Consider the following 115,343-nt stretch of genomic DNA (forward strand, 5'->3'; position numbering starts at 1 on the left):
CGTGGTCTTGATATCCCGAATATCCGTTATATCGTGCATTTCCACCTGCCACATACCGAAGACAGCTGGACACACCGTAACGGCCGTACTGCCAGGATGGAAGCCAGCGGCACAGCGATCCTTATCCTGTCGCCCGATGAAAAACGGATGCCTTATCTCGCGGATGAAGTGGTGGAAAATATCGAACTGCCCGCTACCTCCACTATTCCGGACAAACCCAAATGGACGACTATTTTTATCGCCGCCGGTAAAAAAGATAAAGTAAATAAAGTGGATATCGTGGGCTTCCTGTCAAAACAGGCGCACCTTAAAAAAGAAGATATCGGTTTAATTGAAGTGAAAGATTTCTTCTCCTTTGTAGCAGTGGTGAAATCGAAAGTGCAAAATGCGCTGGAGATGATTAAGAATGAGAAGATCAAGAATAAGAAAGTGAAGATTGATATAGCGAGATAGGGATATGAAATAATTCAAAGAGGGCGTCTCAAACTTATGGGGCCGCCCTCTTTGTTTTTTACAGAGGTTAGAAGCAGGTATTCCAATATACATCACTGACGTTTTCCCCTTTCTGCGTGGTGGGCTGCAGTATTACTTCAAAACGGTCTCCTTTTTCTCCGGGAACAAACATCTGCCGCACGGTGCAGTGATACCTTCCTGGCGCCAGCGTAATATACAGATCTGCATTTAGCTTATCAGGAATTACACAATCTTCAAATTGCGCCGCCATTGTAAGGTCTGTATAATTCGTAAGATACAATCTGCCATCCGTTACCACAATGGTACTTTCAAATTGCCGGAATGCATCTTTCCCGGATGCAGACTCCAGGAATTCAACCGTCCAATCTCCACCACCCGGCGAAGTTTCCCAAACGATCAGCGTTTCATTGTTGATCGCCTGGGTAAAATGACGGAATAACTGGTCCAGCTTCCAGTCGTTATCAACGAAGGAATGATAAGCAGCGGCATTGGCAATCCCAATAAAGCCATCTTCATCGCCTATACGAAATTCGCGTGCTGTTGTTTCGGACATTAGTAAAGATTTAAAGGTTAACAGTGGATCAAATATACAAAAACAATGGTTGGGGTAAACTAGATGAATTTACCCGGAGAGGGATTGACTTACTACCTGTAATGATTGAAATAAATTTATGGGCGGAAAAATATTTTCCTATACCGGAAGATAGAAGAGCGCTGTTGAAAGAAGTGAAAAAGGATAAAGCCGGATTTATCAAAGCAACGATTAAAGAGTTGGAGCGTTGAGGGAGATGATGTCTTTCTCAAAAAGTAACTGCGGTTTCACAAAGGGAGCGAGGTAAACCGCCGCCAGCATTGTTTGTTGTTTCCCTGAATGATTAAATATGATCGGCCTGTACGTGGCAGGCTCTGTAGATTTTCGAAATCGAAATGCAAAATCTACTATAGATGACTAAGAATGAGATGATATTGGCTGATCATTCAGTTTCGAATAGTACTGAGAAAAAGAAAATAAAGTATATCGGATAATAATAAAAACAATTATTACATTTAATCAGGATGTCAGATATTCTCTGAATCTTAAATGAAATGTAAAACCTATACACAATTTAATTAAGTACCTATGAGGTTACAGCTTTTCTGGCTGCTGATATGTTGTTTGTTATCCGGCATGTTTAAAGTTACGTCAGCACAATCTATTATCGGACGTCCACAATTTGACTATTCACCAAAAACGCCTGCAGTAGCTGTCATGCAGCAAATGGTTGATATACCTGTCAGTAATTATACTGGGGCAGCCAATATTTCCATTCCCTTACATGTTGCGGGATCGAAAAGTATTCAATTACCGGTTGAATTGAGTTATGGTACTGGTGGTATTAAAGCAGATCAGGAACCAACAGCTGTTGGACTTGGGTGGGCGTTGAACGCAGGTGGGATGATTTCCCGTACAGTGAGGGGAAACCCGGATGAGGGAGTATATGTTAAGACGATAAGAGATTCTATCTGGATAGGATCACCGTATAATATCTATTTCAGGTACTGGCCGAATAAAATGGATTCTTTTGCAAACCTGCGACAGATTTACGGAGGATATTATATTGATGGAGGGAATAATATGGATCTTGCTGGCATTGAGTCCTCAGTTTTGGCACACAACCATAGCGTGCTGATAAAAGAGATTCCACCACCAAATTCATCAGATTGGATGTATCTTGGATTGAATGATAATGCACCAGACTTGTTTTATTTTAATTTTGCCGGGTATTCTGGCAAATTTTTCTTTGGAAGGGGTAAAGTGCCTATTTTGATTCCCTACAATAAAGATATCAAGATAGAACCGGTTTTTTTTCGAGGGATAGAACCAACTGGCTATACCAAAAATTATTTTGATTCCTGGGCAATTAGCACGCCGGATGGTCTTACCTATTATTTTGGCGAAACTGCTACTGCTAAGGGCTATCGCACTTTTACAGGTGGACTGCATCCCAACAGCTGGGCACTTACAAAAATTGTTAATAATCTTACGAAAGACAGCGTAATGCTGGACTATGATTATTCAAATACCAGGTACTATCCCAATACAAATGATCAGTACTTCGTAACCGAAGATGATTTCGTTCATTGCGGCGGAAGAACTGGTGGCCTCAAACGGTCGATTGATCTCAAAGAGCCGCAGCTTAGTGCCATTCGCACCAGAACAGAGAAATTGGATTTTTACTATTCGGCGGCAGCAAGTAGCGGCGAGGCGATTTTTAATCGATTAGACTCCTTGGTAGTAAGAGATATAAATTCGTCGCGGGCCTATAAAAAAATACAGCTCACCTATGATAAGTTTTTGTCGGGAAGATTGAAACTGCAAGAAGTATTGATCACTAATTATCAGCATACCCAGGTATTGCCATACACATTCAATTATTATGATACCGCTTTTCAGAAGATCATAAATCCTAATCCATTTATCAATGATTCTGTGCCCTTCTTTAGCTCTTATTCGCAGGATTTCTGGGGTTATTATAATGATGCGCTTGGGAATGCAAAGGCAGAATCCCTGTTTTTAACCAGTGACAGCTGTAACCGTGTTAATCGCCAGCCAGCATGGCCGCAGATGCAACGGGATATCTTGACAGAAGTGATATATCCTACAGGAGGAAAGCTAAGATTAGTGTACGAACCACATAAGGCTTCTTTCGGGAGATCAGTGAACGGGAATGTAGGGGATTTTGAAACTTATTTCTGTGAAATAAATCATCACTTTACGCTTTCCAGCATAATAGGCGGGCTTCGGGTTAAAAGAACAGAACTGATTGATCCTGTAAGAAATGATACTATTATCCGGAGTTATAACTACAATGCTTTCGGTAGCACAAATTCATCTGGTTTTTTGCATGTTTCGCCTTCATTGATTGCTGATACACGCAACTTTGACTGCAACGGCAATCAAACCAATGCGCCTAAATACCTTTTGGCCAGTCACAATATGCACAATGGCTCTGGTGACGGATCTCATGTTACCTACAAGCAAGTAACGGTATTGCAGGAACGGAATGGAGCCTCAAACGGTTATTCCCGTTATGAATACTTCGATGATACCAATACAGATTCCTCTTTCTACTTTGATATATGCGACGATGTGCACAGTTTCTGCCTGGGAGAAAATCATGATGTTTTACCCTTTTGGCAGATTAAAACATCTTTGGAGAATCTCCTCGCCGGTGCTGCGAAAACAAGCAGCACATATAATGCAGCTGGTCAGTTACTAAGTGAAGAGAAGAATAACTATTTCTCACTTAAATATGCAGGCATAAACCGGGTACTGGAGATGAATATGTTATTTAGCCCGGACATATGCGACCGGGTTCCTGCTATTCCTGCATACAATGGCCCTGCACATGTGGCAAATGGTATGTTCATGCAACCTGAATATTCCTTCATTTTTTTTCATGCCATTAGTATAGGAAAGATGTTGGTATTGCCGAAAGAGAAGATTACCATCACATATGACAATACGGGGAACAAATTATCAGATACCAGCCGCTTTTATTATGAAAGCCCTAACCATATTAGTCAAACAGCTGTAACCAGCAGCGCGAGCAATAGGGACAGTATTGTTTCCCGTACTATTTATGGATTTGATTTGAAAGATGTGAATGGCGTAGACTCTCTTGGTCTGCAAATGAAGAATGCATATCTCAATATACCAGTAGCTTCTTTTGTCAGTAGAAATAATCAGGTTATTAATGGTGGATATATTCTACCTCGCAGAACATCTGCATCGGATGCAAAAAGTATACTCACACGGGAAGAATTTAAGCTACTCACTGTGAATGGCATAGTACCTACTGCATTGGGCCTGACAAGTACCTACCCCAAAATATTGACTTTCCCGGCATCATCCTTTCAACGGGTAGCCACCTACTCATACGATACAGATAATAACGTAATACAGGTACTGGAAAAGGACCAGAATTTAAATGGGTTTGTATGGGGATATAATGGTACTGCACTCGTAGCCAAAACAGCGAATGCGGGAGTAGGGCAAATTGCTTATACAGGATTTGAATTATCCGGCAACGGCAATTGGACGGTCCCCTCTGCTGTTAGAAATACAACGGCGTTCACTGGCATAAAATCTTATGCCCTAACAAATGGGAACATTAGTTTTACAATTAATCCCGCCGGCAAGGAAATGGTGGTATCTTATTGGTCCGCCGGAGGAGCTGCGCAGGTAAACGGAATTACGCCCATTGCCGGTGTTTCCAGGAATGGCTGGCGGTACTATGAGCATCTACTTCCCGCTACCTCCACAACAGTTACTGTCAGCGGTACTGTTACGATTGATGAGCTACGTCTTTATCCATCGGGTGCTCAGATGACAACTTATAACTATGATCCAATGTTGGGCGTTACGGCTGTTATTTCTGCTGAAAATAGTGTCTCCTACTATGAATATGATACGCTGAAGCAACTCACAGTTATTAGAGATGCTGACAAGAATATTATTAAACTGGCGGATTACCAGCAAACCGGATATACTAACACATTACCGCAATGGCGCTCAATAGGCCAATCCAGATGTAAACCCTGTCCTTTAAACACGTCTTTTACTTCTGATACAGTGCAACTACTATGTGCAGATATGAACAGGAAGAGCAGTACATGGAATACCCTCCGTTGGATGGATTCCGGGAAACCTCCTATGTGTACCAATATTGCTGGTTGGACCAATACGGCTACGCCTATCCGTTGTCAATTAGACGCCACCGGTCATAATACAGGCTACCAGGAACAGGAACAAATTGATTTAAATCCATGTAGTCCCACTTATAATACGAAACGATGGCTAACAACAGGTGTTTATAATGCGGTTTGTCCGGTATGTTCAGGTGACAACAGAAAAATAGTAAATGGTATCTGTGAAACGGGTAATAGGGTTAATACTGCTTCCCAGGCCATAATGATGCCTAATGGAACAACACAATACAAATGCACTTATCACTATGAATGGAGCGATTGCAGCAAAAGCGCAGACTATACGGACACCAATATATCCCCTTGTACCTTAAATCTCAGTTGCAGCGATTGGTAGTTGTTGCGTTTACTGATCCATTTTTTACACCCTGTTGAAAACGAATACAATGTATAGATTTTGGCTGCCTATAATATTATTGAGCATCGGATTTGAGCTATCAGCGCAGAATAAGCCCGATGTTACTACCCGACCTACGGCAATACCTGCTGCTATACCAGCAGCCTATATAAAAACACCTGAAAATATTGTTCGTGTCTGGGAACCGGATATGCCATCCTCTGACACTGCGGTGATAAAGGCGGCAAGCCGTACTGTTGCAGAAGTAAAACAGACGGCACAATATTACGATGGAATAGGAAGATTATTGCAAACAGTGACCAAAGGAATCTCAGCAGGAGGAAAGGACCTCGTTGCTCCTGTAATATATGATGGCTTTGGCCGGGAACAATTTAAATACCTTCCCTATATTCCACTAACAGGTAATGTTAATGACGGCAAGTTTAAGACAGACCCATTTAACGGGCAGAAAGCATTTTACCAGAACGGCACACTAAATCCCGGTGCAAGCGGAGAAACTATTTATTATAGTCAAACGGAGTTTGAAGCTTCCCCACTTAACCGCACGACGAAAATCTATGGTGCGGGGAATAGCTGGGCCAAAGAGGGTGGAAACCATCCGATACAAAATCAGTATCTGATCAATGCTGTTGCGGATTCAGTGCGGATATGGGATATCACCGCGGTTATTCCCACTAGTTCACGCACTTATGCTGCCGGCGAATTGAATAAAAGTGTAACTATAGATGAAGCCGGCAATCAGGTAGTAACTTTTACAGACCGGGATGATAAAGTGGTGCTAAAAAAGATACAGTCGGCCGCCAGTCCCGGTACTGCGCATATGGGATGGCTGAGTACTTACTATGTATACGATTACACTGGCAACCTGCGTTTTGTGATCTCGCCAAAAGCAGTAGATGCTATCAAGGGCACCTGGATAATTAACAGTACGATTGCAGGAGAATTGTGTTTTATATACCAGTATGATAATCACGGTAGGATGACCGTTAAAAAGATCCCGGGAGCAGACTCCACAGAATTGGTATACGATGTACGCGACCGATTGGTATTTCAGCGGGATGGTAACATGAAAGGGATACAATGGCTTGTTAATTTTTATGATGGATTGAACCGTGTTACTATGACTGCTTTATATAAGTCAACCAGTACACGGTTGGCATTGCAGACCAGTATGAATAATGTTTCAGGTACTGCGTCGATTCCATATGTTTTTCCGGGAGCAAAAGACCTGGTATTGGGAGTGTATGATGGTAAATTACTGTATCAGGCATCCAATAGTGTCATACTACAAGACGGTTTTGACTCAGGCACGGGCGCAGAATTTGTTGCAGAGATCAATACAAATGTGACTATGGGGACAGATACTATTGTTGTCAATAATCCCCTTCCCAATATTCTTGCGGCAGACCTCACGCCGTTGAGTTATACTTTTTATGATAATTATAACTATGCCAATAAGTTGAATTTTGAGCCAGGAGATATTATTCGCCCTAACGCCAGCGGCAACCCTTATGCTGAAGCTTTATCTGCAGTACCTAGTAACATGGTACGTGGAATGGTTACTGGTACGAAGGTCAGGGTGTTGGAGACCGGCCAGTGGTTAACAACAAGTATTTACTACAATGATAAAGGAAGGGTTATACAGACCGTTTCTGAGAATAATAACGGAGGAATGGACGTGCTGACAAGTCTTTATGACTTTAAAGGTAAACAGCTCAGCAGCTACTTGCGACATAAGGATCCGCAAAGTGGAACTACCCCTCAGACAACCATGCTAACTATGATGCAGTATGATCATGGTGGGCGGCTTGTAATTGAGAAAAAGAGGTTAAATGATACGATTATCCTGGAAAGAACGATTGCAGAGAACAATTATGATGAACTTGGATTGCTGAAACGGAAGCGAATTGGAGTTACAGGTGCTTCAACTCAGTTGGATACATTAAGTTATGAATATAATATCCGGGGATGGTTGAAAGGGATTAACAGATCTTTTGTAAATAGTGCCAGCACTGGTAACTGGTTCGGACAAGAGTTAAGCTATGATTTTGGCTTCACCATTAATCAGTATAATGGGAATATATCCGGTTCGAAATGGAAAAGTAAATCGGACGGTATTGCCCGCGCTTACGGATATTCTTATGACAAAGTAAGCCGGCTGACAGCCGCAGATTTTACACAGCAGAATACCAATGGTGCCGCATGGACCAAAGACAAAATGGACTTTACGGTAAGCAATTTATCATTTGACCCTAACGGTAATATCAATACAATGGATCAGAAAGGTATGATAAGTACTACTGTAGCAAACATTGATCGTCTTACTTATATTTACCAGCCATCCAGCAATAAACTTGCTGCAGTAACTGACACCAGTAATACTGCCGCTGCCAAACTTGGCGACTTTATTAACGGGACTAATACTGGCGATGACTACAGCTATGATTTGAACGGTAATCTGAAAAAGGATCTTAATAAAAATATGATTTCTATTAGATATAATTACCTGAATTTGCCGGATACCATTATGATAGCTGGGAAGGGTATTATTACCTATCAGTATGATGCGTCGGGTAATAAGTTGAAAAAAACAGTTGTAGATAGCACTATGGCTGGAAAAGTGACCGAAACAGATTACCTGACGGGCTTCGTATACCAAAATGACACCCTGCAATTTACCGGTCATGAAGAAGGACGTATACGAGCTATATTCCAGGCAGGGAAGCCTGTGGCTTATAAGTATGATTATTTCGAGAAAGATCACCTGGGCAATGTACGTGTGGTGCTGACAGAGCAAACGGATTTTTCCATGTATGCGGCAACTATGGAAACTGCTGCTGCCGCTACTGAAGCAGCCTTGTTTAGTAATATTGACAATACACGCGCTGTCAAACCCGTTGGATATCCTGGGGCAGAAAATGATGAGAAGAATAAATCGGTGGCTAAATTGTCGGCATCAAACCAAGGAAGGAAAATCGGACCTTCGCTCGTGATACGCGTAATGACAGGAGATACGATACAAATTGGTGCAAAAGCATTTTATAAATCAGCCGGGCCGCAAAATAAAAAAGCACCTTTAGTCCCTGCTGAAAGCATGCTGAAGGACCTGATAGCAGCATTTAATGGAGGTCAGCCTGCGGAGGGGGCTCATGACATATCCTTAACGGACCAGACGGCACCATTTAATAATAACTTTTATAATAGTGATTACCAGCGTCTGAAAGAAAAGGACCCCGACCAGCTAAATCCTGATAGACCTAAAGCTTATCTTAATTTTGTTTTGTTCGATGATCAGTTTAAATTAGTGGATGAGAATAGTGGAGTTAAACAGGTAAAAGCAGAACCGGATCAGTTACAGACATTGGCCCAGGATAAAATGGTGATAGAGAAAAGTGGTTTTTTATATGTGTATACGAGTAACGAAAGTCCTCAGGATGTGTTCTTTGATGATGTAGTGGTAACGCAGGCATCCGGGCCATTGTTGGAAGAAACACATTATTATCCGTTTGGGTTGACGATGGCGGGGATTAGTTCGAATGCGTTGAAGGGGGCGAATTATCCGGAGAACAGGAAGAAGTATAATGGAAATGAGCTACAATCAAAAGAGTTCAGTGATGGATCAGGATTAGAACTTTATGATTTTAATGCAAGAATCTATGATCAGCAGATAGGAAGGTTTATGCAAATTGACCCACTTATAGAAAGTGGGGAGCAGGAAACACTGAGTCCTTATCATTTTGCTAAGAATAATCCTGTAAAGTATAATGACCCTGATGGAAAGTGTCCTAATTGCTTGGTAGGGGCTTTAGTTGGAGCTGTTGTGGATTATGGAACCCAAGTTGCAGGTAACTTGATTCAAGGCAAATCATACGGTGATGCTTTTACGCAAGTTGATTATAAGTCGATTCTGATCTCAGCAGGAGCAGGAGCACTTTCCGGTGGATTATCGACTTTAGTACCTAAAGGGATTGCAGGTAAAGTATTGGTAGAAGTAGCGAGTACCGCAATTGATGCAGCTGAATCTGCAGCTAAACAGTATAATGATAATGGTAGTGTTTCTTTGGCCCAAACAGCAACAGATGTTATTGCAGGTAAAGTAGCAGATGGCTTGACTGGGAATATTAAAATGTTCTCAACAAATTCCATTAAGGCTACAGAACGACAACTGAGCAGGGCTGAAAGAGTAGCTGCCGGGGATGCTACAAGTAGTGGAAGAGCTGCTGCTGTTAAAGATTTAAAGGCCGAGCTAGCAAAAAAGCAAACCGTTAATTCCGTTGTAGGAGAAACAGCTTCAGGCGTTACTGGTAATGTTCTTCAGGTAACAGCAGTTGCTGCTGAAGGTCCCAAAGTGGTTAATTCCCCATTAATACAATCTGGAGCAGATACACAGATAAAAAAACCTGATTTTATTAAACCAATTAATTGATATGAAACTTTTTTTTTGGAGTGGTCTTTTACTTTTTATTGTATCATTTTTTTTTATGTTAGCTAATTTTGAGGATCTCAAAGTAGCTCGAAATGGAGCATTGGTAAATATGAGAATAGAGAAATTACCAAGTTCTTGTTTGGGAACGAGAATAAAACATTTTATGACAGTTAGTTATAATAGTAAACTCTATATAAAAAGGATAGGAGGAAAATATTGTGAAGAGCATCATATTGGAGAAGTGGTTGAAATGAAATTTTTGGAAGGATCGGAACTTGTATTATTCCCAAATGAATCCGGGATATCAAATTTAATAGCTCTTATAATATTAGGGTTGTTAGGTTTGTCCTTAATAATTTATTGGCAAATAAAACGATAGATTACTAAAAAGACAAAATCCGCAGGCAATTGTCTGCGGATTTTGTCTTTTATGCCTTTAGGTTTTTAGCAGTAGTCGTGAGCTGTGCTTCTTTAAGGAGAGCATCCACCACCCGTAGAATAGTATTGCAGTCTTCTTCAGAAATCTTATCCAGCAGTTCTAGGCGATAGTTATAAGTTTCGTTGCACCAATTTTTAGGATAAAGGTCAAGGAAGTTGTAGCTGTCACTATCCCTCCTTATAATACCGCTGCGTCACTTCAATCGCTCCCACAATATGATCATTAAACGCCTCCAGCTCCTCTGCCGGTACCCATAATTCATTGTGGATTTCGCCGCCTACATTTTCAATATTATACCTTTTCAGGAAATCGCTGTTCACGGAAAATTTAGTGACGAAGCCCGATCCATACGCCGGCACATTCCATTCCACGGATATCTGGATGGCATACGCTTCATTCATCACCGGGTAAAAAATAGGTTGATCCGGTCTTCTGGGCGGAAACCGTTTCCAGCCGGATTGTTCAATCAGCACCAGTTCATCTGGTCCTACCGGGCGATACAGGGTGGTTAACTCCATTGGTAATATTTATCTATTTTTAAAGAACGAATATAGGCAAATGGCAAGGAAAACCAAGCTCAGCAAACCGGAAATCCCGCAGTATGTATTGAACGATTTCCGTCACCTTCACCGGGAGGAGGCAGATACTTCCAGCTTTGGTTACAATAACCTGGAACCGGAGAAAAAGATTACGGGCATGGAAATCTATTCCAGTGAAGGATTGCGGCCGGCAGTGGGGCCTTTGAAATCTGATTTTTACCGGATCAGTATTACGCTCAGGGGTAGCGTGGATGTGAAGCTGGGACTGGAACAGTTTAAACACCGGCCCGGTACATTGAGCTTTACTTTTCCGGGACAGGTGTTCAGTAAAAGCAATATCAGTGCAGATACCTTCGGTTATTATATTTTGTTTAATGCAGATTTTCTGCAGGAAATTATCCCGGTAGATAAGATCCCGCAAGAGTTTCCCTTCTTCGATTATGCAGGCGTGCCCTTTATACAATTGCAGGAAGCGGAAATAACAGCGGTGGCGGATTTTTGTGGGAAGATCAATGAAGAACTACAGCATCACCGGCCGGGATGTGAGAAAGCAATCAGGATGTATCTCTATTTATTACTGCTGGAAGTAAAAAGAAGTTATGTGGCACAACAACTTCATTTAACGGCTACGGATACACGAAGCACTTACCTGGTGCCCCGGTTTAAGAAGCTGGTCAGCCAGCATTTTCTCTCTAAAAAAAGGGTAGCAGATTATGCCGCTTTGCTGGGTGTAACGCCTAATCATCTTAACCGTGTGGTGAAAGAGGTAACGGGCCGCACGGCATCGGATGCCATTGCGGAGATGCTGGTGCAGGAAGCGAAGGCGGTGTTGCGGTATACGGATACTTCCGTGGCGGAAATCTCTTACCAGCTCAATTTCAGCGACCCGGCAGGGTTTAACCGCTTCTTCCGGGAGCAGACCGGGCAAACACCGCTGGCATTCCGTAAAAATGCATGATCGGGTTAATACGATGCATCATTCCGGTAACAGTGAACGGCATATTATACCCCAACTTTGCGGGTATAAAACAGCAATAACATGTCGGACTCATTTGAAAGTAAAAAAGTAATCATTGCCGGTGGCTCTTCCGGAATAGGTTTGGCTATCGCCACCATATTGGCAAAAGAAAAAGCGGATGTAACCGTTACTGGTCGCTCTGCTGCAAAGCTCGCAGTTGCAGCAAAAGAAAACCCCGGTATTCAAACAGTGGCGCTGGACAGTAACAACCGGAAAGAACTGGATGATTTTTTCCATGCGCAGGGAAATTTTGACCACCTGGTGATTGCGCTGAGTGGCGCCAAAGGCGCCGGTAACTTTGCAGACCTGTTGTTACAGGACCTGCGCGATGGCTTTGAAGGCAAGTTCTGGCCGCAGCTGAATACCCTGCAGGCGGCGTTGCCTTATGTGAATAAAGGCGGCAGCATTACATTGATTACCGCTATTTCTGCTATCAGCAAGGCGCCGGGCGTATCCGGGCTGGCAGCTATCAATGGGGCCCTGGAACTGATGATTCCTTCCATTGCCAAAGAAATACAACCGTTACGCATAAACGCTGTTTCGCCGGGTGTGGTAAATACGGCATGGTGGGATTTCCTTCCGGCAGATGCTAAAGCAGCTACCTTTCAGCAGTATACATCTCAATTGCCCATTGGCAGGGTAGGGGAACCCGAAGAAGTAGCCGATACTATTCTTTTCCTGATGCGTAATGGTAATATAACGGGAACGGTAATACGTTGCGATGGCGGATTGAGTTTGTAATTTTCTTACACCCGCAGTGCCCTCATAGTGCGCTGAAAGGTTAGCAGCAACAGTTCATCACTCAGTAAAAAAGGAACGCCGGACATCGCAGAGTTATCGAGATGGAATTTAACAAGGGTATAGAACGGGCCATAGGCAAGGCCCCAGAATACTTCTGACGGCAGACTTACTATTTCGCCTTTCTCTGTAGCATTTGCTACAAACCGCCGCATTACCTTTTTGAAAACAATTTCCGGTGAATCATCCTGCCTTTTGATCAGCGGGGAGTTACGGAACTGTTCTAAGAAATGGTAATGCAGCGGGTAGGCAAGTATATAGTGATACCGGTTATTCCATTGCAGCCACAAACCTGATTCAAAGTCCATGTCGGGGTCAAACCCTTTCAGGCTATGCTGCACAAAAGTTTCTACCACTGCTGTATATAACTGGTTCAGCAGATCTTCACGGTTCCGGAAATAGATATAGATGGTAGACACAGAAATGTTGGCCGCCTTAGCAAGTTTATGCATGCTCAGGCCATCAAAGCCTTCATGAACAATCATTTCTATGGCCTTTTCCCGGATGGTCCATTCTTTATTGTCGTCTTTTGCGCGCATGGCGCAAAGATAAAAGAATGATTGTTCTTTTAACGGGGCGTCCTGATTTTTATTTCAGATGGATCAGTGAGCTGCCTGCGGGCAGTTCATAAGGGTCTTTGCCAGCTTCAAAGATCCTGGCACTCAGCGTGCCTTTAAGGGTTAACGTATCGCCCTGTGCATAGATCCAGCTGCCTTCCCTCAATCCCAGTACCGGCGTGGTATTTTGGGTATGGTATTCCCTGATACGCGTTTCACGGGTTTCGCCCATATGCTGTGAGCCGGGCTGCGGGTCCAGGTAGTGCGGGTTAAGATTGAAAGGGATCAGTCCCATCGTTTCAAAACTGGGTGGGTACACAATAGGCATGTCGTTGGTGTTTTGCATGGTTACTCCCCCGATGTTGCTGCCGGCGCTGCATCCCATATAGGGAGCGCCGTTATTCACTGCGCCGCGGAGTACCCCCATCAGCCCCTGTTCATGTAATTGCTTTACCAGCAGGAAGGTGTTACCGCCTCCTGTAAAAAATCCCTTTGCATTTTTAATAGCTGCTGCCGGATCATCAAAGGTATGGAGCCCGCGCACGCGGATGCCGATCTCTCCAAAAGCGGCTGCAGCCCTGCTGGTATAATCGTCGTGGGAAATACCACCCGGACGGGCAAACGGAACAAACACAATTTCTTCCACTCCTGCATACAATGCTTTCATGGCGGGTTGCAGATACGCCAGGTAGGCTTCTCCAAACAACGTGGAGGTACTCGCCAGTATAAAATGCCTCATAGTAAAAAAATTAAGTAAAGGTAATTCTTCCGGCTAAATTTACTTCCCGTCCAGTTCCTACTCATGTTCCACGAACAAATACCGGCAGTTTTCTGCGGAGCAGCTGTAAGAATAGCTATGGTGACGGTTATACAGACGAAACCGGCATTAATGATATACTGGTAGGCATCTTCCGCACTATCTTAATGATTTTCCTCTTTCCTGAAAAAATATTTCCCCGGGGAAATAAGCCATAGAATGGCCTTTCGTCACCTTTAAATGTTTTTTTTACTGTTTTAATTGTAAATGTGACAATTATTTTGTTCTTTTGAATTGTCGCAGCAAAACAGTGCTGTTGTACTGGATTTTTTAAAACCTCGTTATGAAAAAACAATATCGTTATATCCGTACGGGTATCCTGGGCCTGTTGCTTTCCACGCAAACAACACAAGCGCAAAATACGGTTACCTTTCGTCCGGATGCGCCAACTCAAGTTATCAACCGCAATATCTATGGTCATTTTGCGGAGCACCTGGGAAATTGCATCTATGGTGGTTTTTATGTGGGCGATACTTCCCATATCCCCAACACCAACGGGGTACGCAAAGACGTAATCGCGGCATTGCGTAAAATGAAAATACCCAATCTCCGCTGGCCGGGTGGCTGCTTCGCAGATACCTATCACTGGAAAGACGGGATAGGGGCGAAAAATAAAAGACCCACTATAGTAAATACCTGGTGGGGGAATGTAACGGAAGATAATAGTTTTGGTACGCACGACTTCCTCAACATGTGCGAGGAGCTGGGAGCGGAGCCTTACCTGTCTGGCAACGTGGGTAGCGGTACTGCGCAGGAGCTGGCCGACTGGGTGCAGTATACCAACTTCTCCGGTAGAAGTCCCATGTCTGACCTGCGTCAGCAAAACGGCCGTAAAGAGCCCTGGAAGGTACGCTACTGGGGAGTAGGCAATGAAGCCTGGGGTTGTGGTGGTAATATGCGGCCTGAATACTACGCCGACCTTTACCGCAAGTTTGCCACCTTCATGCAAAGCGACTGGAAAAATGCTCCTCTCTTTCGTATTGCTTCCGGCGCCAGTGATGGGGATTACAACTGGACGGAAGTACTCATGAAAAATATCCCTGCGAATTTACTCGATGGTGTTGCCCTCCACCATTACTCTTCGGTGGATTGGAACAATAAAGGAGATGCAGTTGATTTCACGGAAAAACAATATTTCGCTACTATGAAATCTGCCCTGCTGATGGATACATTAATCCGCAGGCATACGGCGATTATGGATAAATATGATCCGAAGAAAAAGATAGCGCTCCTGGTAGACGAATGGGGCGGATGGTATAACGTGGAGGGGGGAACGAATCCGGGCTTCCTGTTCCAGCAGAACACCATGCGCGATGCCATGATTGCCGGCGCCACGCTGAACATCTTTAATAATCACTCCGACCGCGTGCGCATGGCCAACCTCGCGCAGGCGGTTAATGTACTGCAATCCGTTATCCTTACCAAAGGAGATCAGATGGTACTCACACCTACCTACTATGTAATGGAGATGTATAACGTACACCAGGATGCTACACTCATCCCGGTAGATATTCACTCCAACGACTATACGTTTGAAAACGAAAAGCTGCCGGCTGTTTCTGCTTCTGCTTCCAAAGATAAAAATGGCATCACGCATATTTCCCTCGTAAATATTGATGCGCATAAAACACAGGAAGTAACGCTGGACACCCGCAGCCAGGCATATAAAGCCATCAGCGGTAAACTGCTGGCCTCTTCCAGGTTGCAGAACTATAACAGTTTTACAAAGCCGGATAATATTAAACCGGTGGATTTTAAAGGCGCTACGCTAAAAAATAATACGATCAGCGTAAAACTGCCTCCTTATTCAGTGGTAGTGCTGGAGTTAAAGTAACGAATAACGGCGTGGTGGGTTGACTGAACTGGAATCCAGTCAATATTTTAGCCACCCGCCGTGATTCGTAATTTTTTACCTTTTTTAATAAGTGTCAATATAACATTAAATATGAATTCATCCTGGGTAATAGGGGTAGACTACGGTACCGACTCGGTACGTTCTATCATCGTAGATGTGCATAACGGGAATGAAATCGCCTCGGCAGTATTTTATTACCCGCGCTGGAAAGACGGCCTGTACTGCAACGCAGCCCAGAGCCGGTTCCGCCAGCACCCGCTGGATTACGTAGAGGGGCTGGAAACCACCATCCGCCAATGCCTGCAACAGGCAGGCGCCGGAGCTGCCGCCAATATTAAAGCGATTTCGGTAGATACCACTGGTTCCACACCGGTAGCTGTTGATGAAACCGGTACGCCGCTGGCGCTCACACCCGCCTTCCACGATAACCCGAACGCCATGTTTGTGTTATGGAAAGACCATACCGCGCTGAAGGAAGCTGCTGCCATCAATGCCACCGCCGCTACGTTTGAAGAAAATTACCTCCGCTTTGTGGGAGGCATTTACTCATCGGAATGGTTCTGGGCAAAACTGCTGCATATTCTTCGTGCAGACGAAGCCGTTAGAAACGCTACTTATTCCTGGGTGGAGCATTGCGACTGGATACCATTCCTGCTTTCGGGAGGAAAACATATCAGTCAGCTGAAACGCGGCGTTTGCAGCGCAGGACATAAAGCGCTGTTTGCAGAAGAATTTGGCGGCCTCCCGCCGGATGCTTTCTTCTCCGCCATCGACCCCTTACTGCAGGGATTCACACAAAAGCTCTTTACAAAAACATATACATCCGGCGAAGCCGCAGGTCATCTTTGCCCCGAATGGGCAGAGCGGCTCGGTCTCCCTACCAGCGTAGTGATTGGCATCGGTGCGTTTGATGCACATATGGGTGCGGTAGGCGGGCAAATAGAACCCTACCACCTCAGCAAGGTAATGGGCACTTCTACCTGCGATATGCTGGTAGCGCCAATGGAGGAAATGAAACATAAACTGGTGAAAGGCATCTGCGGACAGGTACCGGGCTCCGTAATCCCCGGCATGATGGGCATGGAAGCGGGGCAGTCGGCCTTTGGCGACGCATACGCCTGGTTCAGCAACGTACTGGCGTGGCCGTTACAACACCTCCTGCCATCGTCTTCCCTGATTGATGCGGAAACCGCCGCCAGGCTGGCGCAGGAAACTTCCGGCAGGATGATCACCGAACTGGCTAAACAGGCGGCGCAGATCCCGCCGGAAGAACACAGCGAACTGGGTATCGACTGGCTCAATGGCCGCCGTACACCAGACGCGGACCAGTCGCTCAAAGGTACCCTCACCGGCCTGAACCTAGCAACAGACGCACCCCGCATTTTCCGCACCGTGGCGGAATCTACCTGCTTTGGCGCCAAAGCTATTGTAGAAAGATTTGAAAGGGAAGGCGTTCCTGTAAAAGGACTGATAGGTATCGGCGGCGTAGCCAAGAAATCTGCGTTCATCATGCAAATGATGGCCGATGTAATGAATATGCCGATCCGTATTCACCGCTCAGAACAAACCTGCGCACTCGGCGCGGCCATGTTTGCCGCCACCGCAGCCGGATTGTTCAACAGGGTGGAAGATGCGATGGAAGCAATGGGCCAGGGATTTGAAGTTACCTACCAGCCGGATACCCAACGCGCTGGCATATACGAAAACAGGTACCAGAAGTATAAAGCATTAGGCGCATTTACTGCCGCCATCACTATTGACTAATTTTTGTATGCAACAGTATCAACATATCCGGCAGGCCGCATACGAAGCCAATATGCAACTGCCCGCACTGGGACTGGTCATCTTCACTTTCGGAAACGTAAGTGCGGCAGACCGGGAGCTGGGCGTGTTTGCCATCAAACCCAGCGGCGTCCCCTATGCGGAACTATCTCCCGAAAAAATGGTGATCGTGGACTTTGATGGTAAAACAGTAGACGGGCAACTGCGTCCTTCTTCTGATACCCTCACCCATGCCGTATTGTATAAGCACTGGGAACATATTGGCGGCATCGTGCATACTCACTCCACTTATGCTACCGCATGGGCGCAGAGTCAGCGCGATATTCCCATCTATGGCACTACCCATGCCGATCATAACACGGTGGATATTCCCTGCGCCCCGCCCATGTCTGACGAGATGATTGCCGGCGACTACGAATACCAGACCGGCTTCCAGATCATGAATGCACTGACGGAACGGGGACTCACCTACGAAGATATTGAAATGATCCTGGTAGGAAACCATGCGCCCTTCACCTGGGCCGAAACTCCCGCTAAAGCAGTATACAACAGTGCCGTACTGGAATCAGTGGCACAAATGGCGTATCTCACTGAGTCGATCAACGGGAATGCACCGCGACTGAAAGATGCATTGATCCGGAAACATTTTGAACGTAAACACGGCCCCAATTCCTATTACGGGCAATAAACCAAGCAACATGATTAATCTGAAAAATTTCGAGATCTGGTTCGTTACCGGCAGTCAGCACCTGTACGGAGAAGAAACATTGAAACAGGTAGCTGCACACAGCCAGGAAATAGCCGCCTCCCTGCATAAGGATGCACGTATACCCGTTACCGTGGTTTACAAACCCACCGTAAAAACACCTGACGAAATTTACGCCGTATGCATGGAAGCCAATGCTGCTCCCAACTGTATCGGTGTGATCACCTGGATGCATACTTTCTCCCCGGCTAAAATGTGGATCCGTGGCCTGAAAGCATTATCCAAACCCATCTGTCACCTGCATACCCAATTCAACCGCGATATCCCCTGGAGCGAAATAGATATGGACTTCATGAACCTGAACCAGAGCGCGCACGGCGACCGGGAGTTCGGATTTATGATGAGCCGCATGCGCATGAGCCGGAAGGTGATCACCGGCCACTGGCAGGACCCGGAAGTACTGGGAGAACTGGGCGCCTGGGCAAGGGTCGCCGCCGGCTGGCACGACTGGCAGGGCGCACGCTTTGTTCGCTTTGGTGATAACATGCGCTTCGTTGCGGTAACCGACGGTGATAAGGTAGAAGCAGAATCCAAACTGGGCTTCTCCTGCAACACCCACGGCATAGGCGATCTCGTAAGTGTGATCAATGGTATCTCCGATGCAGCCGTGGCCTCCCTCGTAAAAGAATACGGTGACGCATACACGATGTCTTCCCCACTGCTGCAGGACCCCGCATTGAAAGATGCGGCACGCATAGAACTCGGCCTGAAAGCATTCCTGGAAGACGGGAACTTTAAAGGCTTCTCCGATACCTTTGAAGACCTGCACGGTATGATACAACTGCCGGGCATTGCGGTGCAACGCCTGATGAAAGCTGGATATGGCTTCGCTGGTGAAGGCGACTGGAAAACAGCGGCACTGGTGCGGGCCATGAAAGTAATGGGCAGCGGTTTACCCGGCGGCAACTCCTTCATGGAAGATTATACCTATCACTTTGATCCGTCTGATCCAATGGTGCTGGGTTCCCATATGCTGGAGATCTGTGAGTCCATTGCCAGCGGAAAACCATCGTGCGAGAAGCATCCGCTGGGTATTGGTGGAAAGGCTGATCCGGTAAGACTGGTGTTCAACTCCGCTGCGGGACCGGCGATCAACGCCTCTTTAGTAGACATGGGTAACCGTTTCCGCCTGCTGGTAAATGAAGTAGAGGCTGTGGAACCACCACAGGATCTGCCGAAGCTGCCGGTAGCCCGCGTATTATGGAAGCCTTATCCTGATATGAAGAAAGGCTGTACCGCCTGGATACTGGCCGGTGGCGCCCATCACACCTGTTACAGCCAAAACCTTACCTCCACACATATGCAGGACTTTGCAGAAATGGCAGGTATTGAACTGGCACTGATAGGAAAGCATACTGACCTGCGCGAGTTTAAAAATGAACTACGCTGGAACGATGTATCCTATAAATAATTCCACCCACCGGCGGCAGGTGCTTCCGCACCGCCGCCGGCTGCTTTATAACATGCCAACTTCTTAAAGCAAAAGCAAATAAACTGCCCGTTATGCAAAACATCCTTTCCACCGGCGATATACTCGTCTTCATTACTTATTTCATTATTGTTTCCGTATATGGTTACTGGATATACAAACGAAAAAAGAAAACAGAAACGAATACAAAAGACTTCTTCCTCGCTGAGGGAACCCTTACCTGGTGGGCAATCGGTGCGTCACTGATTGCGTCAAATATTTCTGCGGAGCAGTTTATCGGCATGAGCGGAGATGGCTATTTCGTTGGGATTGCCGTAGCGGCCTATGAGTGGGTCGCCGCGATCGCCCTTATCATTATTGCAGTTTGGTTTATTCCCATCTACCTGAAGAATAAAATTTATACCATGCCGCAGTTCCTGAAAACGCGGTATAATGAAACGGTAGCATTGATCATGGCTATCTTCTGGTTATTTCTCTATGTGTTCGTTAACCTCACCTCTATTCTATACCTCGGCGCATTGGCCATCAACGGCCTGTTGGGCGGGGAATACCTGCATGTGGTAATGATTGCGCTCTCCGTATTTGCCATCATCATTACGCTCGGTGGTATGAAGGTAATCGGTTATACTGATGTGATCCAGGTAGGGGTATTGATCATCGGCGGACTGGCAACTACCTACATGGCCTTAACGCTGGTGAGTGAAAAGTTTGGCCTGGGACATGACGCCCTGGCTGGTTTCAACGCCCTTATGAAAGATGCACCGGATCATTTTCATATGATCCTCGCAAAACCCGATGCAAACTCTTCGCAGGAATATATCAATAAATACCTGGTGCTTCCGGGCATCCTGATGTATGCCGCCGGCCAGTGGATCGTGAATCTCAACTACTGGGGTTGTAACCAGTACATCACGCAACGTGCGCTGGGAGCCAATCTGCAAACTGCCCGTAACGGTATCCTCTTTGCGGGTTTACTAAAGATCATGATGCCCATCATTGTGATGCTGCCTGGTATTGCGGCGTATGTGCTGCAAAAAAATGGCCACCTGCCTGGCCTGTCCAGTAAAGATGGCGCCTATACAGCCATCCTCGGCTTCCTGCCATCCGGGCTGAAAGGCTTGTCTATAGCGGCGTTAACCGCTGCCATTGTAGCGTCTCTGGCAGGTAAGGCCAATAGTATCTCCACTATTTTTACACTGGATATTTACCGTAAATATATTAAGAAGGATGCCTCTGAAGCAAAGCTGGTATGGACCGGTCGCATCACCGTAGTTGCTGCCATGTTGCTGGGTATCCTCTTTACCTGGAACGATTTACTGGGTATTGGCGGCGAAGGTGGATTTACCTTTATCCAGAAATATACCGGCTTTATCAGTCCCGGTGTATTTGCCATGTTCCTGCTGGGTATGTTCTGGAAACGCACTACCGGCGCTGCTGCAGTAGCAGGAGTTATTACCGGCTTCACGCTGTGTGTGTTCTTTAACCAGTTTGCACCTGCCGTACTGGGTCATGAAACTATTTTCTATACAGCTTATCCAAATGGCAAAGGCGGGTACGAAATACCTTTCCTCATCTGTATGGGACTGGCCTTTATGTTTACCATGATCGTAATGATCGTTATCAGCTTTGCCGGACCAAAAGTGAATCCTAAAGCCTTTGTACTTGATAAGACCATGTTTAAGATCACCCCGGCTACCACCGTGCTGATTGTAATAACATTGCTGTTGTTATCTGCTTTGTACATCAAGTTCTGGTAATCCTGGGAAAGACAAAATCCGCGTTATTAATTTGTACCTTCACCGCCTAATTTATCGTTATGAAAAGATATTCGCAGCAGACCCGGTTATTATTCGCCGTTGATTGTATCATTTTTGGGTTCGATGGCCAGGAAATGAAACTGCTGCTGATACAAAGAGGGTTTGAACCCTGCAAAGGGCAGTGGAGCCTCGTGGGTGGCTTTATACAGGAACATGAAAGCGCTGAAGATGCCGCCAGCAGGGTACTGAAAAATCTCAGCGGACTGGATGGCATTTATATGGAGCAGCTCCATACTTTTAGTTCTCCTTCCCGTGACACCGTGGAACGTACCGTATCAGTTGCCTATACTGCACTGATCGATATTCAGAAATACAAACAGCAGCTGAATGAAGACTTCCACGCCGTATGGTTTCCTATTAACCATCACCCGGACCTTATCTTCGATCATAAAGTGATGGTAGACCTGGCAAAGGAGAAGCTGCGATATAAAGCTGCATTGCATCCGCTGCTGCTGGAACTGTTGCCGGGCAAGTTCACCATTCCTCAATTGCAGCACCTGTACGAATCTGTTTATAACATCTCTTTTGATAAGGGTAACTTCAGCCGCAAGATCCTGTCTACCAAACTGCTGGTAAAGCTCACGGACAAAGACAAACTAAGCTCCAAGAAGGGCGCCTTTTATTACAGGATCGACCGGAAAAAGTACCACGCTAATTTCCATGCCTTCCTGAACTTTGTGCCTGATCCACATATGCTGCAGCATAACAACGGAGGGTGAGGGAGGAATTGAAATGCACTCCATGCAGTTGCAGGAAACCATTGGATAATAATGGTACCGCTATCCGGGCAAGAAAAAACTGGAATAATTACATATGAAAGCACAACGTATTATTGCGGCATTCACCATGCTGATGGGCGTATATACTATCCCGTTAGCCGCACAGCAACCATTGAATTTTACGGTGAAGGCCGGTGAAACAAAAACGCCGGTATCGCCCAACATGTGGGGTATCTTCTTTGAAGACATCAACCTCAGCGCTGACGGCGGTATTTATGCGGAGCTGGTAAAGAACCGTTCCTTTGAATTCAGTACGCCACTCATGGGCTGGAGCATTCCAAAGGATGCGGTATCCAACGGGCAGATACTGGTCGTTAACCGTAAGGAAGACCATCCCTCCAACCCACACTTTGCCAGGATAACGATGCCGGCTACACGTAGTTTTGAAATAGTGAATGAAGGTTTCCGTGGCATGGGTATTAAAGCCGGGGAGCAGTACAATTTCTCTTTGTATGCCCGTGAACAGGAAGGCGCCGCAATAAAGCTCACCGTTGCGTTACTGGATGATGCCGGTAAAGAAATTGGCAGCGCCACCGTAGCGCCCGGCGGCAGCGGATGGCAACAGTATAAAACCAGTTTCACCGCTACCGCCGCTGCGGCAAAAGGTAAGCTGAAGGTAACTTTCAGCGGCTACGGAGTAATAGATGTTGACATGATTTCCCTGTTCCCGCAACATACCTGGAAGGAACGGAGCAACGGGCTACGCGCCGACCTGGTACAATTGCTGGCCGACCTTCATCCCGGCTTCCTCCGGTTTCCCGGTGGTTGCATCGTAGAAGGGCGCGAGCTGGTAAACCGTTACCAGTGGAAAAAAACAGTTGGGGATGTGAACGACCGCGAAGTGATCATCAACCGCTGGAACAACGAGTTTGCGCATCGCGCTACACCGGATTACTTCCAATCGTTCGGACTTGGTTTCTTTGAATACTTCCAGCTGTCGGAAGATATAGGGGCCTCGCCGTTACCGATCCTCAACTGTGGCATGGCCTGTCAGTTTAACAGCGCAGAAGTGGTAGCTGTGAATGAACTGGACCCTTATATCGAGGATGCACTGGACCTGATTGAATTTGCCAATGGCGATGTAAATACAAAGTGGGGTGCGCTGCGCGCAAAGATGGGCCACCCGGCGCCATTTAACCTGAAGATGATGGGCGTAGGTAACGAGCAGTGGGGGCCGCAATACGTAGAACGCTACACCATTTTTGCAAAAGCCATCAAAAGCAAATACCCGGATATTAAGCTGGTGAATAGCCTTGGCCCCGGCCCGGATGGTGATAAATTTACTTTCCTCAACGACACGCTGCGTAAACTGAATGCGGATATCCTCGACGAGCACTACTACAGCTCCCCGGAATGGTTCCTCAGCAATGCAGCACGCTATGATTCTTACGACCGTAAAGGTCCGAAGATTTTTGCCGGTGAATATGCAGCGCATAGCAAAGGAGTAAATAATGGCGAAAATAAAAACAACTGGCAGTCTGCATTGGCAGAAGCCGCCTTCATGACTGGCCTGGAGCGTAATGCCGATTTGGTGACAATGGCTTCCTACGCCCCCTTGCTGGCGCATGTGGACGGATGGCAGTGGTCGCCCGATCTCATCTGGTTTGATAACCTGCGTTCTTATGGCACGCCTAATTACTATGTACAGAAATTGTATGCCAATAACAAAGGCACCGATGTGGTATCAATGCTGAAAGGCAACCAGGTGATCAGCGGACAGGATGGCGTATATGCGTCCACGGTAGTAGATAAGGCCACCGGTGAACTGGTGATAAAACTGATAAATACTGCAGCTACCGTTAAGCCCGTAGCAGTGGCGGTGCAGGGTGTAAAAAACATTGCTGCCAACGGCAGGTTAATTACCCTGGGAAGCAATAACCTTCAGGGCCTTAACTCGCTGGATCAGCCCACCAGCATCTCTCCGGAAGAAAAAAATATAGACATCAAAGGAAAAACAATCCGCACAGATGTAGCGCCGTGGTCTTTTTATGTGATCAGGGTGAAGATAAATAAATAGTCATCTGATGTATAAATATAAAAACGGGCGGCAGGAAAACTTTCCTGCCGCCCGTTTTTTTAAAATGATCATGTTTATTCTTTTACCATTCTGCAACCATACAACGGACCTGCGCTGTTATTGGCTTTTGGCAAAAAACGGATATTCACGCTTTGCTTTCCTTTTGTGAGGTGTTCTGGGATGGCGTAAGAGACAGGATAAAACCTGCTTTCCTTGAATTTGTTGATATCTTCTGTAGCAATGGTAGTACCGTCTACAATGATATCAAAGGTGCGGCCGCGGTTATCCATGCCCCAGTAAGTGCATTGCAGCGAATGACGGGAATTGGGATCTACCTTCATGTTAAAGGAGAAATATCCCCCGGGCCAGGCGATGCGCCATTTACGTCCATGTTCTTCTTCAGTGCTGGTTTTTTCGCCGGTGAATTCATGATCACGTTCCGGCTGCATTTCACCCGGACGAAGAATATCTGTAGTGCGTGCATCCAGCTCCTGTTGCGCTTTTTTGGCGGCTGCATATTTCACCTGCTGCTCCTGCCAGCTTTGAGGCGTAAATACATCCCAGTATACCGTGTAGTATTCATTGCGGGTCTGGTAAAAAGGGGTGAGTGCAACATCTTTTGGTTGCGCCGTGCCGGCAGTGCGGAAGAATAATGTGTTATGATCATCGGTACGGTTGATCCAGGTGCCCGGTTGCTGGTTGGGCGTTACGAGTACGGGTACGCCGCTTACCGGATCGGGTTCTTTCTCCCCGAGAATACCGGACAATAACACCGGGCCATAAAATAATGCCTGCCTGTTGGGATTATCAGGAAGCGCTTCTGTATAAACATCGGCTGGCAGGGTGAGCGTTACCTGGTCGTTGTTTTTCCAGCTCCGCGTAATAATGAAGTAACCGCTTTCATCTGTTTGTAATGATTGTTCCGTACCATTTACTTTCAGCGTAATGCCCGGGCGTGCCCACACCGGTTTACGGATGCGCAGGGTAAACGACGTTGTTTTCTTTGTGCTAACGGTAAGGGTTACACGATTATCTGCCGGCAGGTTGTTTTCCTGTTTTACTGTGATGCCTTTATCTTTCCATTCAAGTGTGGAGGGGATAAACAGGTTGACAAACAGGCTGCCATCGGCGCCGCGGTAGTAGATGCTTTCGCCGTATTTTACATGATTCTCCATTCCTGAACCCACGCAGCAGGTAAAGGTTTCAAACTCATTGCTGTATTCTTTATGGCCACCCATGCGGAGCGGAACAAAGTAACACATCATGCCGGTTTCGTGATGTTGTGAGGCAAGGATATGATTGTACAGCGCTTTTTCATAATAGTCCATTAAACTTGCCTGTGGCTCCAGTGCAAACAGGTGCCTGGTGAGCTTGAGCATGTTATAGGTATTACAGGTTTCGGTGGTATTGTCTGTCAGCGCTTCATTAAGTTGTCTTGCCGGCCCGAAGTATTCATAGTTGCTGTTACCGCCGTTGGCATATGAGTGATCCCTGGTTACTACTTCCCAGAAATACCGGGCAATAGCGGCGTCTTTGGGATCTTTATTCAGCTCATACCGGCGGATGCTGGCAATGGCTTTGGGGATCTGGGTATTGGAGTGTTTACCGGGTAAGATATCTTTCCCGATAGCCAGGGAGTCGAGGATACGTTTATCATAGAAACGGTAGGAGAGGTCGAGGTATTTTTTATCACCGCTGAGGGCATAGGTATTTACCAGTGTTTCCGCCATCCCGCCGTATTCACAGATCAGCATTTTCTGCATCTGTTCTTCTGACAGGTTTTTGATGACGTTGCCGGTCCAGTCGGCGATGCCTTTGTTTACTTCTAGTGCTTCGGCGTTATTGCAATAAAGCCAGGCATCCAGTAATCCGGCCATAATTTTGTGTACGGTATACCAGGGCGACCATCCGCCGTTGAGGTCGAAGCCCCTGGAGCGGATATCTCCTGCGGCAATTTCGGACCAGAGTTTATTATCGTTGGGGAAAGCCCCGATATAGCCGTTGTGGCGGTTTTGCTGGCACAGGGCCAGCTCGCTTACCAGGTACTTCACGCGGTTAAGATAGGCGGTGTCTTTGGTGGCTGCATAGTGCATGGCGCAGGCCGATAAATAATGTCCCATTGTGTGGCCTGCGAGCCCGCCGGTTTCCCAGCCGCCATATTGTTTCCCTTTTGCGGGCAGTCCTGCATTGGTGCGGAAAGCCGATAGCAAACGATCGGGATCTATCTTTAAAAGGTATCGCGCATCCGCCTGCATGGCTGTTTTAAAAGGACCATCCAGGAGGGTTACTTCCGTTAACGGGAACGGATATGCTTTTATGGTGGCTGTTGGCAACACTTTCATCTTGCTTTCTTTCCACTCCGGCACATAGGATTGGGCACAGGCGCTATGGTACAGCGGGAGGCTGCCGGCCAGCAACAATCCCGTAATGATCAGTCTTTTCATTTCATCAGTATTTAACAGGTTAAAGCTAATTCGCCCGGGGTATACTTACTTTCCCATTATTGACAGAAAGTACACGTATTTTAATCAATAGCATTTTTAATTGTTCTTGTGACAATAAATTTTAAATAAAAATATTTGACTTTAGCCGGATTATCCCGATATTTAATGACTCTTTTTCACTTAACATCAAAATACGTTATGGACATGAACTTTAAGGCGCTAACCGCCCTCGTTATCTCCGGTGGCACCATGCTGGCTTCCTGCAACAACAATGCTGCGAGGACGGAAGAAAGTAAGGATTCCACAGCAACGGCTGTAACAGCTGGTCCGAAAAGCTTTGGCCAGGTTGATGGCCAGGAAGTTTTGCAGTATACCCTGAAGAATGCAAACGGAATGGAAGTAAAGATCCTGAACTACGGTGGTACCATCACGGATGTCATTACCGCCGATAAACAAGGACAGAAAGGCAATGTGGTATTGTCTTACGACTCACTTTCCGGCTACCAGCAGAAAGGACAACCTTACTTTGGTGCACTGATAGGCCGCTATGCCAACCGTATTGCCAACGCGAAGTTTACACTGGATGGCAAGGAATATAAACTCGCCCCTAACAATAACGGAAACACGCTTCACGGCGGACTGAAAGGATTTGATAAAGTAGTATGGGCTGCCACTCCTGCGGGCGACAGCAGCCTGCAACTGGTATATAACAGCAAAGACGGCGAAGAAGGATATCCTGGTAACCTGCAGGCTACCGTTGTATATACGCTTACACCAGACAACGCCCTGCAGATCACCTACAAGGCTACCACCGATAAACCTACCCCGGTAAACCTGACGAACCATGCTTATTTTAATCTTTCTGCCGGAAAAGACAGCACCATCCTCGGACATGAATTGTCCCTGAAGGCAAGCCGATATACCCCGGTAAATGATAAGCTGATTCCAACCGGCAAACTGGACCCGGTAAAAGGTACCCCAATGGATTTTACCACTGCCAAAAAGATCGGTGCTGATATCGGTAAAGTAAAAGGTGGTTATGATCATAACTGGGTACTGGACAAACAGGAAGGCGTACTGGAAATCATTGCCACCCTGTATGATCCAACCAGCGGCCGTTATATGGAAGTGGCTACTACCCAGCCCGGTATCCAGTTCTATACAGGTAACTTCCTGGATGGCACGCTCACGAATACACGCAACGGACAAAAATATGTGCAGAACGCGGCACTTTGCCTGGAAACACAACACTTCCCTGATTCACCTAATCAGCCGTCTTTCCCGAACGTAATCCTGAAACCAGGTGACACGTTTTCACAGACGACGGTGTATAAGTTCTCTGTAAAATAAAAAGTAAAATAAAAGAAAAGGGCGCCTCAAAATTAATTGAGATGCCCTTTTTGTATTTAATCCCCCCTTGTTAATAAGCATTTTTAACCGTTAAAGCGTAGGTGTTGGGCGCTCCGGGAATTCCACCGCCTGTTATCACCGTTTTAACCAGTGTTACCGGGGTGGTGATGTTAATATGGTATTTTCCATTGCCATCTACCGTTACATCAGCGGTGCCTCCGGAAGTGGCAGTCGCTGAATAATCAACGGCGCCTATGGTCACCGCAGTACCGACCGCACAGCTAAGCGTCATATAACGTACGGTTGGATTGGCCGACATAACACTGCTGGTCGTCAGCGCATATTTTCCCGCTCCTAATGACCCCATAAAAACAGCCGTTAATGCGCTGCCGGAATAAGCGCCATGATTACCGCCATCTCCCGAGGTGGTAACTGTCATTCCTACCAAGGCACCGGTGGCAGTCTGCGCAGAGGCGCCTCTCGTATAAGTATAGTTACCCAGTTTCCAGCTGGATTCACTTGCCGGTGGTTCAGGCGTTGGATCATCATCTTTTCCGCCACAGGAAAACAACATCATGGAGAAGGATAGCAAAGCAATAAATGTGAGTGATTTTTTCATTCTCTTTATTTTTATTCGTTGGCGTAAAAATACTCAAAGAATGTACCCGGACGGGCTTTTCGATTGAAAATACTGGTTTGTGGGGTTATTGGCCTACCTGAGAACAGGTAGTATGCGGAGGGTTTTTATCCGCGCTACTTTTTTGAAAAACCAAAGAGGGCGGCTCAGAATAATTGAGCCCCCCTCTTTGGTTATAAAGGATGATGAAGATTAATAATTCGGATTCTGCACCAACGTTCCTTTACTTCTGTCGATTTCCTGTTGCGGCATCGGGAAGAAGTAGTTCTTAGGCTTTGTAAAATTGCGCGCGGCCCCGCCTCTTGTAATCACGGCGCCATTGTATGCCAGTTTTGGTTTTTTATACAGCGCTACAATATCTACCAGGTTGGCTTTATCCCAACGCAGCAGGTCCTGATGCCGCTTGTTTTCCCCGCATAGCTCTACCCTGCGTTCGTGCATCAGTGCAGTCATACCGGCATTGGTCACCGCAGGTAAAGTGGCGGAAGCGCGTTTGCGGACAGCATTAAGTTCTGCATCGCCGGCGCCCGGGCCGTTTAAACGGATCTTTGCTTCTGCTACCAGCAGGTAAATATCTGCCGCGCGCATTAGCGGTGTTTTGAGGGAGTAGTCCAGTCCGCCGGATGGTTTCCAGCTACAGAATTTTTTATAGTGATAGCCACTCCAGGAAGCCGCCGCCTCGTAGGTGGCAATACCGGTACCGATATTCACCTGGTCGCCGGGCTGCATGATGCAGATATTTTTGCGGGGATCGCCTGCTTCAAATTCATCTACCAGTCCTTTAGTAGGGTAGAAGAAGCTCCATCCGTTCCAGTTACGCGGGGCATGGTAGGTGATAAAATCGGAGTAGCCGTTTCCATCTACTGTTTGAACGGCGAGCAACATTTCTGAGTTGTTGCCGGTGGCTACGCTGAAATTATCCGCGTAGTTGGGCGCCAGTTTATAGTTAGCATTACTAACTACTTTGCTGCCATATTCAATAGCTTTGTCGAGTTTCGACCAGTTCATATACAGCTTACACAACAAGCCCCAGGCGGTACCTTTGCTTACGCGGCCTTTGTTGGCATCGTCGTAGGTTTCCGGCAGCTGGTCGGCGGCAGCCAGCAGGTCACTTTCTATCTGGGCGCGCAGTTCATCTGCTGTTACTTTGGGCTTGTTATAGAAAGATTTGAGCACGTCGTCTTCTGTGACGATAGGAACTTCGCCATAAATCAGCAGCAGGCGCCAGTAGGCGAATGCACGGAAGAAATGTGCTTCTCCGAGACAACGGTTCTTAATGGCCGGATCGATGTCTGTAATTTTAGGAACATAGATCAGCACGTTGTTGGCGCGGTTAATGGTTTCATATTTCCATCTCCATCCTACTCTTATGCTGTAGGTAGAAGCATCATAGGTGAAGTCTTCTATCACGGCGTCATAATCATGGTCGCCGCCGCGTACCTGGTCGTCCGAGCAGTTATCGAATACAAACTCATTAAAGCCGGTATAATCTTCTTCCAGTAAAATATTATAGATACCGGTTACCCCGTCGAGCGCATCGCTTTGGTTGCGCCAATAGTTACCGGTGCTGTACATTCCTTTGGGAGATACATCCAGCACGCTTTTACAGGCGGTAAAGAGTAACGTTGCGACTACTAATATATATTTGATCCGTTGCATAGTAATTAATTTAGAGTTCCCGTGAATTAAAAGTTGAGGGTAGCGCCAAAGGTAAAGGTCCTGGCCTGCGGATAAGCTGCTACGTCCACGCCTCTTTGTCTGTTTCCGTCGGAGGTGCCTTTGCTGCCATCTGAAGAGCCGCTATAACCCAGCTGCGGTGTTAATCCGGAGTAGTTAGTGAGCATAAAAAGGTTTTGTGCGGCCACATATACGTGTATATCTGAAATGCCGCTACGGCCCCATACTTTTGATGGAATGGTATAACCCAGCGATGCGTTTCTCAGCGAGAAGTAATCGCCGCTTTCAACGAAACGGTCGGAGGTGCGGTTATTCTGATTGGCATTGCCCAGGGTCATTCTTGGTACGGAGTTGCTGGTACCGGCGCCATGCCAGCGGTTCAGCGCATCTGCATAGAGGTTATACGGATAGTTGGGGTCCATACCCTGCATTTTATCGGCGTTGTAAAGCTTTACGCCGCTCACTCCGGCAAAGGAAAGACTCAGGTCAAAACCTTTGTAACCGGCGCTGGCCTGAATGCCATATACCATTTTAGGATTGGGGCTGCCCAGGTTTACACGGTCTTTATCATTTACAATATTATCGCCGTTGGTATCGAGGAAACGTACATCACCGGGTTGGATATTGGCTTTGTTGGGATCTTTGCTGATGTTGGGATCATTGTTGATCTCATCTGCTGTCTGATAGATGCCGTCTGTTTTCCAGCCATAGTAGGAGGCCAGCGGCTGACCAACATAGGTGCGGGAAATTTCCTGTCCCTGTCTGCCATAAGGAGTAGAGCCGATATAGGAAGAAGGGTCGTATAGTTTGGTCACTTCATTTTTAATAAAAGAAGCGTTGGCGCTTACATTATAATGGAATTTATCGTTGCCGCCCTGGTAGCCTACTTCTATTTCCCAGCCTTTGTTGTTCAGCTGGCCGAGGTTCCGGTCGGGGATGGCGGAAGTGCCGTGGAGGTCCATTTCAGGAGCGGGTACCAGCATGTCGTTGGTATTTTTATTAAACCAGGTGATGGTGGTGCTCAGTTTATCCTGGAAGAAGCCTGCTTCCAGGCTGATGTTGGTCATTTCGGCTTTTTCCCAGGTGATGTCCGGGTTGGCGAGTCTTGAATTCCATATGCCGGTGTAGGAGGTTTCCCCGAAGTTATAGCGACGGTCTTTGTTGATCTGCGCGAGGTACTGGAATTCAGTAACGTTTTGATTACCGAGTTGCCCCCAGCCGCCTGTAATTTTCAGGTTGCTCACAGCTTTTACGTTGTCTTTGAAAAAGCTTTCGTCCGAAATGCGCCATCCGGCGGAGAACGCGGGGAAATAGCCCCAGCGCTGATCCGGTGCGAACCTGGAAGATCCGTCTGCGCGGAAGGTAACGGTGAGCAGGTATTTATCTTTGAAGCCGTAGAAACCCCTGATGAATCCGGATGCGATGGCGTTGGCATTAAAGTAATTGCCTTTCGCGTCGTGGATGTCGTTACCATTGCTCAATACCAGCTGGTCTTTCGATTCATCATTAAAGCCCCATCTTTCCGCCTGGTTCCAGGAGCCATTGTAGGTTTGCTGGGAGTAGCCACCGGTAACAGTAAGATGATGTACGTTTGCCAGCACTTTATTATAGGTGAGGAAAATTTCGCTCAGCTGGTTGTTATAGCTTTCGCTGCGGTTAAAAAGTTCCGCATGATCGCGGGCCCTGGTTTGGTCCAGTACCTTTGGCGCGAAGTTGAACTGGTTTACCATGCTGCCATCAAAGCCGTAGTTGGCGCGCAGGGTAAGGCCATCCATGATTTCCAGTTCAGCATATACGCTGGCCAGCATGCGATAGTTTTTTGTCCAGGTGTCGGTGGTTTCCGCCGTGTATACCGGGTTGTTGATATCGCCGAGTTCATTGCTGGCTTTGGAGGTGCCCCAGCTGCCATCGGGATTGTGAACGGGAATGGCGGGGTTAAAGCGGAGGGCGCTAAAAATAAGACCTGTCTGAGAAGAGTAGGTATCCGGGCCGCTGTTTTGTTTGTACGTGAGCTGCAGATTTTCACCTACTTTCAAACGCTTACCCAGCTTGTGTTCCGAGTTAATGCGTACCGAGTATCTTTTGAAATAGGAATTGGTGATGATACCATTTTCATTGTAGTAACCGGCGCTGAGCATATAGTTGGAGCTGCTGTTGCCGCCACGCAGACTTACATCTGCATTGGTAATATTGCCGGAACCGAATAATGCTTTTTGCCAGTCGGTGCGTTGCATGGCATAATAAGGGTCCTGCCAGATGGGTTCAATGGGTACGCCATCGTTGGTATAGCGTTCCTGTTTCAGTTTCACCAGGTCTGGTGCGGTGAGCAGCGGGATATAGCGGACGGTATTGGTAACGCCGCGATAGAAATTGACCGATGCTTTCAGTTTTTCCCCGTAGTTGCCTCTTTTGGTGGTAATGATCACCACGCCATTGGCGGCGCGGGTACCATAGATCGCAGAAGAGGAGGCATCTTTAAGTATTTCCATAGAGGCGATGTCGTTGGGGCTTACATCTGCGAGTCCGCCTGCGGGCACGCCGTCTATAATAATCAGCGGATCTGAATTATTGATGGTACCCGTACCACGGATGCGGATGGAAGGCGTGCTGCCGGGCGCTGCATCCGACCGTACGATATCCACACCTGTTACACGCCCCTGGATGGCCTGTGCCGCGTCTGATACAGGCAGGTTTTTGATATCCGATCCTTTTACGGAGGCGATGGTGCCGGTTACATCGCGGCGGCTTTGCACGCCATAACCTACTACCACTACTTCGCCTAATCCTTTGGTGGCAGCGGCGAGTGATACGTTGATAACGGTTTGTTCACCGATCGTAACTGTTTGTGGTTCGTAGCCGATAAACGAGAACAAAACCGATTTAGCACCCGGTGGTAAAGAAAGGGTATAGTTGCCTTTTGTATCGGTACTGGCGCCGCTGGCGGTGCCGGGCACGGTTACGTTTACACCAGGCAGACCAGCACCGTCTGCCGCTCCGGTAACTTTTCCGGTAAGGGTCTTTTGAGCAAATACTGCGCTGGTGGCAGCGCATAGAAAGACCATCAGAAAGCATAATTTTCCAGTGAATGAATACCTCATAATTAATGAATAAGACGTGAACTTGAATAGAAACGTGAATGGAACAGATATACGGCCTGTCTCTCGTGTTGTTGCTTTAGTGTTTTTGGTTGTGATTGAAATAATTTGCTAAATCGTTATTGCATATTTGCCCGCTAAAGGCAATTTTTTACATAACTCACCGGATCACCAAAAAGAGATGAAATAAAGTTGGTCTTTCACATGATCAATATGGCACGTCGTAATGCTTAGTCAGAAAAGGAATTATATGTCTACATAACACCGCATCAGTTTCTGTCAGAAAGGTAACGATTTTTGTAAATGTACATGTATAGTTTTTTGCCCGGTTATGATGCTGGATTAATTATATATTAATACTTTGAAAAGGCGTAGGGGATACGCTTATAGGGGAGCATAAAAAAGGGGAACTGTTTTAATAGTCCCCCTGGTTGACAGCATTATTCAGTAAGAAGATTCAGCAGTTGTTATTTTTTCTTTCCGGGGGATAGATGAATCGCCGTTACGTTTATTCCTGTTGGCGAAATAGTACACGGGTATACCGGACAACGTGATAAATAATCCCGGCCAGGTGAATCGTGGTTTATATACAAACAGCAGTCCGCAGAAAGCTAAACCCATTAAAATATACAACACCGGTAACACCGGGTATCCAAACGCTCTGTAAGGCCGGTCGGCATCCGGACGCTTCTTCCGCAGGATAAAAATACCCGCAATGGTAAGCATATAAAAAGCCACCACCACAAAAGAGATCATATCCAGCAAATCGCCATAACGGCCGCTGAGACACCATAAGCATGCTACGAGACATTGAATCCACAATGCAAAGGATGGTACGGCAGAATGGTTTAAACTACCGGCCTTTTTAAAAAACAAACCATCTTTTGCCATCGTATGATACACCCGCGCACCGGCAAGTATAAGGCCATTGTTACAACCAAAAGTGGATATCATGATCATCACGGCAATAATGACGGTACCTATGTTGCCCAGCACAGCCTGTGATACGGACACGGCTACACGATCTTTTGGCGCATGAGCAATTTCAGATAAAGGCAATACGGCGAGGTAAGTAATATTAGTAAGCAGGTAGATGACGGTTACAATAGCTGTTCCTAAAAAAAGACTCAGCCCGATATTCCTCCGGGGATTCTTTATTTCCCCCCCTACAAAAGCCACATTATGCCACGAATCACTGCTGAACACCGATCCCACCATTGCAGAAGCAATAGCGCCGAAAGCGGCAATGGTACTGTAAGATCGTATACTGCCATCTGTTGTAAGCGGATGGAGCTTCCACGCATCCTGCCAGTTGGCCTGCCATATTTCCGGTTTAACCGCCAGCAGTCCGCATATGATCAGTGCCGCCAGGCTCACCAGTTTGGTCATTGTAAACGTAGTCTGGATCATTTTACCTCCTTCAATGCCCCGTGTATTCATATAAGTGAGCAGCACAATTACCCCGATGGAAAGCAGCTGTGCAGCAGAGATATGAAGCGTGCCTGCTGATAGCAACACATTTTCTTCACTGAACACCGGCAGGAGGTAAGCGGTAAATTTGGCAAAGGCTACCCCCACCGCCGCAATGGTAGCGGTTTGTATCACGGTAAAAAAACTCCAGCCATACAGGAAGGCCGTCATAGGGTTGTAAGCCTCTTTCAGGTAGATGTATTGTCCGCCTGCACGTGGAAACATACCACTCAGTTCCCCGTAACTCAATGCGGCGGTAAGGGTCATAAAACCAGTGATCAGCCATACCAGCAGCAACCATCCGGCGCTTCCGGTATGACGGGTAATATCTGCGCTGACAATAAAAATTCCGGATCCTATCATGCTGCCGGCCACAATCATGGTGGCATCCAGCAGCTTAATGGACGGTTTAAAGGTAGGAGCGTCTGACATAGTAGCGAATCGTAGTTTGGTTGATATTACAGGTTTATCTCCCCTAAAACTACAGTTACTTTGCTGGCAATTCTATTCGCTTTTTGATCAATACTATGCAGATTTTGTTGCAGTGCCCGGCGCCCCGTTTTCCAGCTGCTCATATTCCCGGAGGTAACTGCGGGGTGATTTACGGGTAATACTCTTAAATACCCGGTTGAAATTCGCAATGCTGTTGAAGCCACAGTTATAGGCCACGGTAGCAATACTATCGTAAGATCCGCCGGCCAGCTTTTTGCAGGCCTCGTTGATCCGCACCTCGTTCAGGAACGAAACAAACGTTAGCCGCGTATGTTTTTTAAAGTACCGGCAAAAAGCCTGCGGCGTCATATGCGCCTCCCGTGCAATATCTTCCAGCTTTATTTCCGCATCATAATGCTGCATGATATAATTATAGATATACCCGATACGGATGCCTTCCTGTTCATTTACAGCAGATAATCTTGAACCTGTGATCAGCGGCTCCAGGTTTTTTATAGTAAGAAAGAAATTGATCAGCTCCACAAATGCGAGGAACTGTGCAATGCCCTGCGACTGGTGGATTTTCAGCAACCGGCTGGAGATTTCCACCACATGCGCTTCCGGTACCTTAAACCCGTTCTGTGACTGATCTATAAAAGACTTTATCTTTTTAAATTCCGGTAACCCGAAAAGGGGCGCCAGCTTGCCTTCCGGGTTGAAGAAGAGGGTAAGGGCCTGCACATTCTTTTTATTCTTACTGCCAAAAGGCAGTTCCTCACTTTTTAATACATGCGGCTGGTTACTGCCTATCCAGTATATTTCATTAGACCAGAAAGCATGCATATTATTTTCTACGATCAAAGTACCATGACCATGCTGGATCCAGGTAAGCTGGATTTCCTCATGACGGTGAAGATGCGGATAAAAAGCCGGCAGCCAGTCCTTTTGTGTGATAATGGTTTTATCGTGCGCTACCGGTATCGTAAACTGTAATACTTTCATGTAATCACATTATTCTTTTTTTAACACCTTTGAAGGGATTGTAACCAAATTTAGGTGAAGATATGAGAACAAGTTATTAAAAAACGTTTAAAATCTAATCAATGCCTGATGTACTTTTAAAAAATAATCGGACAGACAGTATACATTAACTGTCCAATGTACATTTAATTACAGGGGATCAATACAACTTATGAAATACCAACGATTTCTTTACCTGCTGATTTTATGGAGCCTGCCAACCAGGCTGTTGCTTGCACAGCAAAGTAAGCCAATGCCTTACCTGCCCTCACATGCAGAGATATTGCAGCGATATAAAAAAGTACAGCTGCTGGACAGTATTACGCGGAAAACCATTTCCCGGCATAACGTGGATGCCAACTGGATGCCGGACGGAAAGTCGTTCTGGTATGTTATTGCGGGGAAAGACAGCAGCAAGACAGCTTATCTAGTGACGGCTGCCACCGGTAAAAAAGAGGTGATCACCGACACCGCAAAAATTGCGCAACTGGCTAAAAATCACACCGGCGCACGTCCTGTAAGGCAGCATGAGCCCAGCCGCTGGGAAGGATTTGCAACAGACAGCGTTTCCCCGGATAAACAATGGGTAGCCACCACCAAAGGTGGCAACGTGTATGTACGCTCGGTGGCCACCGGCACGCTTACGCCGTTTACCACCGACGGGAAAGCCTCCGGCGACTACTACGGCGCCCTGGCCTGGTCGCCCGACAGCAAATACCTGGTTGGCTACCGCATTCACCCCGTGGAAGATTCCTCCGTGTACTATGTACTTACCGACGTGGCAGGAACCACCCGCGGACAGCTGCGCTCCCAACCCTATAAACAACCAGGCGATCCTTTTACCACCTTCGATATGTACCTGTTTACCCTGGCCGGCAAAACCACCGCCAAAGTAAAAACAGCGCAAATCGATTTCTTTGATGCCCCGGCGCTGCACTGGCGGCATAAAGATCCGCGCTACTTCCTCTATGAAAAAGTAGACCGTGGCCATCAACGCTTCCGCGTAATAGAAGTAGATGCTACCAATGGTAACACCCGCACCATACTGGATGAAAAAACGCCTTCCTTTATCTACGAATCGCGCCTCTATACCCATTACCTCCCGGAAACCAATGAACTTCTCTGGACGTCCGAAAAAGACGGCTGGCGGCATATTTACCTGGTGAATACCCTCACCGGTGAAATTAAAAACCAGGTAACAAAAGGGGATTGGGTAGTGAGAGAAATAGACAGCGTGGATGCAAAGAAAAGAGAGATCTGGTTCAGGGGAGGAGGCAGGAACGCCGGGGAAGATCCCTACTTCCTACACTACTACCGTACGGACTTCAGCGGACAGCACCTGCGGGACCTCACTCCGGCCACCGGTAACCACCAGGCATTCTTTTCTCCCGATAAAAAATATTTTATAGATAAATACTCGCAGGTAAACGTGCCACCGGTAAATGAACTGCGCCGCACTGCCGACGGTAAACTGATCACCGTACTGGAAAAAACAGATGTGAGCGGCTGGAAAGCCACCGGCGTGCCTTTCCCCATACCTTTCACGGCGAAAGGCCGCGATGGCAAAACAGATATCTGGGGCGTGATGTGCCGGCCAACTGATTACGACTCCACGAAAATGTACCCGGTAGTAGAAAATATCTACGCAGGTCCGCAGGATGCTTTTGTGCCCAAAAGCTTTATGAGCTATTATATCGATATGCAAAGCCTGGCTGATCTTGGATTTATTGTAGTACAGATCGATGGTATGGGCACCGCCAACCGCTCGAAGGCATTCCATGATGTATGCTGGAAAAACCTGGCGGATGCAGGATTCCCGGACCGCATTCTCTGGATCAAAGCGCTGGCTCAAAAATATTCTTTTGTGGATACCTCACGGGTAGGGCTATACGGAACTTCCGCCGGCGGACAAAACGCACTGGGCGGACTGCTCTTCCATTCCGAGTTTTATAAAGCAGCAGTGGCTTCCTGCGGCTGCCATGATAACCGCGTGGATAAGCAATGGTGGAATGAACAATGGATGGGATACCCCGTAGGTAAAGAGTATGAAGAACAATCCAATGTAACCAACGCCGGTAAATTGCAGGGCCGCCTGCTCCTGATAGTGGGTGAGGCCGACACCAATGTGCCGCCGGAATCTACTTACCGGGTGATCAACGCACTGATCAAAAAGGGTAAGACCTTCGAGTTCCTGCCGGTGCCCGGCATGGGACACAGCGACGGAGGCCCCTACGGTCGAATTAAACGCCGCGATTTCTTCGTGAAAAGCCTGTTGAATATCAATCCGCCAGACAGAAATATAAACGAGTAAAATATGCCTCTTTTAAAGAAATTATACATGCTCCTTGCCTGTGCGCTGTTGCAGCAGGCAACAACTTCCGCCCAATCTGCGGATAATGACCTGTACCTCCAGACCAGCGAAGTGAATAACATCATGGTGCAATACGAAGCAGATGCCGGTAACCTGCGCCGGTTTTACTTTGTAGACAGCTCACCGGAAGGAATCACCCGCATGACCGCCCTGGTAAAGAGCTATCAGCAACGGCTGGAGCAACTGAAGTATGCCGCGCTGAATGTAGGCGCACAGGTAGATTACACCCTTTTTAAACGCCGGCTTTCACAGACGTTGGAGGAGCTGCTGCTCGCACAACAGGAAAGTGCACAGGTGAAAAAATGGTTTCCCTTTGCAGATAAGATCTACCAGGCAGAACAACATCGCCGCCGCGGGGAGAAACCGGATGCAGCTGCACTCGCCGCTCAGCTGAGCGATATGGCAAAGGAAATAATCAAAAAAAGACAGCAACTGGAAAACGACAGCTCACTCACCCTGCCCCAGATTCGCCGCAGCATCTCTACGGTGAGAGGTTTACGGGAAGCGCTGGGTAATGTATTTACTTTTTATAACGGATACGATCCGCTGTTTTCATGGTGGGTGCCCGCTCCGTATAAACAGGTGGACAGTCTCCTGAAAACTTACAGCACTGCTTTTAACAACAAGGAGAAAAGTACCGCCCGCATGCCGGAAGACGGCAGCGGCATTGCTGGTCACCCTATTGGAAGAGCCGCGCTGATAAAAGGATTGCAGGAGGAAATGATCCCCTACACACCAGAAGAACTACTGGCTATTGCCAACAAGGAATTTGCCTGGTGCGATGCGGAAATGGAAAAAGCCACCCGCGAAATGGGACTGGGTACAGACTGGAAAGCAGCGATGGAGAAAGTAAAGAACAGTTATGTGCCCCCTGCAGATCAACCTGCTGCAATGATGAAGCTCTACAACGAATCTGTGGATTTTATAAAACAACACGACCTGATTACCCTGCCGCCTCTCGCAGAGGAAACCTGGCGTATGATCATGATGACACCCGAGCGGCAGCTGGTGAACCCGTTCTTTACCGGTGGGGAAGAATTCAGTGTATCCTATCCCGTTAACAGCATGAGCCAGGAAGATAAAATGATGAGTATGCGCGGTAACAACCCGCACTTTTCCCGCGCCACCGTTCACCATGAGCTGCTGGCAGGACATGCCCTGCAGGAGTTTATGCAGAACCGTTATAAAACATACCGTCACTTTGAAACGCCTTTCTGGATTGAAGGATGGGCGCTTTACTGGGAACGGTTGCTATGGGACCAGGGATTTGCAAAGTCGCCGGAAGACCGTGTTGGCATGTTGTTCTGGCGTAAACACCGTTGCGCGCGTATCATCTTCTCTATTAATTACCATACCGGTAAATGGACGCCTCAGCAATGTATCGACTTCCTCGTAGACCGTGTAGGACACGAGCGGGCAAATGCAGAAGGAGAAGTGCGCCGCTCTTTTGTGGGTGGCTACAGCCCGTTGTACCAGATTGCTTACATGATCGGCGGATTGCAGTTTGAAGCCCTGAAAAAAGAACTGGTGGACAGTGGTGAAATGTCTTTCAAACAATATCATGACGCCGTGCTCCGGGAGAATATGATGCCCATTGAAATGCTCCGGGCTATCCTGTTGAATAAGCCGGTGCCAAAGGATTTCACCTCTGGCTGGCGCTTTTATAAATTATAATCTTACCGGTAACGTCTCCGAATGAGAGACGTTACCCTTTTCCTTCCCCTACCTGTTAAAATCAGCAACCTATCAGTTAATTTCCGGGAAGTAATATCCGGTCCTTTTAGATAGATTTGTAATAACAATTGTCAACAATACAATTAAAATAAATCAACCGGAATAAAGTTTAATATTTTGTCGACGCACCGTGTGCGTACCTGTAACATCGTATATCAACCAGAATTTTTCAACATCGCTTAAACCTAATCCCATGCAAAAAATTGTCATGGCCTTTATCGCCTTATTGGCGGTCTTACCATCTGTTGCCCAGAACGTAAAAGTCAGCGGCAAAATTACAGATGAAAGAAGCGGGCCACTGCCGGGCGCCTCGGTCAAAATTAAAGGGAACTCCCAGGGGGTAGTCACGGACGATAAGGGAGAGTTTTCCCTGGCAGCGCCACCTGATGCTACTTTGGAGTTCAGTTTTATTGGCTACCTCAAACAGGAGCAGAAATTAAAAGGCCGCACACACCTCAACGTAGTGCTCACCGCGCAGAGCGGGGCATTGGGGGATGTAGTGGTGATCGGCTACCAGACAGTGAACCGGCGCAAAGCCACTGCCGCCGTTTCCAGCATCAAAGGAAAAGACATTGAGAACATTCCCGCCGGTAGTTTTGAACAACTCCTGCAGGGACGTATGGCTGGCGTAAATGTGCAGAATTTCACCGGGGAACCCGGCGCGGCGCCCACCATTTCCGTGAGAGGTAATACTGCTATCGGAACTTCTTATCAAAGCAATCAGTATAAAATACTAAACAAACCACTGTATGTGATTGATGATGTACCACAGTTCAATGATGATATGGTGGGGCCGGATATCGGTACCGGCACCAATAACATCGCCGGTTTGAATCCCAATGAAATTGAATCAGTGGATGTGCTGAAAGATGCTGCCGCTGCCGCCGTATATGGCTCCCGCGGCGCCAACGGGGTGATCATCATCAAAACAAAACGCGCCCGTACCGGTGCGCCACGCTTCAGCGTGTCGGCCTATGGCGGTTTAACGCAGATCCCTAAACTCCGCCAGGTATTAGTGGGGGCAGCAGAACGCCGCGAAAAAATCCGCCTGTATGATGATGCGTTTGAAGGCAACTACGACAGGCTGACGCATAAAAACCTCATCATGACGGACAGTCTGAACCCGGACCTGAATAAATCCACCGACTGGCAACGCCTGTTTTACCGCAATGGACTGGTGCGGAACGTGGACTTTAACGTATACGGGGGTACGGAGTATAACACCTATCGCCTGTCGGCCGGTATGTATATGGAAGATGGAATTGTAAAAGCCTCCGGATTTAAACGTTATACGCTCAACTACTCCTCCTCGATACGTACCAAAAATGGTGCGCTGGAAGTAGTACCTAATATCAGGCTGGCCCGCATGGAAAGAGGACGCGGCTCGGGCAGCGCCGACCTCTTTGGGGCTGTGGGACAAAGCATGCCTTCTTCCCTGTTTGCGCCGGACGAGAATAGCTTGCAGCGTGTGTTAGGGCGATATTCCGGTAATATGGACATCAACACCGATAACCAGGTGAATGGCGATATCTCTGTGCAGCTGCGGTTATCCAGCCAGTTGTCGTTCCGCTCCCGTAACTCCGTATCTATGGTGATGAGCCGCCGCGATGTATCAGTACCCGGTGAACTGAACGCCGACCTCGGCAACTCTGCGTCATCTACCAGCGGGCTGCAGCAAAGCTATACCACCTCCAACGACCTGAACTGGAACGCTGTATTCGGAAAGGGGAAAGAACATACTATTAACGCCATCGTAGGACAGGAAGTGCAGTACAGCACTTATCAGAATACCTATGCACGGGGCGACCGGGGCGCCAGTGACCAGATCCAGGTAGTGAATGGTTTCCCGCAGGGGCCTTATCTGTACGGCAGCTCTTCATACGCCGCCTTTGGTATCCTCTCCTTGTTTTCAAGAGTGAACTATGATTATAAGAGTACCTATCTCTTTTCTGCATCCCTGCGTGGTGATGCTGCATCCAGTTTCGGACCGGATAATAAGTGGGGATATTTTCCTGCTATCTCCGCAGGCTGGATGATCAGCAATGAACCTTTTATGCGTCGCTATTCCAGCTGGTTGTCCATGCTGAAACTGCGCGGCAGTTATGGTGTGCTGGGTAACCTGCCCGGCGATTACTATTTGCAGTACAGTCTTTATAACGTTGGCGCCGCCGGGTATAACGGCAGCGGACTAAACCCCAATACTTACAACGGCGCAGTAACCATTACCCCGCAATTTGGCTCTGGTGGCGTAGCACAGAAAGATATCAGCTGGGAGAAAACCGCCAGCTGGAACGGTGGGATAGAAGCAGAGCTGATGAACGGTAAATATTATTTCAGCGCCGATGTATATGTGAAGAATAGTAAAGCAGGACTCATTGATATGAACCTGCAGAGCACTACCGGTATCGCCACCGCTAAAACAAACGGCGCACAATTACGTAATTCCGGTATTGATATTAATTTCCAGTTCAGGAATGTAATGCCGGAAAAAAGTGCGCTGCGCTGGGAAATAATGTGGAATGTAAGTATGAACCAGAACCTTGTGGTAAGCATGCCTAACGATAACCGGGATCTTACCTTTGGTAACCTGTTTAATACCACGCATATCCTTACCCGCGGAAAAGCAGTGAATACTTTTTACCTGTTGAAAACATTGGGTGTGTATGCTACCGATGATGATGTGCCTACAGATAAGTACACCGGTAAGAAATTCCAGGTAGGAGCCGTAAATGATCCTGGTGCTAATAATCCTTTCAGGGCCGGCGAGTTTATTTTTGCTGACCTGGATGGCGATGGCATTATTGATGCCTTTAATGGCGGCATCACCGGTGATAAAATTCCTTATGGCAACCCTAATCCTTTCCTCACCGGCGGTATCACGCAAAACTTTTACTGGAAAAACTTCACCTTCGGATTCCTTTGCACCTTCACGTTCAAAAGGGATGTGCTGAACCTGTATGAATCCGACACCTATGGCCGCTACGGCTGGGATGGTTCCGGTAATGAATTCTCCAAATATGCGGTATCAGATCTTTCGTCCATGAATATCTGGCGCAAGCCCGGCGATAAGGCCCAGTATGCAAGAATGGATATTGGCACTTACCGCTATTACTACCGCGCAGATCAAACCTTCTTCCTGGAGAAAGGTGATTATTTCAGGATCAAGAACGTATCATTTGGCTATACCCTCAAAGAAAAGGCCCTGAAGCCGCTGCATCTGAACCGCCTGCGGTTTTACGGCCTGATGGACAATGTATACATGTTCCAGGCATCCAAAAGATTGCCGGATGCGGAAAATGTGAACCCTTATGGTGAGTATAACGGTGTCGGCTATCCGAGCCCGCATAAGTATACACTGGGCATCGATGTAGGATTTTAAAAACAGCTAAACACTTTTTATGAAACGGACTTTAATTATCATCATTATAGTGGCAGCATTTTTATCGGGGTGTAAGAAAATGCTGAACCAGGAGCCAAAGGATACCACTTACGAAGAGAAATTCTGGAAGTCGGAGAATGATATGAAGAAGGCTTTGGCTGGTGCATACGCTTCACTGCGCTCCAACATGCTCGACCAGGATTACTTCCATAACCTGGGCGACATGACGCTGGGTGATCAGTTTATCATTATCAGGCAGGGACCTTATTTTTCCAATTCCGACTGGAACATACAGGTGGGTAAGTTTGAAATGAACTACCTGGATGTTTTCCGCAACTGGTCGAGGTTTTACAGCACCATTCTGCAAACAAACCTGATACTGGAAAAGCTGCCGCTGGTACCGGACGATACCTTTGCCGATGATCCGGAAAAAGGACGGAAAAACATCGCAGGGCAAACTCTTTTTATCCGTTCCTATGTGTACTTCCAGCTACTCCGCACTTTTGGCGATGTGCCGCTGGTATTAACACCGGACCCTGATCCCATTGCCAATAAGCCGCTGGCACGTACAGATAAAAATATAGTAGTGCAGCAGATTCTGAATGATCTGGATTCCGCGGCCATCTGCCTGGATATGACTTATGAAGTAGAAGCCAACAGGGGTACTGTACCCAATAAAGCCGCGGTGATGGCACTGCAATCACAGGTATACCTGTGGCGGGCCTGCGTGATTAAAAAACCCGTCTTTGAAGCCACCCCTGATATGGCAGATGTAGCAAAAGCTTCCGCGCTGGTGGAAAGCATTATCAGCAGCGGGTTGTATGGTTTGCCGGCTCCCACCGGGAAGGTAGACAGTATCCAGTATGCAAAGGTATTTACCGGTAACACCCGTGAAAGTATCTTTGAGTTATATACGCGCTATGCCTATAACGAGGGCTCAAACAACCTGATGCCGATGAAGTTTCTGAGAATCCCGGTACTGGCCAAAACAGACTGGAGCCAACTGCTGTTGGGCAACAGCTTTGTGAATAACCTGTACCCACGCATTATTCAAACGGGTCCAAATCCGGAAGATACGCTACCTAATACGGATATACGAAGAAGTTTGTTTCTCTACGATGCAGACGGCTCCCAACCCATCTTAACAAAATACAGTAACATCATCTACAACAATCCAAATCAACAGGCGGAACCTTACCTGGATAATAATGTTTCCCTGATCCGGTATGCAGATGTATTGCTGAACCGCATGGAAATCGCCGTATACAAGGGAGAATTGGGAGAAGCCTACTCGCAGCTGCGGAGCTTCCGTCGATCGCGCAACCAACCGCAGATGGACTCTACGCTGTATGTAAGCGAATCGCCGCTTACTTACAACAGCCTGCTGGATGAAATCATGACAGAGCGCTCGCGCGAACTGTTTATGGAAGGCCAGCTTTATTTTGATGATGTAAGAATGAAACGATCCGTAGTGCCCTGGCTTACGCCCGCCAGGTATAACCAGGAAGGCTTCCTTTTGCCGCTGGACCCTGCGTTGTTCAACAACAACAGGTTGCTGGTGCAGAATAAATACTGGGCAGGTAAAATTTAATTTTTATCCAAATTGTTTATCATGAAGATTATTCATCTGCTACTCGGATCACTGCTGATCCTGGCAGCATGTAAAAAAGATAACTACCTCGTTGATGAAGGCAATACCAACCTGGAGAGGATCAGGAAGATGTCGACCTACGATTTCCTGAAAGAAAGTAAAGTGCTGGATACCGTGGTAATGCTGATAGATCGCGCAGGTATGAAAGACGAGATCAACGGCGATATTACTTTCTTTTCGCCCACTAATTTAGGTGTGGCCAGTTTCCTGGCAGAGCAAACACGCGCTATACAGCGGAAGTATAATAATGAGAACATCAAATTTACATTGGATAGTTTGACGACAGATAGTATTAAGTTCTTCCTGCGGCGGCATATATTCAAAGGTGTAATTGATAAAAAAGCCATGAGCTATACTAAGAAGAGCTTCACCAGCATTAACAGTGAAGGTAATTATTTCCTGCTGCTGGAGAAGTATTATATCGATGTAAGCGGTATCCGGTCAACGACCAACAGGATACAGATACGGCGGGTATTCGGATTGGCAGATGAAGACGTACCCGAAGGTACGGAGAACAGAGAACCTGATTTTTATGCGTATGTGCAAACTTCTGAAGTACGCACCGCAACAGGTATGGTGCATGTATTGGAAGCCAACGCCAACATGGGATTTTACATTTACAGGGAAAACTAAAAATAAGATGACTATGAAATATATCTTATTCGCCATCATTGCATTTGTATTGATGAATGCCGCGTGTACCAAAGTGGAAGAAGGTTTTCTGAGCGATGGTATCCGTTACAAAAGCCCGGAGATATTTATTCCGAAAGGAATTACTGCCCGTTATCCCGGCATTTTATTCGATGGTTCCACACCACCGGTAACATTTGAAATGCTGGATATACGGCCGGTAGGAGGGGGCAAGTTACCAGCCGCATTTACTACTAGATACCCGGTATGGGTATTTAAAGATAAGATGTCTTTTGATCCGGACACCGATACTACGATTGCGGAGTTACGCGCAAAACAGGACAGTTTACAGGAGTTGCCTTTTGAGTTTAACCCGGTGAATGGCGGGTTCCTGTTTAAGTCGCCTTCTGCTAACATTCCTAACGGTGTGTATGAATTTGATGTAAAGGCAACCAATGTAAACGGGAGCAAGGTGTATAAGAATATTGCGCGCCTGCATATTGAAGATCCGGAGTATATCCGTATGACAGAAGTACCGGTGATCCCGGGATTCGACTCTGTTACCAATACCTTTCCCGGTGAGATGAAAGGTACGATGGAGTTAAAACGTATATCCGCTACCGGTACCAAAGTGATGTTGAAGATCATGGATAAGAACGGTAAACTGTTTAACCCTAAGAACGGAGAAGTGATTACCCGCGGCGACCGCCCCTCTTTCGCCTCCTACGCAAGGTTTAACCCGGTGATTGTAACGGATACTGCACTGATCACAGATTATGCCATTGCGCCTTATCCCGCCAAGCTGATCCCGGGGTATGTAAATTACCTGATCTATTACCGCATTCCTGCATGGTTTATTAAGATGGACGGCGCCGCTACCAAAGCCTGGGCTGCCAATCCACGGTTTGGTTTCCAGATATTATTTGAAGGCAGCTACGAGGTGATTATAAGAATGCCTAATGTGACGAAGTTGTAAGTGGCCATAATATCCGCGAGTATCACATCCCGTCTGCAGATAAAACCAATTGTTATTTAGACAATTATAGAATATTATATTGTAAGACTATAAAGATAAAAGGTATGAGATCATTTTGGGGAAAGGCGGCGCTGGCCGGCGCCGGTATGCTGATGACCAACACGACAGTACAGGCGCAGTTGCAGAAAGATTATCCGATTAAACCGGTGGCTTTTACACAGGTACGTGTGAATGATAATTTCTGGGCGCCGAAGATAAGAACCAACGCCAGTGTAACAATTCCGTATACGCTGGAGCAGTGCAGAAAGACAGGTCGCATCGATAACTTTTTACGTGCGGCGGGTAAGATACCAGGCGATAAGCTCACTGAATATACCTTTGATGATACTGATCTGTATAAGGTAATCGAAGGGGCTTCCTACGGATTGCAGATGCAGCCCAATCCTGGTCTGGAAAAATACCTGGATACACTGATCAGCATTATCGGCGCCGCCCAGGAGAAAGATGGATATCTCTATACCTTTCGTACCGTGAAAGCAGCAAAGCCACATGCATGGATTGGCAGTAAAAGATGGGAGAAAGAAGAAGACCTGAGCCATGAATTGTATAATTCCGGTCACCTGTTTGAAGCGGCAGTAGCGCATTACCAGGCTACCGGTAAAAAAACGTTGTTGAATATTGCCATCCGCAACGCGGATCTTTTGGTGCACGACTTCGGCTGGGGCAAAGAAGAAAAATTCCCCGGTCACCAGATCGTGGAAACAGGCCTCACCCGCCTGTACCGGGTAACGGGCAACAAGTCGTATCTCGACCTGGCTAAATTTTTCCTGGATGTTCGTGGTCCGGATACCCACTACAGCCAGGAGTACAGCCAGTCGCACAAGAAGGTAACAGATCAGCACGAGGCCGTAGGGCATGCCGTACGTGCTACCTATATGTACACCGGTATGGCTGATGTAGCCGCCTTAACGGGCGACCGTAAATACCTGGCAGCCATTGATGATATCTGGGACGATGTGGTGGACCGGAAACTATATATCACCGGCGGCATTGGCGCCATCGGTGCAGGAGAGGCATTCGGGGCTGCGTATGAATTGCCGAATATGTCGGCCTATGCGGAAACCTGCGCAGCCATTGCCAACGTATACTGGAACAGCCGCATGTTCCTCCTGCACGGCGATGCAAAATATATTGATGTGCTGGAACGTACACTGTACAATGGTTTGCTCTCCGGGGTATCCATCAGCGGCGACCGTTTCTTTTATCCCAACCCGCTGGCCTCTATGGGACAACACCAGCGAAGCGCCTGGTTTGGATGTGCATGCTGCATTTCCAATATGACCCGCTTCCTGCCCTCCATGCCGGGGTATGTATATGCGCAGAAAGACAATGACCTGTACGTGAATCTTTTCGTAGGCGACTCCGCCACCATTCAGTTGAAAGCCGGTAAAGTAAATATCATTCAGCAAACAGATTATCCCTGGAATGGAAAAGATGAAATCACGATCAATACTACCAAACCTACTACATTTACACTCCGGGTACGTATTCCGGGCTGGGCGGAAAACAGGCCGGTACCGGGCAACCTGTATTTTGAAGAAGACAGTTCAGCCGTAAAGATCCCCATCCTGCTCAATGGTAACCCCGTTGCCTATACGACAGAAAAAGGCTATGCAGTGATCAGCCGTCCGTGGAAGAAAGGGGATAAGGTGACACTGGATTTCCCGATGGAAGTAAGAAAGATCCTGGCTGCTGCAGCGGTAAAGGACGACCACTCCCGCTTTGCGCTGGAACGCGGGCCTATCATGTATTGCCTGGAGGGACCGGATAATAAAGACGCCACTGTACAAAATATCGTGGTGGATAAACAGGCGTTGGTTTCTCCTGTGTATCGTCCGGATCTGTTCAGTGGGGTAATGACGCTGCAAATGCCCGGTAATTCTGCCAGCCGGCAACTGAATTCTGATTCGCTGATTCAAAGCAGTCAAACAGTAACGGCTATACCTTATTTTTCCTGGGCGAATCGTGGTCCCGCTGAAATGACGGTGTGGATTCCGTTTGAAGCTTCAGCTGCCCGTCCAAAACCTGCACCTACCATCGCTTCTAAAAGTAAAGTAACGGCTTCTGTAAAAAATCAGCGCATGTATATGGCCCTGAATGATCAGTATGAACCGAAAGACTCAAAAGATAACAGCGCCCTTTACCTGCATTGGTGGCCCGCCAAAGGCACTACGGAATGGGTGCAGTATACATTCGATAGCAGTCATACGGTAAGCAGCTCTAAGGTATACTGGTACGACGACGGTCCTTTTGGCGGATGTAGAGTGCCCGCTGCCTGGAAGCTGTATTACAAACAGGGAGCGGAGTGGAAACCGGTAAACGCCAAAACGCCCTATACTATAGAGAAGGACAAGTATAACGTGATCACTTTTGAGCCGGTTACCACTACCGCCTTAAAACTGGAAATACAATTGCCGGCAGATAATGCCGCCGGAATACACGAATGGATAGTTGAATAATATATGAATCGCATGAAACGAGGCTTTCTGGCCACTATCTGGCTGCTCGCAGCAAGTAGCCCTGTCATTGCCCAGAAAAGGGCTGAAATCACCGTAAATACCACGGAAAAGGGGGCTGTTATTCCTGCAACCCTGCACGGTATTTTCTTTGAAGAGATCAGTCACGCCGGTGAAGGAGGACTATACGCTGAAATGGTGCAAAACCGCGGCTTTGAAGATCACCGCATTCCAGCTGGTACAAGGCTGGAAAACGGCTGGCTGGCGCCTTTCCCGCAAAAGCCGCATTTCATGCTGCACGGCCAGGTATCCGGCTGGAAAATGGAATGGGCACTGCAAAGCCGGTGGCCGGCATGGCACGCGGAAAACAATGCGCAGCTCTCGCTGGTAACGGATCACCCATTGAATGCCGCAACGCCTCATGCGATGCAGGTGAAAACAACCGGCAAAGGCGCAGCCCTTGTTAACGAAGGCTTCTGGGGCATGAACGTGGAAAAGGGAGCCGCTTACCGGTTGTCCTTCTTCGCAAATAACGTTAAAGGATACACGGGAAAAGTAACCGCTTCCCTGCAAACAGCGTCAGGACAAATCCTGGCGGACACCGTGTTGCAGATCAGCGGTTCCGTTTCCTGGAAAAAATATAATGCCACTCTTATGGCGAAAGGAAGCGATCCTGCCGGTCGGCTGGTACTTACCTTTCACCAGAGCGGCATCCTGCTGCTGGATATGGTATCGCTGTTCCCGGTGCATACCTTCCGGGATCGCCCCAATGGAATGCGTGCGGATATTGCCACTCTTATCCGGAAAATGAAACCTGCCTTTGTACGCTGGCCCGGCGGCTGCTATGTGGAAGGTATTACCGTGGAAAGTGCGCCCGATTGGAAAACCACGCTCGGCCCGGTAGAACAGCGTACGGCTTCGTATAGTCCCTGGGGTTACTGGAGCAGCAACGGCTTCGGATATCATGAATACCTGCAGTTTTGTGAAGATATCAACGCTGCGGCGCTGTATGTTTTTAATGTAGGCATTTCCTGTGAATACCGCAGCGGCGCCTTTGTGCCGTACGATAGCGTAGCGCCGTATATCCAGAGTGCATTAGACGCCATCGAATATGCGATTGGTCCCGTTACCTCCCGCTGGGGAAAACAACGCGCTGTAAATGGTCACCCGGAGCCATTCCCGCTCAGGTATGTGGAGGTAGGCAACGAACAACATGGCCCGGATTATGCAAAACGGTACAATCTTTTTTATGACGCCATCCACAAAAAATATCCGCAGATAGAAATCATTGCCAGTATGGGCATCGGCGATGTAAACCGGCATACCCTCGATAGTATGCGGCATACAGATATCGTGGATGAACATGCCTATAAAGATGCCGGCTGGAGCCTGCGCAACTTTGATCACTTCGATAAATACAAACGGGGCAACTGGCAGATGTATGTAGGGGAGTATGCCACCAATGCCGGCGTAGGAAACGGTAACATGCAGGCGGCCCTCAGTGATGCGGTGTATGTAATGAGCATGGAGAAGAATGCCGACCTGGTAAAGATGAGTAGCTATGCGCCTTTACTGGTAAATGAGCATGATGTGGACTGGCCCGTGAACCTTATTCACTTCAACGCAGGCGCCAGCTTCGGAAGGATCTCCTATTATGCGCTTAATATGCTGAATGATCACAAAGCCACTTTCAACTATCCTGTAACAACCACCCTGCTGCCGGAAAAGAATGTAACGCCAAAATTTTCGGGAAGTATTGGTCTCGCTACCTGGGATACGGAAGCGGAGTATAAAGATATTACCGTCGTGCAACAGGGCGATACTGTTTACAACAGCCGCCTTGATCCGCAGCTAACAGACTGGCTACCGGTAAGAGGCAGCTGGAAGAAACAAGCCGGTCTTCTTGCGCAAACAGCTGCTGGTGCCCAACAACTGGCCATTCTGAAGGCTCATCACTTCAACGCATATACGCTGTTGCTCAAAGCCCGTAAAACCGGTGGGGTAAACGCATTTATTATTCCTTTTGCTGTAAAAGATACCAATACCTGCTTACGCGCGCATATTGGCTCCTGGCTGAATTCCAATGCCATGTTTGAAAGTCTTACCAACGGCTACGATGTAGCCGGTATCAGCAACCCGGTACGGCTGAAAGCACCGCTGGAATCCGGCCGCTGGTATGATATCCGCCTCGAAGTAAACAATGATGAAGCGAAGTGTTTTGTAGATAATTCACTGCTCATGACTTACCGCGAACCACAAAAGTTATTTTCTATTGCAGGCAAAGATGAAAAGAACGGGGACATTATCCTTAAAATCGTGAATGCCAGCGAAAGCGCTGTAGATGCGGATATTCGACTGGACGGAGCCGCGGTGAGTCCTGTTGCACAGGTGATCACGTTAACGGCTGATAAGCCAGGCGCGGAGAATTCATTTGCATCCCCCGAAGCTTATACACCGCATACTTCCACTATTCAAACTGCGGCGCCGCAGTTCAGCTGGAAAGTACCTGCGTTGTCGGTGAATATTATCCGCCTGAAATCACCGCGCATAGCGTTTAATGTGCGCATGCCGGAACCGGCTGCCGGCGTATATGAAGTGGAATGAATTACAAGGCGGACAGCGCCACCCATACCACGCTGAGGCTCCCGGTGCAGCGGGAATAATTGTTACCTGGTAAATATTAGGTAGAAGACAAATCCTTACTGGAACCGGAAATACGGGCATTGCTGCATACATGCCTTATTCAGTGATCACTTCTGTTTCTTTATGCCTGGGTTGATAATACAGGTAGAAGTAAGCCAGTATTAATATCCCGGTTACAAAAGGAATCAGCGCCAGGTGTTTAAAAGTGATATCGCCAGTAATTACCTGTGTGTCAAAATGGAAAAACTCACTGATCATCCAGTAGGAGTTAGCGGCGATCCATACGGAGATCGCCACATTGTGGCAAAGCTCCGACATAAACTGGCGGGTACGCCACGCGATCACGATGGAAATGATCAGGGTGGGAAAGATCATCGCAACGCCCAGGGGCTTCCATATCATGCACCAGCTGATATCTTTTAACAGCCAGAAAACAATATGAAGGTTTTCCATCTTACGGTAACTTAAAGGAATGCTGTACACCGGCGAAGTGGTGGCTTGTTTGCTCATTTGTGTTATTCAGTTAATTTTATCTGGTTGAAATAGGGCGTAAAGATATTCTTTATCTTCGTTTCTGCACCAGCACCTCCGGCTATGAATGAATTTTACTGGTTTTATCAGCGTACCAGGTTTCATGGTATCAACTGGATCCCTGAAAACTTCGGGCGGGTCATGATTATTGTACATGGCATCGGGGAGCATATTGGCCGCTATGATCATGTGGCCGCCTTTTTCATGAAGGAAGGATACCTGGTGATTGGCATCGATCACTACGGCCACGGTAAAAGCGATGGAACAAAAGGCGCGACCAAAGGCTTTGAGTTTATGTTCGATTATTTACAAAGCTTCCTGCGGCATGTGGAAGATACCTATCACAAACCGGTGGTAATGTATGGTCATAGTATGGGAGGCGGCGTGCTCACCGGCTTCTTACTCCGTCGGCAGCCGGAAATTCTGGCGGCGGTTATCTCCGCACCGGCTTTGATCATTGGCACACGTCCCGGCGGCTTCCTGAAAGGAGTGCTGAAAGTGGCCAGCGCAATAGTCCCCGATATCCGGATCAAACAAGGACTGGACATCAATAAAATTTCACATGATAAGACCGAAGTGGAGAAATTCAGGGTTGATCCTCTGCGTCATGATAAACTGAGCCTGCGACTGGCAAATGACATGATTCAAAACGGCGCCTGGTGCCTGTTACATGCGGCTGAACTATGTGTGCCGGCGCTGCTTATTCACGGCAATGCCGATGAATTTACCGCCGTGGAAGGCTCCCGTTTATTTGCTGAAAGGGCGCCCTCCGCCTTGCTTACCTACCGTGAGTGGGAGGGCATGTACCACGAAATGCATAACGAACCCGCCAGTCGGGAAGTATTATTGTTTATAGCGGGCTGGCTAAGTAATGTGAGATAAGTAGTAAATTTGATTTACAATTTATTAACTATGAAATTCCATCGCTCTTACAAATGGCTTCTGCCTGCTCTCCTGCTATTCTGTATACAGGCAAATGCACAGGTCGATCTTGGTGTCCGCGGAGGCATCAGTATCCCGAATCTTACTGCCGGCGGTAGTGAGAGCAATCCCCTCAATACGGGCTACAGCTCGCGGCAGGGACCGGATTTCGGTATCCTCGGTGAATATCATATCAGCAAACTCTTTTCTATTGAAGCCATGATCTCCTACTCATCGCAGGGTGGTAAAAAAGAAGGGACTCAGGCATTCCCTTTCCCGTCCGAAATGGCCGCTGCATTGCCTCCCGGCATGCCTGCGCCAACTTACCTGTATGCGGATTTTAAGAGCCAGGCAAAACTGAACTACCTGATGGTGCCCATCCTGGCTAAATTTGGCTGGAACCTGGGACCTACCTCACCCTTACGCCTCTACGTGGATGCAGGCCCGTTCTTCGGCTTTCTCCTGAGTGCCAAACAGGTAACCAGCGGCAGCAGCATCCTTTACCTGGATGAGGAAGGGAAACAGCCTATTACGCAGCAACCCCAGTCTTTCGGCAAAACAACAGACATCAAAGATCAGTTACATACTTTCAATGTGGGAGTAAGCGGAAACGTAGGACTGGCCTATATCTTCGGCCGTCACCAGGTGTTTGTGGAAGGGGGTGGAAACTATGGCTTCCTCAACATTCAGGAAGGCCGCGCCAATGGTAAAAATAATGCCGGCGCTGCTACTGCCTCTATCGGGTACGCCTATCGCATTTGTAACAAAAAATAAAGGGATATCCTTGTTTCAGCAGGAAGGCGCCTGCTGAAACAAGGTCTGGTCTTTATGGATTGGTAGACCATAACCCGGCTGATTTCACCAGCACTCTTCTGTTCAGCTTCAGCTGCGCTACTACAAACTCCGCCAGGTCTTCCGGCTGTAATACTTTGTCCGGGTTACCATCTGTTAAGTTCAGGTCCTTAGCCATATCTGTTGCAATGGTGCTCGGCGTTAAGGCGCTCACCCGGATATTGTGTTTCCTTACCTCCAGCATCAGCGACTCTGTTAAGCCCAGCAGGCCGAACTTGGAAGCGCTGTAAGCACTGGTAAGTGGTGCGCCCCGTTGCCCTGCTGTGGAAGATATATTGATGATGTCGCCTGTTTTTCTTGCTATCATTCCCGGTAATACGGCTCGGGTCACATAATACACGCCCAGCAGGTTTACCCGGATGATCTGCTCCCACTGAGCGGGGTCCAGGTCCATAAAATTGCCAAAAGCAGCAATGCCGGCATTGTTGATCAGGATATCGGGTTCCCCCAATTCTTTTGTCAGCCCGGCCACCGCCTCATTCACCGCGGGAAGATCGCTCACATCTGCAGTTGCATAAGCTACCTTTACGCCCATACCACTGATTTCCTTTGCCACTGCTTCCAGTGGCCCGGCGCTACGTCCCAACAGGGCTATATCTACGCCCTCCTGTGCCAGCGCTATTGCCAGCGCACGGCCTATGCCTTTGCCACCACCGGTGATCAGGGCCTTTTTTCCTTTTAATGATTCCATTATGCCTTCGCTTTGTAAGGTTAAAAAATACCTGGCAAAGGTACAAAGCTTTGTTCCATTTACAGCCTATCTTCGCATTGTTCTATTATAACAGCTTCAGATTATGATACAGATTTCCAACGAAAAACTCACCGTACTGGTGAACCCCCAGGGAGCAGAACTGCAGAGCATTGTGAGGAAAGATACCGGCCTCGAGTATTTATGGAGTGGCGACCCCGCCTTCTGGGGCAAGAAAAGCCCCGTATTATTCCCCGTAGTAGGCGGCCTGAAAGAAAACACTTATCAATATCGCGGGGAACTCTACACGCTTGGCCGCCACGGCTTTGCCAGGGAGCAACTGTTTACCGTAACGGAACAGGGAGCGGAACATGTCAGTCTCCGTCTTTCAGATAGCGACACTACCCGTAAAGTATATCCCTTCCGGTTCGACTTTACCATCCAATATCTCCTGCAGGACGACCAGTTACAGGTTACCTACCAGGTGCTGAACCGTGATGATAAAACTCTGCTCTTCTCCGTAGGCGCCCATCCGGCTTTTAAACTGCCGCTGGTGCCGGATACAACGTATGAAGATTATTACCTGTATTTTAATAAAGAAGAAGATGCGGGGATCTGGCCATTGTCGGCAGGCGGACAGGTGGAAACCACTCCCGTTCCATATCTTCAGCATACGCACGAATTGCCGTTGAAGAAATCCTTGTTTTATAATGATGCCCTGGTATTCAAAAACCTGGCCTCTACTGCCATCAGCATCAAAAGCAACCATACGCCGCATGGCCTAACGCTGGCCTTTGAAGGCTTCCCGTATATGGGCATCTGGGCGGCTAAAGATGCCGACTTTGTTTGTATTGAACCCTGGTGCGGAATTGCCGACAGCGTAGATGCTACCCGGGAGTTGGAAAAGAAAGAGGGGATCAACCGGCTGGCGCCGGATGGATTGTTTGAAAGAACATGGACAGCAACGATATTTTAAAAAGATGAGGGGCTGGTAGTAACAACTACCAGCCCCTCATCTTTTTAAAAATTATATCCGGCTTTCAGACCAAAGAAACTTCTGGTGCCATCTTTAAACCACGCTTCATACTTGGCTTCTACATCAAGACCCAGTATACGGATACCAACACCCGGAGCTACCAGTCCGCCTACACCGCTGTAGTTTTTACCGGTATATTGAACAGTACCACCTTCTACCTTCACATAAAGAATAGAGATCAGGTTGTACCGCAATCCCAAACGGATAGGCACTACGTTGTAATCCGGATAGTCGCCGGTTACGCCGCCTGTGTTAAAGCTTTTACCGCCAAAATGAAAGTAGCTCACGGAACCAACAGCAGTTAAACCTGCTATCAGCTTTACATCAGCACCCAAACCAATGCCATAACCGGTATTGTGGGTATCACCGAAGTCGCCTACCGGGAAGCCTGCTTCAACAAAAGGTCCGATACTGAATCGTTTCAATTGTGCCTGTGACGACTGTGAGCTGATACAGATCATCAGGAGCATGGTTGCAAATGCCAGGAAGATTTTTTTCATAAGAACTAATTTTCAGAGGATTGGTGACTAGCAAATTAGCTATAAAAGTAAGGAACTAATTGCTAATTACGAACTGTGAATTATGGCATGAGGCGATAATACGTCTTTCTCCTCCTTATGATCCTGCCGTTTATGCGAATCGCGCCCGTTATTGTTAATGGCTTCAATCCTCGGCGGAATGAGTTTATACACCACCGGTGTAACAATGCGCGACAACAGAGTAGAGCTGATCAAACCACCTATCAGCACAATGGCCAGCGGCGCAATCAGTGGATTAGTGGATATCGCTACAGGGATTAATCCGCCGATAGCTGTGAGCGACGTGAGCACAATAGGCAGGAACCGTACCTCGCCGGCCTCCCGGATGGCGGCATCCAGAGGCTTGCCCTGCATCCGTAACTGGTTGGTAAAGTCTACCAGCAAAATCGTGTTCTTCACCTCAATACCTGCCAGTGCTATCAGCCCGATGATCGCAACAAACGACAGCGAGTTGCCGGTGAGCCACAACGCAATGGCGGCGCCCACAATACCCAAAGGTATCACCGATAAAACGATGAGCATACTCTTAAACGTTTTGAACTGAAGGATCAACACGGCCACAAAAAGAAAGATGGTAACAATGATCACACTCATAAATCCACCAAAGGAATTTTTCCGGCTCTCCACTTCTCCACCCATCTCGTAAGTATATCCTGCAGGCAGTTTCAGGGCATCCATCTGTTTTACTACATCCTCTATCACCTGGTCGGTAAGAAAGCCCTTCTTTATAAATGCGCCCACTGCTACTACGCGGTTTTTCTCCTGGTGATTAATAGTTAAAGGAGATGTTTCCAACTGCAGCTGTGCCACCTGTGAGAGCGGAATCGCGGTTCCCTGGCTGTTGTTCACGTACAGATCCCTGAATACATCCAGCGTGGGTTTGGCTGTTTTCTGCTTGGTAAGCAGGATGTCGTAGTCATTATCATTCTTGTCGTTGTACTGACCGAGGTTAATACCGGCCACGGCTAAACGTACCACCCTGTCGATATTGGCTGTGGGGATGCCCAGCTGCTGCGCCTTTTCACGGTCTATCCGCACGCGGATGTCCGACTTCAGGTTACTTACCGGGTTGTTGATATAGATGGTACCCTGGGTTTTCTTCAGCATCTTTTCCACGTTGCCGGCTAAAGATCGTAAGGTATCCAGATTATCTCCAAATAACCGTACTTCCACCGGCGCTACCATCGGCGGCCCCTGTTCAAAGTTCTTTACTTCTACTTTGGCGCCGGGATAAGGTGTCCATTTTTTACGGAGCAATTCAATCAGTTTATTTTTGTCAGCCGGACTGGTATGCGGATCCAGTTGTACAAAGAGCTGTGCATAGTCACTTTTTTCATTCTCCTGCGTTTCGTTGTAATAGATGCGCGGATTGCCTTTGCCAATGTTGCTGGCATAGTAGCTTACCATCTTTTCCTGCTTCAGTTCTTTTTCTATCTGCTGAACAATATTATTGGTATAGCTCAGGTTCGACTGTGGCGGTGCAAAGATATTAATAAGGAACTGTGGCTTTTCGGATGCCGGGAACAGGCTGAAACCAATCACCTTGAACAGCCCGATAGAGGCGCCAAAGATTACCAGTGATACCACGATGGTAATCACCGGGCGATGCAATGCTTTGTCGAGCAACTTTGCATAACTGCCGTGGATCAACCTTTTGAGCAAACGCATAAACAGGTTACCTTCCGGATTACCTGTATGTTCCTTAAGCAAACGGCTGGCAAGGAAGGGGATGATAGTCAGCGATACGGCCATAGATGCCAGCACGCTGAAGATCACTGCCAACGGGAGACTGCGGATAAAATCGCCGCTGCCTTCGGGCATAAACACCAGCGGCATAAACGAAATAACCAATGCGGCGGTACAGCCTATTACCGCAAGTCCTATCTGTGAAGTGGCTTTGAGCGTGGCTTCCATACGGCTATGCCCCTCCAGCATCCATCTTTCTATATTCTCTACTACCACAATACTATCATCTACCAGCAAACCCAACGCTACTACCAGTCCTACAATACTCAGCTGGTTCAGGCTATAGCCAAACAGCTGCAGCAATACAATACCGATAGACAGCGACAATGGAATAGAGATCATCACAATAAGCGCCGGCCGCTGACCCAGTGGAAGCAGGGTAAAGGCTACCAGCAGGATGGCAATGATAAAGTCTTTTCCCAAACCGCTTAAACGGCTGTTCACCGCGTCGGCCTGATCAAAGTATTGCACCAGATCGATATTGCCCGGCAGTGTTTTTTTGAACTTCTCAATCACCGGCTTGTAGGCAATCTGTGTTTTAGTGATATTTTCGCCGGTTTTTTGTGCTGCGGATACTACCACACACCGGTGACCATTCAGCCGCACAAAATATTTCTCGTCTTCAAAGCCATAATATACGCGGGCAATATCTTTCAGGAAAATATTTTTCCCGTTACCGGCAGATACAATCGTGTTGCTGATTTCATCGATGTTCTGATAGTTACCGCTGGTTTTGATATTGAAACTTTTCTCACCGGCATCAATACTGCCACCGGGTATATTGGCCATTTCACTTTGCATAGCTTCCATCACAGTGTTCACCGGCAGGTGTAGCTGCGCCATTTTATCCAGCTGCAATTCTACCCTTACCTGTTGTTCAGGCAAGCCATGCAGCTTTACATTTTTCAGGGAAGGTACTTTCTCCAGTTCATCCTGCAGCTTATCGGCATAGTAACGGAGTTTGTCGCGGGAGGTGTTTTCAGAGATTAATGCTACCTGCACAACATTTACATCAGAGGGTTCCTGTTTCTGTACTTCAATGCTGTAAATATCTGCCGGCAGTTCCTGCCTTTTGTTGTTTACCTCTCTCACCAGCTCCTGGTATTTCTGGTCTACGTTGGAGCTGTATTTATATTCCACGTGCATCACAGCCACACCATCGCTGATGGACGTACGAACACGTTTCATATCGTCCAGTCCGTAGATTTCTTTTTCCATTGGATCTACCACCAGGTCTTCCATATCTTTAGGGCTGGTACCGGGATACACTACAATGATATTAAATTGCGGCGATCTCAGTTCAGGATCTTCAGAGCGGGGCATATTGAGGATGGTGGTGATGCCCAGCACGATGATCATTATGAATATTACCAGCGTGAACTGATAATTTTTGACGGCATATCTGGCTATTTTCATGATCGTAATAGTTATTGGATGATACGGATAGGTGATTGATCCTTCAGGTAGGCACTGCCGGAAATGATGAGAGCCTTCGCCTGTTCCATGCCGGTGCTGATGAGTACATTTTCTTTTTCCATGCCTGCGATGGTAACGGGTATTTTCTGTGCGGTTTTATTGTCGTTGGTTACAAATACAAAGCCGCTGCTGCCGTTGCCGTCCAGGAGGGAGGCGTATGGAATGCTCCATGCAGTACTGCCGGAAACTGCGCCGGCGTGAATATGACAACGGCCAAACATGCCGGCCGCGATAGCGGCGGGCTTGTTGCCGGTGAGTTGTACATCAATGAGGAAGGTGCCGCTTTGTGCATCAATGCCTTCAGATTTACGTGTAACCGTCCCAGTGAGTGTATCGCCGGGGATGCCGGATATTTCAATGCTGGCTTTGTCGCCGTTTTTTACCTGCGCCCATTCCCTGTCGCTCACGCCTACACGAAGTAACCAGTGAGAGCTGCTGGCGCCATTGGTTTGTAATACCGGTGTACCTGCATTCACCATTTGTCCGCTGCTCACCAGTTTATGCAGTACATAGCCATCCTGCGTGGCGTGAATAGCAGAGAAGCTGCGGTTAAACTGGGTGGTGCTCAGTTGTTGCCTGGCCTGGTCCATAGTGGTTTTGCTGTTTTCCAGCTGTTCCTGTGTGGCTACACTGTCGTTATGCAATCGCACAATACGCTGGTAATCGCGCTGGGCTTTTTCAAAGGCCAGCTGGTCTTTTTGCACCTGTGCATTTATTTCTGTGAGATTGAGTGTTGCCAGTAATTGTCCCTTATGTACTTTATCACCTTCCTTTACCAGGATGCTGCTGATGATACCGTTGGTTTTGAAAGAAAGATATACTTCATCGTCGGTGGTAAATTGCCCGGAAGCATTGATCGTAACGGCGGTTCCCTGTTTCTCCAGCGGCATGATCTTCACCGGGATGGTATCGGAAACGGCGGTGGTAGCTGCCGGTTTGCTGCCGCAGGAAAACAGCAACAGGGAGAAGGGCAGCAGGAGCAATGTATTTTTCATGGGTGTGAGTTTATTGGTTGTTGTAATTGTTATTAATATCGTAAGATGCCTGTGCCCGTTCTACCGATGCGTAGGCCGTTTGCACGGCAGCCTGTGTTACAGTTGTTTGCAGCTGGGCCTGTGTAAGCTGGTTTTGTGCGTCGAGCAGTTCTATATACAGCAGTTGTCCTTCTTTATATACTTTCATCTGATCGCGGTAATACCTTTCCGCAAACGACAGCTGGCTTTGTGCGGTTTTGAAATTCAACAGGGCGGTCTGATAATTGTTTACGGCTTCGTATAGCTGTAGCCGTAGCTGGTCTGTTGTTTGGTCGGCAGCGTTGGTAATGGTGGCTACTTCGTTAGCCGCCTGTTTAATTTTGTATTTGTATTTATGGGAGGCGAACAGGTTCCATTCCAGGTTTACACCAAACAGGTAGTAGCGGGTATCTTTATCGAAACGCGCGCCTGTGCCCTGTGAGCCGAGATCAATGAATGTACTGAGCTTTGGCACCAGGTAGGAGCGTTGCAGTTGTTCGTTTAAGCGGTATACGTTAGCAGCGCTTTTGTATTGGGCCAGCTCTTCGCGGCCGTTGATATCTTTACCGGGCAGTTGTGCCGGTATTTGAAGAAGGGTACTGTCGAGTGTAATGTTTTCATCGAGTGCACGGTTCAGCAGGAAGTTAAAATAGGCTTTGGAGTTCTGCCGGGCGTTGATGGCTTTGTTGATATCGGCATCCGTTTTTTGTTTCTCTGTTTGTGCGCGGTACAGGGCGGTATTGTTACGTATACCATTACGCACCATGCTTTCATTGATGCGGATGTTTTCATTGATCAGCGACAGGGCGTTATTGTAAATGGCCACTGCCTGTGCGGCCTGGTAATATTGGTAGTAAGCCGTTTTAATATCGCGCACCAGTTCCCGTTTGTATACATTCAGCGCTGCCTGTTGTTGTGTAATCTGTTCTCTCCGGATCTTCTGGTTGTAATAGATCTCCGCATTGATCAGCGGAAGACTGGCCCGTACTTTTGCATCGTAAAAGTTGTCGGGGTTCAGCTGCACAGATACGTTGTCGATGTTTTTAAAATCATGGCTGTTGGTCAGCTGGTTCAGGCTATTGTACACCGGGTTCATAATGTCCCCGATGGGAAAGTCGATGGTACGGCCGCCTGCCGATTTGGTGTAGCTGCCCAGTACCGATACATTCGGTCCAAAAAGACTTTTCGCTTCCTGCAAAGCGAGCATCGATTTAGTGAGCTGGAAGTTTTGATCTTTTAGTCCTTTATTGTTGCTGAAGGCGGATTGTATGTATTGATCCAGCACAGAACTTTGTGCAGAGGAGCTGAAACCCGCTGTGAGCAGGAGTATTAACAATGCTCCTTTTGTGATTGATGTGTACATAGTGAACGGTGTTTATTGATGCCGAAAAAAATAAAGCCCGCAAGGCTTTTGTTAATCGTTGTTGATATACTGAACAGTGTTTAATGGTGGTTTTAAAAAAAAGCCGTAGCGGCTTTTAAGTGTATATTTTCCGGTTACACATTTCATCTTCACAAAGCAATACTATGCTTTAATCATCCGCAGGTATTCTTTAAGGGCTTCGTCTTCCACTGCAGGCATATCTTCATCAGATACTCCGGATACTTTAGTGCATCTTCCCCGCAGGCGCAGACTCACAAATCCATGCGCAAAGGCCCATACCGACAGCGCACCGACGGTCGCATTTTTAAACTTCACTAATTTTTTGTCGATACATTCCTGCATCAGGTTATATAAAGCATCGTAAGCAGGATCACCGTTCTTCCACTTTTCTTCCTGCATTACGGCATTCATGGGAGCCTTTATGATAAACATCAGGTCATATAACTCCGGATGGTCCCTTGAAAATCCTATATACGCTTCCGCCAGTTGCTCCAATCTTTTGAACGGATCACTGCTATTCACTTTTTGCAGGAACTCTGTTGCCAGGGTTGCAAATGCCTCCGTTTGTACATCGTACAACAACTGATCTTTATCCTTGTAATAAAGGTAAATAGTTGCAGGACTGTATTCTATCTTGTCAGCAATATTGCGGATCGATACTTTCTCGTATCCTTCGTCCACAAACATTTGAATGGCTACGTCTACAATACGCCTGCGCATCTCAGCCTTCTCACGTTCTTTTCTTTCTATTATGCCCATGTTGAATTGTTTACGGTGCAAATATACTGAACAGTGTTTATTTTCCAAATTTATTTTTGGGAGAAGGGATTTGGGTGGTAGGCCGGATGGGAGAATATTCAGGATATAAGGTCTGTCAGGTACATCTTTACTCTACCGTAACCTCGTCGCAACAAAGCGCGGGCTTCTTCCCCTCCACGAGGCGCCAATCAGGAAGCGTGGCAGGGCACTTAGCCGTAACCCGGATATACCGGGCAGCCGTTCCGGCAATCGGGAAAGAATAGTGGTTAATGCGCACGGTGTAATCTTCCTCCGGAACGGGGATATCCTTCACACTGGCAGATGTAAAGTGAGTGCCATCCACAGATGTTTCTACCAACACTTGTGTGGGATTGAAAATGTAATGCCGCGCATCCTGTAAAAAATTCATTTGGATCTGGCGGATAGTTTTGCTGCTGCCCATATCAATGGTGGCAATCATGTCCTTGCCATAAGTAAAGAGCCAGTTGTAGCTGAAGTCATTGCCGCCGGTTAATCCGTCGGTGAGGGTACGTTCCTTTTTAGGCGTATACTCCGGGGTGTAGGGATTTACGAGGGTAACTGCTGCACCCAATGCAAGGCTCTTCACCCATTTGCGGGAAAACAATTCCTGCCACTCCTGTGCATACGCATCCGGTGATAATCCTCCTTCTGCAAGTTCCTGCACACCGGCAGTTTTGCACTGCGCCACAAATTGCTGTACACGTTGCGGCCACCGCGGATTTACCGTGCCGTCCGGCTGGAGGTAGCCATATTTGTCGGCGCCATAAAAGCGGGATTGCTGCAACACCGCGTATTCCAGGAACAACCGGGTATTATACACCCGCCGGAGATAAAGCGGGTTGTTACCGGCTGCTGCTTCGGCCTTATCCAGGAAACCGGAGTACAGGTCTGTTTGTACCGGTGATAAATAATCATGCGATGAGTAGACCGGGTTGCCATAAATATCCAGCACCGCACGGGTGCTTTTAACGGCGTTCGTGAGCGCATCTAGGTATTGACCCATCGCTGCCGCAGCAGGACCGTAATAGCCCTTTAAAAAGTCACCGGTGATCTTTTTCATATCAGCATCCGGTTGCCATAACAGTGCCGCCTGTACGTAGCTGTTGTATTCGGCCATATCACCATAAGTTTCGCCGCTGCCCTGGGAAAATACGCCCTTTACATGATGTGTGGTAAAATATTGCAGGTTGGATTGGAGGTTACTATAATCGGGGAATGGATTCAGGTAATTGGTAAACTGCGTGGTATAATCCCAGATGAAAAGGTTACCGGTAGTTGCTTCCCAGCCTTCCAGGTTTTTGCGGAAAGCAGCTGCGGAAGGGGCCTGCGCTAATGGCTCCTGCCGGAATGCGTCGATAGTGCTCAACATAATGTATACATTGGCGGCCGGTTTTGTTTTCAGCGGGGCTTTGGCGGTGTAGCCATAAGCCAGTGTGGTAAAGCGCTGGTCCGGGAATTGTTTGGCCACCCGGTTTACAAAACGGATCAATGAACCCTGGGGACCGCCTTCTTCTGCATCTGCCTTGCGGCACAAGTCGCAGGTACAGCCACCGCCGCCATCCTGCGGGGCAATGGACCAGTACATGGCGTCGGGATTACCGGCAATCGCTTTTTTAAACCAGTCTACCGTTAAAGTATATACGTTTTCATTACTTAAACATAGTTGTAATGGCTGCCTTTTGCCGTTTACCATTGAATAATATTCGGGGTGCTCCTTGAAATAAGTATCCGGTGGAAGGATTTTGAAGAAGGAATGTCCCCATATTCCCCACAGGTCTTCAAACCGGTGCAACCCATGCCAGGCGAGGTATTCGGCATCCATAGAAGGAGGGTAATAGCTTTCCCGGTAAAGAAATGCAGGTTCCCGTAAATCGGAGATAGCGCCGTTCAAACGTATATCCTTCACCGTTGGGATTACTGCAGGGCCGGCAGCATCCTTACGGCAACCCATATACGTTTGTAAAATATAATATACGCCGTATACCACACCCTGGCCATTGCCGCCACGGATAAAGAGCTGTTTGTTTTTGCTGCCGGAGAAAAAACCTTCTCCGTGAATTTCGGCCGGACCGGCACTATGGGTTGTGTTGCCAATAAACACGGCCGGTTGTTCTTTATATTGTGGTTCTGTTATCACCGGTAATGCAGCGCCGGAAATACGTTGAATATAATCCCGGAAAATACCCGCCGCCTTACTTTCTGCTTTGGTTGCATGCTCCGGCAGCACAATCACATATTCGCTGCGCCCCTGCCGTACCAGCGTAATCTCTTCTGCCGAAGGCTGACAGGCGCTGTATAACAACGTAGTGATCATTAACAAAAGGCTGTTCATAATTCTGCACATTGTTGTTCCGTTAAAATTTCCGCTGAAGCGTTACATAAATATCATACTGGTTCTGGTAGCCGGTGTCACTGATCTTTTGGTTAATCCAGGTGCCGAAAAGTCCGATCGTGGTCCGGTACCGGATCACTTTCTGGTAACCCGCGCCAATGCTGTGTGTCAGTAAACCGGAAAGATTAGGAAAGTTAATCAGCCGGCTCCTGTCGTCAGGAGACGTCCCCAATCCTGCTACTACCTGCAGATAGTCCTGCCGCCGGTTCATGAAATAGCGGGTGGTAAGATTAAAGGACGTATAAAAATCAGAAGATTCGCTGATGGCATATCCGCGCAGGTTTACCCAGAAATCCCCGAAAGGCTTTGCTACAGAAACCACGCCGGAAAAACTGGTGGTACTGTCCAGGTTCAGATAACGGCCGCCCAGCTCCACTTCTATATCTTTTTTGAAGGTTTTGAATATCGAGTATGCCGCCCGCAGCTGCGGGAATACAGTTTTATTGGAATAAGCCAGCATACCATAGGAGTACAGTTTCGGCGTGTGGGTGTAATACATTTCTGCCAGTCCCTGTAAGCCATTGCCGGTTTTCCTGCCTGCATAGTTCAGTTGCACGGCATAAGAACCCCGCTTCATATAGTGCCGGTATTCGATCGTAGCGATGTTGTATTTATCAGACATGTAATCATAACTGGAGTTGAGATAGTACAGCCCAAACTGGTTCTTCAGTGTTTTACTTTCGAGGTAATCCAGGTAATCGGTATTTACGGCAGTAGGCTGCAGCTTTACCACCGAATCGGCTACCAGTGCGGCTGCGGCGAAGTATTTTTTATTCTCCAGGGTGATGGCCCGTTTCATTAAAAAGGTTTCATTATCCGGGTAGTATTTTATTCCCTGTGCGGTGTAAGCCAGGGCGCTGTCGTAACGTTGCTGGCCATTGAGGATATTGATACTGTATAACAGCGCCATTGAATCTTTCGGGCGCAGGGCCAGTACCTGGTTAAACATGGCAAGGGCGCTATCCGGTTGCTGATTACGCTGGTAATCGGCGCCGGCCGACATCAGGCTGGTGATGTATGCGTTCTTGTATTTGATTGTATAGGGATACCGGTTCACGAGCTCGCCGGTAATGGCTGCAGATTCATGATACGCGCGCATATCCTGCAACACGGATGCTTTTTTCAGCAGGAAGTCGCGGTTGCCCGGATACCAGGTCAGCGCTTTATCCGCAAAGTACAGGGCGCTGTCGGGCTTGCCGGTGGCGCTTTGCATATTGATCATATAATCGAGTGCCTCCTGGTTGGAGGGCACTAGTGCGAGCACCTGCTCAAACTGTTGTTTGGCAAGGTCATATTCTTCTGCACGCATTAAATTACGGCCTGCGGTTAAGCGCATGTCTGCAAAGTTACTGCTGAAGCGCTCATCGGCAGGATGGCGTGCTGCCAGTTCACCTGCTATGGCAGCAGCTTCTTCATACCTGCCGGCATCCGCCAGCACACCGGATTTTTTCAGGAGAAAAGATTCGTTGGCCGGGTAATAGGTGAGTGCCTGGTCCAATACTTTTAATGCAGCGGAAGTATTTTTTTGGGAGATGTAGGTATTGGCGAGCAGCTGTAGCACCGTAGAGTCGCCAGGACTTACCTTCGCAGCCGATTCAAAGGAGGCCAGGGCCAGGTCGTATTGCTGCTGTGCGAGGTATTCCCGTCCGGTGGCGGTTTGCAGCTGCACCAGTCTTTCTTTGAGCGCCGGGCTGGGAGCGCGCTGATACAGTATCATTGCCAATGCGGCAGCGCTGCCATATTTACGGTCGCTTTCCAGCACATCCATCTTTAAAGTCAGCAGGCGGCTGTCGTTAGGATGGGCTTTCAGTCCACGGTTAATCCACGCCAGCGCTTCCTGGTAGGCGCCACGGGCCATACTGTAGCCAATGAGTTTATCCAGCGCTTCCCGGTTGCCGGGATTTTTTTCCAGCACACTTCCGTACAGCGTATAGGGATCCATGTTAGCATAGTAAGCAGCGGCCTCCATACGCAGGGAAGTTTCCAGGGTACGTGCTTTGGCATCTCCGGGATACCGTCGTTGTATTTCCTGCAAGGTACTCAGCGCTTCTGCGTATGCGTGCATATCTTCCAGGATACCGAGCTTCCGCATCAGCAGATCGTAGCTGCCGGGATGTGTGGCAAGTTCATCGTTCACCTGTTCCATCGCCAACTGGTAATTACCACCTTTCAAAGCCACGCCCAGGTTGGCTTCCCGTGCCTCGCGGTTGCGCGGGTCTGCCAGCAGTACCCGGTCGTAACTTTGACGCGCCATACCACTGTTGCCTAATTGCTGGTAATACTTGCCGCTTTGGAGGTAATGTTCTATATAAGCGTTGCGCACAGTGGTATCTTCCGGATATTTGTTCAGGATGGTTTCGGCGAGCTCATTGCCTCGATATACTTTGTGCTGCAGGTCCAGGATGCCCAGCTTCTTCAGCATAAATTCCCGGCTGCCAGGGAAATAAGCCAGGGCTTCATCTACATAACATTCTGCTTCTGCATATTTGCCGGTGGTCAGTTCTACATTGATCGCATAGTAATAAGCGTCGCGGTAACGCGGATTTTTTACAAGTACTTCTTTGGTATATTTCCTGGACAGGTCATATTGTTTGGTGAGCATATATAAACGCGCCAGTAATAATTGCTGATCAATAAAGTCAGGCTGGGCTTTCAGCGCCTGGTGCGATAAGCTGATCGCTTTATCATAGTGCTGCAGTTTTGTTTCCTGAACGGCCTGGTTATACAGGGCCTCTGCATTATTCTTCTGTTTTAAGATCTGCGCCTGCATTTGCATCGCCCAACACATCAGTATTCCCGTTAACAGATGTTTTAATACAGCCATTTGCTTATCTTTTATGAGTTTATTTTTTCTTTCCAAATCCCTGCCTTTGCATATTTCCCCACGAAGATTTTTTCCCGGTGAGGAAGAACCAGTATCCCCGTAATGAAAAAAATACAATCAGCGGGTGATAGATCAGCGGTTCGAAAAAAGCCATCAGCGACAGTGAAATTACTTCCCGCCACGTTTTGTAATAGCCGTAGGTAAGCTGGTCCCAGCAGATGGCCAGCGTAGTGATCATCACGGAGAAGAGGTATACAAAGAGTAATAGTATAATTGCGTAGGGCCAGTTTACCTGGTCCGTAATAATCAGGTAGATATAATAAAGAATACCGGTAAACTCTATAACAGGCGCCAGGAACTCAAAGAACAGGTTATAAGGTAACACTACCAGTCCGAGTTTTCCGTAACGTGGATTGAAAATGAGCTTCCGGTGCAGGGTGATGATCTCTGCCAGTCCGCGGCCCCAGCGGGTTCGCTGGCGACTGAATACTTTCATATTCGGAGGGCCTTCGGTCCAGCATTGGGTAGTGGGGATATAACGGATGGCATATTTCAGCTTGTTATCGATCATAAATGCACACATACGGGTAACAATATCCATATCCTCCGCAAAGGAGCTGTGATCATAGCCACCGGCTTTGATGGCTACTTCCTTGTCAAATAAGCCCAGTCCGCCGGAAACATTGGGTACGCTGTTCATTACGCTCCATCCCATTTTTCCCAGCACGTAAGCCCGTATGTATTCCATTTCCTGGAAACGGGGCAGTACTTTTTCGGGGGGGCGTACCCGTATGATTACGCCTTCGTCAATTTCTGTGGAGTTGGCTATACGTAATGTAGCGCCGGTAGCTATTACCTGCCGGCTGTCTTCCATCACATGCACATATCCGCACTGGGGGCATGGTTCGCCGATCTCTTTGGTTTTTTTATGCTCTTCATCCATGAATGGTTTGATCATACGCAGCAGCGTATCTTTTTCAATGATACAATCCACATCTGTATTCAGGAAATAGTTAAAGGCCGCAGCATTGATGCCCGCATTGGCCGCATCGGCCTTGCTTTTGCCATTTACTTTGTCGATCACCAGCAATTTATCATAGGCCGTGTTGGTAGATTTAAATAGTTGCCGCACGGGCTGTGTTACGATCCTTTCGTTATAGGCGAAATCCACGGGTACCAGTTCAAATTCCAGGATCAGCTTTTCCAGTGTATCATCTGTGCTGCCGTCGTTTACAATGATCACCTCATAACGTGTATAGTTTAGCGTTAGAAGCGAGCGTACATTCATGATAATAGTAACGCTTTCGTTGTAGGCCGGCGCTATCACGGAGATGCCTGGTGTGAGCGGGGAATCGAGCAGGTGACCATAATTGGTAAAACTGCTTTTTTTGCGGAAACGGATAATACCACGGTAAGACATATACGCCAGCAAGGCATACATGCACAACAGCACGCAACCATATATAAATACGCCTCCTTCAAAAAATGTTCTGAGCATAGCACACTGTTTTCTTTATGTCTTCTTTTTTCCGAAGCCTTGCCGCTGCATATTTCCCCAGGTACTCTTTTTGCCGGTCAGGAAATAATAATATCCCCGCAGGGAAAAAAATACGATGAGCGGATGATATAATAAAAACTCCATAAAAGGTGTCAGGCACAAATACGCTACTTCCCACCATTTCTTATAATAACCAAAAGAAAGCTGATCCCATAATATGGAGATAGTGGTGATCATAATGGCGTATGTATATACGAAAAGCAGCAGCAACGATGCGTACGGCCAGTTTACCTGGCCGGTTACAGCGAGGTATATATAAATAAGGATACCACTGAACTCCACCAGGGGCGCCAGTAATTCAAAGAAGAAATTAAAGGGGAATACGATCAGCCCCATTTTTCCGTAGCGGGGATTCAGGAACATACTGAAATGGGCATGCATCAGCTGGGCCAGTCCACGTGCCCAGCGTGTGCGTTGCCGGCTGAATATCTTCACCGAAGCCGGTCCTTCTGTCCAGCAGAGGGTTCTGGGAATATACCTTACTGCATATTCAATCTGATTGTCGTGGGCATAACGGCACATCCTTGTAAGCAATTCCATATCTTCTCCGAAAGAAGTGTGGTCGTAGCCTCCGCAGCGGGTAGCTACCTCTTTATCAAATAAACCCAGTCCGCCGGAAACGTTGGGTACACAATTAATATAGCTCCAGCCCATTTTTCCCAGTACAAAGGAACGGATGTATTCCACTTCCTGGAAGCGGGGGAGCAGCTGCCGGGGTGGCCGCATGCGGATCAGTACTCCTTCGTCAAAGTCGGATGAGTTAGCGATACGCAGGGCAGCGCCTACGGCAATTACCCGTTTTTTCTCCTCCTGCATTACCGGGACTGCCAGTTCCAGCAGGGTATCTTTATGAAGGATACAATCTACATCCGTACAAACAAAATAGTCAAAGGTGGCGATGTTGATTCCTGCATTTACGGCATCCGCCTTACTTTTACCATTCACCTTATCAATCACCATCAGGGATGAATAAGCCGGGTCGGTGGATTTATAGATTTTCCGCACGGGTTGTGTCAGTATCCGGGCGTTATAGGCAAAGTCTACCGCTACCATCCTGAATTCCGTGATCAGTTGTTCCATTGTATTATCCGTGCTGCCATCGTTAATGATAATGATTTCATAGCGGGGATAGTTGAGGGTAAGCAGCGACCGTACGTTGGAAATAATGGTAAGCCCTTCATTAAAGGCGGGCGCAAGGATGGTAAGACCAGGGGCCATTGGGGAGCTGGCCAGTATGTCGAGCTGGTGCTGGGTGTTTTTCCGGGTGTAATAACGTATCGCCATCATAGACAGCAGCGCCAGTAAAGCATATACCAGTAGTAAAACCAACCCATATACGAAAAGGGTATTTTCGTAGGCCCTGCCCAGCCATGATAAGATGCCCTCCATCAGTATTTAATTAAGGGGTTCATACAATGTTTCAGTATCAGCAGGTTCTCGCGGTTGGCGGTTTCCAGCAGTTCCTGTATTACGTCGCCGGCTACCTGGTCGTTTCGTACCAGTGATTTGGCGGCGGCTTTGCGCAGGTCGAAATTAGTGGCGTGCAGGAATTCCTGTTTCAGGAAATCTACCTGGCGTCCGCTGCTGATGCGGCCTACGGCCTTCAGTATTTCTATCTGGCATTGCAGCGGCTGGCTGCTGTACATGGATACCAGCCGGTCTTCCACGTCGGGGGCCTTCAGTTTACCAAGACAGTTGATCGCATCTGCGCGCAGGTAATGATCTTTGGTGTCCAGCAGTTTGATGACCGCGGGTACGGCTGGCAGCTGGTTGTAATGGACGATCAGTTTCAGGCAAAAAGATACCACGCTTTTATTGGAAGAGTAGGTGACCCACCGGGCGAAGTTGGGAATGGAAATATCTTCCGTAGTGGTAATGATCCGGAACAGTTCCACCTGGTCCCACATCAGTAGCGGATCGGTGACCACATCAAAAAATTTAAAGGGCTCATTTTTACTGAGCTTGATGTATGCATGCCGCGCGGCAGCCCGTAACTCACGGTTATGGCTATTCGTTAATGGCAAAATGGTAACATCTGCCACGGGGATATCCATCTCGATGAACTCCGTCAGCGCCCGTACTTTCCGGGCCCATTTAGGCGACTTCATCTGCTTCATGGTATCTTTACTCAGCTCCAGCTGGATATAGAGGTTGCGCAGCAGGTGGCCGGCGTTGCCCCTTACATTACGTCGGAAATGTATAATACGGTTGGTGATAGCCTGCCTGGCCCATTTCTTATGTAAAGGCAGCCCCCGGAAACCATCCAGGTTCAGTTGGATCTGGCTGGCCGGCGTGCCGGCGGCTACTTCCGGACTAGCCATGATCTCATCAATGATCAGGTTATCGATCTTTGGAAGCAGGTAATCCAGCCTTTTTCTTCGCTGATATCCCAGGAACCGGCTTCTTAATATAGAAAAATAGGCCAGCAGGGTAACCAGAACAGCCACTATAATAAATATCATTGCCAGCCTGATGGCCAATGGCGCTTCCCTGAATATGCTGAGGGCGGGATCCAGGAAAGCAGGAATGGGTATATCGAACATGCAGCTATTTATTCTTCATTAACAATCTTTTTACCCTGATCAGTAATTCGGCAGGTATAATCGGCTTCTTCAGAAAGTCGTCCGCTCCCAGTTTAAAGCCTTCCATGATCATATCTTCATTGCCGGCATTGGAAACAATAATTACCGGGATAGGTTTGGCCTGGCTTTTTACCTTGCTCAGAATTTCAAAACCATTGGCGTACGGCATCATAATATCCGTAATGATCAGGTCATAACCGTAATTAGTTGATTCCAGTTTTTCAAATGCTTCTTTTCCGTTTGATACGTGGTCCAGCTCATACTCTGCAGAGGGGAGAATTCTTGCCACTATTTTCGGCATTATCTCATCATCTTCAACTAACAAAATTTTATTCATCGTGGCTGAATTTAACCCGCTAAACAAAACTGTTATTCAATTGTTCAGCAGGAGGTGATATTTTTATTATGATTTTAAAGACGCGCTTCCTGAAGGTATTGAAAAATTAAATGGCTGACGTTTATACAGGTATATACTTTAAAAATAAATGAATAGTTTTCCATTGATAAAAACAAAAGGTTACATTACTGTTTAAACAGATTTATCGCTCCCTCCAAAGAGATTGAATATGAATGCATTTAGGTATTTTTATGCGGTATTAAGGAATTAATATTATATGAATATTTCATTAGTTAACAGACTGTACCTCGGATTTTCCGTTGTTGTATTACTTGTTTTACTCGGAGGGTTTTTAACATGGCAAACGTTTACCGAGCAAACAAAGGAGGCGGGATGGGTGCAGCACAGCTATCGTGTACTCAATAACTCCGAAAGAGTGCAGCGTTTATTATTTGATATGGAAGCTTCCCGCAGAGGCTTTCGTGGCACCTTTAATAAAAAATTCCTGCAACCTTATGAACTGGCGCTCCCCAAAGTAGCGCCGGCAGTGAATGATCTGCGTGCGATGGTAGCAGATAACCCCGGTCAGGGGAAAAATATGGATTCCCTGGAAAATAATATCAACGCCCTGCTCAGCTACTGGAATCAACTGGACCATGCTTTAGTAGTGCAGCGCTTTGAACAGAATGTGGATATTACGGAGAAAGAAACACTATTGATGGACCGGGTGCGCGAACAGATAGGACGGGTGGACGGAGAAGAACACCGCCTGCTGGCCATTCGGGAAAACATTAAAAGTACCTCTTTTACAAAGGCTGTCAGAACCCTGCTGATCAATAACGCCTTCATCCTGCTGGTAGGCTTTATCCTCATGAGAATTACCTATACGGAATTTAAACGTCGCCTCAGGGCGCAGTACGCACTGAACCGCAAACTGGATGAAGTGGTGGAGGTCAACGCCGCCGCCAATGAAAAAAACTGGATGCTCACCGGTGTTAATAATATGAACGACAGCCTCCAGGGCGTGAATAACCGCGATGAGCTGGTACGGAAATGCCTGCACACCCTCAGCAGCTTCGCGGATTTTGCTGCAGGCGCCTTTTATTGTTATGATGATAAACACCAGGATCTTCGTTTATACGCCGCTGTTAGCATGCCGGCTGCCATTCCTAAAGAGGTGCCCCTGAATGAAGGCTTCCTGGGTACAGCTGTGTCTCAGAAGGATATCCTCGTTATCAGGGATGTGCCGGCCAGCTACTGGCAGCTCAGCTCTTCCAGCGGACATATTCAGCCTGGTTCCCTGGTAATGATGCCACTGTGGATAGAAAATGAACTGCTGGGCGTTATTGAACTCGCCTCCTTCCGGGAGGTGACTCCCTTACAATTGCGGTTGCTGGAAGTATTGTCAAAAGATATAGCCGTTGCCGTTAATGCCGCCAATGCCCGTGAAAAGATCCTGCTTCTTCTCCAACAGGTACACGAACAAAAAGAAATACTGATCAGCCAGCAGGAAGAACTGCGGCAGTCCAATGAAGAACTGAGCAGGCAGTCGGAAGTATTACAGGCATCTGAAGAAGAACTAAAGGTCCAGGAAGAAGAACTGCGCCAGGTAAACGCGGAAATAACAGAACGGAATAAAGACCTGGAAACAGCCAGGGGGGCGCTTTCCCTGAAAGCCACCGAACTGGAGACCAGCAGCCGGTATAAATCAGAGTTCCTGGCCAATATGTCGCACGAACTGAGAACCCCCCTGAACAGTGTACTTATCCTGGCGAAAATGCTGCAGGAAAATAAGGATAACAACCTTACGGAAAAACAAATGGAATACGCAGGGATCATTCATAAGTCCGGTTCCGACCTGCTGCACCTGATCAACGATGTACTGGACCTGTCGAAAATAGAAGCCGGCAAAGTGGAAATGGAATTTGAAGATGTGCCGGTGCAAAGTATCATAGCCGATCTTTCCGACCTGTTCGATGTAGTGTCGCAGGAGAAGCATATTTCCTTCATCAAAAATATAGCGCCGGACGTTCCCGCAGCTATCCACACCGATAAACTCCGCCTGTTACAGGTTATCCGCAACCTGTTGTCCAATGCCTTTAAATTTACGCCGGCAGGGGGTGTGATCAACCTTTCCTGGTATGTGAGCAGCCCCGGTATCCTCTGTATCAGCGTTACAGACACCGGCCCGGGGATACCGGCAGATAAACAGGGACTTATATTTAACGCCTTTCACCAGGGTGATGGCGGTACCAACCGTAAGTACGGCGGCACCGGGTTGGGACTGAGCATCAGCCGTGAGCTGATGCAGTTGCTGCACGGAGCGCTCCGCCTCGATAACAGCAGCTCCGCAGGCAGCACATTCTCCATCGTATTGCCGGCAGATGTTACCATGCCGGCCGCAACGCCGGTAACGCCGGTAAAGGATGCCCCCCGGCTGATACAGCCCACCGTTGCCGTGAACGACGACCGCGACAATCTCTCCAAACAGGATAAACTGATCCTGATTATTGAAGACGACGTTCATTTTGCAGATATCCTCCGCGACTTTGCCCGTAACAAAGGGTTTAAGACCATTGTGGCGCACAACGGGCAGGATGGACTGGCCTATGCCCGCAAATTCTTGCCGGTAGCCATTATCCTGGATATGAACCTGCCCGTAATTGACGGCAGTAGTATTCTCAAAATTCTGAAAAGCAGCGAAGAACTGAGCAAAATCCTCGTACACGTTGTAACCGGGGCAGATATACAGGCTATTAAGGCAGATAACATACATGGATATACGAGAAAACCATTGGAGCTGAGCGACCTTGAAGAAGTGTTTACCGGTATCAGCGCGCAACTGCATGCACGAATGAAAAAAGTGCTGCTGGTGTCGGTAGGCCCGCTGAGTGCAGGCGCCACACTCGAAACCATGAGCGCAGAAAGGACTCTTGGCACCAGGTATGATATGGCAGCAGGCATCCCGGAGGTGCAAACATTCCTCGCCGGAACAAAGTATGATGCGGTCATCGTAGAAATTGGCAATGACCTGCAGGCCGGTTTACAACAACTGGAAGCGCTGACACAGATTCCCGAATCCGGTGATACGCCGCTTATCGTTTACCTGGATCAGGATATTACCGGTAGTGAAGAACAACAGCTGAAGAAATACGCATCTGCCATTGTGCGCAACTCCACGCATGCCACCGACCGGCTGATGGATGAACTGGAACTTTTTCTTTACAAACTGCAGAAGAAAACAAATATAGAAGATACTGCCACTACATGGACGGAAGGAAACCTCTCCGGGAAAACCATACTGCTGGCAGACGACGATATGCGCAATGTTTTTTCAATCAGCGCGCTGCTGGAAGAACAGGGCATCTCCGTGCTCACCGCGTCCGATGGCCGCGAAGCGCTGGAAGTATTACATCAGCATCCAACACTCAACCTGGTACTGATGGATATCATGATGCCGGAAATGGATGGTTATGAAGCAATGCAGCAGATCCGTGCAGATGCCCGGTTCCAGCAACTGCCGGTAATTGCACTCACCGCAAAGGCAATGGCGGGCGACCGGCAAAAGTGCCTGGAAGCGGGAGCATCCGACTATATCGCCAAACCCGTAGATAGCATAAAACTACTTTCCCTGTTACGGGTATGGTTGTCATAAAAAATGTATGGTAGAGGAAATCAGTCACGGAGATTTTACAGAACTGGTGAAGATCATTCAACAGCGCTACGGGTATGACTTTACAGACTACGCTCAAGCCTCGTTGAAGCGCAGGTTTATCCGCTTTACCGGCTTTGTGGGAATCAGCAGCATTTTTGAACTGAAGCACCGGCTGCTGAATGAAGAACATTTTTTCCGGGAAATGGTACAGTATATCACCGTGAATGTAACCGAAATGTTCCGGGATCCTTCTTTTTATAAGGTGCTGAGAGAACAGGTGCTGCCGCGGCTGGCATCTTACCCGATCATTAAAGTATGGCATGCCGGCTGTGCTACCGGGGAGGAGGTATATTCTATGGCAATTCTGCTGGAAGAAGCCGGTTTGCTGGACCGCTGCAGGATATACGCCACAGATATGAATGAAATCAACCTCCGGAAAGCGGAAAGCGGGATCATTGCGCTGAAAGACATGAAAGAGTATACCGCTAATTATATGCAGTCCGGCGGTATCAACGACTTTTCCAACTATTACACGGCACGCTATGATAATGCCATCATCCACCCGGCCCTGCGGCGCAATATTATTTTCTTCCAGCACAACCTGGTAACAGACCAGGTATTCAATGAATTTCAACTCATCTGTTGCCGGAATGTGTTTATTTATTTTAACAGGGCACTGCAGACACGGGTAGTGAAGTTATTTTATGATAGCTTAACTTCGTTGGGCTATCTGGCATTGGGCATTAAAGAATCGTTATTATATAATGAAGAACGGACGAAATTTGAAACGGTAAACCAGGCGAATAAAATTTTCAGGCGAAAAATGTAAAAAGCTGACAGCCTCCCATTCATACAGGATCCTTGTTATTGGCGGTTCTGCCGGCAGTATGACAGTGCTCACCAAATTGATCAGAGAGCTGCCGGCAACATTACCTATGCCGGTGGTAATTGTAATCCACCGTTTGAAAAACGTGCAGAGCGAATTGGGTACCTTATTATCCGTGAGACAAAAGATTACAGAGCCGGATGACAAAGAACTATTATTGCCAGGGCATATTTACCTGGCCCCGCAAAATTATCATTTGCTGATAGAAGCCGATAGCACCATTTCCCTGGACTATTCCGAACTGGTGAATTTCAGCCGGCCTGCTATCGATATGAGCTTTGACAGCGCAGCCAGCTCCTTTGGCCGCGCGGCGGTGGGGATACTGCTGAGCGGCGCCAATAAAGACGGTGCAGCCGGGCTTTGCCATATAGCCGCGTCCGGTGGTGCAGCAATTGTACAGGACCCGCGGACCGCCGAGTTTAACACCATGCCCCAGGCTGCCCTGGACCTTTGCTCCGGCATTCAAACCATGACAGCGAATGATATGATCCGTTACTTAAGAAATATTAGCACGAAAATAAACACCGAGAAATGAAGCAGCGAAAAACAAAAACATTCACCATCCTGCTGGTAGATGACAAAGCAGAAAACCTCGTATCCCTGGAACATATGCTGGAAGCCAGTAACAGGGAGATCTTAAAAGCTGATTCGGGTAATGAAGCATTAAAAACGGTACTCCGCCACGATGATATAGGTCTTATTATGCTGGATGTACAAATGCCCGATATGGATGGTTATGAAGTGGCCCGTCTTTTACAAACAAATCCCAAAACAAAAGACATTTCCATCATTTTTGTAACCGCTATTAACAAGGAAGAACAATACGTAATGCGGGGCTTTGAAGAAGGTGCGGTAGACTACCTGTCGAAACCACTGGATGTAAATGTGACCCGCGCAAAAGTAAGCGTATTTGAAAAACTATACCGCTACCAGTATGAACTGAAAGAAGCCATGAGCGAAAAGGAAAAGGTAAATAAACAGCTGGAGCGGTTTATGTATGTAGTGGCGCACGATCTGAAATCGCCGCTGTCGGGCGCTATTGGCCTGCTGGCCCTTATCAATGAAGATGAACGTATCCAAAACGCCCCAGATCTGAGTGAATACATGAAAATAGTATTGGGCGCCACTAATCACCTTACGGAAATGATTACGTCTATGCTCGACTATACCCGGCAAAGCGATATGGAACAAACCATTGAAGAGGTAAACGTACACGAACTGGTTACACAATTATCAAAGCTGTTGTTTCCCCCCGCCAATATTCATATTGAAACCGTGGGTACCTTACCACTGCTGGATACCAATAAACTGAAATTGCAACAGGTATTTCAGAACCTGATCTCCAACGCCATCAAGTATAATGATAAAAAAGAAGGGATCATTACCATCGGGGGAACCGACAAGGGCGAGTTCTATGAGTTTTATGTAAAAGACAACGGGCCGGGTGTTGCCAAACGTGATACCGACCGTATCTTCAAACTGTTTGAGCGGCTGGACAACGACGGAAAAGGCGAAGGGACCGGTATCGGTCTTAATATATTTAAATTGCTGGTAGAAGAACAGGGCGGTAAAGTGTGGGTAGATTCCCAGCCGGGTGAAGGCAGTACTTTCTATTTCCTCTGGCGTCAGCGCTATTGATCACCGTTTTCAAAAATCCATAATCTTCCGCAGATCTCTTGGGTGGTAACGGGAAAACAGGATACCAGGAGTAGCTTGTTCTCCATTTGCCAGCTCCAGTTGTTGATGGAGTTTTCCGGTGAAGAAAACAGGGACATAAATGCTCTCTCAATGGTTGTTATATTCAGTGCTTTGTTCCGCAATTGCGTCATGGCATCTGAAAGTACCGCGGGCAGCTGCTCTCCGGGGCCCGATAGCCCCAGCAGGTTTGCGCCTTCCTGGTTTACCCACCCGGAAACCCCATCGTTGTTGATGAACACCAGCGCATGCGGAATGGTGTGCAGGATAGCCGCAAACCGGACAGCCACCCGCTGAAAATAGATCTGCTGCTGGGATTGCACCAGTATCTCTTTCAATCGTAACCGGATGGTTTCTATGCACTCCAGGAACCCGGGTTCAAAGGAAGGCGGGTCACTCCATCCAAGAACAAGCAGGCTGTTATTGGGACTGGTATTTACCGGGATCATAATGGTGGACGACAAGGCAGGTAGTATTTCTTTAAATACATTTTCTTTTGCCGGCGGTATCTCACGCCAGTAAATGGTTTTAAAGTCTTCTGTACAAAGTAGTTTTTTAATAGGCTCAGGCTTTAACACCATTCCGTTCAGATGAAGGGGAGAGGCGCATTTAACCATTGCCGTTTCTTCATCCTCAAATTCCAGCTGCAGTGCAATATCCGCTTCCATCAGGTTTTTTACCAGGGAAATACTGAATGCGAGAAAGGAAGAGATATGTTTATCCTTATCCCATCTGCTGGTTTGATTGATAAAATTTAAAGCTTTACGCTCCCAGATACTCACGATATGAAATTAATAAAGATGATAAACTATAGCCGACGAAAAACGGGTTACGCTGAGATGCCGGACTAGTCCGTTGGTACATACTCCTTAAAGCCACTGGCCGGAAGATCACATTTTTCAAATATAAGTAATTCCTTTGAACGAACTAGCTGCACACAGGCATGCATTGACTGAGTCAGACAAAATTCGCTTATCTTTGCGCCTTACAAAAAAACGGCATTATGACCCAGCAGCAAAAAGCATTTCTGTTTGACCTGAACGGTACAATGATCAATGATATGGAGTATCACCTGGAAGGCTGGTACAACATGTTGAACAAGCTGGGCGCCAATCTTCCCCGGGAAATTGTAAGAAGCCACATGTATGGCAAAAATGAGGAACTGCTGGTGCGTGTTTTCGGGAAAGATCATTTTACGGCGCAGCAGATGGAAGAAATTGCCCATGAAAAAGAAGTATTATACCAGGAAGCTTTCAGACCCCACCTGGAGCTGATTGAGGGGCTTCCGGTCTTCCTGGAGAAAGCCGCTACCGCTGATATCCCGATGGCAATAGGCTCTGCTGCCAATACTTTCAACATTAATTATGTGCTCGACAATCTGCACCTCCGCCACTACCTGAAGGCGATTGTCAGTGCCGATGACGTAATCACCAGCAAGCCGGACCCGGAAGTATTCCTGAAATGTGCGCAGTTATTAGGGGTGTCGCCGGCCGGGTGTATCGTATTTGAAGATGCTCCCAAAGGGGTGGAAGCCGCTTTGAATGCCGGTATGGAGGCGATTGTGTTAACTACCATGCATACACGTGAAGAGTTCGCCGCTTACAATAATATCCGGGCATTTGTGGCGGATTACACCGATCCGGTGTTGCAACAGCTGTTTGTATAAACAAGGAATATTGTAATATAATTTCCTAATGTCAGCAGGGAACCATAAATTGCCGGGTTATAAATAATTGCTGCTATGACACGTTATTCAGGGCAATCAAGAATGCTGGTGGCAGTCGATTGCATCATTTTTGGTTTTGATGGAGAAGAATTAAAGCTGCTGCTGATCAAGCGCGGATTTGAACCGCAGAAGAATAAATGGAGCCTGATGGGCGGATTTGTACAGGCAGACGAAAGCTTTGAAACCGCCGCCGCAAGGATTTTGAATAAGCTCACCGGCCTGGAAGGGGTATACATGGAGCAGCTGTTTGCCTTTGGCGAACCGGCCCGCGACCCGGTGGAACGCACCGTTTCTATCACCTACTTTGCCCTCATCGATATCAATCAATACAAGCTGCAGATCAACGACGAGTACCATGCGGAATGGATTTCGCTTGATAAGCTGCCGGATCTCATCTTCGACCATACTGAAATGGTGAAGATGGCCCAGGAGAAACTTCGCTACAAAGCTGCCATACACCCCATCCTTTTTGAACTGCTGCCGCTGAAGTTTACCATTCCCCAGTTACAGCTGCTGTACGAAGCGGTGTACGATGTTACTTTCGATAAACGTAACTTCAGCCGCAAGGTATTATCTACCGGCCTGCTGATCAAACAAAAGGATAAAGACAGGCTCAGCTCGAAGCGTGGCGCCTTTTACTTCAAGCTGGACAAGCGTAAGTACAATGCCAAGTTCAATGCCTTCCTGAACTTTGTAACGGACCCCGGAAACTTACGGTAAGCCGATCCAGATAGTGCCTTTCACCGGCGTATAGTTCAGCATCATATTATCCTGGCTTTCAGGCCCCATCTGTGCGGCATCCTGGAATTTGGTACCTATTGGCGCAATAGCGCTCAGGAAGCCGATATCCCCGTCCGGAAAGGCCGGCGCAGTATTGTTGTTGGCCGCTCCCTTTGGCGCCTGCGGGTGAAATACCTGTAAAAACGTACCCTCGTTACCGGTATAAAAGGTAAAGGGCTGCTCCTTTGTATGAAAAGTGGCCTGGTACACATTGGCATGATAGCCTTTGAATTCGGGATACTCCCAGCTTTCCCCCGTCACCGTGTTGTTATAGGCTTTATACCAGCTGCCGAACAGCTGTCCCTGCATCCTGTTTTTCCATACCCGGTAAGGCCCTTCGCCTGTCCACGACAGCCCCGTTACCTTTTCTTCCGGATACCGGAACGTAATGCCGCTGAAAGGCGTTGCACCTTTGATACTATAGCTGTAGTCCAGTTGCGCCGGGATGCCTGGTTTGAAAGTCCATTTTACCTGGAGGAAGCCATTGCCTTCATAACGGGCGATGATAAAATAACCACTGGAATCGGTACCTGACCTGAATTCTTTCAGCTCCTGTGAAACGCCTGCCAGTAAGGGGCCTCCGCTTAAAGAGATCCTGCCTTTGGCCGTAGCGATCTGCATCAGCTGACCGGTGGTGCGACTGAAATAATAAGTGCCGGTACCGTTATCCACGGAAAGGGTGTCATGGTTAGTCAGGATATTGAGGCTGCCGCTAACGCCCGGGAACTGTTGCACAATGCGGGAAGGCGCCTGTAGAGGCCAGCTGCGGGTGAGTATGCTGCGTCCGTAACTATCCAGTACGCTCACGTATAACGCGTCTGCACCCTGCCAGCCGTTTGGAAGCGATAGTTGCAGAAAGCCTTTGGTATGGGGGGCCAGGTCAGGCGCCGCAATTGCACCCGTGGCAATGGTGTCTGTTGTGTTGTTTTTTCCGGGAGATGCAAACCGCAGCAGCTGCCACCTGAACCGGCACCCGGACAACGGCGTATAGTCGTAACGGTTTTCCACCGGTATGCGGCCATCGAAAGCCGCCGTTATAACGGGCAGGGATATATGCACCGGCGACCATAACTGCCGGATAGTATAGAAGCTGCCTTCCTTTTCGCGGTGAGGGCCTACTATGCCATCGGGGGCGTGGTTGCCGTCGGTGTCAATGATGCCGTTTTTATCGGTACGTACCAGTCCCTCGTCGCTGAATGCCCACAGGAACCCGCCGGCACAACGGGGATGCTGTAACATACGCTCCCAGAAATCGGCCAGGCCCGCACCCATGCCGCCATCGTAAAGGCCATGCATAAATTCGGTAGGCAGGTAAATGTCCTGGTCGTACAGGCTGGAATTAACAATGTAGTTGAAGTTGGGATAATGTTTGGTATCCACACCATTGTATCTTTCCCACGGATGCAGTACGGGGCGCAGCTGCGGATCATACAGGTGGTAGTCGCCATCCAGTGCCCGGTTAAACCCGCCTTCATTACCATTATCCCACGCAATAACAGAAGGATGGTTAACATCGCGTTCCACCAGTTCCTTTACGAGTTTGCGTCCCACCACCGTATCGTAGGCAGCCTGCCAGCCGGTGAGTTCATCCAGTACAAACAAACCCAGTGAATCGCATACATCCAGGAAGTGATCATCCGGCGGGTAATGCGACATCCGCACAGCGTTCATGTTCATGTCTTTCATGAGGTTCACATCCAGGATGCTGATATCCTTACTGAGTGTGCGTCCTGTTTCCGGCCAGGCGCTGTGGCGGTTTACGCCCTTCAGTATTACTTTGGTATCATTTACGTATATACCATCCCGTGGTCTTATTTCAATGGTCCTGAAGCCAAAGGGTTGGGTGATGCGGTGTATGGTCCGGCTATCTTTTTTGATCTCTATTACTGCCAGGTAACGGTGCGGGAACTCTGCACTCCAGGTATCGGGCTGGTTAATTTGTTGCTGCAACGTATAGGCGGCAGGGTGGGTGGCTGCGGCAGGCGCCGTTACCACTTGCTGAACGGGCTGGCCTGCTGTGGTTGTTACCTGTGCGGAGAGCGAGTATCCTTCCGGCAAAGGGGTAGTGAAAGCCTGTACGGTGAAATACCCTTTGGCGGTAGCATTAATGGCCACGCGATCAATATGGATCAATGGCTTTACCTCCAGGAATACAGGCCGGTAAATGCCTCCCAGCACCCAGAAATCGCCATTCCGTTCTGCCCGGTTTACCTCTGCATTCGCCGACATTTTACTCACCTTTACTTCCAGGAGGTTGCTGCCGTTGCGCAACAGTTTACTGATATCATACCGGAACCGGTAAAAGCCGCCCTGGTGTATTTCGCCGGCCAGGCGGCCGTTTATTTTTACTTCGGCATCGGTCATCACGCCATCAAAAACAATGTTTACCTGCCGTTCGCGCCAGTTGTCCGGTGCGGAAAAACGGTAGCGGTATAGCCCTTGCTCATGGGCTTTGTCTTTGTCATGGCCGTAGTTGTAGCTACCAAACCCCTGCTGTTCCCAGTTGGAAGGAACGGGAATCGTGGTCCATTTACCGCTGCGTTGTCCGCCGGAGCAATGAAAGTCCCAGTTAACGGTGTGGTCTTTATCGGCGCCTGAAAGATAGATGTATCGGGTTTCCTGTGCAAACGCTGCATGCAGGCATAACACACCTGTAAGCAGCAATAGGATTCTTGCTGACATGTCCGGAATTTTAAAATGCCTTTAAATGTATAAAAAGAAACGCGGAGTTGTGCGAATTTTGTCTTTCTCAGGATTACGCTGATTATACTGATTAGCCTGATTTTTACTTTTTGGATTTTTTCTGATTTAATAATGAAGGGAGATATAAGCGAATACCCGCTTATATCTCCCTTAATCCTTTAAAAATCAAAAATGATCAAATCAAGTTAATCAGTATAATCAGCGTAATCCTGAGAAAGACAAAATTCGCGGCGCTCCCCGCTGCATTATTTACCGAAGCATTTGATCATCTTATGAAAAATCTCATTGTTTTCGTAAACGCCGCGGAACAGGTTGGAGTTGGGGCCGTAGGCAAACACCATGACCGGGATACCGGTATGGTCGTTGGTGGCAAAGTGACCGCGTAGAGTGCCTTTGGCAATATCGCCATCCATCAGGGCGAGGCCGCCGGTTTCATGATCAGCAGTTACAATCACCGTGGTTTGCTTGTCCTGGTCCGCAAAGCGGAGGGCTTCTCCCACTGCTTCATCGAAGTCGAGCATTTCACGCACCAGGTAATCCAGGTCGTTGAGGTGGCCGCCATGATCAATGCGGGAACCTTCCACCATCAGGAAGAATCCTTTGCCGGACGCGTTCAGTTGCTGTAAAGCCTTTTTCAGTGCGTTTTTCAGGTAGTTGCCCCGTCCACTGCGCATGGAGGAGACTACCTTATTGCTCAGGATGACGAGCGTACGGTTTTTCGTAGTGGCGTCCCAGTTATCCAGGTTATCGTAGATACGGATGCCGGAGGAAGCCAGCTGCCGGCCAAAATCTTTTTCCAGTTCTTCTCTTCCGCCGCCAACAGCCAGTTGCAGTTTGCTGCCGAGCAGTTGCTTTTCCAGGGTATAGGTGCTATCCCGGTCGGAGGTATGACCGTAGAAAGAAGCAGGCGTGGCGCCGGTAATTTCTTCGGTTACAATCACGCCGCTCTGAATGCCTTTGGGAGCCAGTATTTCAGGGATAACGGGGATGGACACGTAGGTATTGTCGAGCCCGATGGCGCGGTTATGTGTTTTGGCGCCGGTGCCCATTGCAGAGCCGCCCGCGGCAGAGTCGGTGTGGTAATTGTCGGTGGACTGGGTTTTGGATAAACCCAACTGCCTCATCTGGAATATGTTCAAGGCGCCTTTATTGGCGGTGTAGCCGGAAAACATTTCCGCAAGACCAGTACCATCGCCTATCATCAGGATTACGTTTTTGGAGCGCACTTTTGTGGCATCAGATACAAAAGAGGGGGTATATACTTCATGCACCGGCATACCGGAAGCGGTAGTATGGGGCGTGTTATGCAACACATCATACAGCTCCTCCGGGTGGTCCGTACCGATCCAGTCCGCGCCGAGGTCCATCAGTTTGTAGTAGGTAGACCGCGTAGAAGGCGCGCCCCAGAAACGGAAAGCATATCCCTGTTGGTGCGCTTTATTGATAACGGCGGTTACTTTTTTCATTTCTTCCGGTACCAGTGTTCCTTTGCCGTTCCAGGTGCTGTAAGAATGAAAATCCACGCTCAGCATCGCAACGCGTTGCTGTAACGCTGCCGGATACACGCTGTCGGGCCGGCCATCAAAAAAGAAGATCGGATCATACTTAGGCCAATCTGTCACCGGGGGCAGGTTGCCGGATATGACCAGTTTTACGGCGGAAGGATTTGTGTTGCGGTCAAAATAGTTGCGGTAGGGAAGCAGTAGTTCCTGTAATGCCTGCAGGGTAGGAGTGCCTGCTGTTTTCAGGTCTATCAGCAGCTGCATGGGTGCATTGCCGGCATAGGGCTTACCGTTGTAAAGAGAGAACTGCCGGAGCACAGGCTGCAGGTACAGTTCCTTAAAGGTGCGGAACGGCTGTATGGCGCCGGCGTCGTGTGCAACGTATAAAACGCCGTCTTTCAGGTGTATATCTGCTTCAATAGAGCCAAACTCAAGGGACGCCGCTGCATAAAAAGGAGTGGCCCGCTCATAATCATTATGAGAGTGTGCCTGCGCCATTGTATACTGCTTTATTTGTGCGGATGCCCAGGTGGCCATCATTACACCGGATAAAATGAACAGTGCTTTTTTCATTGTATAGTAAAAGATAGTTTTAAAGATTCAGCGGCCAAAGGTGATATAATCCTGTTTGCCTGCAGTGTTGCCGTGTTTATCTTTATGTTAATTCTCAGTAAAGAAAATCGATTTAGTTAAGACTTCTGAGAACAACATATCCTATTCAGGTTTCAAAAGAAAAAGTGAAATGAAAAAAGTGAAATTACAGGTTAAGCGTTGCTGGCAGGGAATAAAACCGGCTGGGTAACAGCATCAGAGCGTTGGCCAGTTCTGCACCAGTTCTTTCAGCTGGTTTTGTCCTTCCGGCCATTCTCCAAGCCCGGATTCGCTGTTGATGTGTCCTTTGGCGCCTGCATTTACAAAACGGCTTCCCCAGTGACGGGCAAAAAAAGCGGCTCTTTCCAAAGAACAGAAAGTATCATTTGTACTGGCAACAATTATACTTTCAAACGGCAGTTTCACCAATGGAATAGGAGCGAAGCCGGTTGCTTCTGAGGGAAAGCCCGGTCTTTCAGCATCTGCCGGCGCTACCAGCAACGCCCCCCGGATCTTCCGGCTGGTTTGCCCGGCCCAATGTGCCAGTGCAATACAAGCCAGGCTATGCGCAGCTATTACTACCTGCGGACCGGCTTCCGCTACAGCCTTCTCTATCTGCGCTACCCAGTTGGCACAAACCGGCGCATCCCAATCTGTTTGCTCAATCCGTTTTGTTCCGGGTATAGATTGTTCCCATAATGTTTGCCAGTGTAATTTTCCGGAGCTACCCAGCCCCGGCGCGGTCAGAACTTTTATTTCCATGACATAGAGGCGTTGTGTCTTGAAAGATAGTAAAAAGAATCACCAAATACGAATCAGGTGATCCGCAGAAAAGTAGTATATACAAAAAAAAATAGCCGGAGCTAAAAAGCACCGGCAACAGGTAACAACCAAAACAGCATTGATTAATACTGAGTATTTTAATTATTTATGATATATGTTTTCGCTTTTATCATCTCCATAAAATAATTGTTAAAAAAGCCCGGCAGGGAAATTCCCGCCGGGGGCCATAATGTGGATTTTTAAAATACAAAACCTTTGCGTTTGAATATCCAGATATTACGCCAGCCATCGCCTTGCTGCACCAGCGTCAATTCATTAGCGTTCAGCTTAACAATATTGTAGGTTACGTTGTTTCCCCAACTGATGTCAGCGCCGTTGATCTTGATCTTTTGCGCTAAAGTATCCAGTGTAAACGAACCTTTGGTAGTAACTCCATTATGCGTGATGGAGTAATTTGCATTTTTATTAAGATCAAACGTCATCTCATCATCCACTACCCCCTGGGTGATCAGACCGGCTTTTCCTACGGTCCACCATGCCGGCCTGTCGGCATCACCAGGGCCATTGCCAAAACAGTAGCCGCCGGGAACATCAACGGCCCATACCCATGTTTTACCATCAGCGCTATTGGTGAGCAGGTCATACAGTTTGCTGGAAAAGAACTTCGGATCGTTTTCACTCACGGTAACTTTTACAGAATCAGTTTTAGGACCACCGGCGCCATAAGCAGCATATTTTACGAAGAAGTCGCCCGCAAAAGGCAGGATCACTACGGCCTTCGCTTCTTTGGTGGTACCAAAACCATAGTCCCAGAACGGGATCACATCTTTCGTTTTGCTTTCGAGCGTTACCTGGTTATCGTAATCCGGATTTTGTGTAACAGAAAAATCGAGTTGAATGCCGGCCGGATTTGCCGGGGTGATCCGGTCTTCGTAAGGACTGCACGCATAAAACAATGCAGTGGTTAATCCCAGGAAATATATATGCAGACGTTTCATTTTTGTAGTTTTTAAAGTGGACAATATCACCAGCCGGTGTTTTGTTTGAGCGTACCGTTTGATAAATTGATCTGTGTTTCAGGAATAGAGAATAAACCATTTGTTTCCGTGCGGAAGCTTACGTTGAAACCCGGCTGGGGAGAAGTATTATCTATTGCCTGTTTGGCTACAGCCATACCCTGCCTCAGCAGATCCCAGTAACGATGCCCTTCCAGCGCCAGTTCCAGCTTGCGTTCCTGCATGATCTGTGTTTTATTGCTGAGGGTAATGCGATGAGTTTGATCGCCAAATGCACGGTCACGCACACGGTCGATATAACCCTGCGCTTTGCCTGCATTCGCCGTGAGATTTAATTCTGCACCCATCAGCAACACATCTGCAAAACGGATCACCATATAGTTGTCGAAATTGTCCCACTGAAAACTACCACCCAGGTCATCTGCATTTTTATCTTTCAGCGGGGTATATTTTTTTATAAAGAAGCCGGTGTATTGCGCCTGATCATCCAGCTTATAAGTATTTGCATATCCTTCTCCTGCAATAGAAATAATGGAAGCCGTTTGCCTGCTGTCGCCGGGAGCATAGGAATGAAAGAGTGCCTCATTTACGGTAGCGCCGCCCCATCCCTTGTAATATGGTCCCAGTATTTGTGAACGGATACCGATCATCACCTGCATGCGGTTACCGTTCTGCTGGTTTTGATCGCCCATGCCGAGATAAGTATACTGAATGGTGAACACGCCTTCTGCATTGTTCTGACCGGCGTAGGCAGTGGTGCTTTCCGCGGAAGCGCGGAACAGGTTCTGGTATTTTGGAACAAGACTGTATCCGCTGTTGTTGATCACATCTTCAATGGCGGCAATAGCATCTGCCTGTGAAAATACACCGGCAATATCAGGCTTGTTGTAGTAGCCGGTATAGTACAGGAATACCCTGCCCAGCAAGGCTTCAGCAGCCCATTTGGTAACCCTGCCATATTCGCCCGAAGGAATGCTGGTAAAAGGGGTAGCCGGAATATTAGCTGCAGCCAGTTTCAGGTCGTTGGCAATCAGCATGTATACGCTATCCGGGTTGGCCTGTGGGATGCTGTAGTTACCTGGTTCCAGCGGCGCGGTGATCAATGGCACATGACCAAACATACGCACCAGGTCAAAGTAAAAGTAAGCCCGCAGAAAATGAGCCTCACCTATATAACGGTTTTTAGTGACGTCATCTCCCTTAAAATCTACTGCCTCAATTTTCTGGATCAGTTTATTGGCGCGGTAAATACCGGTGTAGTATTTCTTCCAGGCATTGCTGTTGAGGTCATTCATCTTAATGCTCTTATCCCACTGGTTCCAACCGTTGTCGGAAGCGCCACCGCCGCCAAAGCAATCGTCAGAAGCAATTTCTGAGCTTAGCGCAATGTTGCCATAACCATCCCAGTTTAATACGCTGTACGCGGAAACCAGTCCCTGGTAGGCATCTCCCGGAGTTTTATAAAAGTCTTCTTCAGTAATTGTATTGATGGGCAATGTTTCCAGGAAACTTTTGGAACAGGAACTCATTAACCCCGTTATGATGATAGCTGCTATTATTTTCTTCATGATTGCCGGAGTTTAAAATTTAACATTAAGACCGAATAAAACAGTTCTTGGCTGTGGAAAATAGCCGAGGTCGGTACCAGATGACCAGCTGTCGATACCATAGCCCACTTCAGGATCCAACCCACGGTAATGGGTAAACGTAAATACATTCAGCCCGGATACATATAACCGGAGCTGCTGAACAGGTAACCGTTTCAGTAATGTTTTCTTAAGGTCGTATCCAAAGTTGATGCTCTTTACACGGAGGAACGCGCCATTGTGTACATACAGATCAGAGAAACGGGTGTAGTTCTGATTGGCTTCATTGCCCAGCGTTACACGGGGCGTGCTGTTGGAAGTACCTTCCCCATGCCAGCGGTCGAAAACAGCCGTGGTATAGTTGTTATAAAAACGGTCGTACGCTCTTGTTCCATCCACAATATCGTTGCCGCCTACGCCGCTCAGCAATACACTCAGGTCAAATCCTCTCCAGCCTGCAGATAAGGAGATACCATACGTTTGTGTAGGATTGGGATCACCCACTTTTGTTTTATCATCGCCATTGATTACGCCGTCGCCGTTCAGATCTACAAAGCGGGCATCGCCGGGTTGTGCGCCTGGCTGTATTTTCTGACCGCTTTTGCTGGTGTAGGCATCAATTTCTGCCTGGTTCTGGAAGATACCGGCTGTTTTCAAGCCATAGAAATAACCAATAGGCATTCCATTCTGCGCACGGAAGTATTCATCCATGTTGGAGGAGAGTACGCCGTTATAAGAAGGATGCAATACGCCTTCCTGGTTAGGAATATCTATCACGGTGTTTTTATTGAAGGCAATGTTGCCGCCAATACCAATGGTCACTTCTCCAAACCGGTGGTTGTAGTTAATGCCAAGTTCAATACCCTTGTTCTGGATATTACCACCGTTAATGGTAGGCGCGCCGGTACCCACGAGATCTGGTATAGGAGCGGTTACGAGCCAGTCGCGGGTATTTTTCTGGTACCAGTCGAATGTTACGGTCAGGTCTTTGAACAACGTGGCATCAAATCCCAGGTCGATTTGTTCGGAAGCTTCCCAGTGTAAATCAGGATTAGGTATTTTATCTGGAGAGGCGCCGATTGCTTTTTGCCCGTTGAAATAGTAATCGCGGTAAGTAGAGTTGATGGTAGCCAGGTACCTGAAGTCATCTATCCTGTCACTACCGTTTTGTCCCCATCCGCCGCGGATCTTCAGGAAGTTGATCCAGTTGCTGTTTTTGAGGAACGATTCGTTGGTAACAATCCATCCGGCAGAAAAGGAGGGGAAGTAGCCATAGCGGTTGTTGGCGCCGAACTTGGTGGAACCATCCCGGCGGAGGGTGGCGGTGAGCAGGTATTTGTCGTCGTAGCTGTAAAACACCCTGCCAAAGTAAGATTGGAGGGCATTCATACTTCTTGTGCCGAATACTTTACGGGTAGAATCATTTCTGCCGTTATCAATAATGGCATGATCAAAGTCGGCAATGATCAGGTCTGTTTTACTACCACTTACATTATAGCCTTCGTATTTTTTTGCGGTGGTACCCACCATTACATTCAGGTTATGTTTGCCGGTGGTGAGCTGGTAGGTGAGGGTGTTATCCCAGTTCCAGGTGAGGTTGCGGTACATACCCTGACTGGCAAAAGAATGTTCATTGCTGTTATTGGTTCCCAGGTTATATACGGGAATAAAAGCATTATTATAGTTATACGAAATATCTGCGCCAAAATCTGTGCGGAGGGTCAATCCTTTGACCAGGATGGCTTCTGCATAGATGTTACCAATGATCCTGTCGGTAATGGTTTGATTGTTTTGTGTATAGTCGATAGAGCCGATCGGGTTGGGTTCGTCTGCATAAGGCGATTTACCATAGCTGCCATCTGCATTGTACACCGGGTAAATGGGAGTAGCATTTAATAAACCACGGATAGAGTTATTGTAGATATTGCCTGTACCAATACCGCGTTGGCGTGTATGCGCAAACGTGAGGTTCTCACCTGTTTTGATCAGGTCTTTATACAACTTGTGTTCTGAATTGATCCTGAATGAAGTTCTTTCAAAATTAGACCTGCCGGGAAGCCCCATTACGCCTTGCTGTCCCTGGAAAGAAAAAGACGAGGAGAAAACGGATTTTTCGTTACCACCGGAAAGACTCAGGCTATAATTTTGAATAGGCGCATTTTTATTGGTGGCTGCTTTCTGCCAGTCGGGTCCTGTACCCAGTTTCGCAATAGAGTCCGGTGTATAGATAGGCACAGAACCGGAGTTGATGGACGCTTCATTCATGAGGTTGGCATACTGCTGTGCATTCAGGAGGTCCAGTTTGCGGGCAGGATTCTGTAATCCGTAGGAAGCGTCGAAGCTGACATTCATTTTACCGGCGCGGCCTTTTTTGGTGGTGATCATCACGATACCATTTGCTGCGCGGGTTCCATAAATGGCAGTGGAGGCGGCATCTTTCAGCACATCTATGCTGGCGATATCATTTGGATTGAGGAAGGAGATATCATCTGCCGGAAAGCCATCAATGATGAACAACGGCCGGGAATCCCCATTGGTGCCGATACCACGGATTGTGAATTTCAGCGCATCTCCCGGTTGGCCGGAGTTAGATGTTACCTGTACGCCGGGTGCTTGTCCCTGTAAGGATTGTTCCACGCTGATGGCGTGGTTTTTTATCAGGTCGTCGTTGTTTAAATGTACCGTGGCGCCGGTCACTACTTTTTTCTTTTGTGCGCCATAACCTACCACTACCAGTTCATCCAGCCCCGTGGAAGCGGATTCCAGCCGTATTGCCATTGGGCCCGCCTGTGCCGGTACTTCCTGTTTGTTATAACCTACCAGCGACACCACGAGTATTTCTCCGGGATCGGCCTGCAGGGTAAAAGTTCCATTTACGTTTGTTACGGTGCCACGGGTAGTTCCTTTTACAATGATATTAACGCCGGGTAAGGGAGCACCATCTTTGGTGTCGGTTACCTTGCCCGTAATAGCCTGTTTTACAGGTTGCGTATATGCCTTCCCGTTATTGGCAGCTGCGTGCAGTGCCGGTTGCGCCGCTGTAGCCAAACTACATACAGCAAGCGCCTTTAAGACGGTTTGCCGCGGAAAATAATTGCTGATTGTGTACCAGATTTTCATGTTTAACGTGTTTTATTTAGGCAAAGGAGTGTGAATAATGTTTGAATGTTTTCAGAAGAAGTGGTCCAGGTCAGATGGCCCGGACCGTTTTTGCTATTCCATTATATGTTATCATTTCACCTTTCTTATTGTGGATGTCCGGTCCTGCAGTGGTTTGTTTACCTACAAATGTTACCAGGAAATACCTTTGCTGCAGCATGCCCGGAAAACGACCTTCCTGTTGTCCTATCGTGAGTGTTTTCGCGGCCTCATTCCATTTGAAGGAAATGTTGCTGAAAGCGCCTTTCTCGTATTGGTAGTTATTATTTTCATCTTCATACAGGTTAAATTCCCCGTTTTTCCCGGTATACACATACAGCTGTATGGTATCGGCCTTGCGCTCACTGGTGTATTGCAGTGCGGGACCTACCGGCAGGATAGCGCCTTCTTTTACATACAAAGGCATTCGCTGCAAAGGCGCTGCTGCGGTAATATGCTGACCACCTGTTTCATATTTTCCGGTATAGAAATCGTACCAGCCATTGCCTGCAGGCAGGTACAGTTCCCGGCTGCGGGCATGGTACTCCGTTACAGGGTTTACCAGCAGCGAAGGACCAAACATATACTGGTCGCGGATATTCAGCACCGCTGTATCCTGACCGTAATCCATCACCAGGCCGCGCATCATCGTATAGTCGTGATGGTAGGTGTTACCTGCCACGGAGTAGATGTAAGGCAGCAGACGGTAACGCAGCTGGTCGTAGTATAGCATCGACTGGTACGCTACGCTGCTGTCGGGCGCAATGTTGAACATTTCACGGTAAGGATATTGCCCGTGTGAACGGAACAGCGGGCAGAAAGCCCCATACTGGAACCAGCGTGTATTGAGTTCTCTCCATTCTTCCAGTGCAGGCCCCTGCGGGTCAGGCTGATCATATTTATCTTCCACAAAAAAACCTCCGATGTCTGTAGTCCAGTAAGGCAAACCTGACAAACTGAAGTTCAGCCCGCCGGGGATCTGTCTTTTGAACTCTTCAAAGGTGGCAGCGATATCACCGCTCCAGGTGGCGGCGGCATAGCGCTGCAGCCCCGCGTAGGCGGAGCGGGTAAGGATAAACACACGCTGATCCGGTTTGGCGGCCCGTTGTCCTTCATAAATACCCTGGGCATTTACGAGCGCATAGGTGTTGAAGTATTGTGTAGCTGATCCCAGCGCCGTGGGATTCATGAGTGTTTTACGTTCTTCGATAGACGCATTGGATAAGATATCCGGCTCTGTGGCATCGAGCCACCAGGCGTCTACGCCCTTACTGAGCAGGTTTTTCTGCAACAGGCTCCAGAACAATTTGCGCGCTTCCGGGTTAAAGGCATCGTAAAACGTAGATACGTAACCGTTACCTATCCAGTCGCGTTGCCTGTTTTTAATATTCTGTTTGTATAACCAGCCTTTGCTGTCGAACAGTTTATAGTTATCGATGCCTTCATAAAACTTTGGCCATACGGAGATCATAAAGTTGGTATGGTATTGTTTGTGCAGGCGGCTGATCATACCGGCGGGATCGGGAAAACGGGCGGGATCAAACTGTTGACTACCCCATTCGTCCTGCTTCCAGTAACTCCAGTCCAGTACAATATTGTCCAGCGGAATTTTTCTTTTGCGGAATTCCGCTACAGTATTTTCAATCTCGTCCTGTGTTTTGTAGCGTTCCCGGCTTTGCCAGAAACCCAGCGCCCAGCGTGGTATCATAGTGGCTTTGCCGGTTACCTGCCGGTAGCCGCTGATCACTTCATCCATATCTCGACCATACATAAAGTAGTAGTCGATTTTTTCGCCTGCTTCTGAAGTCAGCTGCATTTTATCTGCTCCTTCAGCGGGTGTGGGAGGAAGGAATTTAAGTGAGATAAAGGATTGGGCGGTTTCCGGGATCCATTCCACTTTTACGGTAGTGGGCTGTCTCTTTTGAAGGAGACACCGGAAAACAGAAGCGCCGGGATTCCAGCTTTCTCTCCACCGGTCCAGTTGCAGCTGGCCATTGATCCATACTTTGGTGTAGCCGGAGGTGGTCATGAAGAATTTGTATTCACCGGTTTCATCTGCATTCACCGTACCTTCCCAGGTTACTTTCCCTTTTACCATTGGAAAGGCGGCTGGCAGCGACGACAGGCGATCCAGGAATTCATAATCAATTTTATCTTCCACCGCTTTTACATATACCGTATTATTATAACGGTCGCCGTAGGTAGCACTGAATCCAGGTTTTCCATCGGCAGACATTAAGTGTAATTCGGACATTTGTTTATAGGGACGGTTGTCGCCAAAACGGGTAATGGAATAGTTATCCCATAAAATACCATAGTTACGGCTGGACACTACAAACGGTACAGCGGCCACAGAGTTGTACTGTGTAAGATCCACGTCCTGGTTTTTGTAGTTCATTAAACCGGTCTGATGTTGCCCGAGTCCATAAAACGCTTCATTGGCGGGCGATTCAAATACTTGTTGAATCCGGTATAGAGATTTATTATCAATGGTAACCGGTGTAAAGCTTTTGCCGCCGCCTGACTGTTCCTGTAATATAATGTTGCCGGCTTTATCGCGGAATACTACAACTCCTGTATTCAGTGCCACGGTGGCGGTAATGCTGGCTGTTTTTAACGTCACGGTTTCATTTCGTTCTTCCGAATCCCACTTGATGGCATTACCGTGCGCATCTACGGCCATGAGGCTGGGAGATCCGGTGAAATGATCATCGGGGGTGGCGGTTACGTGGATCACCTTATCGGAGACCACCTGTAACTTCACCTGCCTGGCGCCGTTCCGGGCGGGATTTTTTAAATGAATCAACAGGCCATCAGACAGTTTTTCCACCTGACCGGCATAACACCAGGAAGTGAGGAACGTCATTAGTACGATCGGTATCGCCCTCTTTATCTGCATATTTGAACGGATTTTTTTCGTTGGTTGAACGTGGTTGTTACAATTACGGGTGTGGTACCCGCGATGTATTTTCAAAACGTGTTACTTCAAAACGTGTGAAAACAAATGTAAAGGGAGCCCCGGAATCAGAGGGTAGGGATATGTTTAAGATGTAGGGTGATTATGTTAACCCGTTGCGTCAAATGGGTGATGAATTGATTACGGTTAGGGCATTAAATGTTAACATGCGGCGGGGGAACGGGCTGGTTTTAAGCCCATTATAATAAGAAGAGCCCGATGAGCGACACGGTGATCACGCAATACAGCAGGATTTCAATCAGCAGATACAGGCGGTTGCTTCGTTTAAAGTTTTGCTTGAACATAGTGAGGTTTAATAGTCAGTCACACAAAATTATCCATTGCCCCCCGTAGGCAGGGGGCGCATTTCGTTATTTAATGGGGCAGATTTGTTGTTTTACGGGATGATGTATAATTGAAGTAGGGTATTATTTCTTCTTTCCGTAAACGGAGGGGAGTACATTGTATTCCATCTTGAAATACTTTGTAAAGTATTTTGGGTTGTTAAACCCAACTTCATAGGCTACCTCGGCCACGGTAAGCTGGCTTTTTTCGAGCAGCTGCGCGGCGCGCTTTAAACGGATGCTCCGGATAAATTCAATGGGCGACCGGCCGGTGAGGGCCAGGATCTTTTTATATACAGATACCCGGCTCATAAAAAGCGCCCTGCTCAGTTCTTCTACCGAAAAGTCGGGATTGGAGATATTCTTCTCTACAATTTGCAAAGCCTGCTGGATAAATTGTTCATCGGCAGATGAAACAGCTACTTCTCCGGGGTTGGCTTCTATATACTGCTGGAATGTTTTTCTGAGAGATGATTGCTGGGAGATAATGTTTTTAATCCGCGAAAGTAATACCTCGAAGTTAAAAGGCTTTGTGATGTAGTCGGATGCGCCGGTTTCCAGCGCTTCCAGTTGCTGGGCCTCTTCGGCCCTGGCGGTGAGCAACACAATGGGCAAGTGTGCGGTGCGTTGCTGGGCGCGTACCTTTTTACACAATTCGAGTCCATCCATTTCCGGCATGGAAATATCGCTGACAATCAGGTGCGGGAGTGTTTGCTGCAGCACTTTCCAGGCTGCAAGCCCGTTTTCTGCTTCTATAACCTGAAAGTACTGCGTAAGGTTATCTTTCAGATAAAAACGAAAATCCTCATTATCCTCTACCAGTAAGATCACCGGTTTTTTTGAGTTGCTGTTTATGGCGGCGGCCGGTGTAACGGCAGTGGTAGTACGAATCGTTTCCTGTACAACTCCGGGAACAGCAACGGTAGCTGTTTTAACCGGCAGGTACACTGTAAAGCAACTGCCCATTTCCGGCGCACTGTCTACTGTAATGCTGCCGCCATGCATTTTTACAAACTCCTTTGTAATAGATAGCCCGATCCCGCTGCCCTGGTTTACCATAGAAGCCGGTATTTCATGTTGAAAGAACCTTTCAAAAATATACTCCTGTTTCTCCGGGGGAATACCAATACCATTATCTTTCACGGCAATTTCCAGTTGCGCGGTTGTTTCCTGGTAACTAACGTGAACGGATATACTGCCATCTTCAGGTGTAAATTTAAAGGCATTGGAGAGCAGGTTAAAGATGATCTTCTCAATTTTATCTGCATCGTACAACATCTTCAGTTCCTGAACATTGCTCTGGAAGTTAAGCTGGATATGCTTTTTCTCTGACAGGTCAGAAAATGACCCGGTAAGATCTTTTATAAAACCGATGATATCGCCTTCTGCGGCGTGGAGTTTTATTTCCTGGACTTCCATTTTACGGAAGTCGAGCAACTGGTTCACCAGGTTGAGTAAGCGCCGTGCATTCCGCTGCATCAGTTCCAGCTGTACTTTTAAGCCGCTTTCGGATGTTTGCCGGATGATCTTTTCCAGCGGGGTGATGATCAGGCTGAGCGGCGTTCTGAATTCGTGGCTTACGTTGGTGAAGAAGCGGATCTTCAGGGCATCCAGTTCGTGCATGCGCGCGGCTTCCTGCGTTTGCTGCTCCATCCTGAACTTCAGCCTTTCCCTTTCCAGGATGATGCGGCGGGCCAGCAGCAGGGCGCCCAGTATCAGCAGCACATAGCCCAGGAAGGCGGGCCAGGTTTTCCAGAAGGGCGGAAGTACTTTTATTTTCAGGGCGATTCCTTTTTCATTCCATACGCCGTCGTTATTGGAAGCTTTTACCCTAAAGGTATATTCACCCGGATCGAGGTTGGTGAAGGTGGCTTTCCTTTGGAGGCCGTCGGTATATAGCCAGTCTTTATTAAATCCTTCCAGCATATAGGCATACCTGTTTTTTTCCGGGTGGAAATAATTCAGGGAGGCAAATTCAATGGAGAACACATTTTCACCATGTTTCAGGGTGATGCTTTGTGTTTCGGGAATCGCGGCTTTCAGCAATACGCGTCCATTGATCTTTTCGCCCGGCAGTATGCTTTTATTAAAGATCTGCAGATCGGTGAGTACTACGGGCGGGATGTTGTTGTTGAGGGCGATGGCGTTTGGATAAAACAGGTTAAAGCCGTTGCCACCGCCGAAGATCAGCTCCCCGCGGCTGGTTTTCAGCGCAGCGTTTTCGTTGAAATCTTTCCCCTGCAGCCCGTCGGATTCATCATAGTTTTTAAAGGTAAAGGCATCAGATCCGACGGTCATATTGGACAAGCCATTGGGAGTGCTCATCCACAAGCTGTGATCGTTGGCTTCCAGGATGTTCAGGATGGAGTTGTCCGGGAGACCGTCTTCTTTGCGGAGGGTGCGGAAGTTATTGTTTTTTGGATGGAAGAGGTCCAGTCCTTCCCGGGTGCCTATCCAGATGCGTTGCTGGCTGTCCTGGAAAATGCATACCACGTTATTATGACTCAGGCTGCCGCTCTCGCCGGGCAGGTTATTGTAATGTTTGAAGGCCCCGGTGGCCAGGTGCAGTACATCGAGGCCGTCGGAAGTACCTATCCAGAGGTTGCCCTGTCGGTCTTCCAGCAGGGCGGCAATGTACTTTGACTTTACCTGCGGGAAATGTTCGAACCGGCCGGTAGCGGGTTCCATCCGGTTAAGGCTGCCGCCCAGGGTGCCTACCCACAGCTGGTGGCGACTATCTTCCAGTATTTCCCATACGCTGTTGTCGCTGATACTGGTGCTATCGGCCGGGTTATGTTTGTAGTGGATAAAGCGGCTGCCGTCGAAGCGGTCCAGCCCTCCGAAGTAGGTGCCTACCCATAGCTGTTTGTTGTGATCTATACAAAGACTTACAATTACATTTCCCGCGATGCTGTTGTTGTTGCCGGCATCGTGCCTGTATTGGGTAAAGGTGTTGCGGCTGCGGTCAAAGTAAATCAGGCCGCCGCCGTTGGTACCTATCCATAAATTGCCTGCTGCATCTTCCACAAACCGGTTTACATCGTTGTAGGGCAAACTGTTACGGCTATACGCCTGATACTGGTAGAGCGGGAATTTTACCATGTTTTCATGGTAATAGTTCAGTCCTTTTTTAAAGGTCCCGATCCATATAATGCCGGTATTATCTTTATAAAGGGTAGTGATACTGTTCTGGCTCAGGCTGCGGTTATCTTCATTGATATTCTCAATATAACGGACGCTTTGTGTTTTTTTATTAATGATGTTAATGCCGCCATGATCGGTGCCTATCCATATCAACCCGTTGTTGTCCGGAACAATGCCTCTTACGATATTATTGTTCAGCGTGAGCCCGGGAGTACGCTGATCGATATGCCGGAACTGTTGGGTACGCACATCAAAAAAGTAAACGCCGTTGTCTTCATTAGTGCTGAACAGCCACAGGTCGCCGTCGGCATCTGCCGCCATAGACCAGCTGTTGCCGGTGATTTCCGGGCGAACGAGTGTATTGTTGCGGTAAATAATGCGGTGGTTGCGGGCATCCATTTTTTCCAGTAAGCCATTGCTGTGGAGCAGCCAGTAATGACCGGCTTTGCCAGGCAGGAGAGCCGATACGCTGTTGGTGCCGATGCTGCCGTCGTCGTTGGTATGGGTGAATTGTTGCGCCTTGTTGCCGGCATCTACCAGGAACACCCCTGCGGTGGGGTGCAGGAACCAGTATCCGCCGGACGGGTCATGCACAATATCTGTTACCACATTCCCGGAAAAGCCCCATTGGCTGAGAATCTTTTCGGGGCGCCGGTTAAAACGGGTGGTTACCGGATCATAGATATTGATGCCGGAACGGGTCCGTATCCAGAGTTGCTGCCCCGGGCCGGCCATGATTTTGTTGATGTTATTATCTGTAACAGAGGTGGTGTCGCGCAGATCGTGCTGGTATACGGTGAAGTGATACCCATCAAACCGGTTCAGCCCTGATACGGTACCAATCCACATAAAGCCCATACTATCCCTGAAAACACAGTTGACCTGGTTGTTGGACAGGCCCTGGTTGATATCAATCCGGTTGAACTGATAGGGGAGTGTTTGCCCCCGCATTACCGAAGTAACGAGGAATAACAAGATAAATATTAAGACCCGCTTCCGCATGTACACACACCTTACCTGGTTGAAAAATTGTTGGTCTGACAATTATTATAATTGCGCAGCAATATAGTATAAAACAGATATAAAAAAAGAAAGGTCGAAAGAATTCGACCTTTATTGCTAAAATTCCACGTTATGGCACTCAGGTCCATAAAAAGTTAGTCAGCTAAAATCCGGCATAGCCGGTATATGATAAATGATATTTTGCGGTTTTACGGGGTAGCCAGCCTCTTGCTATACAAAAGTAGGTGAAGCTAAAACGATTGTCAAGAAATTAGCAAACATTATTTAAAAAAAAGGAAAAAACATCCGGGAGCCATATTATTTTTCCCTGGCTGGATAATTTTGTTCAGCCGCTAGGTGTTCAGGAAGTTGATGTTTCTCCTGATACCGGCAAACTTACTGCGTTTAAGGGGGGAGTGACGGAAGATGTCTTTAAAAGCTTCTTCTGTCAGCTCTTCCCAGTCGCGGGTAGAAAAGTTCAGGATCGCCGGCACAGGGGTAAATGCCGCTTCCTGGCTGGCTTTGGAGAAGCGGTTCCACGGGCAAACATCCTGGCAGGTATCGCAACCAAACATCCAGTTATCAAATTGTCCCTTCATTTTATCGGGGATCAGCTGTTCTTTCAGTTCTATGGTAAAGTAGGAAATACATTTGCTGCCATCCACTACGCCCGGCGCTACCAGTGCTTCTGTGGGGCAGGCGTCCAGGCAGCGGGTACAGGAGCCGCAGTAGTCGGCCACCGGGCCGTCGTATTCCAGTTCAATGTCGGTAATCAGGGTAGCTATAAAGAAAAAGGAGCCGGCCTGTTTATGGATCAGGTTCCCGTTTTTACCGATCCAGCCTAATCCGCTGCGGGTGGCCCAGGCGCGTTCCAGCACGGGGGCGGAATCCACAAATCCCCTGCCCTGAACAGGGCCTATACGTTCCTGCATGCGCAGTAACATCGTTTTCAGCCGCGCCCGTATCACTTCATGATAATCCTGCCCGTAGGCGTATTTGGAGATGCGTGGGGCGTCGGCTCGCTGCTGTGTGGAAGGAAAATAGTTAAATAACAGGGTGATCACCGACTGCGCGCCGTCTACCAGCTTACGCGGATCTATCCTTTTGTCGAAATGATGCTCCATATACTGCATATTGCCATGCATACCTTTATTCAGCCATGTTTCCAGCCGGCGGGCATCGTCATCCAGCTGCACCGCCTTCGCAATGCCGCAATGGTCAAATCCTAACTCTTTCGCCAGCTCTTTTATGAATAAAGTGTGGGTCATCCGGGCAAAATTAACATATTATTTATATCTTCGATCCGCATATATATCCCATATGCCTGTTAACTGTATGCGCTATACCTTTGTTATGCTGGCGCCCATTGTCAGCTGTTTGTTCGCCCTGTCCTCCTTTGCCCAGGACGGAAGTAAGATGAAATTTGGTAAAGTTTCCAAAGAAGAATTTGCTATTAAGAGATCAGAGAAAGATACCGGCGCCCACGCCATCATCCTGTCTGAAATCGGCTCCTCTATTTTTGAGTCGGATGGAAACGACCTTCGCCTCGTGTATAAAGTACACCGGCGCATTAAAATCGTTGATCAAAACGGCTATGATGTAGCTACCGTTCTGGTGCCGATATACAAATCAGAATCGTCGGAAGAGAAGTTGCTGAACCTGAAAGCAGCTGCCTACAACCTCGAAAACGGCCAAGTGGTGGAAACAAAAATGGAGAGCAAAAACGTATTCAACGACAAACAGGATAAATCCCTGCTGATAAAGAAATTCACCCTGCCTGCAGTAAAGGAAGGCACTATCATTGAATACACTTACACGATAGCCTCCCCTTTTTACCGGCACTTGCGGGCCTGGAATTTCCAGGGGCTATATCCCCGCCTGTGGAGCGAGTACAGTGTGGCCATCCCGGAGTACTTCGACTATATGCTCATCCCGCAGGGATATGAGCCATATGTGGTAAAAACAAAAACGTATTCCCGTTCCACTTTTACCTTCCGCAATGAGTCGCATGGAGCTACCGGCCCTTCCAACATGGTAACGGTAACGCCTTCCATCACCACTTATAAGTGGGCGCTGAAAGATGTGCCGCCGATTAACGAAGAGAGTTATATCACCACTACCGATAACTATGTAAACCGGGTGGAATTCCAGTTGTCTGCCTACAACTGGCCGGGAGAGCCGCGCAAGCCGGTACAAAGTACCTGGGAGGATCTGATGAAAGACCTGATGAAACAGGAAGAACTGGGTAAAGTGCTGACTACCTACAATGGCTTCCTTTCTGATAAAGTAGACGAACTGGTAAAAGACGCTAAAACCGATAAGGAAAAAGTACAGAAAATATATACCTGGGTCCGCGATAATTTCATCTGCACCGATCACAACGCCCTGTGGATGGAAAAATCACTAAAAACCGTTTTTAATTCAAAGAACGGGAATGTGTCCGACATCAACATGTTGCTGGTGGCTATGCTGAAGAAAGCCAACCTTTTTGCTACCCCATTACTGCTGAGTACCCGCAGCAACGGATATGTATACCAGTTTTATCCTTTGTATACCCACTTTAATTATGTGATTGCCGGTGTAAACCTGGGAGAAGAATACCTGAAACTGGATGCCTCCAGACCTTTGCTGGGCTTCGGAAAGCTGCCGGCAGAATGTTACAACGGCGCCGCCCGTGCATTGGATGACTTTGCCACCCCGGTAATCCTGGGAGCGGATTCCCTGAAAGAACAACGGTTTACCAGTGTTGTGCTGGGGAAGATAGAAAACGGCATGGTATCGGGCTCTTTTATGCAACGGCCTACCTACTTTGATTCTTACAAAATAAGAACGGCAGTAAAAGATGAAGATCCGGAAGAATTCTTTAAGCGGATCACGAAATCCTATACCGGTGAAATAGAACTGGAAAATAAGGCGATAGAGGATCTGAAAGAACTGGAGTCGCCCGTGATGGTAAAGTACGATTTTAAGCTACAGGTTGGCGATGGCGATGTGTTGTACATCAACCCGCTGCTGTCGGAAGCCCATAAAAGCAATCCCTTTAAAGCAATGGAGCGTAAGTTCCCCGTAGAAATGAACAGCGTATCTGATGAAGTGTATTCTTTTAATATGGACGTGCCGGAGGGGTATGTAGTAGATGAAATGCCGAAATCAGCAGTAGCAAACTATAATGGAGATGAAGGCCAGTTTCAGTACCTTATCCAGCAAGTAGAAAATCATATACAACTGCGCTGCCGGGTAAGATTAAACAAAGCCAACTTTGAACCCGAAGAGTATGTAACCCTGCGCGACTTTTATGATCTGGTGGTAAAGAAAGAAGCAGAACAGATTGTGTTAAAAAAGAAAAAGTAAAGTATGCGTAAGCAATTATCAATAGCGATCCTGTTTTTCCTTATTGCTGTGTCGCAGGTGGTGCTGGCAGGAGACCCGGTTTATCCCGTGAGTGCTATTCCTGATTCACTGAGAGCGAATGCACACGTGGTAATAAGACTCGACGAGCAGACGTTGAAAATCAATGATCTCACGGATATACGTTTGGTATCGCATAAGGTGATTACAGTGTTGGATGAAGCCGGCGCAGACTATGCGAAACTGGTAGTATATTATGATCAGCTGATAGAGATCCGCTCTGTCAGTGGTGCGTTATATGACGCCGGAGGCAAGCTGGTGAAACGTTTGAAACAAAGCGATATGCGCGATGTAAGTGCTGTTGGCGGTGGCAGTCTGATGACAGACGATCGGGCGAAGCTGCACCAGTTCTATCATAACGTGTATCCTTACACGGTGGAGTATGAAACAGAGACGCGTAGTAATACAACGGCCATAATGCCGAGGTGGCAGCCACAAGATGATATTTTTGCTACTGTAGAAAAGGGTCGTTTAACGGTTATTTACCCGGAAAACTATGAACTGCGTTACAGCAGTTACCTCTATGCTGGTAAACCTGTCATCACCACCGATAAAGGCAACAAAAGCATCACCTGGGAGATCAACCAACTGACAGCGCTGAAGAATGAGGTTTACCCGGCGGAATTATACCAACGTACGCCAAGCATTTTCCTGGGCGCAACTGATTTCGAGATGGGGCGCTATAAGGGCAAAATGACTACCTGGAAAGATTTTGGAAGCTTTATATACAAGCTCAATGAAGGACGGGACGTGTTGCCTGATAATATCAAAGCTAAAGTGCGTGAACTGACAGATGGCATCAACAGCCGCCAGGAAAAGATCAGGGTGCTGTATAAGTTCCTTCAGCAGAATAACCGTTATATCAGCATAAGTTTTGGGATAGGCGGATGGCAAACCTTTGATGCCGCGTCTGTAGCCGCTAATGGCTATGGTGATTGTAAGGCATTGTCAAACTATATGATGGCGATGTTAAAAGAAGCCGGGATTAAATCCAACTGTGTGCTAGTAAAATCAGGAGAAGGTGAGCATACCCTGCGTGAAGATTTCCCGTCGTCCCAATTTAATCATGTGATCCTTTGCGTGCCGGGAGAGAAAGATACCACCTGGCTGGAATGTACCAGTAACACGCTTCCTGCCGGCTACCTGAGTCAGTTTACAGACAACCGGCCAGTATTGTTGGTAGATGCAACCGACAGTAAATTAATACGCACTCCTGTATATGGAATGGATTGCAATGAACAGATTCGTCATGTGAATGCTGTTATTGACTCTGCCGGTAACATTGATATTAAATCGACGACTGTTTACAGTGGGCTGCAACAGGATGATTTGCATAACATGCTGCATTCACTGAGCCAGGAAAAGCAACTGGAAATGAAACGGAAAGGACTGAATCTTTCCAGTTATGATATCAGTAATTACCACTGCACTGAGCTGAACACACCTATTCCTTCCATTGAAGAGAAACTGGACATCAAAGGAAACAACTATGCAACGGTAACGGGCAAACGAATATTCCTTGTTCCCAATATACTTACACGCGATGGTGCAAAGCTGGAACCTGACGCAACCCGCAAGTCGGATATTAAGATTGATTTTGCTTACCGGGATGTGGATACGGTGAACATTACGTTGCCGGCGGGATATAAGCCAGAATCGCTACCGGCGCCGGTGGCCGTAACCGCTAAATTTGGCAGTTATAATGCCGCGGTTTTTATCAAGGGAAATACGCTGAGCTATATACGAAAAATGGAAAGGAAGGCCGGGATCTTCCCGGCGGCAGACTACCCGGAACTGGTGAAGTTTTATGCCACTATGCTAAGAGCAGACAGGAGCCGGCTGGTGCTGGTGAAAGAATAAAAAAAGGGAAGGCTGGATGGCCTTCCCTTCGTATTTATATGAATTTATTTTTCGCGTACACTAACGGAAATATGCCGGTCTTTTTTCTTTTCTTCCTCAGGTGCATCAGCAGCTGCCTTTGCAAACTGCGAACCATAGCCTTCAGCGCCGAGTAACTGTGCCGTGTTGGTGTTACTCTTCTTTAATGCAGTGACCACCGATTCAGCGCGTTCTTTAGACAGCCGCAGGTTAATGGTGCTGTCGCCTGTGCGGTCGGTATAGCCACCGATCTTTATCTTGGCTTTGGGGAATGCTTTCATAATAGCGGCAATATTGCCTACCTGTTTCATACTTTCTTCTGTCAGTTCAGCGCTGCCGGTTTTGAAGTTGAGGTTATCGAAATCAAACCATACATCTTTGCCTGCCGCGCGGCTGTCGTCTTTCAGGAATACTACCAGCTGATCTTCTATACCTCCTTTATACGCATCCAGTACAGCGCCGTCGGGGAGGGTTACTTTGATACTTTCGCGGGTAACTACCGGGCCGCCTTCTGTAACGGTCATAGCAGCTGAATCTGCAAGCTGGCTGGTGGTAACGCTATCCGTAACCGGAGTGCCGTCGTGTTTATTAGCGCCGCAACCGCGCATCAGGTACCACAACAGGATGATGGCAATGAGGATGAGCAGCAGGGACCATATCCAGCGGCTGCTGCCGGGTTTTGCGTCCGGTTTGATATTTACGGCGCCGCCGGTAGTAGTGGCGGTATCCATGTGCAGCAGGCTGCCGAGTTTTTTACCGAGGTCGCCGATGTTGGCCAGGCCAAGTATACCGGCAATGTTCAGTCCACCAGGTATGGCGCCCAGTATTTTATCTTTTTGTGAGTCAAGCAGGGAAAGAAAGGAATTGGGAGACAGATTGTTTTGGGCAGCGTATTGTCCTACTGTACCCAGCGTTGCCGGTGCTGCTGACTGTAGCAAGGTATTGGCAGATGATTCCTTGATACCGGCAAAAGAAGATAACATGCCGGTAATGGAACCTACTTTGTCGCCAAACAAGCTGCGTAACAGTTCGGCGCCTTTACTGAGCAAGCCTCCCGTACCGCCCTGCAGTGCGCCGGTAATGGCCGAAGGGTTGGCATCACCTGCCACTCCCTTCACGAGGTCGAGTAAACCGCCGGCACTTCCGGAGGACCCTGCCTTGTTGAGAAGGCCGGCCAGTACAACCGGTATGATACCGCTGATGGCTTTCTGAATGCCACCTTCACTTTCTCCAAGTTGCGAGGAAGCCTGACTAACGACATTGTTGTTGAAAATACTTTTGGCGCTTTCCAGTAAATCGAAAGACATAATTGTAGGGTTTAGTGATGAAGAATGTGGTGACCAGTTTTTGATGCTGAATCATCCGGCTGTAAGCGGGAATGTACAGTTTGTACTTCAAGGACTTTTATAACAACGGAGGCGGCCGGGTTGTTTGATTCCCGTAATAATAAACATCCAGATATAAGTTTTAACATATATCTGGATGTTGATAATATATTGACTTTTAAGTAGATGTAAGCGTTTCCCTCTTTTATTAATTGATACTCACCCGCTGCTGATTCCTGAATACTATCAGTGGTACTTTTTTATTTGCGTAGAAAGCGCTGGCTTTTAGCAGATCATCTACGTTATTCACATTTCTTTCTCCTACCTGTAAAATCACATCGCCTGTTTTTACCGGGTATTTGAAATTTTCCGGTACTGCTACCAGGAATGCGCCTTTGTTATCCGGTAAGCCTGCCGCAGAGCGTTCGCCCAGCGTTTCTATGTTCTTTACCTGTGCGCCCAGCCAGTTGCTGATATTGGAGGAAGCAGCGGTAGTAGCTTTCAGTACGGGCAGCGGCGCTTTTTTAGCAAGCGCTTTCAGGTTGGCGGATACCACGCCAAACTGGTTCATCGGGAAATTTTTAAACCCTGCTTTTAATGCCGGCGATCCAGGTTTTACCTGGTAGTTTCCCGTTGCCGGCGATACAAACAAAGGGTTGCCTGCCTGTGAATGTTTGTCGGTGGGTGTATTGATAGCGGCTGCATCCGGGAATACGTTATAATCAATGATATCTCCCCAATACTTAATACCAATCGGTTTATAGCTGCTGCCCACAATGTTGTGGCGGAAAATATCATGACTGTTTTCAAACCACACATGCGGGTGAAAAGAGTTATTGAGGATCACATTATTCTCCACGGTACGGAAAAATCCTTCCCTCAGTTTAAGTCCGCCGTTCAGGCAAACATTATTATAGATATGATAATTGGAAGAGCCATCGTCCAGGTCAATATCCCAGCCATGATCACAGCGGAAACGGTTGTTGCGGAGGATGATTGTTTTTACTGCGTCCTGTTTTACCAGCCAGGGATGCAGTGCAGCCATGCTGTCCATTACCTGCCGGTCGGGGTACCACCAGCGGTCGCGCCCCCAGGAGTTGAATGCTCCGTGGTCGCCGGTTTCCAGCACCGTATTAAATACGTCGTTATTTTCAATGACATGTCCGCCCCAGGTGCCTTCACTAACGTTAATGCCTGCACGTGGCACGTCATAAATAGTATTATGCGACACCGTGATATCCATTGCCATAGAGATCTGCACGCCGGCGCTTTGCTTTTCTATTCGGCCGGTACGGTAAATGAGATTATCGTATGCGATGCAGGAATCGGGGTAGTTGGGGCTTTGCGGGCCTGCCGCTGTATCCATACCGGCAAATACGGGCGATTGCTTGTATTCAAACAAGGGCGCCCTTACTGCATTGGGGTTACCGGCAAAACAAATACCGCTGCCGCCGGCATCATGGATGTTACAATGACTGATATTCGCACGGCGGTTGTAATTGCTGACAAAAACAGCGTTGCCCCCGTTGTGGTCAAATTCACAGCCGGTAATAACGCAGTTCTCTGTGCCATCCAGCAGTACGGCTCCGCCCCGGTAAATGGCCCAGTCGCTCCGCAGCAGCGGTTCCCGTGTATCCATGAACGTAGCATTGGTATGCGCAAAACGTATATCCTTAAACGTGATATCTTTAACGGGATGCGCGGCATCTCCCTTCATTACAACCGTTTCAGATAACCTGGAAACCACTACTGTAGCTGTTTGCAGGTTGGCGCCGGCTGCTGGTTTATAGTAAAGTGTTTGGGTAGCTTTATCATAGAACCATTCTTTTTCCGCGTCCAGTTCTTCAAAAATATTTTCTACAAAGCGATGCTGTTCGTGCATACCCATCTGCCGGTTGTTCTGGTAGCCGCCTTCCAGTTGTAGGGCGCCATCTGTATTTACGCCAGTGATGCGGTAATGATAGCCACCCCATTCTGCCCGGTGGAGGGCGTGTACATAGCCGCCTTCAGGATGCTGCCAGGTTTTTATCCTGGTGGGGCTCAGCGCGTCCGCTGCCGTACCGTTATAATGTTTCGCGCTGCTGTCGTAATTGGGATAGCGTGCCCGGATCTGTTGTTCGTTGTTAATATAAAGGTGGCTGAACTCAAAAGGGATATTTACGGCTGCCTTGTATATACCGTTTTTCCAGGGAGCCCACTGCAGCTGTAAGGGTTTCCCGCCGCTGAGGGTTACCGTACCTGGTTTTCCGGCCGGCCGGAAGGTAACGTTGCCGTTAAAATAGCCGGCGGTTAGCAGCAGGGTACTATCCAGGAAATAAGTACCGGGCTGGAATTGGATTTCAACGCTTCTTCCGGGTTGTTGCTGCTGGTATACGTGCGTCATTGCAACGGCCGCCTGTAAACTCATGGACGGCTTGTTTTCCTTTGCGGAAGGATGCGTAGATACCAGCAATGGTATAGACGGCTTCTTTTGCGCTACCAGCACCGGGGAGAGCAGGAATAACGGTGCTGTATATACGATACAGGCAAATATATTTTTCATAACATATTATGGGTAAACGGTAAATATACCCGGAATAACCGGGCGGTTGTAATGAAAAATTAGCAGTTACTAGGCTAATTTTCTGCTAAAAATGCAGTAATCCTTTCCCTTATATGTCATAATTGCCGGATACACAACATTGGATCATGGTTTGTTGTTACCAGTAGACGTTTGAGAACATCAAAAAAAGGAGAAAAAACAGCACATATGAACTTAGGTAATTTCACTATAAAATCGCAGGAAATACTGCAACAGGCCCAGCAACTGGCTTTTAATAATCAAAATCAATCTATTGAAACCGGACACCTGCTCAAAGCTTTATTAAATGATGAAGATAGTCCGATTGAATACTTATTAAAGAAGAATGATGTAAATACCTCATTTGTAAATAATAAGTTAAATGAGCAGATCAATAAATACCCCCGCATGGTGGGAGGCGAGGGCGGTCAATCCCTCAGCCGCGACGCCAACAATGTGATCCTGCGTGCAGGAGCGGCCATCAAAGAATTTAAAGATGAATTTGTAAGCGTGGAGCACCTGCTCCTGGGCATCCTCGGTGGTAACGACGATACTGCCAAATTGCTGAAAGATGCGGGTCTTACTGAAAAAGGACTCAAAGCTGCCATCCGGGAACTCCGTAAAGGGGATACCGTTAATTCCCAGAGTGGCGGAACCCAGTACAACACCCTTCAGAAATACGCCAAGAACCTGAATGAAATGGCCCGGGAAGGGAAACTGGACCCGGTAATCGGCCGTGATGAGGAGATCCGCAGAACCCTGCATATCCTCTCCCGCAGGTCTAAAAACAATCCTATCCTGGTTGGGGAACCCGGTGTTGGTAAAACAGCCATTGTAGAAGGATTGGGCCACCGGATCATTAATGGCGACGTACCCGAAAACCTGAAGTCAAAGATCATTTATGCCCTCGACATGGGCGCTTTGATGGCGGGCGCCAAATACCGCGGCGAGTTTGAAGAAAGATTGAAAGGCGTGGTAAAAGAGGTAGCTGAAAGCAATGGGGAGATCATTCTCTTTATAGATGAGATCCACACGCTGATAGGCGCCGGCGCTATGGAAGGCGCAATGGATGCTGCCAATATCCTGAAACCGGCCCTGGCAAGAGGTGAACTCCGTGCTATTGGCGCCACCACCCTGAACGAATACCAGAAATATTTTGAAAAAGATAAAGCCCTGGAACGCCGTTTCCAGAAGGTGCTGGTAGATGAGCCGTCCGTGGAAGATGCGATCTCCATTTTACGTGGACTGAAAGAGAAATATGAAAGTCATCACCACGTGCTCATCAAAGATGAAGCAATTATTGCTGCGGTAGAATTATCGCATCGTTATATAACAGACCGCTTTTTACCGGACAAGGCTATTGACCTGATCGATGAAAGCGCAGCTAAACTGAGGCTGGAAATGAATTCCATGCCGGAAGAACTGGATGAACTGGAAAGAAGGATCCGTCAGCTGGAAATTGAAAGGGAAGCGATTAAAAGAGAGAATGATGAAGATAAGTTACGTGAGCTGGGTGAAGAGATAGCACGGCTGGGAGAAGAAAGGAATACGTTCAAAGCAAAATGGCAGGCAGAGAAGGAGGTGGTTGACCAGATCCAGAACGCAAAATCGGCCATTGAAAACCTGCGGCTGGAAGCCGAACAGGCAGAGCGTAACGGCGATTTCGGCCGCGTAGCGGAAATCCGTTATGGTAAAATAAAAGAACAGGAAAAACTGGTCACAGATCTCACAGAAGAGCTGAATAAAATATCTGCTAATCATAAACGTCTTCTTAAAGAAGAAGTAGACGCAGAAGATATCGCGGAAAACGTAGCAAAGGCAACAGGTATCCCGGTATCAAAAATGATGCAGAGCGAAAAGGATAAATTACTGCATCTCGAAGAAGAGCTGCATCAGCGTGTAGTAGGACAGGAAGAAGCTATCATAGCGGTGTCTGATGCTATCCGCCGCAGCCGCGCAGGATTGCAGGATCCGCGCAGACCTATCGGTTCATTCATCTTCCTCGGTACTACCGGTGTTGGTAAAACAGAGCTGGCCAAAGCATTGGCCGAGTACCTGTTTGACGATGAGAACATGATGACGCGTATAGATATGAGTGAATACCAGGAGAAACACTCTGTGAGCCGCCTGGTAGGAGCGCCTCCGGGATATGTGGGATATGATGAAGGTGGCCAGCTGACAGAAGCCGTACGCCGTAAACCATACTCCGTGATATTGCTGGATGAAATTGAGAAAGCGCACCCGGATACCTTTAACATTTTGTTACAGGTACTGGACGATGGCCGGTTAACCGATAACAAAGGCCGCGTGGTGAACTTCAAGAATACCATCATCATCATGACCAGTAACATGGGTAGCCATATCATCCAGGAAAAATTTGAAAACATTAACGATACCAACCGGGAGGAGATAGTAGATAAAACGAAAGAAGAAGTAATGGCGTTGCTGAAACAAACCATCCGTCCGGAGTTCCTGAACAGGGTGGATGAAGTGATTATGTTCCAGCCGTTGATGAGAAGTGAAATTAAGGGAATAATTAACATTCAGTTACAACAACTGAAGGATATGGTAGCGAAAAATGGCATGATATTGGAATTTTCAGACTATGCGTTGGAGTATCTTTCTGTACAGGGTTACGACCCGCAGTTTGGTGCAAGACCGCTGAAACGCCTCATCCAGAAGGAGATCATTAACCTGTTAAGTAAGAAGATACTGGCAGGCGATATTGACAAATCCAAACCGGTGCTGATTGACGTGTTTGATGGCGTAGTAGTAATCAGAAACAAATAATTCTAAATACGACGATACATAGTTAACGATAAGCCCCGCGATTCTTCGCGGGGCTTTTTTATGTGTGGTCAGCTTTCGTTAAATTTGAATAAATCAAAAAGTAAGCGTATGCCGGGAGAAAGAGAAAGAAGATTTATGCAGCATGCCATTGCCTTGTCGCGTAAAGGAATGGATAACGGCGACGGTGGCCCTTTTGGCGCAATCGTGGTGCGGGGCGATGAGATTGTAGGGGAAGGCTGGAACCAGGTGCTCACAAGTACAGACCCTACTGCTCATGCAGAAGTAGTGGCTATCCGTGAGGCGTGTAAAAAGCTGGGTACTTTCCAGTTACACGACTGCGAAATATATACTTCCTGTGAACCCTGCCCGATGTGCCTGGGCGCTATTTACTGGGCCAGGCCGCAGCGTGTTTATTATGCTAATACAAAGGAAGATGCCGCTGCTATTGATTTTGATGATTCGTTTATTTACCGGGAAATAGAGAAGGATCATGCGGATAAAAAGATTCCGCTGATTGCTTTACCTGATCCTGAGGCGTTGAATGTTTTCCGGAGATGGAAAGAGAAGGGAGATAAGAAGTTATATTAGCTGCAAAATACAGCGGAGGTAATATTTTCCCTCCGCTAATGTCTTATAGAGAAATGGTAAGCCCAGAACAATGCAAGCAGTAAGAAAAGGAGGCAGAGAATAATAACAGCAAGGGATATATAATTTTCTGATTTTCTCCTGGTCCTGTAGCGTTTGTGTAATTTTTTCAGAAGACTCCATTTCATTTCGATCATCCATCCGGGAATCTTCTCCTTATCTTTTATCGCAGCCAGTCCTTCCAGTGCATCACTGCAAAGCTCACAGTCAGACAGGTGCATTTCTACTTCATGTTGTTCTTCCGCAGACAGCTTGCCCTGTACATAGTCCAGCAGCTGCTGTTGCGTAGGACAGCTTGTAGTTATAAAGATATCGTTGAAATGCTCGTTCATATCACTATTGATGCAAATTAACTTTTGTTTGCGCGTTGTTGTTTTTCCAATAAAAGTTTCAGGTTCCTCTTTCCATTCTGAATATAGCTTTTAATCTGGAGGAGGCTATACCCGGTTTGATCAGCAATTTCCTGGTAGGATTTCTTTTGCAGGTAAAACAGTTCAACACAGATTTTCTGTTCGGGGTTTAACTGGCTCATCGCCTGCCCCATATTTTCCAGCAAGATATCCTTTTCCTGGTACACCTGTTTATCTTCGGGATCAGCGGCAATACCGCCCATATGTTTGTCGGAGATTTCTTCCTTGTATTTCATATGTTTCTGCCGAAGTTGCATCAGGCAGTAATTTTTTGTTACCTGGTAGATCCAGGCCCGGAAATACTGGATGTCGTGCCTGTTGATGTCGGATAACATCTTGAGAAAGATTTGCTGCACGGCGTCGCGTGCATCTTCTTCGTTCTTCAGGTATTTCATGCACATACCCAGCAAAAGCAGGGCATAGCGGTCAAACAGCACACCTATCCAATCACTGTTATTATCAGCTTTGAACCGTTGCAGTAGCTCCTGGTCTGTTAGTTGTTGTATATCTGGATTATTCACAGGCTAATAAATGGAATGCTGCATTTGAGATGCAGCATTTGCAAAAATCCATAATTATTTTGATATTTTATTTTTTACATACTATCCAATGCCTGTTGGGCAGCGGCTTTCATGGAGCCGTCCATCCTGATCACTTCTTTGAACATGCGGCGTGCTTTGCCTGCCTGTCCTTTGCTGCGATAGCAGATAGCGAGTTGATAGCGGGCCATTTCCACATATTTGCCTGAGCTAACGGATTCTATTCTCTTATACCTGTTAATGGCTTCATTGAGGTTTCCCTGTTGCTGGTATACCATCGCTGCTTTGTAGAGGTATTCATCACTGTTAATGGCGGTGGAGGGTGTTTCTCTTTTAGCAGGTTCCGGTGGGGGCGCCTGTTCTTTTTCTTTTTGGACGGGTTTCTGTTCCGGTTTTTGTTCCGGTTTTTTTTCTTCTTCTTTTGCTTTGGTAGCTGCAGCTTTATCGGCGGTTTCCTTTTTAAGGGAATCGGCCTGTTTCTGCAGTAATGTATGTTTTTTGATACTGTCTGCGACGGCTTTCTTTTGCAGGGCTTTTAACGCAGCTGCTTTTTTCAGTGCGGCAGAGTCGGGGTGAACCGGGGCTGTTGCTGGTTTTGCAGATGTTTGCGTGGCAGCAGGGGCCGGTGTTGTTGTGCCGGCATTATTTTCTGCGGCTGTTACCAATGGAACGCCCGTAGCCACTTCTTCACGTACAGAGTCTTTCTGAGGCACTGATGATGCCATAATGCGCACGGGCGGCTGATTTCGTATATGTCCGCGTAATACATACACGCTGCCTATGCCGAGGCCAATGAAGGCAACGATCCAGAAATAGGCGAGCATATGTTCCTTGTTCTTTTCCTTGCGGGTGTATTGCGCTATTTTTTGCACGTGTGAAACAGGCTGTATGCTGTTTTGTACATAGCGTTGCAGCTTATTGGTAAGGTCCTGGTATCTTTCAGTGTTTTCTTCCTGTTCCAGTGCGGTTAATGCATC

General features: G+C 47.7%; 74 protein-coding genes (2 of these 74 only partly in view). 36 read left to right on the forward strand and 38 right to left on the reverse strand.

Translation table 11 applies throughout. The features are described from left to right. Positions 1–453, forward strand: partial view of a DEAD/DEAH box helicase gene (locus ACMXI2_RS07295; protein ID WP_483781038.1) — the 3' portion only. It extends 879 nt beyond the left edge of the window; only the last 453 of its 1,332 coding nucleotides appear in the window; its start codon lies beyond the left edge, outside the window; it ends in the stop codon at positions 451–453. A 67-nt stretch (positions 454–520) separates the two neighbouring features. Here ACMXI2_RS07295 and ACMXI2_RS07300 read toward each other — a convergent pair whose 3' ends face one another. Continuing rightward, a complete protein-coding gene (locus ACMXI2_RS07300; RefSeq protein ID WP_483781039.1) occupies positions 521–1,027 on the reverse strand; it encodes a hypothetical protein in 507 nt (168 codons plus the stop codon). 23 nt (positions 1,028–1,050) lie between these two features. Here ACMXI2_RS07300 and ACMXI2_RS07305 point away from each other — a divergent pair, with 23 nt between their 5' ends. From ACMXI2_RS07305 to ACMXI2_RS07320, 4 genes are all read left to right on the forward strand, one after another. Next, complete coding sequence (locus tag ACMXI2_RS07305) at positions 1,051–1,257, forward strand: hypothetical protein (protein WP_483781040.1); 207 nt, start codon at positions 1,051–1,053, stop codon at positions 1,255–1,257. 337 nt (positions 1,258–1,594) lie between these two features. Next, the gene (locus tag ACMXI2_RS07310) at positions 1,595–5,560 is read left to right on the forward strand and encodes a hypothetical protein (protein WP_483781041.1); all 3,966 of its coding nucleotides are present in this window, start codon (positions 1,595–1,597) and stop codon (positions 5,558–5,560) included. A 49-nt stretch (positions 5,561–5,609) separates the two neighbouring features. Then, on the forward strand, positions 5,610–10,007 hold the full coding sequence (locus tag ACMXI2_RS07315; RefSeq protein WP_483781042.1) for a DUF6443 domain-containing protein: 4,398 nt from the start codon (positions 5,610–5,612) through the stop codon (positions 10,005–10,007). A gap of 1 nt (position 10,008) precedes the next feature. Beyond that, entirely contained in the window at positions 10,009–10,386 is a 378-nt protein-coding gene (locus ACMXI2_RS07320; RefSeq protein WP_483781043.1) for a hypothetical protein, read from the forward strand. 227 nt (positions 10,387–10,613) lie between these two features. Here ACMXI2_RS07320 and ACMXI2_RS07325 read toward each other — a convergent pair whose 3' ends face one another. After that, on the reverse strand, positions 10,614–10,964 hold the full coding sequence (locus ACMXI2_RS07325) for an ADP-ribosylation/crystallin J1 (RefSeq protein ID WP_483781044.1): 351 nt from the start codon (positions 10,962–10,964) through the stop codon (positions 10,614–10,616). A gap of 40 nt (positions 10,965–11,004) precedes the next feature. Between ACMXI2_RS07325 and ACMXI2_RS07330 the strand changes: the two genes are divergently transcribed. Both ACMXI2_RS07330 and ACMXI2_RS07335 read left to right on the forward strand, forming a co-directional pair. Next, a complete protein-coding gene (locus ACMXI2_RS07330) occupies positions 11,005–11,943 on the forward strand; it encodes a helix-turn-helix domain-containing protein (RefSeq protein ID WP_483781045.1) in 939 nt (312 codons plus the stop codon). Between the two features lie 81 nt (positions 11,944–12,024). Then, on the forward strand, positions 12,025–12,744 hold the full coding sequence (locus ACMXI2_RS07335) for an SDR family oxidoreductase (protein ID WP_483781046.1): 720 nt from the start codon (positions 12,025–12,027) through the stop codon (positions 12,742–12,744). A gap of 5 nt (positions 12,745–12,749) precedes the next feature. Here ACMXI2_RS07335 and ACMXI2_RS07340 read toward each other — a convergent pair whose 3' ends face one another. Then, entirely contained in the window at positions 12,750–13,340 is a 591-nt protein-coding gene (locus ACMXI2_RS07340) for a TetR/AcrR family transcriptional regulator (protein ID WP_483781047.1), read from the reverse strand. Positions 13,341–13,389: 49 nt separating this feature from the next. Continuing rightward, a complete protein-coding gene (gene pepE, locus ACMXI2_RS07345; protein WP_483781048.1) occupies positions 13,390–14,097 on the reverse strand; it encodes a dipeptidase PepE in 708 nt (235 codons plus the stop codon). A gap of 361 nt (positions 14,098–14,458) precedes the next feature. On the opposite strand from pepE, the gene ACMXI2_RS07350 reads away from it, so the two are divergent. The 7 genes from ACMXI2_RS07350 (at position 14,459) to ACMXI2_RS07380 (ending at position 24,620) form a co-directional block, all read left to right on the forward strand. Further along, on the forward strand, positions 14,459–16,009 hold the full coding sequence (locus ACMXI2_RS07350) for an alpha-N-arabinofuranosidase (protein ID WP_483781049.1): 1,551 nt from the start codon (positions 14,459–14,461) through the stop codon (positions 16,007–16,009). Positions 16,010–16,120: 111 nt separating this feature from the next. Beyond that, positions 16,121–17,794, forward strand: a complete 1,674-nt coding sequence (locus ACMXI2_RS07355) for a ribulokinase (RefSeq protein WP_483781050.1) — start codon at positions 16,121–16,123, stop codon at positions 17,792–17,794. A 7-nt stretch (positions 17,795–17,801) separates the two neighbouring features. Continuing rightward, positions 17,802–18,500 (forward strand): L-ribulose-5-phosphate 4-epimerase, encoded by a 699-nt coding sequence (locus ACMXI2_RS07360; protein ID WP_483781051.1) that lies wholly within the window; start codon positions 17,802–17,804, stop codon positions 18,498–18,500. Between the two features lie 10 nt (positions 18,501–18,510). Beyond that, positions 18,511–19,989, forward strand: coding sequence for an L-arabinose isomerase (gene araA / locus ACMXI2_RS07365; protein WP_483781052.1), 1,479 nt, complete (start codon positions 18,511–18,513; stop codon positions 19,987–19,989). Positions 19,990–20,081: 92 nt separating this feature from the next. Then, positions 20,082–21,764 (forward strand): sodium:solute symporter family transporter, encoded by a 1,683-nt coding sequence (locus ACMXI2_RS07370; RefSeq protein ID WP_483781053.1) that lies wholly within the window; start codon positions 20,082–20,084, stop codon positions 21,762–21,764. A 59-nt stretch (positions 21,765–21,823) separates the two neighbouring features. Beyond that, positions 21,824–22,543: an NUDIX hydrolase gene (locus ACMXI2_RS07375; RefSeq protein ID WP_483781054.1), complete on the forward strand. Its 720-nt coding sequence runs from the start codon at positions 21,824–21,826 to the stop codon at positions 22,541–22,543. Between the two features lie 94 nt (positions 22,544–22,637). Continuing rightward, positions 22,638–24,620, forward strand: a complete 1,983-nt coding sequence (locus tag ACMXI2_RS07380) for an alpha-L-arabinofuranosidase C-terminal domain-containing protein (RefSeq protein WP_483781055.1) — start codon at positions 22,638–22,640, stop codon at positions 24,618–24,620. 74 nt (positions 24,621–24,694) lie between these two features. Here ACMXI2_RS07380 and ACMXI2_RS07385 read toward each other — a convergent pair whose 3' ends face one another. Continuing rightward, on the reverse strand, positions 24,695–27,064 hold the full coding sequence (locus ACMXI2_RS07385) for a beta-L-arabinofuranosidase domain-containing protein (RefSeq protein WP_483781056.1): 2,370 nt from the start codon (positions 27,062–27,064) through the stop codon (positions 24,695–24,697). 198 nt (positions 27,065–27,262) lie between these two features. Between ACMXI2_RS07385 and ACMXI2_RS07390 the strand changes: the two genes are divergently transcribed. Then, positions 27,263–28,414: an aldose epimerase family protein gene (locus ACMXI2_RS07390; protein ID WP_483781057.1), complete on the forward strand. Its 1,152-nt coding sequence runs from the start codon at positions 27,263–27,265 to the stop codon at positions 28,412–28,414. Positions 28,415–28,484: 70 nt separating this feature from the next. On the opposite strand, the gene ACMXI2_RS07395 is transcribed toward ACMXI2_RS07390, so the two are convergent. The 5 genes from ACMXI2_RS07395 to ACMXI2_RS07415 form a co-directional block, all read right to left on the reverse strand. After that, complete coding sequence (locus ACMXI2_RS07395) at positions 28,485–29,033, reverse strand: hypothetical protein (protein WP_483781058.1); 549 nt, start codon at positions 29,031–29,033, stop codon at positions 28,485–28,487. Positions 29,034–29,243: 210 nt separating this feature from the next. Then, complete coding sequence (locus ACMXI2_RS07400; protein ID WP_483781059.1) at positions 29,244–30,710, reverse strand: RagB/SusD family nutrient uptake outer membrane protein; 1,467 nt, start codon at positions 30,708–30,710, stop codon at positions 29,244–29,246. A gap of 26 nt (positions 30,711–30,736) precedes the next feature. Next, positions 30,737–33,790 carry a SusC/RagA family TonB-linked outer membrane protein gene (locus tag ACMXI2_RS07405; protein WP_483781060.1) on the reverse strand — a complete coding sequence of 1,018 codons (3,054 nt, stop codon included), beginning with the start codon at positions 33,788–33,790 and terminating at the stop codon, positions 30,737–30,739. Between the two features lie 477 nt (positions 33,791–34,267). Continuing rightward, positions 34,268–35,725, reverse strand: a complete 1,458-nt coding sequence (locus ACMXI2_RS07410) for an APC family permease (RefSeq protein WP_483781061.1) — start codon at positions 35,723–35,725, stop codon at positions 34,268–34,270. A gap of 93 nt (positions 35,726–35,818) precedes the next feature. Beyond that, complete coding sequence (locus tag ACMXI2_RS07415; protein WP_483781062.1) at positions 35,819–36,727, reverse strand: AraC family transcriptional regulator; 909 nt, start codon at positions 36,725–36,727, stop codon at positions 35,819–35,821. Between the two features lie 190 nt (positions 36,728–36,917). On the opposite strand from ACMXI2_RS07415, the gene ACMXI2_RS07420 reads away from it, so the two are divergent. The 8 genes from ACMXI2_RS07420 (at position 36,918) to ACMXI2_RS07455 (ending at position 52,606) form a co-directional block, all read left to right on the forward strand. Continuing rightward, a complete protein-coding gene (locus ACMXI2_RS07420; protein ID WP_483781063.1) occupies positions 36,918–39,056 on the forward strand; it encodes a S9 family peptidase in 2,139 nt (712 codons plus the stop codon). 27 nt (positions 39,057–39,083) lie between these two features. Beyond that, positions 39,084–40,790: a DUF885 family protein gene (locus ACMXI2_RS07425; protein WP_483781064.1), complete on the forward strand. Its 1,707-nt coding sequence runs from the start codon at positions 39,084–39,086 to the stop codon at positions 40,788–40,790. 253 nt (positions 40,791–41,043) lie between these two features. Further along, positions 41,044–44,229 (forward strand): SusC/RagA family TonB-linked outer membrane protein, encoded by a 3,186-nt coding sequence (locus ACMXI2_RS07430; RefSeq protein ID WP_483781065.1) that lies wholly within the window; start codon positions 41,044–41,046, stop codon positions 44,227–44,229. 19 nt (positions 44,230–44,248) lie between these two features. Then, positions 44,249–45,820, forward strand: a complete 1,572-nt coding sequence (locus tag ACMXI2_RS07435) for a RagB/SusD family nutrient uptake outer membrane protein (RefSeq protein ID WP_483781066.1) — start codon at positions 44,249–44,251, stop codon at positions 45,818–45,820. 21 nt (positions 45,821–45,841) lie between these two features. Further along, the gene (locus tag ACMXI2_RS07440) at positions 45,842–46,513 is read left to right on the forward strand and encodes a fasciclin domain-containing protein (RefSeq protein WP_483781067.1); all 672 of its coding nucleotides are present in this window, start codon (positions 45,842–45,844) and stop codon (positions 46,511–46,513) included. Positions 46,514–46,526: 13 nt separating this feature from the next. Then, positions 46,527–47,486, forward strand: a complete 960-nt coding sequence (locus ACMXI2_RS07445; protein WP_483781068.1) for a hypothetical protein — start codon at positions 46,527–46,529, stop codon at positions 47,484–47,486. 104 nt (positions 47,487–47,590) lie between these two features. After that, positions 47,591–50,005, forward strand: coding sequence for a glycoside hydrolase family 127 protein (locus ACMXI2_RS07450; protein WP_483781069.1), 2,415 nt, complete (start codon positions 47,591–47,593; stop codon positions 50,003–50,005). A 12-nt stretch (positions 50,006–50,017) separates the two neighbouring features. Continuing rightward, positions 50,018–52,606: an alpha-L-arabinofuranosidase C-terminal domain-containing protein gene (locus ACMXI2_RS07455; RefSeq protein WP_483781070.1), complete on the forward strand. Its 2,589-nt coding sequence runs from the start codon at positions 50,018–50,020 to the stop codon at positions 52,604–52,606. A 135-nt stretch (positions 52,607–52,741) separates the two neighbouring features. Here ACMXI2_RS07455 and ACMXI2_RS07460 read toward each other — a convergent pair whose 3' ends face one another. Next, positions 52,742–53,155, reverse strand: coding sequence for a hypothetical protein (locus tag ACMXI2_RS07460; protein WP_227024590.1), 414 nt, complete (start codon positions 53,153–53,155; stop codon positions 52,742–52,744). Positions 53,156–53,239: 84 nt separating this feature from the next. Between ACMXI2_RS07460 and ACMXI2_RS07465 the strand changes: the two genes are divergently transcribed. Continuing rightward, positions 53,240–54,058: a lysophospholipase gene (locus tag ACMXI2_RS07465; protein ID WP_483781071.1), complete on the forward strand. Its 819-nt coding sequence runs from the start codon at positions 53,240–53,242 to the stop codon at positions 54,056–54,058. A 30-nt stretch (positions 54,059–54,088) separates the two neighbouring features. Beyond that, positions 54,089–54,871, forward strand: a complete 783-nt coding sequence (locus ACMXI2_RS07470) for a porin family protein (protein ID WP_483781072.1) — start codon at positions 54,089–54,091, stop codon at positions 54,869–54,871. Between the two features lie 52 nt (positions 54,872–54,923). On the opposite strand, the gene ACMXI2_RS07475 is transcribed toward ACMXI2_RS07470, so the two are convergent. Then, complete coding sequence (locus ACMXI2_RS07475; protein ID WP_483781073.1) at positions 54,924–55,640, reverse strand: 3-ketoacyl-ACP reductase; 717 nt, start codon at positions 55,638–55,640, stop codon at positions 54,924–54,926. A 103-nt stretch (positions 55,641–55,743) separates the two neighbouring features. Here ACMXI2_RS07475 and ACMXI2_RS07480 point away from each other — a divergent pair, with 103 nt between their 5' ends. Further along, a complete protein-coding gene (locus ACMXI2_RS07480) occupies positions 55,744–56,613 on the forward strand; it encodes an aldose 1-epimerase family protein (RefSeq protein ID WP_483781074.1) in 870 nt (289 codons plus the stop codon). A 44-nt stretch (positions 56,614–56,657) separates the two neighbouring features. On the opposite strand, the gene ACMXI2_RS07485 is transcribed toward ACMXI2_RS07480, so the two are convergent. The 11 genes from ACMXI2_RS07485 to ACMXI2_RS07535 all read right to left on the reverse strand — a co-directional run bounded on the left by ACMXI2_RS07485 (position 56,658) and on the right by ACMXI2_RS07535 (position 73,304). Then, the gene (locus tag ACMXI2_RS07485) at positions 56,658–57,173 is read right to left on the reverse strand and encodes an outer membrane beta-barrel protein (RefSeq protein ID WP_483781075.1); all 516 of its coding nucleotides are present in this window, start codon (positions 57,171–57,173) and stop codon (positions 56,658–56,660) included. Positions 57,174–57,239: 66 nt separating this feature from the next. Beyond that, positions 57,240–60,374, reverse strand: coding sequence for an efflux RND transporter permease subunit (locus tag ACMXI2_RS07490; protein ID WP_483781076.1), 3,135 nt, complete (start codon positions 60,372–60,374; stop codon positions 57,240–57,242). Between the two features lie 11 nt (positions 60,375–60,385). After that, positions 60,386–61,429 carry an efflux RND transporter periplasmic adaptor subunit gene (locus ACMXI2_RS07495; protein WP_483781077.1) on the reverse strand — a complete coding sequence of 348 codons (1,044 nt, stop codon included), beginning with the start codon at positions 61,427–61,429 and terminating at the stop codon, positions 60,386–60,388. 10 nt (positions 61,430–61,439) lie between these two features. After that, positions 61,440–62,810 carry a TolC family protein gene (locus ACMXI2_RS07500; RefSeq protein ID WP_483781078.1) on the reverse strand — a complete coding sequence of 457 codons (1,371 nt, stop codon included), beginning with the start codon at positions 62,808–62,810 and terminating at the stop codon, positions 61,440–61,442. A 162-nt stretch (positions 62,811–62,972) separates the two neighbouring features. Beyond that, positions 62,973–63,590, reverse strand: coding sequence for a TetR/AcrR family transcriptional regulator (locus ACMXI2_RS07505; RefSeq protein ID WP_483781079.1), 618 nt, complete (start codon positions 63,588–63,590; stop codon positions 62,973–62,975). Between the two features lie 127 nt (positions 63,591–63,717). Then, a complete protein-coding gene (locus ACMXI2_RS07510) occupies positions 63,718–65,943 on the reverse strand; it encodes a DUF4838 domain-containing protein (RefSeq protein WP_483781080.1) in 2,226 nt (741 codons plus the stop codon). A 22-nt stretch (positions 65,944–65,965) separates the two neighbouring features. Further along, positions 65,966–68,827 (reverse strand): tetratricopeptide repeat protein, encoded by a 2,862-nt coding sequence (locus tag ACMXI2_RS07515; RefSeq protein WP_483781081.1) that lies wholly within the window; start codon positions 68,825–68,827, stop codon positions 65,966–65,968. Positions 68,828–68,846: 19 nt separating this feature from the next. Further along, on the reverse strand, positions 68,847–70,325 hold the full coding sequence (locus ACMXI2_RS07520) for a glycosyltransferase family 2 protein (RefSeq protein WP_483781082.1): 1,479 nt from the start codon (positions 70,323–70,325) through the stop codon (positions 68,847–68,849). Positions 70,326–70,340: 15 nt separating this feature from the next. Beyond that, on the reverse strand, positions 70,341–71,774 hold the full coding sequence (locus tag ACMXI2_RS07525; protein ID WP_483781083.1) for a glycosyltransferase family 2 protein: 1,434 nt from the start codon (positions 71,772–71,774) through the stop codon (positions 70,341–70,343). Continuing rightward, positions 71,774–72,928, reverse strand: coding sequence for a HEAT repeat domain-containing protein (locus tag ACMXI2_RS07530; protein ID WP_483781084.1), 1,155 nt, complete (start codon positions 72,926–72,928; stop codon positions 71,774–71,776). Before ACMXI2_RS07530 ends, ACMXI2_RS07525 begins: the two co-directional genes overlap by 1 nt. A gap of 4 nt (positions 72,929–72,932) precedes the next feature. After that, positions 72,933–73,304, reverse strand: a complete 372-nt coding sequence (locus ACMXI2_RS07535) for a response regulator transcription factor (protein WP_483781085.1) — start codon at positions 73,302–73,304, stop codon at positions 72,933–72,935. A 277-nt stretch (positions 73,305–73,581) separates the two neighbouring features. Here ACMXI2_RS07535 and ACMXI2_RS07540 point away from each other — a divergent pair, with 277 nt between their 5' ends. From ACMXI2_RS07540 to ACMXI2_RS07555, 4 genes are read left to right on the forward strand one after another with little or no spacing between them, the layout of a single operon-like run. Continuing rightward, positions 73,582–76,959, forward strand: coding sequence for a response regulator (locus ACMXI2_RS07540; RefSeq protein WP_483781086.1), 3,378 nt, complete (start codon positions 73,582–73,584; stop codon positions 76,957–76,959). Positions 76,960–76,966: 7 nt separating this feature from the next. Continuing rightward, a complete protein-coding gene (locus ACMXI2_RS07545) occupies positions 76,967–77,788 on the forward strand; it encodes a CheR family methyltransferase (protein ID WP_483781087.1) in 822 nt (273 codons plus the stop codon). Positions 77,789–77,825: 37 nt separating this feature from the next. Continuing rightward, positions 77,826–78,380, forward strand: a complete 555-nt coding sequence (locus ACMXI2_RS07550) for a chemotaxis protein CheB (RefSeq protein ID WP_483782392.1) — start codon at positions 77,826–77,828, stop codon at positions 78,378–78,380. Continuing rightward, a complete protein-coding gene (locus tag ACMXI2_RS07555) occupies positions 78,377–79,483 on the forward strand; it encodes a sensor histidine kinase (RefSeq protein ID WP_483781088.1) in 1,107 nt (368 codons plus the stop codon). Before ACMXI2_RS07550 ends, ACMXI2_RS07555 begins: the two co-directional genes overlap by 4 nt. On the opposite strand, the gene ACMXI2_RS07560 is transcribed toward ACMXI2_RS07555, so the two are convergent. Continuing rightward, the gene (locus ACMXI2_RS07560) at positions 79,477–80,322 is read right to left on the reverse strand and encodes a hypothetical protein (RefSeq protein WP_483781089.1); all 846 of its coding nucleotides are present in this window, start codon (positions 80,320–80,322) and stop codon (positions 79,477–79,479) included. The genes ACMXI2_RS07555 and ACMXI2_RS07560 overlap by 7 nt on opposite strands. A gap of 221 nt (positions 80,323–80,543) precedes the next feature. Between ACMXI2_RS07560 and ACMXI2_RS07565 the strand changes: the two genes are divergently transcribed. After that, on the forward strand, positions 80,544–81,206 hold the full coding sequence (locus tag ACMXI2_RS07565) for an HAD family hydrolase (protein WP_483781090.1): 663 nt from the start codon (positions 80,544–80,546) through the stop codon (positions 81,204–81,206). Positions 81,207–81,281: 75 nt separating this feature from the next. After that, a complete protein-coding gene (locus ACMXI2_RS07570) occupies positions 81,282–81,986 on the forward strand; it encodes an NUDIX hydrolase (protein WP_483781091.1) in 705 nt (234 codons plus the stop codon). On the opposite strand, the gene ACMXI2_RS07575 is transcribed toward ACMXI2_RS07570, so the two are convergent. The 9 genes from ACMXI2_RS07575 to queG form a co-directional block, all read right to left on the reverse strand. After that, complete coding sequence (locus tag ACMXI2_RS07575) at positions 81,978–84,728, reverse strand: glycoside hydrolase family 2 protein (RefSeq protein WP_483781092.1); 2,751 nt, start codon at positions 84,726–84,728, stop codon at positions 81,978–81,980. The two genes, ACMXI2_RS07570 and ACMXI2_RS07575, sit on opposite strands and share 9 nt — an antisense overlap. Before the next feature lie 266 nt (positions 84,729–84,994). Continuing rightward, a complete protein-coding gene (locus ACMXI2_RS07580; RefSeq protein WP_483781093.1) occupies positions 84,995–86,824 on the reverse strand; it encodes an alkaline phosphatase in 1,830 nt (609 codons plus the stop codon). A gap of 234 nt (positions 86,825–87,058) precedes the next feature. Then, positions 87,059–87,604, reverse strand: a complete 546-nt coding sequence (locus tag ACMXI2_RS07585; RefSeq protein ID WP_483781094.1) for an RBBP9/YdeN family alpha/beta hydrolase — start codon at positions 87,602–87,604, stop codon at positions 87,059–87,061. A 260-nt stretch (positions 87,605–87,864) separates the two neighbouring features. After that, complete coding sequence (locus tag ACMXI2_RS07590; protein WP_483781095.1) at positions 87,865–88,623, reverse strand: hypothetical protein; 759 nt, start codon at positions 88,621–88,623, stop codon at positions 87,865–87,867. Positions 88,624–88,649: 26 nt separating this feature from the next. Continuing rightward, on the reverse strand, positions 88,650–90,209 hold the full coding sequence (locus tag ACMXI2_RS07595) for a RagB/SusD family nutrient uptake outer membrane protein (RefSeq protein WP_483781096.1): 1,560 nt from the start codon (positions 90,207–90,209) through the stop codon (positions 88,650–88,652). Between the two features lie 12 nt (positions 90,210–90,221). Next, on the reverse strand, positions 90,222–93,347 hold the full coding sequence (locus tag ACMXI2_RS07600; RefSeq protein WP_483781097.1) for a SusC/RagA family TonB-linked outer membrane protein: 3,126 nt from the start codon (positions 93,345–93,347) through the stop codon (positions 90,222–90,224). 70 nt (positions 93,348–93,417) lie between these two features. Next, positions 93,418–96,264, reverse strand: a complete 2,847-nt coding sequence (locus ACMXI2_RS07605; protein ID WP_483781098.1) for a TIM-barrel domain-containing protein — start codon at positions 96,262–96,264, stop codon at positions 93,418–93,420. 485 nt (positions 96,265–96,749) lie between these two features. Further along, positions 96,750–100,784, reverse strand: coding sequence for a hybrid sensor histidine kinase/response regulator (locus ACMXI2_RS07610; protein WP_483781099.1), 4,035 nt, complete (start codon positions 100,782–100,784; stop codon positions 96,750–96,752). A 380-nt stretch (positions 100,785–101,164) separates the two neighbouring features. After that, positions 101,165–102,079: a tRNA epoxyqueuosine(34) reductase QueG gene (queG, locus tag ACMXI2_RS07615; RefSeq protein WP_483781100.1), complete on the reverse strand. Its 915-nt coding sequence runs from the start codon at positions 102,077–102,079 to the stop codon at positions 101,165–101,167. 52 nt (positions 102,080–102,131) lie between these two features. Here queG and ACMXI2_RS07620 point away from each other — a divergent pair, with 52 nt between their 5' ends. After that, positions 102,132–104,162, forward strand: a complete 2,031-nt coding sequence (locus ACMXI2_RS07620; RefSeq protein WP_483781101.1) for a transglutaminase family protein — start codon at positions 102,132–102,134, stop codon at positions 104,160–104,162. Positions 104,163–104,165: 3 nt separating this feature from the next. Further along, the gene (locus ACMXI2_RS07625) at positions 104,166–106,079 is read left to right on the forward strand and encodes a DUF3857 domain-containing protein (RefSeq protein ID WP_483781102.1); all 1,914 of its coding nucleotides are present in this window, start codon (positions 104,166–104,168) and stop codon (positions 106,077–106,079) included. Between the two features lie 44 nt (positions 106,080–106,123). On the opposite strand, the gene ACMXI2_RS07630 is transcribed toward ACMXI2_RS07625, so the two are convergent. Both ACMXI2_RS07630 and ACMXI2_RS07635 read right to left on the reverse strand, forming a co-directional pair. Next, positions 106,124–107,404 (reverse strand): OmpA family protein, encoded by a 1,281-nt coding sequence (locus ACMXI2_RS07630; RefSeq protein WP_483781103.1) that lies wholly within the window; start codon positions 107,402–107,404, stop codon positions 106,124–106,126. Between the two features lie 226 nt (positions 107,405–107,630). Next, a complete protein-coding gene (locus tag ACMXI2_RS07635; RefSeq protein WP_483781104.1) occupies positions 107,631–109,964 on the reverse strand; it encodes a right-handed parallel beta-helix repeat-containing protein in 2,334 nt (777 codons plus the stop codon). A gap of 207 nt (positions 109,965–110,171) precedes the next feature. On the opposite strand from ACMXI2_RS07635, the gene clpB reads away from it, so the two are divergent. Beyond that, a complete protein-coding gene (clpB, locus tag ACMXI2_RS07640; protein ID WP_483781105.1) occupies positions 110,172–112,772 on the forward strand; it encodes an ATP-dependent chaperone ClpB in 2,601 nt (866 codons plus the stop codon). Between the two features lie 108 nt (positions 112,773–112,880). Further along, positions 112,881–113,360, forward strand: coding sequence for a nucleoside deaminase (locus tag ACMXI2_RS07645; RefSeq protein WP_483781106.1), 480 nt, complete (start codon positions 112,881–112,883; stop codon positions 113,358–113,360). A gap of 35 nt (positions 113,361–113,395) precedes the next feature. Here the strand turns inward: ACMXI2_RS07645 and ACMXI2_RS07650 are convergent, their stop codons facing one another. The 3 genes from ACMXI2_RS07650 to ACMXI2_RS07660 form a co-directional block, all read right to left on the reverse strand. Beyond that, positions 113,396–113,749 (reverse strand): anti-sigma factor family protein, encoded by a 354-nt coding sequence (locus ACMXI2_RS07650; protein WP_483781107.1) that lies wholly within the window; start codon positions 113,747–113,749, stop codon positions 113,396–113,398. A gap of 17 nt (positions 113,750–113,766) precedes the next feature. Further along, a complete protein-coding gene (locus ACMXI2_RS07655; RefSeq protein ID WP_483781108.1) occupies positions 113,767–114,348 on the reverse strand; it encodes an RNA polymerase sigma factor in 582 nt (193 codons plus the stop codon). 74 nt (positions 114,349–114,422) lie between these two features. After that, positions 114,423–115,343 carry the 3' portion of a tetratricopeptide repeat protein gene (locus ACMXI2_RS07660; protein WP_483781109.1) on the reverse strand. The gene runs 159 nt beyond the window's last position, so the window shows 921 of its 1,080 coding nt (coding positions 160–1,080); its start codon lies off the right edge, out of view; the stop codon is at positions 114,423–114,425.

The sequence above is a fragment of the Chitinophaga sp. G7 BAM 1005 genome (assembly GCF_057126945.1).

Bases quoted from the DNA above. Each gene is read 5' to 3' on its own strand.
- ACMXI2_RS07300 (WP_483781039.1), bottom strand. From the start codon at position 1,027: ATGTCCGAAACAACAGCACGCGAATTTCGTATAGGCGATGAAGATGGC.
- ACMXI2_RS07310 (WP_483781041.1), top strand. From the start codon at position 1,595: ATGAGGTTACAGCTTTTCTGGCTGCTGATATGTTGTTTGTTATCCGGC.
- ACMXI2_RS07315 (WP_483781042.1), top strand. From the start codon at position 5,610: ATGTATAGATTTTGGCTGCCTATAATATTATTGAGCATCGGATTTGAG.
- ACMXI2_RS07320 (WP_483781043.1), top strand. From the start codon at position 10,009: ATGAAACTTTTTTTTTGGAGTGGTCTTTTACTTTTTATTGTATCATTT.
- ACMXI2_RS07325 (WP_483781044.1), bottom strand. From the start codon at position 10,964: ATGGAGTTAACCACCCTGTATCGCCCGGTAGGACCAGATGAACTGGTG.
- ACMXI2_RS07330 (WP_483781045.1), top strand. From the start codon at position 11,005: ATGGCAAGGAAAACCAAGCTCAGCAAACCGGAAATCCCGCAGTATGTA.
- ACMXI2_RS07335 (WP_483781046.1), top strand. From the start codon at position 12,025: ATGTCGGACTCATTTGAAAGTAAAAAAGTAATCATTGCCGGTGGCTCT.
- ACMXI2_RS07340 (WP_483781047.1), bottom strand. From the start codon at position 13,340: ATGCGCGCAAAAGACGACAATAAAGAATGGACCATCCGGGAAAAGGCC.
- pepE (WP_483781048.1), bottom strand. From the start codon at position 14,097: ATGAGGCATTTTATACTGGCGAGTACCTCCACGTTGTTTGGAGAAGCC.
- ACMXI2_RS07350 (WP_483781049.1), top strand. From the start codon at position 14,459: ATGAAAAAACAATATCGTTATATCCGTACGGGTATCCTGGGCCTGTTG.
- ACMXI2_RS07355 (WP_483781050.1), top strand. From the start codon at position 16,121: ATGAATTCATCCTGGGTAATAGGGGTAGACTACGGTACCGACTCGGTA.
- ACMXI2_RS07360 (WP_483781051.1), top strand. From the start codon at position 17,802: ATGCAACAGTATCAACATATCCGGCAGGCCGCATACGAAGCCAATATG.
- araA (WP_483781052.1), top strand. From the start codon at position 18,511: ATGATTAATCTGAAAAATTTCGAGATCTGGTTCGTTACCGGCAGTCAG.
- ACMXI2_RS07370 (WP_483781053.1), top strand. From the start codon at position 20,082: ATGCAAAACATCCTTTCCACCGGCGATATACTCGTCTTCATTACTTAT.
- ACMXI2_RS07375 (WP_483781054.1), top strand. From the start codon at position 21,824: ATGAAAAGATATTCGCAGCAGACCCGGTTATTATTCGCCGTTGATTGT.
- ACMXI2_RS07380 (WP_483781055.1), top strand. From the start codon at position 22,638: ATGAAAGCACAACGTATTATTGCGGCATTCACCATGCTGATGGGCGTA.
- ACMXI2_RS07385 (WP_483781056.1), bottom strand. From the start codon at position 27,064: ATGAAAAGACTGATCATTACGGGATTGTTGCTGGCCGGCAGCCTCCCG.
- ACMXI2_RS07390 (WP_483781057.1), top strand. From the start codon at position 27,263: ATGGACATGAACTTTAAGGCGCTAACCGCCCTCGTTATCTCCGGTGGC.
- ACMXI2_RS07395 (WP_483781058.1), bottom strand. From the start codon at position 29,033: ATGAAAAAATCACTCACATTTATTGCTTTGCTATCCTTCTCCATGATG.
- ACMXI2_RS07400 (WP_483781059.1), bottom strand. From the start codon at position 30,710: ATGCAACGGATCAAATATATATTAGTAGTCGCAACGTTACTCTTTACC.
- ACMXI2_RS07405 (WP_483781060.1), bottom strand. From the start codon at position 33,790: ATGGTCTTTCTATGCGCTGCCACCAGCGCAGTATTTGCTCAAAAGACC.
- ACMXI2_RS07410 (WP_483781061.1), bottom strand. From the start codon at position 35,725: ATGTCAGACGCTCCTACCTTTAAACCGTCCATTAAGCTGCTGGATGCC.
- ACMXI2_RS07415 (WP_483781062.1), bottom strand. From the start codon at position 36,727: ATGAAAGTATTACAGTTTACGATACCGGTAGCGCACGATAAAACCATT.
- ACMXI2_RS07420 (WP_483781063.1), top strand. From the start codon at position 36,918: ATGAAATACCAACGATTTCTTTACCTGCTGATTTTATGGAGCCTGCCA.
- ACMXI2_RS07425 (WP_483781064.1), top strand. From the start codon at position 39,084: ATGCTCCTTGCCTGTGCGCTGTTGCAGCAGGCAACAACTTCCGCCCAA.
- ACMXI2_RS07430 (WP_483781065.1), top strand. From the start codon at position 41,044: ATGCAAAAAATTGTCATGGCCTTTATCGCCTTATTGGCGGTCTTACCA.
- ACMXI2_RS07435 (WP_483781066.1), top strand. From the start codon at position 44,249: ATGAAACGGACTTTAATTATCATCATTATAGTGGCAGCATTTTTATCG.
- ACMXI2_RS07440 (WP_483781067.1), top strand. From the start codon at position 45,842: ATGAAGATTATTCATCTGCTACTCGGATCACTGCTGATCCTGGCAGCA.
- ACMXI2_RS07445 (WP_483781068.1), top strand. From the start codon at position 46,527: ATGAAATATATCTTATTCGCCATCATTGCATTTGTATTGATGAATGCC.
- ACMXI2_RS07450 (WP_483781069.1), top strand. From the start codon at position 47,591: ATGAGATCATTTTGGGGAAAGGCGGCGCTGGCCGGCGCCGGTATGCTG.
- ACMXI2_RS07455 (WP_483781070.1), top strand. From the start codon at position 50,018: ATGAAACGAGGCTTTCTGGCCACTATCTGGCTGCTCGCAGCAAGTAGC.
- ACMXI2_RS07460 (WP_227024590.1), bottom strand. From the start codon at position 53,155: ATGAGCAAACAAGCCACCACTTCGCCGGTGTACAGCATTCCTTTAAGT.
- ACMXI2_RS07465 (WP_483781071.1), top strand. From the start codon at position 53,240: ATGAATGAATTTTACTGGTTTTATCAGCGTACCAGGTTTCATGGTATC.
- ACMXI2_RS07470 (WP_483781072.1), top strand. From the start codon at position 54,089: ATGAAATTCCATCGCTCTTACAAATGGCTTCTGCCTGCTCTCCTGCTA.
- ACMXI2_RS07475 (WP_483781073.1), bottom strand. From the start codon at position 55,640: ATGGAATCATTAAAAGGAAAAAAGGCCCTGATCACCGGTGGTGGCAAA.
- ACMXI2_RS07480 (WP_483781074.1), top strand. From the start codon at position 55,744: ATGATACAGATTTCCAACGAAAAACTCACCGTACTGGTGAACCCCCAG.
- ACMXI2_RS07485 (WP_483781075.1), bottom strand. From the start codon at position 57,173: ATGAAAAAAATCTTCCTGGCATTTGCAACCATGCTCCTGATGATCTGT.
- ACMXI2_RS07490 (WP_483781076.1), bottom strand. From the start codon at position 60,374: ATGAAAATAGCCAGATATGCCGTCAAAAATTATCAGTTCACGCTGGTA.
- ACMXI2_RS07495 (WP_483781077.1), bottom strand. From the start codon at position 61,429: ATGAAAAATACATTGCTCCTGCTGCCCTTCTCCCTGTTGCTGTTTTCC.
- ACMXI2_RS07500 (WP_483781078.1), bottom strand. From the start codon at position 62,810: ATGTACACATCAATCACAAAAGGAGCATTGTTAATACTCCTGCTCACA.
- ACMXI2_RS07505 (WP_483781079.1), bottom strand. From the start codon at position 63,590: ATGGGCATAATAGAAAGAAAAGAACGTGAGAAGGCTGAGATGCGCAGG.
- ACMXI2_RS07510 (WP_483781080.1), bottom strand. From the start codon at position 65,943: ATGAACAGCCTTTTGTTAATGATCACTACGTTGTTATACAGCGCCTGT.
- ACMXI2_RS07515 (WP_483781081.1), bottom strand. From the start codon at position 68,827: ATGGCTGTATTAAAACATCTGTTAACGGGAATACTGATGTGTTGGGCG.
- ACMXI2_RS07520 (WP_483781082.1), bottom strand. From the start codon at position 70,325: ATGCTCAGAACATTTTTTGAAGGAGGCGTATTTATATATGGTTGCGTG.
- ACMXI2_RS07525 (WP_483781083.1), bottom strand. From the start codon at position 71,774: ATGGAGGGCATCTTATCATGGCTGGGCAGGGCCTACGAAAATACCCTT.
- ACMXI2_RS07530 (WP_483781084.1), bottom strand. From the start codon at position 72,928: ATGTTCGATATACCCATTCCTGCTTTCCTGGATCCCGCCCTCAGCATA.
- ACMXI2_RS07535 (WP_483781085.1), bottom strand. From the start codon at position 73,304: ATGAATAAAATTTTGTTAGTTGAAGATGATGAGATAATGCCGAAAATA.
- ACMXI2_RS07540 (WP_483781086.1), top strand. From the start codon at position 73,582: ATGAATATTTCATTAGTTAACAGACTGTACCTCGGATTTTCCGTTGTT.
- ACMXI2_RS07545 (WP_483781087.1), top strand. From the start codon at position 76,967: ATGGTAGAGGAAATCAGTCACGGAGATTTTACAGAACTGGTGAAGATC.
- ACMXI2_RS07555 (WP_483781088.1), top strand. From the start codon at position 78,377: ATGAAGCAGCGAAAAACAAAAACATTCACCATCCTGCTGGTAGATGAC.
- ACMXI2_RS07565 (WP_483781090.1), top strand. From the start codon at position 80,544: ATGACCCAGCAGCAAAAAGCATTTCTGTTTGACCTGAACGGTACAATG.
- ACMXI2_RS07570 (WP_483781091.1), top strand. From the start codon at position 81,282: ATGACACGTTATTCAGGGCAATCAAGAATGCTGGTGGCAGTCGATTGC.
- ACMXI2_RS07575 (WP_483781092.1), bottom strand. From the start codon at position 84,728: ATGTCAGCAAGAATCCTATTGCTGCTTACAGGTGTGTTATGCCTGCAT.
- ACMXI2_RS07580 (WP_483781093.1), bottom strand. From the start codon at position 86,824: ATGAAAAAAGCACTGTTCATTTTATCCGGTGTAATGATGGCCACCTGG.
- ACMXI2_RS07585 (WP_483781094.1), bottom strand. From the start codon at position 87,604: ATGGAAATAAAAGTTCTGACCGCGCCGGGGCTGGGTAGCTCCGGAAAA.
- ACMXI2_RS07590 (WP_483781095.1), bottom strand. From the start codon at position 88,623: ATGAAACGTCTGCATATATATTTCCTGGGATTAACCACTGCATTGTTT.
- ACMXI2_RS07595 (WP_483781096.1), bottom strand. From the start codon at position 90,209: ATGAAGAAAATAATAGCAGCTATCATCATAACGGGGTTAATGAGTTCC.
- ACMXI2_RS07600 (WP_483781097.1), bottom strand. From the start codon at position 93,347: ATGAAAATCTGGTACACAATCAGCAATTATTTTCCGCGGCAAACCGTC.
- ACMXI2_RS07605 (WP_483781098.1), bottom strand. From the start codon at position 96,264: ATGCAGATAAAGAGGGCGATACCGATCGTACTAATGACGTTCCTCACT.
- queG (WP_483781100.1), bottom strand. From the start codon at position 102,079: ATGACCCACACTTTATTCATAAAAGAGCTGGCGAAAGAGTTAGGATTT.
- ACMXI2_RS07620 (WP_483781101.1), top strand. From the start codon at position 102,132: ATGCCTGTTAACTGTATGCGCTATACCTTTGTTATGCTGGCGCCCATT.
- ACMXI2_RS07625 (WP_483781102.1), top strand. From the start codon at position 104,166: ATGCGTAAGCAATTATCAATAGCGATCCTGTTTTTCCTTATTGCTGTG.
- ACMXI2_RS07630 (WP_483781103.1), bottom strand. From the start codon at position 107,404: ATGTCTTTCGATTTACTGGAAAGCGCCAAAAGTATTTTCAACAACAAT.
- ACMXI2_RS07635 (WP_483781104.1), bottom strand. From the start codon at position 109,964: ATGAAAAATATATTTGCCTGTATCGTATATACAGCACCGTTATTCCTG.
- clpB (WP_483781105.1), top strand. From the start codon at position 110,172: ATGAACTTAGGTAATTTCACTATAAAATCGCAGGAAATACTGCAACAG.
- ACMXI2_RS07645 (WP_483781106.1), top strand. From the start codon at position 112,881: ATGCCGGGAGAAAGAGAAAGAAGATTTATGCAGCATGCCATTGCCTTG.
- ACMXI2_RS07650 (WP_483781107.1), bottom strand. From the start codon at position 113,749: ATGAACGAGCATTTCAACGATATCTTTATAACTACAAGCTGTCCTACG.